The organism is Anabaena sp. CA = ATCC 33047, from assembly GCF_963870205.1.
GTDB lineage: Bacteria > Cyanobacteriota > Cyanobacteriia > Cyanobacteriales > Nostocaceae > Trichormus.
In genome coordinates, this window is record NZ_CAWMSA010000044.1 from 52,509 (window position 1) to 135,547 (window position 83,039).

The window sequence follows — 83,039 nt, forward strand, 5'->3', positions numbered from 1 at the left end:
ATGATGCCGTATTTTTGCAGTACACTAGATAATAGATGTCTTCCAGAATGCTTACCTATAACTAAGTTTCTCTCTCTCCCTACTTCTTCGGGTGCAAACGGTTCATAGGTTTGGGGATTTTGTAGTACACCATGAGCATGAATTCCTGACTCATGAGCAAAAGTATTTTCCCCTACGATAGCTTTCCACGGTGGCACATCATAACCTGATGCGGATGCTACTAACCTTGATATCTCTAGTAAACGGGGTGTGTCGAGTTTTAAGTCATAGTGATATAAATGTTTGAGAGCCATGACGACTTCTTCTAAAGCGGCGTTTCCGGCTCTTTCGCCTAAGCCATTAACTGTAGTATTCACTGATAATGCACCCGCTTTGATACCCGCCAGTGCGTTGGCTGTTGCCATGCCAAAGTCGTTATGAGTGTGCATTTCTATGGGTATCTTTACATCTGTTACCAGTTGTTTGACTTTGGTGTAGGTGGTGAAGGGTTCGAGAATTCCTACTGTATCACAAAAACGGAATCTTGATGCTCCCCATTCTTGCGCTGACAGCACTACATCTAGCAAAAAGTTGTCTTCGGCTCTAGAACTATCTTCTCCGCCTACGGAGACGAAAAGCCCTTTATCTAAGGCGAAATTGAGGCTATCTTTCAGTTTTTCTAGGACTAATTGCCATTTTCCTTGAAATTTTGCGGCTATTTGGATGTTAGATACTGGAATTGATATATGTACTCGCTGCAAACCACAGGCGATACAAGCTTGAATATCAGAAATAACTGCACGATTCCAACCTAAGAGTTTGGCTTGCAAACCTAATTCACGAATAGCAGCTATGGCGTTTTGTTCAGCTTTCCCCATAGCCGGTATCCCAACTTCGATTTCATCTACACCAATGGTATCAAGAAAGGTGGCGATCGCTATTTTCTCTTCTAAGTTAAACGCCACACCCGCCGCTTGTTCACCATCCCGTAACGTAGTGTCATTAATTACAACTTGACTCATGTAGCACCCCTTACTCACAATCTGATTTGTCTGTTGTTCTATCGAGTGAGAACTCCAGCTTAACTTACATCAAGCATCTATAAATTTGTATGTCAAATCCATAACTCAGCGCAAGCGGAATTATTACTTGAATGCGAAGTTACAAAACAGACATCATTGCTCTTTTTATCTTTAACTTTGCTGTTTTGCGGTGTATCCTCACAAATGCAAAATATAATTTTAATAAACAATACATTTATTTGGAAAAATTAATCTAATATTTGCCAATTGATAGGTTACGTAATCTCTAGAAAAATCTTCTTCATTAAAAGGAATACTTAGTTATTCATGTCATCAGAATATAACGCCAATACTACATTTTTACTATGATTAGACCAGTCAAATTGTTAAGTAGACTACAGTTTTGGCTCACTTGCAGATTATTACTAGCAAACCAGCATAAAAATAATATTCCAAACCTTTTAGCTTTGACTCATCAAGTCGAATGTTCTGATAATAATTCTGTATCTTCTGTTGATGTTTCTGGTTGAGTAATTCTCACCTGTTCAAACAAGCGAGACACTAAAGGAATGGCGACTAAAATAACTGTTAAAACTCCTAAAAATAGAGAAATACCTAAAATTTGCTCGCGGGGAATTTCTAGCACTCCTCTGAGAATTACTTCCCGCAAGGCAGAAACTATCGTAATTTCGGCGGCTGCACCTACGGATATTTGCTGAGTTTGTAAATATTCAATTAACAACCGAAATAATTCTACTAAAATCAAAATAAATAAAATGTCAGAGGTGATTTCCCGTACATCTAAGGGGTTTAACAAAGATAAAAACATCTCAACGAGGCGGATGAGCATCACACAAAACAAGCCGACGCACAAGGAGATGATAATGATGTCTTGAAAAATTTCTAAGTTATTGACAATTCTATCTCGTTTGAACCAGGTATTTATCTGGGTGACTATCCGTTTTGGCATATTGTCTCTTCATGATGAGGCTTTTTTCTATGATAGTCAATTAAATCAATAAGTTGTATTTTGATTTCTTGATTTCTTCTGTGTTTGTTAACAATTAAATAGATGGTGTTGCTCAAATCAAGCAAAAATAATTAAACGCAGATGCACGCAGATGCACGCGGATGAATCTGGATGATATCCTCAAAAATCAGTTGTTTCAGATACCTAATTTTGTACGGGTTTAGCAGTGCTAAACCCCTACTTTCTATTTCAGTAATCTTAGTCCACTCAAGGTTACTAATACTGTAGAGCCTTCATGTCCAATTACACCGATGGGGAGGTTGATATTACCGAGAAAGTTACCGAGCAACAGTAAAGCAATAAACCCTAGTGCAATGATTATATTTTGTTTGACGATGGTTTGCGATCGCTTGCCTAATGTAATCGCCGTGGCTATTTTTTCCAGTCTGTCTGTCATTAATACTATATCTGCGGTTTCTAGTGCAACGTCGCTACCTGCTGCACCCATTGCAATACCTACAGTTGCTTGGGCTAAAGCTGGTGCATCATTAATTCCATCTCCTACCATTGCGACTGTGTGATATTGTTTCTGTAAGCTGCGAATTACATCTAATTTATCTTCTGGTAGGAGTTCAGCATATACTACATCAATGCCGACGGCTTGAGCAACACTAGAAGCAGTACGTTGATTGTCTCCGGTAATCATGATAATTTTTTCTACCCCTGCTTCTCGCAACTGGGCGATAGTTGCTGCTGCTTCGGAACGTAATTGATCGGCGATCGCAATCAACCCAATTATCTCATATTCTGCTGCCCCTTGTGCTACCCAAACTACAGTTTCGCCTTGCTGTTGCCAAGTTTGCGCTGTTGTTAATAACTCCTCTGGTAACTGGGTGACATACTCCTGCAAAAACGTCTTATTCCCGACTATTACCTGTTGGTTGTTAGCAGTACCCACAATTCCTTTTCCCGGTATGGCTTGCACCTCAACGGCACGCGACCATGTTAAATTATTAGCAGCTTGTACAATTGCCTGTCCGATGGGATGTTCTGAGGAAGCTTCTAAAGCTGCGGCTGTTTTCAAGACATGATCACGGGAAAAATTAGCAGTCGCGATAACGTGAGATACTTGCAATTGTCCTGTTGTCAGAGTACCAGTTTTATCAAAGGCGATCGCTCTGACTTTACCAATCTTTTCTAACTGCGCCCCATTCTTGAATAATATACCTTGTCTAGCACCATTCGCAATTCCCGATAATAATGTTGGCATAATTGCCGCCATTAAAGCACAGGGAGAAGCCACCACCAAAAAAGTCAAAGCCCGATAAATTGTCGTTTCCCAGTCCCAACGCCAGACAAACGGCGGTAAAATTGCCAGTAATACCCCAGCTATCACAATTACTTTTGCATATCCCCTTTCAAAACGTTCAATAAACTCTTGAGAAGGTGGTGCTTCTGTTTGTGCTTGTTCAACTAACTTAATTACACGCTGAATCAAACTGCTAGAAGCTGGTTTGTGTAGCTTGAGTTGCAATGCACCATAACCATTCAGTGTCCCTGCAAAAACTTCATCACCCACAGTCTTTTCTACAGGTAAAGACTCACCAGTAATTGCAGCTTGATTTATGGTACTCTCACCAGAAATAATCATACCATCAGTAGGAATCAATTCACCGGGTTTAACAATAATTTCATCGCCTACCTTTAGTTGGTTAATGGGAATTAACTCTTCATTTCCTCCCGCGTGTAAAACTCTAGCAGTATCTGGTGTCAAACTCATCAAACTGCGAATACTCCTCTCAGTGCGTTGCATAGCGTAACCTTCCAACGCACCACTGATAGCAAAAATCAGAATTAAAATAGCTCCATCAATAATTAAATAATATTCCCTACGCCATAAACCCAAAACTGCTGCACCAATAGCAGCCACAATCATCAATAAATCTACATCAAGTTCTTTCTCTTGAAACAGGGTAGTCAAACCCTCCCGCGCACTGTCGTAACCACCGATAACATAAGCCGCAGGTAACAGAAAAAGTGCTACACCCAACCAACCGAAATGTAAAGCTAACCAACCCAAAAGTAAAAATAAGCCGCACAATAAAGCGGCTAAAGTATCTGGGTGTTCTTTAGTGAATTGGCTAAAACGCTGTGGGTAAAGCATCAGAGTTGCAGATAAACGACAACTCTCAAGCTAAACCTTGACATCAATGTTAAAGTCAAGAGTATGGATACTTATAATTAAGAAAAATAGGAAACGCGAAGGCAAAAATAGTGATTTTCGCGTTCTTCTTTGCGCCTACCGCAAGCGGAACGCCTTACGGCGAATGCGCCTTCCCTGCGGTTCCGCTTTAGCGGTATGCGCGAAACAAAAAAATATTGCTCGGCAAATGTAACGATGAATACAACCTTCTTCACCATCAAAGAACTAACAGAAACTGTCGGTGGTGGAATTACACCCCGGATGGTGCGACATTATCATAAATTAGGCTTACTACCCCAACCAGTGCGATCGCCTAGCAATTATCGACTGTATACTGAAAAAGATGTGATTAGGCTGCAAAGAATTATGGCACTCAAGCAGCAAGGATTCCAACTCAATCACATTCGGCAAATTCTAGAAGTAGAACCACAACTAGACACCAACCCGAATTTAATCGCGCAATTACAACAACAATATCGGGCGGTAATCCAGCAAATAGCCCAACTGCGCCAAACAGCCTCAGCTTTAGAGGGATTATTAGGACGCGATCGCCATTGTCAAATTATACAAGCAGAAGTCTTAGCCCAACTCAAATTAATCGAAGTCGAAACCCAAGCCGGGTTAGACAGTTTAGATAAATTTTGGCAAGGTTTAGACGCAGCAGTACACACCCACTCAGAAACCTTTACAGAATCATTGCACCACTTACTACCTGATTTATCCCAGCGTTCCGAGATAGAACAACATTTAATATCTCAGTTAGTGTTAGCTTGTGGTGATGTCAGCTTAGTATCTTTTATCAGAATCAGTCAAGGTGCGATCGCCGCTAGCCGCACCGCCCTAGCTGCTGGCTGTGAGATCATGGTGGATATTCCCACCATTGCCGCAGCTTTAGATCAAACTCGCTTAGTTCACTTAGGCTCTCAAGTCAAAATTTTAATAGACAATCCCCATATTAATACTGTCACAGAAGCCGAACAGGAATTCTGGCAACATCAAGAATGGCGAGCCAAATTACAGCAAGTCAGCGAGGGTTGCATATTAATAATTGGTTATACACCTTCGGTATTACTGGAAGCCTGTACACTTATACAAAAGCAGAAAATACAACCCTCCTTAGTCATAGGAATGCCCATTGGCTTTAGTCATGCTCCCGCAGCCAAGCGGCAACTAATGCAACAAAATATACCTTTCATCACCATTGAAGGAACGATTGGCGGCGGCTTATTAGCTGCTACTGCGCTGAATTCCCTAGTTGAGTCATTAATTGACAAGCCTGATTGTCATTGTTATTTAAATAAATGTTTGTAGTGAGGACTTTAGTCCTCTTATATTGCTGATGGCAATTTTATGAATTAGTTTATCTACTGGAGTGATTTAAGGTGGATTAACGGGTTATATTTACCAGATATATTCAGATGCTGCCATCATCAGTTAGGATGAAAAAGTTATCGGCTGAGGGTGAGTTTCATACCATCAGGTTAAGATTGACTCGACAGCGATGCAGCTAACGAGGAAAAGAGTATGGCGTTGATGGAATTGAGCCTCGATACAACAAATGAGGCGGTTGATTGGGTGTGTACGCTGCTGGCTGATACTATTGATATTAATGATATTCAAATTACAGAATACACTCAACATGAAGTCACGCCGACGAATTGGCAATGTACGATTCGCTTATATTTAGCTTACGATATTCAGGTGCGATCGCGTGTAGAAAAAATCGTCAATTTGCTTTCACCTTTACATCGTACCGGACTCACAACAGAAATTGAAACCACAATTGTTGAAGAAAAAGACACAAATGCAGAGTTACAAAACCCCTTTGTGCATCGTATTGGTAAACGGTTTGTCATCCTCACACCGGATGCAGTTTATCAATCGAAATCAGCAGATGAAATAACTTTACGACTGCAAAAAAGTTTAGCCTTCGGTACTGGTTTACACCCTGCAACTATTATTTGTTTGCGACTACTAGAAAAGCACATTATCCCTAGTATGAACGTCCTTGACTTAGGTTCAGGTTCAGGGATTTTGAGTGTAGCAATGGCGAAGTTGGGAGCTAATGTTTTAGCTTTAGATAATGATAGCATTGCCGTAGAAGCAACCCAGGATGCTGTACAACTTAATGGAGTGGAACAGCAAGTAAAAGTCATGGAAGGAAGCCTGGGAAGCGGTAGTGAGTTAGGGCATTGGATGGGCAGAAATGAAATCAAGGATGTCCCTAAAATTGAGGCGACAGGTAGCTTTGACCTGATCGTTGCTAATATCTTGTCTAGGGTGCATATTGCCCTCGCTGATGATTTTCGGCGGACGTTGCGTTATACTGATACACACGCAGGACTATTGATAGTCGCAGGTTTTACAACAGACCATGAGGAAGATGTGAAAGTCGCCTTAACAGCCGCAGGACTTGAGTTTGTTGATAGTGAACGGTTAGATGATTTAGTTGCACTGGCTTGGAGACTGCCAAAACAGCACATACCCAACAGTTAATACATATACGTAGTAGCGTGACCGGACTAAAATACTATGTACGGTGCGTTACGCTGTCGCTAACACACCCTACCAAATCCTGAAATCAAAAAATTAGGGTAACTCTGATAAATTCAGAATTACCCTAATTAATATATGAAACTTTCAACTACGAGAAATTAAGCAAACGCTGCGGTTTTCACATCGTTATTCGCGAGAATTTCTTGCAGTTCATCCGCATCTACGGTTTCTTTATCAACCAGCATTTGCGCGATTTCATCTAAGATGTGACGGTTATTTACCAACACTTCTTTAGCACGGCTGTAGGCTGTGTCTACAAGTTTACGCACTTCTTCGTCAATAGTAGAGGCTGTTTCTTCAGAGAAATCACGCTCAGACATGATATCTCGACCTAAGAACATACTACCTTGCTGACGACCAAGAGCCACAGGGCCGAGTCTATCACTCATGCCAAAGCGGGTAATCATTTGACGGGCTACACGCGCTACCTGTTGCAAGTCGTTAGAAGCACCTGTAGTCACTTCTTCTTCACCGAAGACAATTTCTTCCGCCAAACGACCACCTAAAGCCACAGCCATCTGATTTTCCAGATAAGCACGGCTGTATAAGCCTGTATCCATGCGGTCTTCGCTGGGGGTGAACCAAGTTAAACCACCGGCACGACCACGGGGAATAATGCTAATTTTTTGTACTGGGTCATAGTCGGGCATTAATGCACCCACTAAGGCGTGACCAGCTTCGTGATAAGCTACTAGGGTCTTGCGTTTTTCGCTCATTACCCGGTCTTTCTTTTCGGGGCCAGCTAAGACGCGATCGATGGCATCATTGATTTCATCCATCGAAATCTCAGTTAAGTTGCGTCTAGCTGCTAAGATAGCGGCTTCGTTGAGCAGGTTGGATAAATCAGCACCAGTAAAGCCAGGGGTACGACGGGCGATTTTATCTAAGTCTACGTCCTTAGCTAAGGTCTTGCCACGGGCATGAACTCTGAGGATTTCACTACGTCCAGCATAGTCGGGACGGTCAACCACAACTTGACGGTCAAAACGACCGGGACGTAATAAGGCTGCGTCTAGTACGTCGGGACGGTTGGTAGCAGCGATAATAATAATACCAGTGTTACCTTCAAAACCATCCATTTCGGTGAGTAACTGGTTGAGGGTTTGTTCCCGTTCATCGTTACCACCACCTAAACCAGCACCACGTTGACGACCTACTGCGTCAATTTCATCGATGAAGACGATACAGGGGGCGTTTGATTTAGCTTGCTCAAATAAGTCACGGACGCGGGAAGCACCCACACCGACGAACATTTCCACAAACTCAGAACCAGAGATGGAGAAGAAAGGTACTCCAGCTTCCCCAGCTACAGCACGCGCCAGGAGGGTTTTACCAGTACCAGGAGGCCCTACTAACAGTACGCCTTTAGGAATTTTCGCGCCAACGGCGGTAAAGCGGTCAGCATTTTTGAGGAAGTCTACGACTTCATTGAGTTCGAGTTTAGCTTGGTCAATTCCTGCCACATCCCCAAAGGTAACTTGAGTTTGTGGTTCCATTTGTACTCTAGCTTTGGATTTACCAAAGTTCATAGCTTGGCTACCAGGGCCATTTTGAGCGCGACGCAACAAGAAGAATAAGCCAACTAGAAGCAATACAGGGAAGAATAAACTACTGAGTGCCTTTAACCAAAATCCTTCTTCGGTTTGAGGCAGTACAGAAATATCAACACCTTTGGTAGTGAGTGTATTTATTAGGTCTGGGTCGTTGACTAAGGTAACAAGTTTCTTATTAGCGTCGTACTTGGGCGTTACCAACGCTGTGGAACGGTCTGCACTTAAACTAACTCTTTCAACTCTGTCTTGTTCCACTTCTTGAATAAACTGGCTATAACGCCATGTTTCCCGACTTTGGGGTTGTTTATCAAAGAAAGCTGTCCCAAGCGCAATTACAACAATAAATAGCAGCGCGTACAGCCCCGCATTTCTCCATCTTTTATTCACTGAGGTTTATCCTCCCGTCTTTTTGTGCGTAGGGCATTATTAGAATTATGTTAACTTATCTTAAGGTATAACATAATCACTAATCTGTCATGCTAAGAATGAGCTTCTGAGTTGCTGAAAGTTAGGATGGTAGGGATCATATTGTAGCGAGTCTCTAGATTGAACAACTGTATGAATGGGGATGATTTCCACCACACTATTAGTGTAGGCGATCGCTTCTAAGCCTGTAACTAATTTCGGTGTCCAAGGTATTTCTTTCACTTTTACCTGCTGCTGGTGCAGCCAGCTAATGATGTGCTGACGGCTAATTCCCGGCAATATCCCCGCAGTTAGTGGTGGTGTCCACCAACTCCCATCAGCCCACCCCCAAAGATTCCCTGTGGCAGTTTCTAGCCAATTTCCTTGATTATCTACTAGAATAGCTTCTTGGGCATGGGGTTTAGCTTGGTTAATAGCTAACCATGCACCGAGATAATTGCCGGTTTTATGAGTGGCGAGGCTACGAGATAATTCTGTATTAGCAATGGCGCACACCACCCCATGCTGTTGTTTGCTTGACAAATCCTCTGGTAAGAGTCTGCCAATGATCCATTCTCTACCATCGGGAAAGATGGCGATTCTGAGAACCGGGAAGTGTTTCAGCATCGCCTCTGCACCTTGACGCAAACGTTGCCAGTCTGGTTGTTGCCAAGCAAAGGAAGTGAGAGAAAAAAGTAGGCGATCGCAGTGTGCTTGCCAGTTAGTTAAACTACTATCTAGGGAGTTGCCATATACCCGTAGCGTTGTAAAAACCGTAGCACCATAAAGTAACCCTGGATCATAAATATTTAATATCAAAGTTTCCGACTCAATGAGTTTGCCATTGTACCAAAACATTGTAGGGACTGGGAGGAAGCGGAGGAAGCGGAGGAGAGAAACTAATAACTAATGACTAATGACTAATGACTAATGACTAATCTGTTTCTGGAAATTTAATGCTATTAGTGCCGTCTGGGTTTGTAACTACCTGTCCCCCTAATCTCTCAATCGCGGTAATTGCTCTTTTACGAGTTCTATCATCAACTGGATTATTTAATATCATTGCCCAAGTAGAAATTTGTGCATATTTGCTATTAGGGTTACTGCTGAGAAATTCAGCAGTTTTTTGCGAAGTGAACGCTATAAATTTACTTTCATCATCTGTATATTCACTAGCCCAGTTGGCTGCTGCTGTAAAAGACTGCTGGGCAGCTTGAGCATTTCCTAAAAATAATAACTCATCTATGCCTTTATAACGCCATGCGTAATAAGACTTTGCAGGAACCTTGGGAGATAAAGATTTTAAACCTTTCTCCATCAAAGCTATTGCCCGTTCTGGCATGGCAGCATACAGAGAAGTGCTGGTAGAAAGGCTTAAATAAGCTTTTAAAAATCTGGGGTCACGTTCGATAATTATTTCAAAATATTCAGGACTAAGACTATAGCCAGTTCTTGCCCGTATCTCATCATCACCAAAGTATTGTAAAAAATTTAGATATGCCCAGTTTGCTATTAAGTTATCATAACCAAAACTGGGCAGTTGTTTCAGTAATTTCAGCCGTAATTTTTCGGCTGCTAGTTCTGTTTCTAAAGTTTCTAAAGCAGTATATTGCTGACTATTTAACAGCTTTTGCAACCTCGGCCATTGCAGAGAGCCTATTCCTAATATACACAAGCAGACTAACAACGGCGTGATCAGGGTTTGACGAGATAGCAGCATAAGTTATCTGATATTCCTCCAACAAGTTAATTTAGTATATTATGCTACTTTTTAACAGAGTGCCACATCCTACTGATTGTAATGCTCACTAAGTATTTCAGCTTAGTTTAAAAGTTATTAAAAAAATCAGTAATTTGGGTTATATTGTACTATTCTTTTTGTAAACTAAGATAAATATTTCTATAAATAGAGAAAATTATGGCATATAAACCAGATATTTCCCTATGTTCACAACAACTGATCTGAGGTTCTGGTAATGGTGTTAGATTTACTGAGTTTTATGAAATAATATGACAGCAACTTGCTGCTGAACTGAAAATTACCATTGTTCCTATTGAAACTTGACTGATCGAAAACATCATGGTAGATACTTTTGAACCAACCTCTCTAAGTCATCGAAGAACCCAGAAGCCGAATAATAATGCTTTTAAATCCATCCTGAATAATGCCAACGAGTTGGAAGTTAATGACATAGTTAGTGCTGTAAAATCTGCTTTATTGGACTTAACTGAATTAGAAATTACTACTTGGGTACCAGAGTCATCTATTCAAGATGGCGATGAACTACAAAATAAAGTACAAACACCTAAAGCTGGTAATCGCATACATACAGTCATTAATCTCATTGATGGCGACATCACAAATGAAATTGGTAGTCAGTATGTGGGTAATGGCCCCTATGCAGAACTACGGGAATTTCATTTAACTCAAGTCAAAGAAAGTCGAGAAATTATTTCTAAGAATATAGAATGTGTCCATAAAATATATAGAATTTTGATAGAATTACATAAATTTCGTAAAAGTTCACAACAATCTAATCCTCGTATTTAACTAATACTAAATAGCACACACTTACACTTTAATTACTACAGATAGACAGCTAAACCTGTAGGTTAATTTGTGTGCATAAATTAGGATTAATAAAATATTTTGTAGGGTTTGACTATGAAGAATGGTAAAGGTGTCATAACTGAAAATGGCAATGGGGTTAAACCTCAGATTCAAGCCAGAAACTTGTTAGGGAAATTTGTCTCATCTGTACAATTATTGGTAGAAGATATCACAGCTTTAGAAGTTAATACTATGGTTGTGGATAAAATTACTGCTACTAAATTTAATGCTTGGGATGCCTATCAAGAAATTTATTGTATTAATGATGCTGACTATTTTCACGTTAAAGGAATTCCTGATTCGGCAGAGATGCCAGATGAAGATATACAACATAAGTGCGATGCAGACAATCTGTGTAAACGCTATAAAAGTTTATTTGCACAACTAGAAAGAGAATATTTTTATTGTCTTTTAGATGCTGAGGATAATTTAAATGAACATCAACGCCAAAAAATAGAAAGGTATTATCAGCGTCTAGAGTTGCTGAAAAAACAACAGGCTGGAGAAATCATAGAAACTGATCCAGGACACATAGAACTAGGCAGACCAATATTACCGCATCCATCGCCAATTTTAGACAACAAGAATGGTCAAGTCGATGAAAATGGAGAAACTTGGCCGGAACGACGGGCAGAAATTCAAGAAATGCTGCACAATGATAAATTTGTACGAACTCTGCGGAAAATTTCTGAACTAAAAGCAGCCCTTGATGGTGGAGATATTCACAGTACAGACATTGATGTGATTTATGCCCAAACTGTGATGCAGCTAGATGGAGATATTATTACTAGATATCATAAGGACTTGTTTACCTTATCTGAAGATGCCAAAAATTTAATTTTAAAGGCACATAATGAGGGGGTAGTAGCTGGTGAGAAACAATGGCGTGGAACGTTAAATTTTTTGATGGGTTTGGTACAGAGTATTGCGAATTTTACCCCCAATGAACGATAGTTTCATCTCTTTGTCGTTGCAAATTCCTCAAGGCGATCGCCTGGAAATTCAAGTTAAAGAATGCCAATATTTTTTTAACTTGAATGACAACATTGTGCAACAAATTCAGCAAGCCAAAGCAACAGGGAAAAATTTATATATTCCTCCTAGTCTGCTGATTCCGCTTTGTTACTACACCTGCATTAGTTACAACCCAATTAGTATACAATTCCATGATAGTGAAGCTGAAACATTAACTCATGCGGCAGCAGAAAAAAGAGACAATCAACATCTCAATCATCCGAAAAAAATAACATGGCTGCCTGTATTTTATATTCTGCTTTTATTCAATATAGTGAATTTTATTTTTAATCGAGAGATTAGACAACAAGTCAGCTTACAGACTGAATTTACCTTTAATTCTTATTATCAGGAAGAAATAGTTTTACAAAGCAATATCTTTTTGCATGGAGACATTTTTCACAAGATACAACATAACTTTTTAAATACCAACCCAAACTGTGCAAGGGTGATTTCGGCACATTATTGGCTGACAGAAGAAATATTGAGCTATTTTCGCAAAAATTTAAATATTTTAGTTTGGGAAATAGCTTCCCTTGTACCTGCGGGTTTTTTAGCTTATCATTTACATTCAGGTCATTGGTTTTCATCAATAGCCACTTGGATAGGCGCGACTCTTGGGATAGCTTGTAGTCGTCCATTGTTAGTGAGTTTTTTACAAAGATTTACTCCGATTCAAGCTAAAAATTTAAATGATTGGGCATGGGGTGTAATTTCTACTATCTCCAGTATGATTGTGAGTGGCTTTCAAGGATTGAGTAATATTAACCCATTTTTGATGCTATTTATTTCATTATTGACACCAGAAATTGTCAAACCTATTTTAAGGTTTATCTGGCCACAAGTAGGTAAATTAACCATACGGTTACTCTCATTTTTACCTTTTTAATCAATGCTAGCTACTTACAGCACTTTGCGATTAAATCCAGTACATATTTAATATGATAAATCTTGTGGGGTGGGCATCCTGCCCGCCCTTATGTACTTCAGGCTTGTTCAAATGTGCTATATCAATTATTTGTGTAGACGGAATTTTCCATCAACCCGTTCCTACTTTGCACCTTCGCAATCACAGAAATCAAACTGGGAAACCCGTCAACGGTGCTGGCTTCTTAACCTATATCTTAACCAATCAAATATTTTGCGCTTTATACTAGGAATGACTTATATTTAAGCAATAATAAATACAATAGCCCATATCAGCACAGTCATGTCCTGCTGTCTAAATCCAGTTTGCCACAACCCACCCCATCCCGATGGCGTAAATTTCTGCACTAAATGCGGCTTTCCCTTAATCGTACTGAGAAACCGCTATCGTCCGATTAAATCATTAGGTGGTGGGGGATTTGGTAAAACTTATTTAGCAGAAGATATCGACAAATTTAATGAGCCTTGTGTCATCAAACAATTTGCACCCCAAGTACAAGGAACTGGCGCACTCAATAAAGCCACAGAATTATTTGAACAAGAAGCAAAGCAACTGCAACAGTTAGGCAAACATCCCCAAATTCCCACACTGTTGGCGTATTTTAATGAAGATAATCGCCTGTATTTGGTACAGGAATTTATCGAAGGGCAGAATTTATTACAAGAATTAGAACAGCACGGAACTTTCAATGAGCAGAAAGTCAGAAAATTATTGCTGGATTTATTAGATATTCTCAAAATAGTTCATCAACAGAAAGTTATTCACCGCGATATTAAGCCAGAGAACATCATTCGTCGCAGTGATGGCAAATTGGTACTGATTGATTTTGGTGCATCCAAGCAACTGACAACAACGGTGATGACGCAAGTAGGAACAACCATTGGTTCTTTTGGTTATGCGCCACTGGAACAAATGCAGGGAGGTGAAGCTTACCCAGCCAGTGATTTATATAGTCTCGGTGCAACTTGCTTTCATTTGTTGAGTGGAATTCACCCTTGGCAGTTGTGGCAACGACAAGGTTATGGTTGGGTTGATAGTTGGAGACAGCAGTTACCGCAAAGGGTGAGCCGAACATTGGGGCGTATCCTCGATAAATTGTTGCAAATAGAACGGCAGCAGCGTTATCAGTCGGCTGAGGCAGTTTTACAAGCTTTAAATTCACAGCCAATACCCAGAACTCAGCCTGTTACACCTCCAGTAAGAATAAAACAGAAAAGTGCTGATACTTACTATCAGGAAGGATTAGAAAAATACAACAACAAAGATTTTCACGGTGCAATTGAAGATTACACCCAAGCTATCAAGATTAATCCCAATTATGCTGAAGCGTACAAAAACCGGGGTAATGTTCACTATGCTTTAGGAGATAAGCAAGCAGCAATTGAAGATTACAACCAAGCCATCAAGATTAATCCCAATTATGCAGTAGCTTACTACAACCGGGGTTTAGCTCGTTCGGCTTTAGGAGATAAGCAAGCCGCAATTGAAGATTACAACCAAGCCATCAAAATTAATCCCAACTATGCAAATGCTTACAACAACCGGGGTGTAGCTCGCGATGATTTAGGAAATAAGCAAGCGGCAATTGAAGACTACACCCAAGCCATCAAGATTAATCCCAACTATGCAAATGCTTACAACAAGCGGGGTTTAGCTCGTTCGGCTTTAGGAGATAAGCAAGCGGCAATTGAAGATTACAACCAAGCCATCAAGATTAATCCCAACTATGCAAATGCTTACAACAACCGGGGTAATGTTCACTATGCTTTAGGAGATAAGCAAGCGGCAATTGAAGACTACACCCAAGCCATCAACATTAATCCCAACGATGCAGATGCTTACTACAACAGGGGTAATGCTCGCTCTGCTTTAGGACGTAAGCAAGCAGCAATTTTAGATTTTCGTAAATCTGCCGATTTGTATAAGCAACAAGGAAAAGAAAGCGACTATCAAGATGCTTTAAACCGGATTAAAGAACTTGAGAAATAACCAGATTGGTGAATTGTGAAAAAATTCAGTTAGTAGGGTGCGTCAGGATGAATATTTTCTGGGTATAGCTGGGTTTTCTCGTACTGACGCACCCTACATTTTGGATATTGTTTTATCTGCAAGTCCCTTAACAAAAGTCGGGTATCTTGTTGTTTATAGCTACACTCCGGCGCAAGCGATCGCAATTTTTCCTGATGCGTGTTCACTTTCACTATACGCATGAGCTGCGGCTAGTTCCTGTAAGGGATATGTGCGATCAATCACAGGACGGATTTTCCCCGCCTCAATCCAGTCTTTCAGGTAAACTAAATCTTGTGCATTGGGCTTTTCAAAGATTAATTTAGCTTTTTTCCCAGGCAGGACGGTTGTTAAAACACTCTGCAATAAAATTGCTGGGCTTGGTAAGGTTGTGATGTAAACCCCATTAGGTTTGAGGACGGCTTTACTTTTATCAAATGTTTGCTTTGCTACTGCATCAAAAATGATGTCATATTTCACTGTTGCTGTGGTGAAGTCTTGTTGGGTGTAGTCGATGACGTAATCAGCACCCAGAGATTTTACCAAGTCCAAGTTTTTGGTACTGCAAACACCCGTTACCTCTGTTTCTAAAACTTTAGCTATTTGCACTGCAAACATACCTACCCCACCAGCAGCACCATTAATTAAAACTTTTTGTCCTGCTTGGATATTACCTTGATCTCGCAGTGCTTGTAGAGCCGTCAGGGCAGCTAAGGGTATTGTAGCTGCTTCTTCATAGCTTAAATTTCTGGGTTTGTGCGCCACTAAGTTTTCTGGAACCGCTACTAATTCGGCATAAGCTCCACCCGGAAAGCTAGTGCTACCATAAATTGAGTCTCCTGCTTGAAAGCGAGTCACTTGAGAACCAACTTCTATAACTTCCCCTGCTAAATCAAACCCTAAAATCTTTGGGAATTTTGAGCCAGTCATCATACTCAACATCCCCTTGCGGATTTTCCAGTCAATCGGATTTACACTACTGGCATGAATTTTGACAAGTAACTGATCGGGTTTAATTTGTGGTGCTTCGACATCTTCATATTTCAATACTTCAGTAGAACCATACTGACGGATAACAACTGCTTTCATAACTTCCTCCTGCTACCCTGTTTTTCTGACTGAATACAAATTTAAACCCAGTGTAGCGATTAGATGGGTATTGAGTGACTTTCAATAGTGGTATTTATGCCAGCAAACCAAACAGTTTGATGTTGGTTGGGTTGCGCTGCGATTTCATCTATAGCAAGTGGCAGGTGGCAGGAGGTAAACTCTTGCTATTCCTAGCATTCACATAATTCAATAGCTAATTCCAAAAGTTGTGGCTACTGCCATAATTGGGCTAAATATAAATATGTTTGTAACGAAAGTCAAACTACTTCACAAGTTCTTCAAATTTTTCTTTTAGCATCAAATTAAAGCCATGAAAATAGAGACACATTGTACTTAGGCAGTTCAAAACAAGCGAACTATAAAAGCAATTGGAAGAATCAGGCAGGAGATATGCTATGACTAACATCCTGACATCCGATAAAATCTTCCCTCGAATGGTGGAATTACGCAGGAATTTACACCGCCATCCTGAACTGGCATTTGAGGAAAAAAAGACAGCATCCATAGTTATAGATGAACTCAAACGGTTAGGTATTCCTTTTTGGTATGGTGGGGTGGGTAATGGTATCATAGCCAAGCTGATCAATGCTGGACAAAGCGCGCCGACAATTGCATTGCGGGCTGATATGGATGCCCTCCCCGGAGAAGAAAACACGGGGTTGCCTTTCGCTTCTCTCCACCCAGGCAAAATGCACGCTTGTGGTCATGACGGTCACATGGCGATGGTATTGGGTGCGGCAGCTTTATTGAAAGAAAATCCACCACCGGGGAACGTGGTTTTTATCTTTCAACCGGCTGAAGAAAAGGGTGCTGGAGCCAAAGTTATGATTCAATCCGGTGCTTTAGAAGGCGTGAATGCGATTTTTAGCGGTCATGTTACCCGTCACTACCATGTCGGAGAGATTATGGCTACCAACGGAGTCATCACTGCTCATTCTGATGGCTTTACTATTCGCGTCAGAGGACGGGGTGGACACGGTGCTAGACCCCATGAAGCTGTTGATGCCGTGGTTGTGACTGGACTGTTGATTATGGCTGTGCAAACTCTGGTTTCACGGGAAATCAACCCAGCTTATCCTTCAGTAGTCACCATCGGTAAAGTAGAAGCCGGTAGTGCGGGTAATGTCATCGCTGAGGAAGCCACTTTACAAGGTACTATCCGCACAACTAATTTAGAGGTGCGAAACTACCTGATCGATGGCATCAAGCGTATAGCTACAGCCGTTGGAGAAGTTCACAATGCCAGAATCGAGGTAGAAATTCGCCACGGATACCCGCCTGTAATCAATACAGAAACAGAAACGGCAATGGCCCGACGGGCTGTAGTTAAGTTATTGGGTTCCCAGGGATTAGTCGCAATGGATCATCCTAGTATGGGGGCAGAAGATTTTTCTTTTTACTTGTTACACGTTCCCGGCTGTTATGTCAGATTTGGTGCTTGCCAGCAGGGTTGTGAAAACATCCCCTTACATAGTCCTTCCTTTGACTTTGATGAAGAGGCTTTGAAAGTGGGCGCAGCCTTCTTTGATGCAGTGGTGAGAGAGGCGATCGCAGAATATACAGATACAGCAGTTTGTAACTAAATGACGCAAACCTAGCCGTAGGCTATGAGGAATTACAAATTACAAATTATGGCTGACTTAGCATTCCAAAGCTCTCCAGAATTCTCTCTGGGGATGGAGATTGAGTTGCAATTGCTCAATCCCGATACCCTGAAATTGGTAGATGGCATTTTACCGCTTTTGGCACAAGCTCCTGAAAATCCTAGGATACAGCCAGAATTTAACCAAGCGATGGTAGAGATTGCCTCTCAGGTTTGTTCCAATATCCCGGAGTTAGAAGCCAATATTCTGGCAATTCTGCGTGATTTGAAAGCTAGATGTCAAGAACTGGGTATGACTATTTGTACAGCCGGAACTTATCCATGTTGCGATCGCTTTGCCTCTATCACCCCGATTCCCCGATATCTCAACCAGCAAAGGATATCTGGCTATCTTGCCAACTTAATGATGACTTGTGCGCTTCAGATTCATGTAGGAATGCCATCCGGGGATGCAGCTATCGAGATTATGGGCAGACTCAAACCCTATCTCCCTATTTTGTTAGCTTTGTCTGCCAGTTCACCTTTTTGGTGGGGTGAAGACACCAGTTTCGCCTCTTATCGTCAAAGGTTTTTATCATCGTTGAGAAACTATGGTATCGTTCCCAGCTTTCAAAACTGGCAGGATTTTCGTAACTTCTTTGCTAATGCTCAAAGTGCAGGGATGTTTGAGATTATCCGTGATATCCATTGGGATTTGCGCCCCCAACCTGAATTGGGAACTCTGGAAGTCAGGGTGATGGATGCTCAACCAACCATCAAAGAGTCAATGATGCTGGCTGCTTTCATCCATTCTTTAATTGTGGATTTGCATGATCACTGTCAAGGAAAGCAAACAGGATTTTTATTAACTCCCCTTCCTTGGTTATTGGAGAAAGAAAACTACTTTCGTGCATCTCGCTGGGGTTTAGACGCTAACTACATCGAAGATGAACGAGGTAATAGCAGACCCATCAAGCATATAGTTAAAGATATCTTGAATTCATTAGCCGAGACTGCCGATACCCTAGGCAATAGCTCATATTTACACCAACTAGAAACAAGATTAGATCAAGGAGCTAGTTATATTCGTCAACGGCGAGTGTGGGAAAGCACAGGTTCTATGAAAGCGGTAGTTACTTCCTTAGTCAACGAATTGGCAGATGAATTAGCCACTACTAGAAGACAGGCTACAGTATCCATACCTCAAATCTAAAGGCTGATCACACATTGGGGTGCAGTGCCGCAGGCGATCGCCTCTAACTTTCCGCCTTGACGAAGGATTGCAGACAACAATATACTCCCTGAGAAGAATTTATTTTCAGTTCTCTTGAGATTTGATTTATGAATTACCTCTGGTTATCCCTCACTTCTCAGAGTATTTAAACCTAGAAGAAAATCATAAACAAAGTTAAGTTTCTTGACAAAATTCTGCATTAAAATTACCGCTTTAAAAGCTTGAAACTCTATCTATATAAAAGATTCAACAACTTTAAGCATCACTGTAAATGAATAATTAAAAAATTGTAAATTACATTTTTCCCTCAAAAAAAATGATATGTTGTATACAGAATTGAATTTCGCACGTATCTGGAGTAGTACAACGTAATCTACTCCAGTTTTTCCACCCTCAATCCCTTGCAGATTAACACTTTCAGCATGATTACAGGAGGGTTTGAGTACAAAACTGTATAGTCAGAAATCAGCCCAAACAGCAGTCAAATCTTTGCTACGCTTGGGTTACAGATGAGTACAACTAAAACCTGAACCCCAGACCATAAATACTCGTACCCTGCTCAAAAAATACTAGAACCCCCATCTGAAAAAAAAATTTAAAATTCTTTAAATGTCGTCATAATCTAAATTCTAGATTTTGAGTACAAATGTAATAAATCCAATAAATTCTATTCCAGAGTGGCGCATCACGACTGTAAAACAGGACTGCTATAAATCTTATATCGCCAATCACTTAACGCTTCTACACAAAAGAAAAGCGAAGAGTGAGTGGAGGGATGAGATAGCACTATGCCTTCGTGAAGAGAAGTCGCGGCTGTACACACAATTCTACCAAGATCCCAAAGTTGACACACACCAGCCGAAACTCAAGGACTTCACAAACTGCCCTACTGAGCAAAGCCACCTTAAACAAGTGTCTAAGCTACCGCCACAGTTCAAACTGCTGCGGTCAGTGTGACAGACGCGACTTCAATTCTTCAGGCAAAAAGGGTAGCAACCGCATCTCCCACAGTGGCAGCTAGTCCACCGACCTTTGCGAAATTCAATGACACCACCAGTTACAGGCTCTTCCGTTACTGAATCGACACCTACCACAGCAAAATCAGGTGGTTGCGGATGCAACAGCAACAGCAGCGCCACCGTGGAATTAGATGAAAAGCTCAAAGAACGCATTGCTAAACATCCCTGCTACAGCGAAGAAGCCCATCACCATTACGCCAGGATGCACGTTGCAGTCGCTCCCGCCTGTAACATTCAGTGCAACTATTGCAACCGTAAATATGACTGCGCTAACGAAAGCCGTCCTGGGGTAGTTAGCGAATTACTCACCCCAGAGGAAGCCGCCCACAAAGTTTTAGTCATTGCAGGTAAAATTCCCCAAATGACAGTTTTGGGAATTGCTGGCCCTGGTGATCCTTTGGCGAACCCAGACAAGACATTCCGCACCTTTGAGTTGATAGCAGACAAAGCCCCAGATATTAAGCTGTGTCTCTCAACCAACGGTTTGATGCTCTCAGAACACATTGATCGCATTAAACAACTCAATATAGATCACGTTACAATTACCCTTAACACCATCGATCCCGAAATCGGAGCGCAGATTTATTCTTGGGTTCACTACAAACGTAGACGTTATAGAGGCTTAGAAGGCGCGAAAATTCTCCTAGAGAAGCAACTAGAAGGTTTGCAAGCCCTCAAAGAAGCCGATATCTTGTGCAAAGTCAACTCGGTAATGATTCCGGGCATTAACGACCAACACCTAATCGAAGTCAACAAGGTGATTCGTGAAAACGGTGCATTCCTGCACAACATCATGCCCTTGATTTCTGCACCAGAACACGGTACATACTTCGGCTTAACCGGACAGCGCGGCCCCACACAAAAAGAACTACAAGCAGTCCAAGACCAATGTGCTGGCAACATGACAATGATGCGCCATTGCCGTCAGTGCCGCGCCGATGCTGTAGGCTTATTAGGAGAAGACCGCAGTCAGGAATTTACTAAAGATAAATTCTTGGAAATGTCCCCAGAATACGACTACGACAAACGCCAAGAAGTTCACGCAGGTATTGAGAAATTTAGAGAAGAATTACAAGTAGCCAGAGAAAAGGTATTAGTTGGCAAGCAGCAAGCAGCTAACAACCCGAAAATCTTAGTTGCAGTTGCCACCAAAGGCGGCGGTTTAGTTAACCAACACTTCGGTCATGCGAAGGAATTCCAAGTTTACGAAGTGGATGGTAGTGAAGTTAAGTTTGTCAGTCACCGTAAAGTAGACCATTATTGTCAAGGTGGATACGGCGAAGCAGCCACATTTGACAATATTGTGAAAACAATCGCAGATTGCAAAGCAGTTCTAGTTTCTAAAATTGGCGAATCACCCAAAGAAAAACTGCTTCAAGCTGGCATACAGGCTGTAGAAGCTTACGACGTGATTGAGAAGGTGGCTTTAGAGTTTCACGAACAATACGTCAAGGAAGGGAATAGGGACTAGGGACTAGGGACTGGGGACTGGGGATTAGGGACTGGGGACTCTTGACTGGGGACTGGGGATTAGGGACTGGGGATTAGGGACTAAGTAATTATTCCAATACCCAATACCCAATACCCAATACCCAATACCCAATACCCAATACCCAACACCCAATACCCAGTACCCAGTACCCAGTACCCAATCCCCAATCCCCCATGCCCAATAAGGAGAATAGTCATGGCTTACAAAATTACCAGCCAATGTATTTCCTGCAAGCTTTGTCTGTCTGTTTGTCCTAATAATGCAATCTTGGTTGTTGAAGACGGTAAGCGTTGGATTGACCCCGACTTATGTACAAACTGCGCTGATAGTATCCACACCGTCCCACAATGTCAAGCGGTTTGTCCTACCCGTGATGGTTGCGTAAAAGAACCTAGTGATTATTGGGATCGTTGGTTTGCTTACTATAACCAAGTTATAGCGAAATTAACAAAAAAACAAGACTATTGGGAGCGTTGGTTTACTTGCTATTCAGAAATCTATGCGAAACAGTTGGAAAAGCATCAGGGTGAAATCTTAGGGGTATAGAAATGAGCGTAATTTATTTGGATAATAATGCTACCACTAAGGTAGACCCGGAAGTTATACAGGCGATCATGCCTTATTTAACGGAATATTACGGCAACCCCTCTAGTATGCACACCTTTGGTGGGCAACTAGCCAAGGCAGTCAGAACAGCAAGAGAACAAGTTGCAGCCCTATTGGGTGCTGATGAATCAGAAATTGTGTTTACCAGTTGTGGAACTGAGGGTGATAACGCTGCCATTCGCGCCGCTTTGTTAGCCCAACCAGAAAAGCGTCACATTATCACTACCCAGGTAGAACACCCCGCAGTTTTGAATGTCTGCAAACAATTAGAAACCCAAGGTTACAGTGTTACCTATCTGTCTGTGAATCGTCAGGGGCAGTTGGATCTAGATGAACTAGAAGCCTCGTTGACAGGTAACACCGCCCTGGTGACAATTATGTATGCCAACAACGAAACCGGGACGATATTCCCAATTGAACAAATTGGGTTGCGGGTGAAGGAAAAAGGTGCTATATTCCATGTAGACGCGGTGCAAGCAGTAGGTAAGATACCTCTGAATATGAAGCATAGCACCGTAGATATGTTAACCATGTCTGGTCACAAAATCCACGCACCTAAAGGTATCGGGGCTTTGTATGTCCGCCGTGGTGTGAGATTCCGCCCCTTGTTGATTGGTGGACACCAAGAACGGGGACGGCGTGCAGGGACAGAAAATGTACCGGGAATTGTCGGTTTAGGGAAAGCCGCAGAGTTGGAAATGCTTCACTTAGAGGAAGCAATTAAGAGAGAGAAAAGGCTGCGCGATCGCCTAGAACAATCCTTACTCGCTAAAATTCCTGACTGCGAAGTTAACGGTGACATTACGCAGAGATTGCCAAACACCACCAACATCGGTTTTAAATACATCGAAGGTGAAGCTATCCTGCTATTGTTAAATAAATACGGTATCTGTGCTTCTTCTGGTTCTGCTTGTACCTCTGGCTCATTAGAACCATCCCACGTCCTCCGGGCTATGGGTTTACCATACACCACATTACACGGTTCGATTCGCTTCAGTCTTTGTCGCTACACCACCGAAGCCGAAATCGACAAAGTAATCGAGGTTATGCCCGACATTGTAGAACGTCTGCGCGCTCTCTCCCCCTTCAAAAATGATGAAGCGGGTTGGTTGCAATCCCAAGAACAAACACTTGCACATCGTTAATTAGGGACTGGGGACTGGGGAATAGGGATTGGGTACTCAGTAATTATTCCAATACCCAATACCCAATACCCAGTACCCAATACCCAATACCTAATACCATCATTCAGCACTCATAACTAAATAAATATGTGGGACTACACAGATAAGGTCTTAGAACTGTTTTACGATCCCAAGAATCAGGGAGTTATTGAAGAAAACGGCGAGCCTGGCGTGAAGGTCGCTACGGGAGAAGTAGGAAGTATTGCTTGCGGTGATGCGCTGAGATTGCACATCAAGGTGGAAGTAGAATCTGATAAGATTCTTGATGCTCGTTTCCAGACTTTTGGTTGTACCAGTGCGATCGCTTCTTCTAGCGCGTTGACGGAAATGATTAAGGGTCTAACCCTAGATGAAGCCCTGAAAGTTTCTAATAAAGACATTGCTAATTACCTCGGTGGCTTGCCTGAAGCCAAAATCCACTGCTCTGTGATGGGGCAGGAAGCTCTGGAAGCTGCTATCTATAACTATCGTGGCATTCCTCTGGCTGCCCATGATGACGATGATGAAGGTGCATTAGTTTGTACTTGTTTCAGTGTCAGTGAAAATAAGGTTCGTCGTGTAGTTATCGAAAATAACCTTACTACTGCGGAACAGGTAACAAATTACATTAAAGCTGGTGGCGGATGCGGTTCCTGTTTAGCTAAGATTGATGATATCATTAAAGATGTAAAGGAAAAGAACGCCGCAACAATTCGCAATGAGAACGGCAGTAATCAATCTCCAAATATAGCTAATTCTGGGCAGAAACGACCATTAACCAACGTTCAAAAGATTGCCCTAATTCAAAAAGTATTAGACGAAGAAGTTAGACCCGTATTAATAGCCGATGGCGGAGATGTAGAACTCTACGACATAGACGGTGATATTGTCAAAGTAGTGCTGCAAGGGGCGTGTGGCTCTTGTCCAAGCTCTACAGCCACCTTAAAGATAGCGATTGAATCGAGATTACGCGATCGCATCAGCCCCAATTTAGTAGTACAAGCAGTTTAGTTAACAGTCAACAGTTAACTAACACCCAAAAGAACTTTCACAACTACATAAGGAAGGATCATGAGTACAAATTTTAGCGTGTTTTCAGTAGAGCGATCGCCCCCTTTCGGCGACGTTCTACCAACCCTCACCGCCATAGCTCTACAGGCGTGAGTCCAAACACAAAGACCGACCAACTAACCAACAACTAGCAGGAAAACAGAAAAATGACTGACGAAAACATTAGACAGATAGCTTTCTACGGTAAAGGCGGTATCGGTAAATCTACCACCTCCCAAAACACCCTTGCAGCTATGGCAGAAATGGGTCAACGCATTCTCATCGTAGGTTGCGACCCCAAAGCAGACTCCACCCGTTTGATGCTCCACTCCAAAGCTCAAACCACCGTATTACACTTAGCTGCTGAAAAAGGTGCAGTAGAAGACCTGGAACTCGAAGAAATCATGCTGACCGGTTTCCGTGGTGTTCAGTGCGTAGAGTCTGGTGGTCCAGAACCCGGTGTAGGTTGCGCTGGTCGTGGTATCATCACCGCTATTAACTTCTTGGAAGAAAACGGTGCTTACACAGACCTAGACTTCGTTTCCTACGACGTATTGGGTGACGTTGTGTGCGGTGGTTTCGCTATGCCTATCCGTGAAGGTAAAGCACAAGAAATCTACATCGTTACCTCCGGTGAAATGATGGCGATGTACGCTGCAAACAACATCGCTCGCGGTATTTTGAAATATGCTCACTCCGGTGGTGTACGCTTGGGTGGTTTGATCTGTAACAGCCGTAAAGTTGACCGTGAAGCTGAATTGATCGAAAACTTGGCTGAACGTTTGAACACCCAAATGATTCACTTCGTACCTCGTGACAACATCGTTCAACACGCAGAATTGCGTCGTATGACCGTTAACGAGTACGCTCCTGACAGCAACCAAGCTCACGAATACCGCGCATTAGCTAAGAAGATCATCAACAACCAAAAACTCACCATTCCTACTCCATTAGAAATGGATGAATTGGAAGCCCTGTTGATCGAATACGGTATTCTTGATGACGATACCAAGCACGCTGATGTCATTGGTAAGCCCGCAGCTGCTAAATAGGTCATACCGTAATTAGGAGACATGGAGAAAGGAAGATGAGGAAGCAATTCCCCTTCCCACTCTCCCTTCCCATCCCTCTCCCCTCTCCCCATATACTTCTATTTTCCATTCGTAAAAGTCACTGAGGCAGACTATGACACCTCCAGAAAACAAGAATCTTGTAGAAGAACATAAGGAACTCATCCAAGACGTTCTGAAAGCTTATCCCGAAAAATCTCGCAAAAAACGCGAAAAACACCTGAATGTACACGAAGAAGGTAAGTCTGACTGCGGCGTTAAGTCTAACATCAAATCCGTTCCTGGTGTAATGACCGCTCGTGGTTGTGCTTACGCAGGTTCTAAGGGTGTGGTTTGGGGTCCTATTAAGGACATGATCCACATCAGCCACGGGCCTGTAGGTTGCGGTTACTGGTCTTGGTCTGGTCGTCGTAACTACTATGTAGGTTCAACTGGTATCGACTCTTTCGGTACCATGCACTTCACTTCCGACTTCCAAGAACGCGACATCGTTTTTGGTGGTGACAAAAAACTAACTAAACTGATCGAAGAAATCGACGTTCTTTTCCCTCTCAACCGTGGTATTTCCATTCAATCTGAATGTCCCATCGGTCTAATCGGGGATGACATCGAAGCTGTTGCTAAGAAAGCTTCTAAACAAATTGGTAAGCCAGTTATCCCCCTGCGTTGCGAAGGTTTCCGTGGTGTATCCCAATCTTTAGGTCACCACATTGCTAACGACGCTATCCGTGACTGGATCTTCCCTCACTTTGACAAGGCTAAGAAGGAAAACAAAATTGACTTCGAGCCAAGCCCCTATGATGTAGCATTAATTGGTGACTACAATATCGGTGGTGACGCTTGGGCTAGCCGGATGCTGTTGGAAGAAATCGGCTTACGTGTTGTTGCTCAGTGGTCTGGTGACGGTACTCTCAACGAGTTGATCCAAGGGCCTGCTGCTAAGTTGGTTCTGATCCACTGCTACCGTTCTATGAACTACATCTGCCGTAGCTTGGAAGAAGCTTATGGTATGCCTTGGATGGAGTTCAACTTCTTTGGCCCCACCAAGATTGCTGAATCTTTACGTCAAGTCGCTGCTAAATTTGACTCTAAGATTCAAGAAAACGCCGAGAAGGTAATTGCTAAGTACACTCCAATCATGAATGCCGTGGTTGAGAAGTACCGTCCTCGTCTCGAAGGCAACACCGTAATGTTGTACGTAGGTGGTCTACGTCCTCGTCACGTTGTTCCCGCTTTTGAAGACTTGGGTATCAAAGTTCTTGGTACTGGTTACGAGTTTGCTCACAACGACGACTACAAACGTACCACCCACTACATCGATAACGCCACCATCATTTATGATGACGTTACCGCTTACGAATTCGAGGAATTCGTTAAAGCTAAGAAGCCTGATTTAATCGCTTCTGGTATTAAAGAGAAGTACGTCTTCCAAAAGATGGGTCTTCCCTTCCGTCAAATGCACTCTTGGGATTACTCCGAACCTGGCGATGGGGTGCAAATGTCAGGTAAGGTAAGGTTTTTTGGTGGGGAGAGAAAAATGAGTCTATTTTTAGCTTAAATGCAGGTTTTAGGGTTATCTGGGAACAATATATTTTTGCCGCTTTAGATAATATAACTCTTATGGGGTCTGGTTTTTGGGTTTTGCTTAAATTTTGGTTAGATGGAAATGGTAAATTGAAAAACACTTTTGATTGATATTTTTTTAGATTAACATGGGGTGTTGGTGTAGCATCGTCGCAGACATCGCTTCATTTAACAGTAGGCGATCGCCTGACAAAAAACCAAGATATAGCCCTGTTATGCCTTAATCTGGATAAGCCAAACCAGTCCTTGGATCGCGGATATATAACCCTAGGGTGAGACTACGCATCACTTCATCCCAAACAGGCGTTAGTTGTTCTGCTTGATCTGCCCAATAATCGAATGTAATCAAGCATTGCACATTTGAACCCAAACCTATGCAAATCCGCGAAAATGCTTCCCGTGGTTCTTCCTGAGTGTCGATAAACTTAATTTCTGTCCAGACAATCCTGGCGGTTTGGCGTTTTTCAGTAATGATTTCCCCTTTTTCTATGACGTTGCGATCGTCATCTTCTACCACCTTCTTTAAGGTAGATTTTAGGGGAAATAGACTCCAGTCACGAGGCGGTAGACGATTGAAAGATACTTCTAGACAGCAATCATCGTCTGGCGGTTTTCTATCGCTGAACTTGAATGATTTTTCTTGTGGCTCAAAAAACCAATTCTGGGGAACATTGAAGCGCACAGCCCCCCGATCTGCTACAAAGATTTTATAGCCTGATGGTGCTTCCCAACGATGGTCAGGCTTGAGTTCAAGCGTTTCTTTAATCCATTGGAGATTGTTTTTCTTACGCTTTGCCATAGTGTTTTTGCAAATCTGCGGTTTTGGCGATAAGCGATCGCCCACTCCATTAATAGTATCAAATCCTATTATTTTGTTGCGATCGCCTGTGGATATGCTTTTTACTTCCGCGACTTTATCTTTGTTCTGTTGAGGCGATATCTACGCTAATGCTCTTTTAGCATAAGATTATTCTGGAGGGTGCGTCAGCGTTAATTCATGTTTGTGATGAAATACCCAAGCTGATGCACCCTATAGGAGCTAATCTTTGACACATAATTCTGATTTGTGTAAAATTTACGTATAAATCAGATTAATAAAAATATGCCTTGGTATTCAGCAGTAGTGAATGCGCTTGTTCGAGGAGCGCAACTTGCGGGAGGAGCAGCAGCAGTAACAGCAGGAACAAAAGCTGGTGAAGATGCTTATGACGCAGCTAAGGATGCGCTCAATGATGAGGAAGAGTGCGATGAGGAAAAGAAAGACGAGGACAACTGTGAAGAAGAAGAAGAGGATGACTCTGAAGAAGATGAGGAGCAGGAAGATGAGGAGCAGGAACAAGAAGATGAAGATGAAGATGAAGATGAAGATGAAGATGAAGATGAAGATGAAGATGAAGAAGATGAGGCAGAGCAGGAGATTGATCGAAATGAAATCGATAATGATATATGGGTTTGAGAGTATTTCAAAGATATATTTACTTAGCCAAAATTTCTCCTAATTAATTTTTGATATTATTTATATTGTTTATGAAATTATTTTACACAAAGCTTATAGAATTATCTTATTTTTTAGGTGTAACTCTTGCACCCTTTTTCACAATATTTCCTGCTATGACTAAAACTATTAGAAAAGAAATTAAAAATACATTTCTTCCTCTAGAAGAGCGATCACAAGAGTATCTTAAAATAGTTGGTGATCACGAAAGAATTATTTACCATAATTGTCCTCAACTAGAAACATTGATCAAGTTCCAATCTTTATCAATGTCTATCTTTGCGATCATAATAGGTATTGTAGCAATTTTTACACAACCGATTTTTTGGTTAATTAAAATTTTTATTTTTGTATTAACTTTATTTTTGCCAGGAATCATCTATTGGATATCTTATAAAACAAACAAATTTATTATGGAACGAGAATATTACATAATTACAAACAAGAATATACACCTAGTATATCATTATAATGTTACACCTAAAATTATATCTATTGAATTGCGAGATATCAGAGGGGAAAGCTGTGATCAGGTTTTTGGGTATGGATATAGCGATAGTTCGACTTATTCATTGGGTAACATTAATCTTGAAGTTTCAAACAAATCATACATTCTATACTTTATGTCCAAACATAATTTATTATATAAACCAGAAACTTGTCGTCTAGTTCTAAGGGGTATTAGTGACTACCAAACTGTTTATAGTAAACTTAAAGCTGCTACTGCTCGGCAAAAAAAGCTTCGTCCAATTACTTAGCTCATAAATTGTGTTTTACCTCAGCATAAAATACTCTATTATCTAATTAATTAGATTTAACTCCGTTTATAAACCAACTCCATCTTTAACTTCTCAATCTCCAACTTCAACCTTTCATTCTCCATCCTCAACTTAGCATTCTCCTCCTTAATTAACTCAATCTCATTCCTCTTAGTCAAAGCCTGATTAATTGCCAACTTCCGCATATCTAGGGAAAACCAACGCTGATAAGTCTGGGTGTGAACTTGCACACTATGCCCTAAATTATCCGCCGCCGCTTTGATGGGAATTCCTAAAATATGCGCTCGAATTGCCCAAGCGTGACGCAAATCATAAGGCTTAAAATCTAACCCGATTTTGCGAAACCACCAACTAACTCTTTGTGTTAATGCTGTTATCTCCGCATGATTATTCTTATCTTTTTTACTAATTGCTGTCGCCAGCATTTCTAAATACTTAGGATTTCTTAAATCAAACTGATCAATCCATTCTTTATGTAAAGGTAATGCTTGCCTTTCACCAGTTTTACAGTCTTTATGCACCTTCCATGTAAAATCTAAATTATCTGAACTTAACCACCAATCAATATCAGGGTTAATAAAAATTTCCCTTGGGCGTAAACCAAAAACTGCTAACATTCCATACGTCCACCGCCAAAGCTGCCAGCTATCTTTAACATCTTGATTAACTTGATTACCTCTGATATTTAAATACTCTTCAAATTTGCTAATTCCTGTAGTTATTTCCGCATCAGTTGGTATATTCCGAGAATTGCGCTCAGGCATTTTGGAATATTGAGATAAATCAATATCGATGTTGAATGTCTGACAAAATGCCGATATCGCTCTAACTGCATTATATCTCGCCCATTCCTTATCAATTTGTTGAATGGAATTGATAAGATTTTCCGCAGTTGCTAAATCTTGAGCATTAGTGTATCGCTGAGTCCGAGAAAAATAATAAAAAAAAGTATGTTCGCTTTTGGTTGTGCGTTTATGAGTTTTAAAATATTCTTCTTCAAATTTTTCCAGTAACTCACCTATGGTTATCACATCTTTTTTAGTAGCTTCCTTGCCTAAATATTTATCATTCCATTCAAAGGTTTTACGAGCGATTAATTTACCTAATTCATAAGCTTCTTCCTCAGCCGTTTTCAGTCCATCCAAGTTAGCAGGAATATTCAAACTGAGATTGTATTGCTTTCTCCCAGTTCCTCTGCTGTCCTTATCCCCTGGTTTAATGGGTAATGTCGCCCTTAATTGCAGACTTCCGTGTGATTCCCTAATTGTGACTTTGGTCTTTGCAGACTTCAAACGCAGATTTACCTTTTCTAATTCTTGTAATACCTTTGCTTTCATAAACTCTCTTTGCTGCTGTGCTTGCAGACTTGAGCCGAGAAAACTGCCGTCGGTAGATGAAAGAGGCTCTAAGTCTGCAAAGGCTAGTTGATATTTGTCTTGACCCTGATTTTGCATCGCTGTGGTATTAGCCTATATTTAGCCTAAAAATTAATGTGTTCTCAGCAAACAATGTTCATGACTAACACAGATTACCGTAAACAATAAGCTGTTTAAAGCCATTAAACCATAAAAAGAATTACTCCGGCCCTTATCACGGTTACGACGGATTCGCTATCTTCGCCCGTGATATGGATCTCGCCCTCAACAGCCCCACTTGGGACTTGATTGGCGCACCTTGGAAGAAAGCTTCTGCAAAGGCTAAAGTTGCAGCCTAATTAATTCCAGGGAAATAAACGGATAGCCTGGGGTGTTTGCGCCCCAGGAAACGAGGGAGGAATGGTGAATGCTGAATGCTGGATGAATACTTTCATTCATTATTCATGATTCATCACTCGCCACTCCCTTCAGGGGGAATTACACCCCCAGGCTATTCAACTCATCACTTACAAACCAACCAGCAAGCGTAGAGAGATAGACAAATGCCACAGAATCCTGAAAAAATTGTAGACCACGTTGATCTATTCAAACAGCCAGAATACACCGAGCTATTTGAAAACAAGAGAAAGAACTTTGAAGGCGCACACTCTGCTGAAGAAGTTGAAAGAGTTTCTGAGTGGACAAAAACTTGGGAATACCGGGAAAAGAACTTCGCTCGTGAAGCTTTAACCGTTAACCCCGCTAAAGGTTGCCAACCCGTAGGCGCGATGTTCGCTGCTTTGGGTTTTGAAGGTACTCTTCCCTTCGTTCAAGGTTCTCAAGGTTGCGTTGCTTACTTCCGTACCCACCTCAGCCGTCACTACAAAGAGCCTTGCTCCGCAGTTTCTTCTTCTATGACAGAAGACGCAGCAGTATTCGGTGGCTTGAACAACATGATTGAAGGTATGCAAGTTGCTTACCAACTCTACAAGCCTAAGATGATTGCTGTTTGCACCACCTGTATGGCTGAGGTTATTGGTGACGACTTAGGCGCGTTCATCACCAACTCTAGAAATGCTGGTTCTATTCCTCAAGATTTCCCCGTTCCCTTCGCTCACACCCCCAGTTTCGTAGGTTCTCACACCACTGGCTACGACAACATGATGCGGGGTATTCTGTCTAACCTGACAGAAGGTAAGAAGAAAGCTACCAGCAACGGCAAAATCAACTTCATTCCTGGTTTTGATACCTATGTAGGTAACAACCGCGAATTGAAGCGGATGATGGGTGTAATGGGTGTTGACTACACCATTCTGTCTGATACCAGCGACTACTTTGATTCACCCAACACCGGTGAATACGAAATGTACCCAGGTGGTACTAAGTTGGAAGATGCGGCTGATTCTATCAACGCTAAAGCTACAGTTGCTCTCCAAGCTTACACCACACCCAAGACCCGCGAATACATCGAAACCAAGTGGAACCAAGAAACAAAAGTTCTGCGTCCCTTCGGTGTTAAGGGTACTGACGAGTTCTTGACTGCTATCTCTGAATTGACCGGTAAGCCCATTCCTGAAGAATTGGAAATTGAACGCGGTCGTTTAGTTGATGCTATCACCGACTCCTACGCTTGGATTCATGGTAAGAAGTTCGCTATCTACGGCGATCCCGATTTGATCATCTCCATCACCAGCTTCTTGTTAGAGATGGGTGCTGAACCTGTACACATCCTCTGCAACAATGGCGATGAGGCCTTCAAGAAAGAAATGGAAGCTATCCTCGCCGCTAGCCCCTTCGGTAAAGAAGCTAAAGTTTGGATTCAAAAAGACTTGTGGCACTTCCGTAGCTTGTTGTTCACCGAGCCTGTAGACTTCTTCGTCGGTAACTCCTACGGTAAGTACCTGTGGCGCGACACTAAGATCCCAATGGTACGCATTGGTTATCCTATCTTCGATCGCCATCACTTACACCGCTACGCTACCCTCGGCTACCAAGGTGGTCTAAACATCCTCAACTGGGTTGTTAACACAATTCTAGATGAATTGGATCGCAACTCCAACATCACCGGTAAGACCGACATCTCCTTCGACTTGATTCGCTAGAAATTGCGAGAGGGGCTAGGAGTTAGAGACTAAGGGTTAGATTTTAGGGAAAAGGTAAAAGAGATAACTTCCTCTCCACCTTTTCCCCTTCCTACTTCCTCCTTCCTCCTTTCTCCTTTTCCTTGCCAATGCCAATTGACTCTATTCATCTCAGGAATCTAGTATGTCCACAACTCACACTCACCATCATCATCCTAATTTCCATCCACCCAACTATAAACAACCTGGCGCATTTGATGTTCTCCATCCTTTGCGTCGTTGGGTTAATCATATTCCAGTTAAAAATGCTCGTTTCGCTCATCTCATCTGTCAGGTTATACCTTGCTGTTGTCCCTTTGAGCGAAATATTAATTTATTTGGACGGACTTTCCATATTCCAGCATTGTGTAAACTCAATCCTCTGTATGACGACTTTGTAGGATTGCGTTTTCGCGCTTTATCTTATCTAACTGATGAATGTGGAGAGGATGTCACTAAGTACATTTGCTAGAAACTAAAGGCTAGAAGCGGCTAGGGAAAAGAATTCCTCTTGCTGTTTATGTTACCTAATTACATCGCGGCCTTTCTTGCAAAAGTCTAGTTTATGAAAATTTAACCGCCGTGCGAATATACGCCGATAGATGAGTTGGTGTATGTGGTTTAAAGAAGATTTTTGCAAGAAGTTTATGAAGAACGGTCATCAGTATATAAGTTGATAGCTATTAACTAATTGCTGATGACTGATAACTTAAAATTAAAAATGTCGATCTAGCGCGAGAAGAGAGTTCACTAACCCTGCACTTTTAGGGCGGGGATTGCCTAAACCAATTTAGGCAACGCAAGAAGTGAATACCGCATTGAGACACGGTTTGGTACACACGGCTAAATACTTCCCTAGTTTAGCCCTCTGTAATCCTGATTGGTTCAGGAGTTGAGTAAAGCCAAGACATCTTAGCTGTGTTGCGGGAAGGGACTTAAACATTTATGGGTTATACCAAAAAATGCGAGTACCTGTAGTAGATCAAAACCACCAACCACTGATGCCCACAACACCTGCACGAGCAAGGAAGTGGATAGCATCGGGTAAAGCAGTAAAACGCTGGTCGGACGGGGGACAATTTTATGTTCAACTGACTGGCGAGCCATCTGGACGAGCAACCCAAGATATTGTCATTGGGATTGACCCTGGCAAGAAGTTCTCTGGAATTGGTGTTCAAGGAGCTAAGTTGACTCTTTATACAGCACATCTGATTTTGCCGTTTCAGACAGTGCGTAACCGGATGGATGCAAGGCGATTAATGCGGCGTAGTCGTCGGAGTAGGAGAGTTAACCACAAGGTTGTGTTTTCAAAACGCGCACATCGCCAGAAACGTTTTGATAATTGCCGTCAAGGTAAACTTGCGCCGTCAATCCGGGCTAATCGTCAATTGGAACTGAGAATAGTTTCTGAGTTATGCAAAATTTACCCAGTCTCAGAAATACGCTACGAGTATGTTCGGGCTGATGTAGACCTCACCAGTGGACGCAAAAAAGCAAAGTCAGGTAAAGACTTTTCACCTGTAATGGTCGGACAAAAATGGATGTTAAGTCAGCTAGAACAGTTTGCACCAGTTGTTAAAGTTGAAGGCTATCAAACTGCATCAATTCGCAAACACTTGGGGCTAACCAAGAATAAGGTAGACAAATCCAAGCCTGAGTTTAATACTCATGCGGTTGATGGTGTGGCTATTGCAGCAACAGCTTTTGTGGAGTACCGACAGTATCACACGACAAAGATTGATGGTGCTGATTGGTTTGGCGATGTTGTGATTACACCTGCTGTATTCACTTGTGTTCGTAGACCACCATTATCTCGCCGTCAACTTCACCTGATGCTTCCTGCAAAGGGTGGGGTACGTCGTCAATACGGTGGTTCTACAACTCGCCACGGATTACGTAAGGGTGATTTGGTTCATTCGCCCAAGGGAATTGGTTATGTCAGTGGTGACACTGAAAAACAGATATCTGTCAGCGATGCTAACTGGAAACGGTTAGGGCAGATTGCTTCTAGCAAAGTGCAATTGATTCGTCGTTCCAACGGGTTAATTGTTGCCTAGAAGATATGTAAAGCCGTCCTTTGCTTCGCTAAAGGACGGGGTTTCAAACCCATTTTTGCGATGAACACCCAAGGCAAAATCAACGAACTGCTGAATCAGCCGGGATGCGAGCATAATCAACAGAAACACGGTGCAAAGAAGAATAAGTCTTGTACACAACAAGCACAACCGGGTGCGGCTCAAGGTGGCTGTGCTTTTGACGGGGCGATGATTGCTTTAGTACCTATTGCCGATGCGGCTCATTTGGTTCACGGGCCGATCGCCTGTGCTGGTAATTCTTGGGGTAGTCGTGGTAGTCTCTCTTCAGGCCCCCAACTCTATAAAATGGGCTTCACTACCGATATGTCAGAAAATGATGTCATCTTCGGTGGTGAGAAGAAACTCTATAAGGCAATTCTAGAAATTCACAAACGCTACAAACCCTCTGCGGTATTTGTCTACGCTACTTGTGTAACAGCCTTGATTGGTGACGATATGAATGCTGTGTGCAAGGCGGCGGCAGCAAAAATTAATACTCCTGTTATCCCTGTATTTGCTCCTGGCTTCATTGGTAGTAAGAACTTAGGCAACCGTTTCGGTGGTGAAGCTTTATTAGATTATGTTGTCGGGACAGCAGAACCGGAGTTTACCACCCCCTATGATATAAACTTAATTGGCGAGTATAACATCGCCGGAGAAATGTGGGGAGTCCTGCCGTTACTAGAAAAATTGGGTATTCGTGTCCTGTCGAAAATTACAGGTGATGCTCGATTTGAAGAAATCCGCTATGCTCACCGCGCCAAGCTGAACGTCATGATTTGTTCGCGGGCGTTGCTCAATATGGCGAAAAAGATGGAGGAAAAATACGGCATCCCCTACATTGAAGAATCTTTTTATGGCATCGATGATATGAATCGGTGTCTGCGGAATATTGCGGCTCAATTGGGCGACCCGGATTTACAAGCACGCACAGAGGAGTTGATAGCGTCAGAAATGGCGGCTCTAAATTTGGCTCTCGCTCCCTATCGCGATCGCCTCAGAGGTAAGCGTGTTGTATTATACACAGGTGGTGTCAAGAGTTGGTCAATTATCTCCGCAGCTAAAGACTTAGGTATAGAAGTAGTTGCTACCAGTACCCGAAAGAGTACGGAAGAAGATAAGGGAAAAATCAAGAAATTGCTGGGTACTGAAGGCATCATGTTAGAAAAGGGCAACGCCAAAGAATTGCTGCAATTGGTCAAAGATACACAAGCTGATATGTTAATTGCCGGTGGTCGTAACCAATACACCGCCCTGAAAGCCAGGATTCCTTTCCTCGATATCAACCAAGAACGTCATCATCCCTACGCCGGCTATGTAGGAATGTTGGAAATGGCGCGGGAATTGTACGAAGCCCTCTACAGCCCGATTTGGGAACAAGTCCGAAAGCCCGCACCTTGGGACGAAGATATGGGGACATGGGCTAACGAATATACAAAAAATCAAAATCGCGCTTTGGCATCTATCGAGGAGTTAATCTGATGGCGGTTGTTACTGTTCCCGAAAAATCAGTTGCAGTGAATCCTCTAAAGCAAAGTCAAGCTTTGGGTGCATCTCTGGCTTTTTTGGGATTGAAGGGGATGATTCCTCTGTTTCACGGTTCGCAAGGTTGTACAGCCTTTGCCAAAGTGGTGTTAGTCCGTCATTTTCGGGAAGCAATTCCCCTAGCTACCACAGCGATGACGGAAGTAACTACGATTTTGGGTGGAGAAGAAAACATCGAACAGGCGATACTAACCTTAGTAGAGAAGTCCAATCCTGAAGTTATTGGTTTGTGTAGCACTGGACTCACAGAAACTAGAGGCGATGATATTGTGAAATTTTTGAAGGATATCCGCGATCGCCATCCAGAAATCGCTCACATTCCAGTTATCTTTGCACCCACACCCGACTTTAAAGGGGCGTTGCAAGATGGTTTTGCCGCAGCTGTCGAGAGTATAGTCAAAGAAATCCCCAAAGCAGGAGCAATCAGAAGCGAACAAGTTACAATTCTCGCTGGTTCTGCCTTCACACCAGGGGATTTGCAAGAAATCAAAGAGATTGTCACCTCTTTTGGATTAATTCCCATCTTTGTCCCTGACATCGGCGCATCACTCGATGGACATCTAGAAGATGGTTACAGTGCGGTAACAGCTAGTGGTACAACTATCAGACAACTTCAAGAAATTGGTAGTTCCGCCTTTACTATCGCCTTGGGTGAAAGTATGCGGGGTGCAGCCAAAATACTCGAAGAACGGTTTAACATTCCCTACGAAGTATTCAGTGAACTCACGGGACTAGAACCAGTAGACGAGTTTTTACAAGCACTAGCCATACTGAGCAGTCGCCCCGTACCCGAAAAGTATCGCCGTCAACGCCGTCAACTGCAAGATGCAATGTTAGACACGCACTTTTACTTTAGTGCCAAGCGAGTATCATTAGCATTAGAACCGGATTTACTCTGGTCAACAGTGCGGTTTCTGCAATCGATGGGGACACAAATTCATGCAGCCGTCACCACCACACGCTCACCCCTCTTAGAAAAACTCCCCATCAAGAGCGTTACCATTGGTGATTTAGAAGACTTTGAAGAATTGGCAGTTGGATCTGACCTGCTGATTGGTAATTCTAACGTAGCTGCGATCGCCAAACGTCTATCCATACCTCTCTATCGCCTCGGTATACCTATCTATGACCGATTAGGTAATGGTCTATTCACAAAAGTAGGTTATCGCGGCTCAATGGAAGTCTTATTTGGCATCGGTAACTTATTTCTCGAAGCAGAAGAAGAACGAATGAAACATCTATGGGGGCTGGTGTCAAATTAATTCAAAATTCAAAATTAGGGAATTGAGGAGAAATTACCAATGCCCAATTCCCTATGCCCCATCCCCAACGACCAAAAAAGCAGGAGAATGAAAGTGAAAATTGCCTTTACAACTACCGACCACGTTCATATTAATGCTCACTTTGGCTGGGCGAGAGAAATTGATGTCTACGAAATCGACGCAGAAGGATATCAATTTTTAGAAACATTAAACTTTGAAGGTGACTTAAAACAAGACGGCAACGAAGATAAAGTTGCACCAAAACTAGACGCATTAGTTGACTGCGCCATAGTTTATGTCACAGCAATTGGTGGAACTGCTGCCGCTAAATTAATCAAAAAAGGCGTTACCCCAGTTAAAGCACGTTCCGAACAAGAAGAAATTAAAGAAATCCTCAATAAATTAGTTCAAACCCTCAAAGGCAATCCTCCCCCTTGGTTGCGGAAAGCATTGCAACCCAAAACCAAAAACTTTCTTGATGAATTAGAAGACGAAGCAACAGTATGAGCGCAGAAAATAGCGTCAACGACACCGCCACAGATGTAGTTGCCAACTCCCCATTTCTCAAAGCCTTAGTATTACAAATTCGCGGACAAGACACTTACGGAGTTTTCCGCAGTTGGTCTGACGAACTACTTCTAAAACCCTTCATAGTTCCCAAAAAAAAGAAAAGGGAAATTCCCATAGAAGGTGAAGTTGATCCTGTCACCCAAGCGCGAATCATGTCATTTTTCCGCGCCATAGCTGCCAGAATCGAACAAGAAACCGGACTAATTTCCCAAGTAGTAATTGATTTAAGTCATGAAGGCTTTGGCTGGGCCTTAGTCTTTTCCGGTCGCCTATTACTCACCGTCAAAACCTTACGCGACGCACACCGCTTTGGTTTTGAATCCCTAGAGCAACTAGCCGAAGAAGGCGAGAAATTTGTCACCAAAGGACTAGACCTAGCCAACCGCTTCCGCGAAGTCAGCAAACTGTAAAAATAGGGAGTAGGGAGTAGGGAATAAATATTTTCATCCTTGTTCATCGAACCTCTTGCATAAATACCGAACCACAAGAATAGATACCTTCGCGCTCTCCTCTGCGCCTCTGCGCCTCTGCGTGAGATTTAAATAATATTCTTGGCAACGCCAAAGTCTTTATGCAAGAAACCCCCTAACTCAAAACAAAACCCAACAATGCAAGTAGAAGAAACCAGCATTGAAGAACTCAAAAACAAAATCAAACGCCTCAACAGTAAAGCCGGGCAGATGAAAATGGATCTGCACGACTTAGCAGAAGGCTTACCCACAAATTACACACAATTAATGGAAGTTGCAGCCGCAACTTATGAAATATATCGCCAGCTTGATGAACTGAAGCAACATCTTAAGCAATTGGAGAAAGGTAAATGACTAAAACTATTGAAGAATTCAAAAAACTTGCCGATGCCGAAGAATTTCTCAAATTCTTTGAATTGGAATACGACCCCAAAATTGTTCATGTAAATCGTTTACATATTCTAAAAAAATTCTCTCAACTTATCAGTGAAATTGATAGCAATCCAGACCTCAGTACAGAAGAAAGATTAAATCAATATTGTTTGGCATTGCAGAAAGCTTATCAGACATTTTTGGAATCAACACCTCAAGAACAAAAGTTGTTCAAGGTATTTAAAGACAAACCAAAAAATGTAATTACGCTGACAGAACTTTCTTCTGATTAGGAGGTATAAAGTGATCAACCTAACGCCTACCGAGTTAGAACGATATAGTCGCCAGATGATGCTCCCTAATTTTGGCGAAGTAGCTCAAAAGCGTCTGAAGTCGGCGACAGTTTTAGTGACTGGTGTGGGGGGATTAGGCGGTACAGCTGCGCTTTACCTAGCAGTAGCGGGCGTTGGGCGGCTCATCCTAGTCCGAGGCGGTGATCTGCGGCTAGATGACATGAATCGTCAGATTCTGATGACGGATGATTGGGTAGGAAAACCAAGGGTTTTCAAAGCGAAAGAAACTCTACAGGCGATTAATCCTGACATCCAGATAGAAGCGGTTCATGACTATATCACACCGGAAAATGTAGATGCGTTAGTGCAGTCTGCTGATATGGCTCTGGATTGCGCTCACAATTTTACAGAACGTGATTTGTTGAATACAGCTTGTGTACGCTGGCGTAAGCCGATGGTGGAAGCAGCGATGAGTGGGATGGAGGCTTACCTGACTACGATTATACCGGGTGTGACTCCGTGTTTGTCCTGTTTCTTTCCTGAGAAACCTGAGTGGGATCGGCGTGGTTTTTCTGTGCTGGGTGCGGTGTCTGGTACACTGGCTTGTTTGACAGCACTGGAAGCAATCAAGCTGATTACTGGGTTTAGTCAACCGTTATTGTCGCAATTGCTGACGATTGACTTAAATCGGATGGAATTTGCCAAGCGGCGTTCTCAACGCGATCGCTCTTGTCCGGTATGTGGTAACAATGCGCCTTGGAGGTATGCACAATCCAATGCGATGGAAACTAGCAGCAATTGCACACATAGTTGATGGTTGAATGGGTCAGGCGATCGCTACACCTGCTTTTAACATCTCTACAAACACACCCACACCTAGAATCACAAAAACTAATCGCGACAAATCAGGAGTTTTAATGACCGTTACTTTAACAGAAAAAGCAGAATTTCGTCTGCGGGGATTGTTGCGAGGTTCAGCTAGTGACACTGATGAAAAAACTACTAAAGGTGTCCGCATCTCCGTCAACGACGGTGGTTGCAGTGGTTATGAATATGGAATGGAAATCACTAGCAAACCTCAACCAGATGATCTAGTCATCGAACAAGGTAAAGTTTTGGTTTACGTTGATGCCAAAAGTGCGCCTTTATTAGAAGGACTGATCATCGATTTTGTAGAAGGGATGGTTGAAAGTGGCTTTAAGTTCACTAACCCTAAAGCAACCAGTACCTGCGGTTGTGGTAAGTCCTTCAAAGCTGGTGATTGTTCCCCTCAAGGCGTACCTTGCAGTTAATCCCATTTCAGACTTAACCCTGAACATTCAGTCTGATCTGAAAAGTTTCCCTTAGACAAAACAGACACTTGCTGATTTTTTCGCAACAAAAGCAGTGTCTCTCTTTGCGCCCCTTCTCGAAGAGTCAAGGGAGATTTAAAAACTTCGAGAAATTAGTTCCGTCTGATAAATCTTGAGGAGAATCGGAAAATGGCTACCTATCAAGTTAGATTGATCAACAAGAAAGAAAACCTCGATACGACAATTGAAGTTGATGAAAACACTACAATTGTTGACGGAGCAGCAGATAACGGTATTGAATTACCTGTATCTTGTTATTCTGGTTCTTGCTCTAGCTGTGTAGGCAAAGTTGTTGAAGGTGAAGTTGACCAATCTGAGCAAAAGTTCTTAGATGATGAACAGGTGGCTCAAGGATTCGCTCTATTGTGCGTTACCTACCCCCGTTCTAACTGCACAATCAAAACCCATCAAGAACCATATCTCGTTTAATCAATTGCGGTAATCGCTACCATTTACAGCTTTTGAAAGCCTAGCTGAAATCAGGATGAAATCTATAGTTCATCCTGATTCATTTTAGGTAAGAAAAGTTGATTTGATGCCTTTCATACCCATTGTAATAGGCTGGCCTCAATATCTGAATTTTTGGAGTTGAGAAAATTGGTATTACAAAGCTGTATATCCGTGCCAAAACCAGTATCCTAAACCCAAAAAACTTAGCAGAGTTAAGATAGCGATCGCTATCAATTTCCAATTAATTGGTTTCTCTGGCAAAGTATCTGTAATCATAATCGGACTTCCAGGCAGATTAAATTGATCGAGTAACTGGTTAACATTGGCTTTGTTTGTCACTACTCGATCAACACCCAGCCAAATATATTGCAAATTATAAGGATTTGGCTCTGTCTTGACACCACCAAAATTTTCAAACAACGCATCATCATAATAGGTGGTATCGGTTACAGCCTGGTTATGAAAAGCAATTAAGGGAGGGTAATACTTTTTGTCTTTGTTGGAAAGAGAAAAGTAGATTTTCTTCTCTTGACTAGCGATGCAGTCAAAATTGGATTTTTGTTGCCAAAATCTTGGTTTTACCCAAGATTCTGGTTTGACAATTCTATCATCTGCTCCATGTAAAATGCCTATGGGTAGTGTTAACTTACTGCCGATTGTACGAATGTTGATTGGTTGTTCTGCAAACGGAGAATTGAACAGTTTTAAAATCCAGAGGGCTATCTGCGGAATGCCCATCTCCGTACTTGGGGCTGGATCGGCAGTAATAATTTGTTTTGGTAAAAACTTTTGTTGACTTGGCTCAAGATAAAGAGGCCAACTCAGTGCTAATAATCCTCCCAAAGAATGACCAAATACATAAAAATCAAAGTCTGATTGGGCGATATTGGGATGATGATCAGATAACTTTTTCCAAGTTATATCAGTAATGTCTATTGCTTGGTCAATCCATTCTATCGGGCTATGCAACAGACTTAAGCCAACAGTAGAAATGAGTTTGATTAAATTCTGTCCATAGCGACGATTAAACCATGAGAAAAATAATTTAATCACCAGGATGAACACGACTAAGGCTAAGGAAACGCGAAGATACTTTAAGAAAGTCGGTTTAATTAATTTGCGAGCCACCATTCCCAGTTTCCGCCGCCGATTCTGCTCTTGATTCAAAGTATCTCCTAGCTTAAAGTTCTTGCCTTTGGCAATCACACCTTGCAGAACTTTACCCCAGGATAATTGATTTTGTGCTTGATTTTCTACGGAGGCTGTTATGGCTTCTGGGTCGTCTGGATAGGTACTTTTTTGAAAGTCTGGAAAAATTACATAGTAGCCTTGTTTAGCCAATTCTTCCAAATGGTCTTCATAGAATTTTGGCATACACAAAGCAAAGCCGTGCAAGTAAGTAATTAACCTCAGTTTGCCTTGCTGATCACGGTAAGGAGCATCAGGAACATAGACTTGGATAAAATTACCTTGAATATGACTTCCTGACTGATATATTGTGTAGCCATTTTTGTGGATAGTATGCTCCCATTCCAAAGCTTCTCGATTTGCAACATCTACCATCAATGTTTCTTTGTGTCTTTGCTTTTCAGCAGGTACGTTGCGGAAAAACTGTATTGTCTGCTCTGTTAATAACAAACTGAAAGCCATAACAGATTCAGAACCACTAGCCGGAAGTGTACCGAATGTTGATGCAGGAAGAGCATTACCAATTAGCCCGATAAATGTACCTATAAATAACAATGGCCATTTCAGTCTTACCCAGATGCCGATACCAATCAGTAGCATGAACAAATTAACTACAATGGTAATAATTGGTGGAGCAGTGAGGTTTTCAGGAACATAACGCAACATTCCTGCAAAAAATTCTGGTTTCAACTCCATCCCTAGGTAATTTTTGGTAATATCTATCCCAGCCAGTCCGAATGCAATTCCCCAGGATAAAACTCTGACTAATGTAGTCGCCCAAGCTGCTCCCGCACGATGAGCCAGTTCCACACCAATCACAATGAACAGTGGCACAATTAAGTAGTGTAGGAGATAGCGAATCATGTTGAGATTTTCTAAAGCTTCTCCTGCACCAATGAATGTTCCTGTTCCTAAAATAAAATTGTCATAGCTGAGACTGACTAACAATAAGGGAGTAACAATCATTGCTAGGCTAGATGATTTTCGCCACAGACTAATTCCCCAACCGATTAATAGCCATGCGATCGCAGCTAGTGTCAGATGTCCCAAAGGATACAAGATTAACAAAATGTTGTTCATCTTCCCAGCATCAAATATTGATAGGAGCATATTTGCTAATTTTTGGTGGCTAATATTTTGCTTGTGGTTAATTTTTCTGGATTATTGCTCCTAAATTGAGCAATACCTTTGTCATAGACTAACCATGTGAAGATAGCTACTCCTGCTTCTGTTCCGCCTAAGTCATGCAGGATATGAAATAAAGCATTGAAAGTCACTTGTGGATCTGTATAGGGATTGCCGCCATACTTGTCTAGAAGAAATACAAAAGTTAAGTTAACTCCTACTGAAAAAATTGGCACAAGAATAATTTTCCAATCTTTGAGAAGTTTATAACCTCGATAAGTCAAAACTGCAAAAACTATAGTAAGTGCAATATAGATTGGAACTTTAAAACTGGGGTTATTAGCTTTATACCCTAAAGGGTATAAAATAGATACAACTAACAAACTGATGGCGAACAAAATGTTAACTAATCTGGTGAGGAAAGTTGTTTTGATCACCAAGCCATCAGACCACAATACAAATGCTGAAATCAGGAAAAAATAGAACATGAAATTCAGCATGGTAAAATCGTTAGCATAATACCAGCATTGGGTAACGTGCCAGCCTATTTCAGAGGCGATCGCCACCATAATAAAAGCTAGTCCTAGTTGGGAAGCAAAAATAACTCTGAATCCCAATCCCAAATTTTTTAAGCCACCATAAAAAATTCTCATTGCCAACGGAATCAAGGCAAAAGTGAGAATGTGGGTGACAATCAAGCCAAATTTCCAACCACCAGTAATACAGGTGCGAGTTTGATTAATTAACTGAGATTCTGCGATTTCTGGCAGGATGGTCAGCGTGTAACCAAATCCAAATAAAACTATCAAGAAACAGAAAGCGATAAACGCTAAATCAGCATTAAATATTTTGCTAGTGCTGTCTTTTTGCAAGTCTTCCATCAGTATCAATGAGTTATTTGTGTTGATTGGATAAATACTTTTTTCTGCCATCATCAAGATAATTACTTGGCAAAAAAAGTCAATAAATTCCAAACACAAATAGCTAAAATTGCATATATTTGCATGAGATCGAGCTATCTTGTGTTTGGAATAATAGCTATATCAACTCTTAAACTAAGCCAAGATTTGTGATTATTGGAAATTGTCGCTGAAGTTAACTTGTAAATTGACTGGCTCTGAGCCAAAACCGCTTCCTTTGGCCGAATATATCGTATCTCCAGGTTCTAAAACAGCTGTACCACCACAAGCTTTAATTAGGTTAGTGCCGTTCTTCACTTTTTGATCTACGCAACCAAACTCACGCTTTCCTCCAGGACCCGTAATTACAATGGTGTCAATGCTTCCAGTTGCCGTCTCAGGTTTCAAGGAAACTGTCACAGCACGAATCACTCTTCGTTCGGTCAAGCATGCTACAGGAGTAGCAACTTCAAAAGACCCACCCTGAATCTTAATAGTTTTAAACGGACTTCCACCAATGGGGTATGCTCCAGGAGAGCAACTATCTGCCATTGCCCCGGTAGGGAAACAGAACATCAGACATGAAAGAGCAAATGCAAATGTCAAAATCTTTGCCCAGCCCATAAACTTTTTCAATGAATTCATGGTCATACTCCTTGTTTAGCTCCAAATAATTAATGCAATGTGGTAATGGAAGGTTATTGATTTGGATGTACCTTAACCGAAGTAACAAATCGTTGTGACTACTTCAGATTGGAATTTGTGATTTTTTCGAGTTAGCGACACAGCAAGCGTAAATATGCGCCAGCGAATCCCACCCATCCAAATGGATAGATGTTCTTTAACTTAAGAAGTTATGCCCATCGATTCTCGGTGATAATACTGAGTGGAATCTAGTTCTCTTGTGATTGATAATCTGCTAATTATCAATCTTTCTAGGCTATGTAAAACTTATATCCTGAGATAGATGTGTGTCAACTGGTTTTTAAACGCCTTCAATAAAGTTTTATTAAGACTCGCCTCCGTTTAAAGACCGCACGCAGCTAAGATGCGGAGTCAAGACTAGACTCAGTAATTTTATGGCTGAGATAAAGTAACGCTATAGCTCTGATTGCCTTCATTAGCTCTATCGCTTAGTTAATTTGATTTTTGCTTCATCAATCCGAATAACCCCAATTGATTAAATCAACTGGGGTTATCAACTTTGATAAATTGTTTGTATGTGATACATATATATGATGATTTTATGGCAATATATTTACCCTAATCCTATCTACACCATCACCTAATTTTATTGAAAAACTAAATAGGGTGCATGATACAGGAAAAATGTAAAATTAGTCGCTTTTTTCGTAATTTTTAAGCGGTTTTAACCAATGTATACGACAATCGTTATAAAGGTTAATCATCTAACCTTATGGGAGTGATAATATATAAGTAAGCTAAATTGTTGCTAGTGAACTGAAACCTCAGCACAAAGCAATTCAAGGGTTATCTCAGCCATTCCTACCTTAATACTGGTCAAGTTCCAAAATTTGTTAGTCAGTAAGATAGCTTCAATAATATAGAAACTGCGTAAGTCTTGACGGAAAAGCAACCAGAATGATTAAGGTCTGAAATAGTGACTAAACTGTATAAATTGTCTGTCTAATTACTTTAAAAGTTATTCAGACAGTAGCAAGTACAATAACTCACAATTTAATTTGAATTAGAGTTAAGCGTGCAGTCTACACAGATGCAGTTTGGGAATATTGCAACAGTTTAGAAATAATTCCCTTCCTTGCAAACATAAGGAGCAGTAATTATGAGAGCCAAACAAATCATGACTCAAGATGTAGCTACTATTCGCGGCTCCGCAACTGTAGCAGATGCAGTCAGACTATTAAGGCTCAAAGGACTGCGTGCGTTAATTGTAGAACCTCGTCATAGTGCGGATGCTTACGGTATCGTCACTGTGGCTGATATTGCAAGTCAGGTTGTAGCTTATGGTAAAGATCCTGAAAGAATTCATGTCTATGATATTATGACGAAACCCTGCATCGTTGTTGATCCTGACCTCGATGTAGAATATGTAGCGCGTTTATTTTCTACTTACAATATATGGTGTGCGCCTGTAATTAGAGGTGAATTATTTGGGGTAATTTCTGTCACTGATATTGTTAGCAAGGGTGAACTTATTGCTCAACCCAAACTCATTTTCTTGCGGAAAGAACTGCACAAAGCTATCTCAGATGCTCGTGCAATTTCTGCCAACTATGGGCCAGACTCTAAACGGACGATGGAAGCTTGGGATTTTGTAGACGAACTTGAAAAAGAAGCCTATTTCTATGGCTTACCTAAAACTGAGAAATCTGCTAGAGAACTATTTGCTGAAACACCAGAATTCGCTACTGTTTAGCGCAAGATTACAGGAAGCAGAATACTCAGTATTTCTACTTCTTTGTAATCACGAGGTTGTTTAGAGTATGACTTGACAACTCTAATCATCAGCATTCCATAGCATTGTGTTTAGAAATGGTGGGCAATGCCCACCATTACCTTTTTCTTGTAGGGTGCATCAGTGTCAAACATATATTGATAATTACTGAATTATCTTTTTTGACGCACCTACTAATGTGGCAATTGCGTAAGTCCTAGTTTTATTTGGCGAATTGTGTGTAAATGCTACAACTAATTATGAATCAAAAAATTCCCTCAAATTTGAGTGCAGAAACTCAGCAATGGTTGAAACTCAAAGGCTACAACATTGAGGATTTACATCAGCGTGGGGAAAACGGCGATACAGCTTTGATGAAAGCTACTAAGGAGGGAGTCTTTGCAGTTGTTAAAGAATTAATTGATGCGGGTGCTGAAATTAATGCTAGAAACAATGATGGTAATAATGCTTTATGGTTTGCTTGTTTTGGCAATCACTACGATTTAATTAATTTGCTTCTAGGGAACAAGATTAATATTGATAATCAAAATGACAATGGTGCAACGGTTTTAATGTATGCTGCATCAGCAGGTAAAGCGGAAGTTGTGAAATTACTTTTACAATACTATCCTAACTTAGATTTAAAAAATTTGGATGATTATCAAGCTATAGATTTTGCCAGCACTGTTGAGGTTTTAAGGATTTTGAAAAATGCCGCCAAGTAATATTTCTGGTAAAGCTTACCATGAGGCTACCAAGCATTCTTACTTATCGGTGCAACTTGATCCAAATTATGTTGATGCTGCTACTCAACCCTCTGCATTTAAAGTTTATCCCCAGTTTTATAGAAGAGTGAAATTAAATCTCAATAATAAAATTCACTCTTTTATCTGGTTAACCAGTGCAGTTACCTTCTCAAAGGTATATAAAAATGTTCCCTACAAACTGCGGGTAAATCCGTCAGCAGGGGCGTTGTATCCTACGGAGGTGTACGTACAGATTCGCGGAATGGCGGAAATAGTAGACGGTATCTATCATTTAGAAGTTGAGAATAATTGTCTAACACTCATCTATGAATTAATTGATGATGGGTTAGAGAGTTATATTATACCGGGCAGAAGTATCAAGGGATTCATTTTTTTAATTAGTTCTGTTTATTATAGGTCTAGCTGGAAATATAAAGACAGGAGTTTGAGATATTGCTTGTTAGATAGCGGACACCATTTAGGTGCTGTTGCTGCTTCAGCTTATCTTAACCAACTTGATATCCAGCTAATTTTTGATTTTGATAAACTCGCTCTCAATACAGATTTGGGGTTTGAGAATAAGGAGTTTATTAGTGCTTGTGCAGTATCTGGTGAAATACAGGAAAAGCAAGTTAGAAGACTCAGGCTGAAGCTTCCTTTTGTTTGTGGTACAGATTATTTTGTAGCTAATCAATTTATTGAAGATAGCTATCAAACAACCGCTTGTCAAACCAGCCGCAAACAACAACTTCAGCAACCTCAGTTTAATTTTGAGCCGGATAAATTCTACCAAACTGTCTGGGATAGACGTTCAGTTAGACGTTTCCGGAAAGAGTCGATTTTGCAAGAACAATATTTATATATCTTGCAACTACTAAAGCAGCCAATACCAACAGAAAATTTTGAGCCAGTAGAAATTTACTCGGTGGTGCATCGTGTTGAGGGGATGACATCAGGGTTATATCAAGGCGTGAATTTGGTGAAAGCAGGTAATTTCAGTGACAAAACTGGTTACTTGTGTGTAAATCAAGCACTCGCTAGAGATTGTGCTGCGATATTATTTTTCGTGTCTGAATATACCAGTTATCAAACTGCTATGCAAATAGCTGGTTTTTTAGGACACAGGATTTATCTGGGTAGTAATTATATAGGTATTCAATGTAGTGGCATTGGTGCTTTTTATGATGATGAAACCCAGGAATTCTTAGAAACAAATAAAGATGTGCTGTATGCAATGGTAATTGGAATTTAAGTTAGGATTGTCAACAAGAATGAAAAGACGCAGTTTTTCTTTTAACGGTGATGACTTTCATCCTATGCAGCCATCATCGGCTGATATTGTGTTGAGACAGCAACTAGAGTATTCTATTAGTAGATGCTTTTACGAAGCGTGCGATCGCACCTTACAAAACCTCTTATCTAATTGTCGGTGGTATGTGACAACTCAAGCCAATGCCATGACATTGGTGATTGAATGTCCTGATCAATTTACCAACTGGCGGATTTTGCAAAAACTCGTACCAATGGGTAAACTACTCCAGCAAATAGTTAGCAGTGCCAAGATTCGGGTTTGTCCCCCAGAAAGTGAAGGCGTACCTTTTGAGATGAGAGTAGATGAACTCTCTGTGTATCAGGATAGGGCCTAATCATACGATGAGGGAGACAAGAAAGGCAAGGGAGACAAGGGAGAAAATATTTTTCCCAGTCCCTACTCCCTAATCTCTAATAATTCCGAATTATCCCAACTATTTCTGCAAAAACCACATCAGCAGAATTTTGAACAACGGGACTCAATTCTAGTCCAAAATCAAGACTTGCAGCTTCAATTAAATAAACCGTCACATCTTGCGGAAAATCCTCTTTAAATATTTTCCTTCCGGTAAATAAAGCATTATCCCAACGAAAATCATGCAAATTATAACTAGGTTCTGGTAATGCTGCCAATTCTGCACCAGGAACTTTAAATACTGCGCCAGGTTCAGAACCCGTTGAACTGGCATCAATAATTACTAATTGTTTACTACCTCTAGCTTGAAACATGACTTCCATTCCTGCTGTTCCACAGTCATAAACTTGTATGTGAGGATGGGGATTTTCTGCTAAATATTTTTGTAAGCGTTGTGCAAGAATTACACCTACAGCGTCGTCACTGCGATTGAGATTTCCGCAACCAATTATAGTTAACATTTTTACTAATTATTTATGATAAACCTGCATCTCGACGCTGCCAAAAATCATCTCGTGCAGCCTGATAATTCATAAGTTTATTTTGCTTCACATCATCTAAGTTGGCTTGAATCAAACCTGCATCTCGACGCTGCCAAAAATCATCTCGTGCAGCCTGATCATTCATAAGTTTAGTTCGGTTCACCTCGTCTAAGTTAGCTTGGAGATTAGCAACAATAGCCTTTTCAATTTCCAGATATTTTATACTGCGAACAGTATGAACAGGCTGAACAAGAGAGACGAAAGCAGCACCAAATTTTGTCACTCGAATTTCCTCTGTTTGACCGGAATATTGTTTTCCAGTCTTGACATACCAAGCAAACATTTCACAGTTGTTAGAGTGAATATTGTATGCACCAAATATATCAGCATATTCATGAATACGCTTTAGTTCTTCTTCCGTTAGTTCAACGTTTCCATGCCATTCAACTCCAGCAGTCCCCCAACCTACAGAATTATTAAAATTGCCATCTTGACTGAGGTAATAATGACGTGCAATTCCTAGTGTAGAATTAATCGGGATACTGTAAATACTGACCATAATTATTTATTGATAAAGATGCTAGCTTAATTAAAATAGAAATAATGAAATTATACCAGTTTTAGTCATACTCTGGTATACAAGTTTTGAGAGGCTTTTAAACCCCCATGCCAGCTAAAAAAAGTTTTTCCTTTTCCCTCTCCTACAAAGAGAGGGTTAGGGAGAGGTAGGGAAGGGGGCTTAGGTTTGTAATGCTCTTAAAACTTTACATTATATTTATCTGCCAGTTCAGAAAGCTTTTCATACTGTTGAATAGCAGCTTCACTAATTAAGGCTTTAGCTTCTTCTGGAGTGTTGCCGATGCTGGGGATTAAATATTTGACATAGAGGGCTAAAAAATCAACCATAATTGCAGAACCTACTAAACCATGACTATCAGCTTCTTTACCAGCCATTGCTGATACTAATCCTGCTTTAATTTGGTCTGGTCTATCTTTCATGAATTGATCAATAATTTGCCAAATATACTCATTTGGTATGAGGTTTTGTAACTTGGTTGTATCTGGAGTAAATTCTATACCTGCTAACTTTGCCTGTTCTAAAACACACCATTCTGTAAATTCTTGCAGTGCTTCTTCAGGAAGTTTGGGGAGATATTTGTGTAGTTCTAAATCAGACACAAGCTTACCTAATAGATTTCAGTTTTGTGGGAGTACATGACAGTAAGCCTAACTTACTGTTTCTCTAGTTTTTAGTGCGTTACGCTACGACTATTAAATAATTAGATAGAAAGAAAACTTTTGCAGAGGTGCGTGGCTAATGGGGGGAGATAAACGCTTGGTTTTGAGTTAGTAATCAAGCAGTTATGTTAAAGAAAGGTTAAAATATTTTGGTGAATATATGTTAAGTAAATTTAGGGACATTAATCAGGTAATAATTTTATTTTAATTTAAATATTTATGCTGATAAACGTCTGTCTGCTTGATTTATAATCGAGGCAATTTGAGCTACAAACTGTCCAGATATACTACTGGACGAAATTAGGAAAAGCTGGACTGGTCAAGATGGGTAAAAGTAGAATATTCAGGAGTATGTATGGTGCGATCGCTCAAAAAAATACTTGCATTAGTCATAGTATTGGTGTTCTCTTTCATACTATTGCCTAACCCTGCGTTAGCTTTTGTTTCTTATCAAGGTCAATTCACCGCTACAAGTGCGTGCGAAGCCGTAAGCTCAATTAAAAAAGGAACTAACCCGGATAATGTGAGATTGACACCAGGGCAAGTCTATCAAATAGTTGGGAAAAATAAAGATAACGCCTCCCACTACCTTGTACAAATTGCTGGCGTTAATCCGCCTCAGCGTTGGGTTCCTGTTAGCTGTGTGAGTGCTGTTGGTTCGACTGGGGACACAACTGATACAAACCGTCCAATTGTTGCAATTCCTACAGGAGATGATTATTTACTCGCCCTGAGTTGGCAACCCGCTTTCTGTGAGGGCAAACCAGACAAAGCTGAGTGTCAAATTCTAGCAGCAAATCCCGACCGATTTGAAGCTAGAAATTTCGTGTTACACGGTTTGTGGCCGCAACCCAAATCTAATGTTTACTGTAATGTGAGTGAACGTGATATTACTGATGATAAACAGAAAACTTGGTCAAAACTACCAGCTATAGAGAAAGAACTTTCGCCTGAGACTTGGGAAAGACTACAAACAGTGATGCCCGGAACTCGATCAAATCTGCATCGACATGAGTGGATTAAACATGGTACTTGTTACCCAGGTTCAGCAGAGGAATATTTTGCTGAATCAATTGCCATACTTGATGCCTTTAACAAATCGCCAGTACAAGGACTAATTGCTAGTAATATTGGTAGACAACTTACCATCAAGGAAATTGATCAAGCCCTGTCTGATTTTGGCTCTGACACTGGGGAGAAAGTAGAAGTAAAATGTAGTAATTCACTATTGGGTGAACTTTGGGTAAACCTGAAAGGCGATATTACCCCAACTAGCCTTGTAGCTGGACTGCTTACCAATAGCCCAAAAGCCAAGACTGAAAAATATGCTTCTTGTTTAATTGACGATGCGCGTGATTAATTAGATTTATTGTGTAGTCGGGAAGAGCGATCGCTTCTCCTCAGCCCTATCAAATTATACTCATAGCTGGTTGCATTGGAGAGAGCGATCGCTTCTAGCTAACAAGTCATGATACAAGATTGATGCTGCTGCCATGTTAGATTATTCTTAAACTGTCAGCAAAATTTAGGCTTCTGTGCAAAGCTATGCGGTCAATTGAGCAACTAACAGAAGAAATTTTATCTTTGCCTAGTGCGTCGAGGGCGTTGTTGGCAGAGAAAATAGTAGAAAGTTTGGAATTCGATACAGATCCCACCATTCAAGCGGCTTGGAATACTGAAGCCAAGAAGCGGCGAGATGAGATTAGAAGTGGTTGTGTAGAACCCATACCAGGAGATGAAGCTTTAGCTCAAGTGAGGCGACTGCTTGAGCAATGAAATATGTATTTCACCCTGAAGCCCTGACTGAATATGCAGAGGCTGTTCAGTATTACGCACAACAACGTGCTGAGGTAGCACAAGCGTTTATTAATGCTGTTGAGAATGCAGTTTACCAAATTAGAGAGTCCCCTAATCGTTGGACTTTAGTCGATGAAGACGTTAGGCGATGTTTGACGCGCAAGTTTCCGTATGCAATTCTTTACACAATTGAACAAGATAACATTTTGATTTTTACCAGTTTGCAACAAACCTATACTGATTTAAAAAGACCAAGATTAACGTATGATATTTTCCTGCTAAGATTCTGGTGGCTGTGGTTAATTTCTGCTGCTTACCTTTACCAATTCGCTATGAGAAAAATTACTGAGCATGGCAAACATTAGAGTGTTTATTACACCTTTTTATGGCAATTTTCAACCATAAAATACTAATGAGCTAATGACTAACCAAATAATAACTAGCCATTAGCCACTCATAGTAAAATCTCCGCGTACCTCCGCGTTTACCTCCGCGCCCCTGGAGCGTTTAAACCTCCACCTCAACTAAGCAGTGCGAAAACGCGCCAACTCCTCACCCGTCTTCGCATCATGGGCGTGAACAGTACACACCAGACAAGAATCAAACGATCGCGCCACGTGTCCCACCTCCACAGGATCAGTAGGATCTTCAATAGGAGTACCTACCAAAGCCTCCTCAATCGGGCCTCTAACTCCCTCACCATCACGGGGGCCGACATTCCAAGTAGTAGCAGCAATCACTTGATAATTCTTAATCTTGCCCTCTTCAATATCTACCCAATGAGACAAAGAACCCCGTGACGCTTCCGTTGCACCCCAACCGCGTCCGTCTTTTTCCGTCGGTTTAATATACCAAGGTTCATTCAACTGGAACTCACGCAAACATCTTTCCGCTTGCCGGTATAACTTGACAATTTCGTGAACTCGTGCTAGCTGACGCAGGTGAATACTAGCACCGCCCATTTTCTTGAAAGCGTCCAGAATAAACCCGTCGTAATGTTGCCAAGACTCGCCATGCTGACCACCTGCGACTAACTGACGCGCTAGAGGGCCGACTTCCAAACGTCCGAAATCTTGATGTCGCACCGCAGTAGACCAAGAATAGGCATTTTTGAAGTCTTTATGATTGTTCTGGGTGGGTTTGGTGGTGCGGTCAAAGGGGTGAACATCTGCTTCCCCTTCTTCATACCAAGAATGGGTAGTATTCTCACGGGCGAAGGTATGATCCATCAAAGTATGTGTATCGGTGAAGCTGTCGTACACACCACTTTTCATAATCATAGCGGCGTTGCGTCCTTCGATGGTCGGCTTTTGGTATTTGTCTTCATGAGGTAAATATCCCCAAGTGACGTATTTACCAACACCAGCACCGTATCTATCTAGACCAACATCTAGACCCATGCGCCAATAGAAACCCAAGTCTGACATCCGATGTTTGATGTCTTCTTCTAACCAGTCCATGAAATCATCGTAAGTTTGGATTTCTTCGTATCGTTCTAAAGAACAACCCAACCATACAGGTTCTAACCAGTTAGTGCGGAAGTATTCCAGAATTGCCCAAGCGCGGGTAATGTCTGTTAAAGTGGGGGCGCACATCACACCACCAGGCACCATATAACTGCTGTGAGGCCATTGTCCACCAAACAGGGCGTAAATTTCTACAGGTTTGCTAGAAATCGTTACACCCAGTTCATAAGATTTGCCTGTGAAAGCAGCAAAGCGGTTGACAGCTTCATCGTAAAAGCGGCTACGGCGATACTTTTTATTGGTTAAGTCAATGGCGAATAATCCATAAAAGTAACGGGGGATGCTTTGGATAGTTTCGACAATTTGACCGAGGTTTCTAGCTAAGATGGCGTTGCGAGGAACTTCTGTCCCCCAGGCTGTGTCTAATGCCCAGGATGCAGATGTTAAATGTGAAGCACCGCAGATACCGCAGATACGAGGCGTAACAATTAACCCAGCTTGGGGGTCTTTACCTCGGAGAATAATTTCAAATCCGCGAAATAGTTCGGCGTGTGTCCAGGCGTTAACAACTTGTCCGTTGTCGATTTCCACCCGAACATCTAAATCCCCCTCGACTCTACCGACGGGTGAGATATCTAATGTTTGTATTCCCATTCTCCTCTCCTAATTGGTGATCGGGGATTGGGGATTAGGGATTGGGAAGTGGGAAAACTCTTACCCAGTCCCCAGTCCCTTCCAGTCCCCAGTACCTAAACAGTAAAAAAGTCTTCTTCTGCCCATTCGGGGGCTGTATTTTTGGCGACCATTGTCAGTAAGGCGTAGTCTTTGGTTTTGACTCCTGGTGGTAATTCTTTGGGAACGCCCATGATGGTTTGTGTTTTAAAGACGGTTCCGGGTTTGAGGTCAAAGAAGGGAAATTCTGGTTCTGTACAACCTAAACAGGGCATTCCGGCGCGGGTTTTGGATGAGACACGATTCCAGAGGACGCGGTTACAAGAGGAATGCGTCATGGGGCCGCGACAACCTAAGTCATAGAATAAGCAGCCTTTACGTTGACCAAATTCGGCGGTTGAGGCTTTGTAAGCAAAGTGGACGTTACGAGTACAGCCGGTTTGGGTGTAGGTGTTGAAGAAGGTTTGAGGACGATGCAGTTCATCGAGGGCGATGTCGTTGATGCGTCCGGTGGCGATCGCCACTAATATCTGCGTAATCCAATCGGGGTGTGCTGGACATCCGGGTATATTAATCACTGGTAAGCCTGATTTCGCCCGGAAATCTTTACCTAAAAAGCCGCCTTTTTGCCGCTTGAGAAATTGCAAACCTTGGGATTCGCTGGGGTTGGGTGACATGGCGGGGATTCCTCCCCAGGTAGCGCAGTCGCCTACAGCCACGACAAATTTAGCAACTTTCGATAAGTCAGCTAACCAATCTTTCATCGGGCGATCGGCGAACCGATTCCATTCACCAGTACCATTGGGGGCATTAACTACAGTACCTTCAAATACTAAAATGTCTAGAGGTACTTTCCCCAGAATACATTCCCATAATAGGGTTTGTAAGTTGTTGCCTAGTTCCAATCCCAAGGAAGGATGCCAAATTACCTTGATACCAAAGTCAGCAATTAAATCGCAGACTGTCGGTTCTTCGGCATTGAGAAAAGACATGGTGTTGCCCGAACAAGCACCACCTTGCAGCCAGAGTACATTAGTCATTGGCTATTAATTTGTCTATTGTTTACCATTTATGACGCAGGTGTTGACGCTTGTAGAGTTTCACCTGGTGATGAGTATTTAGATTTAATCTTTAAAATAAAGCATTTTTTTATAAATTTTAAATTTGTTAAATAAAAATTAATATTTAACTAAAAATTAAATCTAAATAATATTTCCTGCAAAGCGTAATTTATGAAACAGATTTTTCTTGATAGGTATTTGTAGGGTGTGTTAGCGACAGCGTAACGCACCTAAATATTGATTTATAAGTATAAATACGCTTGTTTTATTCATCAGAAAAATTGTTATATTATGATACGAAACTCGCTACTATGAGTATTTAAAGCAAATAAACAGATTAGCAATTACCCTCTAGAATTTTATAATTAAATTGTTTTATATTAAGAAAAATGATGCGTGAGATTCTGGGGTAATCGCACTGCATAAACTTGCTGTCTGTGCAAATAAGTATACTTGCTGAAGCTGCTAGAGACTAGCGAGTAGAGAATAGTTTTGGCAATTACGAATTATCTACAGGGAGAATTAAAGGAGATGACGGAATTTTTCAATGATACCAATCTGAGAGAATTTATCTCATATATGGTGACAGGTGACTTAACTCTAATCACAGGATTATTGTGGTTAGTGATAGCCACAATTATCTCAATGATTGGTGGTGCTATTGGTGGAATGATGCTTGCTGGGAAAGAGATGGGTTATTATTTTTCTGCCACACTAGGAGCATTATTCGCCCCGGCTGGAGCAATTCCCGCTATAATTTTCGGGTTTGCTTTTTTAACAATATTTCAGTAATTATTAGGAGGTAATATGATTGAATTGGGTTGGTTTTCTCTCAAGCTATTTTTGCAAGGTAAACTATTACGCGACCCCATTTATTTTGTTCGTCAAACTGCAATTGGTGTTAGTGTAGGTTTGCTAGTGCTAATATTACTAGCTCAATTACAAATTCCGTTCTGTTTACCAATCACTTTGGCTAGTCTCATCACAGGTTTAGTTATGCCCTTTCTCTTCAGAGACTTCAAAACAAAGTAAGTTGGTTCTGTTATCAGTTGTATCTCCACTAATAACTAATGACTAATGACTAATAACTAATGACCAACCTGGAAGAATACATCCGAGAAATTGACCGCTTTGAAGCCATTGTATCTGAGTGGGATGAAAGTCAAAGGTGTGTAGTTGTTGGTTTGAAAACAGCAATTGAAACTCTGCACAAAGCAGCACTGACAAATTTAATTAAAAGCCTCAAGCAAGAATCAATGTCAGCGTTGCGTAAAGCTGTAGAAGATGAAGTTGTGTATGCAGTTTTGCTATATCACGACTTAGTTAAACCACCACAACCGCCGATTTTAGAACGCATTCAAGCAGCCCTTGAGGAAGTGCGCCCAAGTTTACAAAGCCATCAAGGGGATATAGAGTTAGTGGCGTTTAAACCACCAGATACAGTAGAAGTCAAATTAGTGGGAACTTGCAGTAATTGTCCGGCTTCTACTTTAACTTTATCTCAGGGTGTAGAACAGGCAATTAAAAACCATTGTCCTGAAATTAACAAGGTAGTTGCGGTTAATGATAGTGCTGCTAATTCTCACAGTTCATTGTTACCTCAGAAATCAGTAGCTTGGGTGAGGGTAGCAACTATTGATCAAGTTCCTGAGTCTGGGATTTTAACAGTGAATTTTGCCGGAAATTCATTGATTTTATCCCGTAAAGGTACGAATATAGTTTGTTATCGTAATGCTTGTTCTCACTTAGCTTCTCCTCTAGATTCAGGTAAGGTTGAAAATGGTATTCTTACCTGTGCTGAACACGGATTTCAATATCGATTAGAGACGGGTGAATGTTTAACTGCGCCTGATATGTCTCTTGTTTCATATCCGTTACAAGTTAGGGAAGATAAGGTTTTTGTGCAACTAGGTTGAGAATAGGTTTTAGGGGACTGACAAAGCTAAAATAGTGCATTAGATGTAGGTTGGGTTAAGTTATATCTAGCATCATTCTCAATCAGCGTAAGGCGATGCACAGCTAACAACCTAAAACTAAGGGTTTGAGCAGCAGACAAGCAATGCCCACCCTACAAAAATTATCATCAAGGAACAGGTGCAAGATGTGTGTTAAGCGCAGTGTAACCCAACTAATATATTGGTGTTGGGTTTCCTGAAGTCAACCCAACCTACAATTTTTTACTGTTGTTAAATGGTGCGTTACTTTATCTAATTTAGATTTTATTTATTTTGGTTAAACTCGCCTCATTTTATTGAGAAATAAAAGGTTAAACTACTGGAAATTGCTAGTTTAAATAGTCAAAATCTTTTCAAGTATACCCAACTTTCATCTTCAACCTTAGATGACTCCCAGCATTACAGATTCAACCGTCAAAGCCGCACTTGCTGCCATTACATCGGAATCAGCAACAACTGAAGAAAAAATTCAAATGCTGATTGAATTGGCGCAAGGTTTACAGAAAAAACCTAAGACTCCCCAGGATTTATGGAATGCTGTTGAGTTATATCAACAAGCCTATAAACTCTGTGATTCTGATTATCCTCTGTGGAAAGCTCGTTCTCAAGTGGGGATGGCAGGGGCTTTAATGTCTATTCCTGATGCTGGGGTAGAATTATTGTTACAAGCCAAGGCTAATTATCAGGAAGCTTTGCCAATTTTACGGCAGTTAGCCGGGTCTGTGGAAGAGGCAGAAGCACAGATGAATTTGGGGTTGCTGTTGCAATCTTTAGTGCCTTTTAATTTAGCCAAGATGACGGATAGCATTGCGGCTTATCATCAGGCTATGCGGGTATTTACTAGCCAAGATTATCCTCAAGAATACGCGATTTTGGCTAATAATGTTGCGATCGCCTACCTGTCTATGGTTGGGGATGCGTCACAGTCAAACCTGTATGAAGGCTTGGCTGTACAGACTTTTGAGGCGGCACTTCAGCATATTAACATCATTGACCACCCTAGGGAATATGCGATGTTGCAAAACAACTTGGGTAATGCTTTGCAATATTTACAGAGTTCCCATCCTGTGGAGAATAATTTGCGAGCGATCGCCGCTTATGATCAGGCTTTAAAAGTACGTAGTCCTCAAGATACTCCTTTAGAATATGCTAACACAATTGCCAATAAAGCTAACGCCTTATTTAATTTACCTGATGACTTAGAAAAACCAGAATTAGGTAATCTCAAAAATCTTTTACAAGCTCGTAATTATTATCATGAAGCTTGGGAGATATTTAGTCAACATCAACAACAAGCACAAGCCGCAGCAGTTGCTCAAGCTTTGCAGGATGTGGTAGGAGAAATTAGTAAAAGTTCACGCAGAGGCGCAGAGGCGCAGAGAGAATGACTAATAAGTTTTTCTCTGAAGGTGCAGAGGTGATTTTAGGAGATGTGATTCAGCCGGATTTATTAGCAGTTCCTTTAGCACCTTCTCCTATTACTATGTTTGCTCCTCGTGCTGCTTGTTTGGTGTCGGAAACTGGGGCTTTATGGGTATCAGATACGGGACATCATCGGTTATTAGGTTGGCGCAATTTACCTACTAGAGATAGTCAACCGGCTGACTGGGTAATTGGACAACCTGATTTTTTTCATGAGGGACAAAATGCTAAAGGTACACCGGGAAGAAATACTTTCAGTGTACCGACTGGGATTTGTGTATGTGGGGAAGGTTTAGCTGTTGCAGATGCTTGGAATCATCGGGTTTTAATTTGGCATCAGTTACCAGAAGATAGCCATGTGCCAGCAGATTTAGTTTTAGGACAAGCTAATTTTACTGATAATCAACCTAACCGGGGAAGTCAACAACCTGCGGCTAATACTATGCACTGGCCTTATGGTATTTTCTATTATCAAGGTCAGCTATTTGTAGCTGATACAGGTAATAGAAGGTTATTAATTTGGCGGCAATTACCAACAGCAAATGGTCAACCTGCTGATATAGTTTTGGGACAGCCAGACATGATTTCTCGTAATGAAAACGGTGGCGGTTCTCCGACGGCGGCTAGTATGCGTTGGTGTCATGATATTACTGTCTGGAATGATAATTTAGTTGTCACTGATGCGGGTAATAATCGGGTGATGATTTGGCAGGGGATACCAACAGAAAATAATGCCCCTTGTGCGGTGGTTTTAGGACAAAAAAATTTTGAATTTGTGGAAATGAATCAGGGTGTTTATTTCCCTAGTGCGAGTAGTTTGAGTATGCCCTATGGCGTAGCTGTAGCTGGAGAATGGCTGTTAGTTGCAGATACTGCTAACTCTCGGTTGTTAGGATGGAAGAAACCAGAGTCAATATTATCATTGCAGGGTGCAGTAGCCGATGGAATGGTTGGACAAGACAACTTTAAAAGTAAAAGTGAAAATCGTAACTTCGGGCTACCAACACGCAATACATTAAATTGGTGTTACGGAATTAACGTTTCTGGCAAAACGGCGGTAATTGCTGATTCTGGTAATAATCGCATTTTGTTATGGCAAGTTTAAAAATACAAAAATAAGCAACCCAGGTATATCTATTTAATACAGATTAGTTTATGGTAACGGAAGCAATTAGAGTTCGCGGTACTGTGCAGGGGGTGGGATTTCGTCCCACTGTCTATCGTTTGGCTAAAGCCTGTGGTTTGCGGGGGGATGTGTGTAATGACGGTGAAGGTGTGTTAATTCGGGTATGTGGTAGTGCCGCAGCTTTAACAGAATTTGTCACCAGATTACAACAAGAATGTCCGCCATTGGCAAAAATCACGGAACTTGTGAGAACTCAATATCCAGGGGATTTGAATTTTGATGATTTTGTGATTTCTGGTAGTGTTAGCGGTGTATCTAAAACCGAAATTGCCCCGGATGCGGCTACCTGTCCCCAATGTCAGCAAGAAATTTTTGACCCCTTTAGCCGCTTTTACCGTTATCCTTTTACTAACTGTACTCATTGCGGCCCTCGTTTAAGTATTATTCGCGCTATCCCTTACGACAGATGCAACACCAGTATGTCTGCGTTTGTAATGTGTCCCGAATGTGAAAAGTCATACCACGATTTTGAAAATCGTCGCTTTCACGCCCAACCTGTAGCTTGTCATGTATGTGGCCCTGAAGCTTGGTTAGAAAGGGCTGATAGTCAACCTGTGACGGCTTCCATGTTTTCGATGTTGGATGATGTGGATGCGGTTTGCACTTTGTTACAAAAGGGTGAAATTGTTGCCATTAAAGGTATTGGTGGTATTCATCTCGCTTGTGATGCGACACAAGAGGCGACTGTACAAAAATTGCGTCAGCGTAAAAAACGCTATGATAAACCTTTCGCTTTAATGGCGAGGGATATTGCAGTTATTGAAGAATATTGTTTAGTTAATGATAGAGAAAAAGAATTATTAACCAGTCCAGCCGCGCCTATTGTGTTGTTGCAAAAGAAGGGACTGGGGACAAATCAATTCAAAATTCAAAAGTCAAAATTCAAAATTAAAGAAATTTTAGAAACTGGCGACAAGAGAGACAAGGGAGACTTTTTCGGCAATGCCCAATGCCCAATGCCCCATTCTATTGCGCCTTCGGTAGCACCGGGACAAAATACTCTTGGTTTTATGTTACCTTATACGCCGTTACATCATCTAATTTTGCGGCGGATGAATCGCCCGATTGTGTTAACCAGTGGGAATATTTCTGATGAACCGCAATGTATAGATAATGATACAGCTAAAGAAAAGTTAGGTCAAATTGCTGATTATTTTCTCTTACATAATCGGGAGATTGTCAACAGGGTAGATGATTCCGTGGTGCGAGTTGTGGACAATAAACTACAAACAATTCGCCGGGCTAGAGGTTATGCACCAGCACCGCTAAAATTACCACCGGGATTTAATAAGGTGCCGCAAATTTTAGCAATGGGTAGTGAGTTAAAAAATACCTTTTGTTTATTGCGAGATGGGGAAGCTATTCTTTCGCAACATTTGGGAGATTTAGAAAACGCGGCGGCGTTTAGTGCTTATCAAGATACCCTGAGTTTATATTTAAATTTATTTGCTCATCAACCACAAGCGATCGCAGTTGATTTACATCCTGAATATCTCTCTACCAAACTCGGTAAACAACTCGCCACCGCTAACCAACTCCCACTCTATCCTATTCAACATCATCACGCCCATATTGCCGCTTGCATGGCAGAAAATCACATTCCTTTAGATACAACCCCAGTCTTAGGTATCGCCTTTGATGGTTTGGGTTATGGTGCAGATGGTACACTCTGGGGAGGAGAATTTTTCTTAGCAGACTACCACCAATTTAAACGCATTGCCACATTTAAACCAGTAGCAATGATTGGCGGTGAACAAGCAATTTATCAACCTTGGCGTAATACCTACGCCCATTTACTCGCTGCTAATCTTTGGGATGATTGCCAACAAGAATATAGTGATTTAGAATTATTACAATTTTTGAATCAGCAACCCATAAAACTGCTGAATCAGCTTGTTGAAAAAGGCATTAACGCCCCCTTAGCTTCCTCAGTCGGAAGGCTGTTTGACGCTGTAGCGGCGGCTATCGGCATTTGTCGAGAACAATGTAGCTATGAAGGACAAGCTGCGATCGCAATGGAAGCTACAGTTGATATCTCTCAATTAAAGAATCATAAAGAAATAGGAATATATCCCTTTAATTTGCGCTTTTCAGATAGTATTTATTGTATAGACCCGCGCCCAATGTGGCAACACTTACTGAATGATATAAAGCAGAAAACACCTCAGCCAGTGATAGCCGCCAAATTTCACAAAAGTTTAGCTAACATCATTGTAGAGACAGTTAACCATCTGCGTCAAGAAAACTTAATTAATCAAGTCATACTCACAGGAGGAGTATTTCAAAATTGTATTTTGTTAAACTTAGTAACCCAGCAGTTACAAAAGTTAAACATTAACGTATTAACACACAGCCAAGTCCCCACAAACGACGGCGGACTATCCCTAGGACAAGCCCTAATTACAGCCGCCAACCTCATCAAAAATAAATAATATCATATATTTCTAAATACCCCACGAAAAACCCTCCCAAACTCTCTGCGTCTCTGCGCCTCTGCGTGAAAAAAACTCTTCATCCCACTCATCAAGGAAAATAAAAATGTGTTTAGGAATTCCCGGACAAATCATCGAAATCACCGACACAAACAACAAACTAGCCATTGTCAACGTTGGTGGAGTAAAAAGACAAGTTAACATTTCCTGCATCGTAGATGAACAACATCCCCCAGAATCATGTGTGGGAAATTGGGTATTAGTTCATGTCGGCTTTGCCATGAATAGAATTAACGAACAAGAAGCAGCCGAAACCTTACAACTATTAGCAGAAATCGCCGCCGTACAAGCAGAATAAACAATTCAAAATTCACGCATAGCCTACGGCATCGCGTAGCGTCCCGTAGGGAAGGCTTACGCCTACAAAATTCAAAATGGAGATTGTTGACTGTTGACGGTTGACTGAGAAAGAATTTCTACCTTGTCTACCTCATCCTCCCAGTCCCCAGTCCCCAATACCCAGTCCCCAATACCCAGTCCCCAACCATGAAATACGTAGACGAATTTAGAGAACCAGAAAAAGCCGCAGCTTTACGGCGTGAGATTGAAAAAATAAGTTACCAATTAGATAAACACATTAAAATTATGGAAGTATGCGGCGGGCATACTCATTCTATTTTTAAATATGGTATCGAAGAAATATTGCCAGCAAATATTGAATTAATTCATGGCCCTGGTTGTCCAGTGTGTGTCATGCCCAAGGGTAGATTAGATGATGCGATCGCCATCTCCCAAAACCCCAACGTCATTTTAACAACCTTTGGCGACACCATGCGCGTTCCTGGTTCTAAACATAGCCTACTGCAAGCTAAAGCCACAGGCGCAGACATTCGCATGGTTTACTCGCCACTAGATAGTTTACAAATAGCCAAAAATCACCCCGATAAACAAGTTGTTTTCTTTGCTATTGGCTTTGAAACTACCGCCCCTAGCACCGCTTTTACTATTCTACAAGCTGCTGAAGAAAATCTACAAAACTTTAGCGTATTTAGTAACCATGTCCTCGTAATTCCCGCCCTCAAAGCCTTATTAGATAACCCCGATTTACAACTAGATGGATTTGTCGGGCCTGGTCATGTCAGTATGGTAATAGGCACTGATCCTTATGAATTTATTGCCCAACAATATCATAAACCCGTAGTGGTTTCTGGCTTTGAACCTTTAGATATTTTGCAATCAATTTGGATGCTGTTACAGCAGTTAGTAGAAAATCGTTGTCAAGTCGAAAACCAATACAATCGACTCGTACAACCAGCAGGTAATCAAAACGCCTTAAAAGCCATGAATCAAGTGTTTACAGTGCGTGAAACATTTGAATGGCGAGGCTTAAATGAAATACCTAATTCCGGGTTAAAAATTCGCCCAGAATATGCCCAATTTGATGCAGAATTAAAATTTACTCTTCCTAACCAAAAAATCGCAGATCATAAAGCTTGTCAATGTGGTGAAATTCTCAAAGGAGTGCTGAAACCTTGGCAATGTAAAGTATTTGGTACAGCTTGCACACCAGAAACACCAATTGGTACTTGTATGGTATCTTCAGAAGGGGCTTGTGCAGCATACTATAAATATGGCAGATTCTCGACTGTGATGCAAAAATCAGCAGTTGAACAGCCAAAAGTGACTATCCCTTCATAACCTCCACAACAGCAGCGATACACTTCACACAACAACACTGCGAGGAAAATTGTATGCCATTTGTCACCGTGAAAATTGCCAGAGGACATTCCATCGAGAAAAAACGGCATTTAGTAGAAGCCATTACCAATGCTATGGTTGCAGCATTAGATACCAAGCCCGAATGGATTACAATTCACATTGATGAATTTGAGCGAGAAAATTGGGCTGTCAATGGTATTTTACATTGCGATCGCCATCGTGGTAGACACGACGAAACAGGCAGATAACACTAAAAAATAAAGCGTAGGGTGTGTTACCCATCACGTAACGCACCTTACCTAATATTAAATATCAAAAACCACAAATTACAAATTACAAAATATTAAAAATGGATATTCCCCAAACCAACGCCACACCCAACCCTCTCTTACAAAAAATTGAACAAATTCGTCGCCGCCAAAATAAAATCAAAGATACCCACATCACCCTCGCACATGGTAGCGGCGGAAAAGCCATGCGCGATTTAATTGATGATATCTTTGTCAGCAGTTTTGATAATCCAATTCTCTCCCAATTAGAAGACCAAGCAAGTGTTAATTTATCCCAACTTTTACCCCAAGGAGATAGACTAGCATTTACCACAGATTCCTATGTAGTAGACCCCTTATTTTTCCCTGGCAGTGATATCGGAGAATTAGCAATAAACGGCACAATTAATGATTTAGCCGTCAGTGGTGCTAAACCCTTATATTTAACCTGTAGCGTCATATTAGAAGAAGGACTACCCACAGAAACCCTACGACGTGTCGCCACCAGCATGAAAATTGCCGCCCAAAAAGCAGGAGTGCAAATAGTTACAGGTGACACAAAAGTAGTGCATCGTGGCGCAGCAGATAAATTATTTATTAACACGGCTGGTATTGGTATCATCCCCACAGGAGTTAATATTTCCGCCCACAACATTCAACCAGGAGATGCCATCATTATTAATGGGGAATTAGGAAATCATGGCGCAGCAATTTTAATTGCCCGTGGAGAATTAGCATTAGATACTAACATAGAAAGTGATTGTCAACCATTACATGAATTAGTAGCAACCATCCTTAACGTATGTCCTGAAATTCACGCCATGCGAGATGCAACCAGGGGAGGTTTAGCCACAGTTCTTAATGAATTTTCTTTAACTTCTAATGTAGGAATACGCATCAATGAAGCAACAATTCCTGTGCGGGAAGAAGTTAAAGGAATGTGTGAAATTTTGGGGTTAGACCCCTTATATCTAGCCAATGAAGGTAAGTTAGTAGTAGTAGTAGCAAATGACAAAGCCGATACAGTTGTATCAGCAATGAAATCTCACCCAGCCGGAAAAAATGCCTGTATTATTGGTGAGGTTGTTTCTACACCTCCAGGGGTTGTCTTATTAAAAACAGCCTTCGGCACAGAACGTATTGTTGATATGCTAGTCGGCGACCAATTACCAAGAATTTGTTAACAATTAAGAAGATTTATTCATGCACGAACTAGGAATTACCCAAAATATAGTAGCAATTGTCAATGAATATGCCAACGGCTCAAAAGTGCGGCGAGTTGTCGTAGAAATTGGCAAACTCTCAGCTATTATGCCTGATGCTATCAAATTTTGCTTTGATATATGTTCTCAAGGTACAGCATTAGAAGGCGCAACTTTACAAATTATCGAAATTCCTGGTTTAGCAAAATGTCGTCAATGTGGTGCAGAAATTCCTTTAGAAAAACCATTTGGAATATGTGAATGTGGCAGTGTCCACCTAGATTTAATTACAGGCGAAGAACTAAAAATTAAGGAGATAGAAGTAGAGGAAGTATGTGTGTAACCTGCGGTTGTTCAGATGATGCTGACAGCAAAATTACTAACTTAGAAACAGGAGAAATGGAACACAAGCACCATCATCATACTCACACTTTACCAGATGGTACTGTGATTACCCATGCTCACCATCACGACCATGATCATAACCATGAATCATCACAAATGCACGCCCAAATTCATGGGACAACTATATCATTAGAACAGGAAATTTTAGGAAAAAATAACCTGTTAGCCGCCCAAAATCGGGGATGGTTCAAAGGTCGGAATATTCTCGCCTTAAATTTAATGAGTTCCCCAGGTGCAGGGAAAACAACTCTGTTAACTCGCACAATTAACGACCTAAAACAACAGATACCCATCAACGTCATCGAAGGCGACCAAGAAACGATTAACGATGCGGAAAAAATTAAACAGACAGGCTGTAAAGTTGTGCAAATCAACACAGGAACAGGCTGTCATTTAGACGCATCAATGATAGAAAGAGGTTTACAACAACTCAACCCACCATTAAACTCGGTGGTGATGATTGAAAATGTGGGTAATTTAGTCTGTCCAGCTTTATTTGACTTAGGAGAACAGGCGAAAGTTGTAATTCTTTCCGTCACAGAAGGGGAAGATAAACCGATTAAATACCCCCATATTTTCCGTGCGAGTGAGATAATGATTCTCACCAAAATTGATTTATTACCTTATGTACAGTTTGATGTGCAGCGTTGTCTAGAATACGCTAAACAAGTCAACCCCAACATTCAGATTTTTCAGGTTTCTGCTACTACAGGTGCTGGTTTAGAGAGTTGGTATAAATGGTTAACAGAAAAAGTTTTTAGCTGTGCAAATTTGGTCAATGCTTAAGTGAGTATACTTAAGTTTAGCAAATAGTTTAAGTCTTAAAAATCTCGGCTTCTTTCCGAAGTCGGGTTTTTTTGTTGGCAGCAATTATTATTTATCATAAATACCTCTATAGATTCATGAAAATGGTGATTAGTTTACCAAAAATTGAGGTACATATTTTCCTCTTGGCTTGGTGCGTAAATTTTCAACTAACAAAATCATCATGAATAATATAATTAACTACAACAATGACAAAGGACTCCTCGCCTACATAGAATTTTTAGCCGCTAGTGCCTTAAAACCCAGAAATGGGAATACTGACCCAGTATTTGACTTTGAGGATGCACTTGATCAAACAGAAATGGCGCAGTTAGCAGTTGAAGAATTAAAAAAAATTCCAGAAGTCAACACCTTATTTGAAGAACGCTGGCTACCTGCACCTTTTAATTTAGATGACTTAGCCAAACTCCCAGAGGGAACTTTAGGTCATATCTATGCCAGAGAGATGAAAGCTAGAGGTTTCGACCCTTACTTTTATAAACAAGTCCCTGTAGTTGATGATATTTCCTATGTTAAAATGCTGTGGCGTTCTACCCATGATATTTATCATGTAGTCACTGGATTTGAGACTGATGCTATTGGAGAAATAGGACTACAAGCATTTGTGTTAGCTCAAACTTCAATTCCTATCAGTGTGATGTTGGTAAGTTTTGGTATGGTAAGGATCAGTCTGTATCAACCAACAAAATTCAATGATTTAATGACAGAAATAGCTCGCGGCTATCGGCTAGGTTCTCAAACTCCTGGTAAACTAATAGCCCAAAAATGGGATCAGTTTTGGGACGTACAAGTAAGTGAAATTCGTGCGCGCTTAGGCATGAAAACCATAGACCATGATTTAGCCGCAATTGCCTAGTTAAAAAATCAAAAATCATCCATAACTGGATATCAATTTTGCCACATATTCAGGATATCTTTCACTAAAACTTCTTGTATCCAAATCTGTAAAACAATCACTAAAGGCACAGCTAAAAACACACCCAAAAACCCAAAAAATGAGCCAAATATCACTACAGATAATAAAGTAACTGCTGGTAATAGTGATACTTGACTTTTCATTACCAAAGGCACGATAATTAAGCTTTCTACCTGTTGAATTATAAAGTATACGAATACGACTGCGCCAGCTTTCCAAGGGGAATCCATCAGAGCTAACAAAGCCGGTGGAATCACACTCAAAGTAGGGCCTACATTGGGGATAAATTCTAATAATCCTGCTAAAATTGCATTGATTAGTGGTAATCTTACCTGCAAAAGTGCTAACCCAATATAGCTGAAAACACTAATCAATAACATAGTCAACAGTGTGCCTTTAATCCAACCAGTTAAAGATAATGCACACTTATTGAGAATTACATGAACTCGCGGACGATAGAAAGCCGGAAATAAAAAGATAAAACCTCTACGATAGGCAACGGGATTTACTAAGAGCATAATAGTCAATGCTAATAATAGTAGTGTTCCTAAAGCAATAGTCAGGGAACTACTGATTAAAAACAAAAAATTATTCAAGATGCGATTTAACCAGCCTTGTAAACCTTGAGTCAGATATCTAAAATTACGAACATTATCTAAAAATTCATTGGGAATTACTCGTACTAACCAATCATTCCATAACCGAATCCGATCTAATGCCATTGGCATCAGGTTACTTAATTCTCGTAATTGCTCAATCAACTGAGGTACGAGGATAATAAAAAAGCTAAAGATTAAAAATAATAAAATACTCACAGCTATAAAAATAGCCAGACCTCGCTTAATCCGAAATTTCTGTAAAAATTGGACAAAATGGTTTAAAACAGTTGCCAAAACTACAGCAGCAAATGCAATCAAAACTATTTGACGAATTTGCCAAATAATATACAAAGATATAATGACTAAGAAAAACCCCATTAATTGACCAAAAGGCACAATTCCGCCTCCATTTTGCCAGCAATCAACAGATTGTGCGGCTTTTAACATGAATTTAACATTTAAATAATACTGCCTGGTGATTGATAAATAAGCCGCTTCAAGAGAGATTTTTAACTCAGCAATATTCACCTTGAGGCGTAATTAAGTCAAATATAGTAGGGAGTAAGGAATGGGGAATAGGACTCTTTCCAATTACCACTGTTTAGTTCGTAATTTATCAGCAAAATCCTTCCCTAGCTAGAGAGCGATCGCCTGGGTAATGTGAGAATTTTAGCCACAGGAGGAAATATGCGTCAGCTAATTATTCAAGTACCAAGAGGGCATGGAGATACTGTTATTAATATCGCCAAATCTCTCGATGCACAGAACTTAGCCGAATTTGCCGCCCACAATGGTGAAGATGAAGCCATTGATGTGGTAATACTTCATGTGTCTAATCATAAAGTTGACCCCCTGTTAGCCAAATTACAAGACTTACCCCAATTACACATTACACTGATTCCTTCTGCGGTCATCCCTCTACAACCACCCGCATCGGAAGCACCAGAACAAGTCAAAGACGTAGAAACCCTCAGCCCCATAGAAGTCTTTCTTTCTGGCTTGCAAAGTGTCGGCTCTTGGCGTGGCTTTCTCGCTTATGCGGCGGTAGCTGGGATAGTAGTCTGGATTGGTTTATACACAAATACAACTTTTTTGCTAGTTGCTGCTATGCTAATTGCTCCCTTTGCCGGCCCAGCAATGAATACAGCAATCGCCACAGCACGAGGAGACTATCAACTACTCTGGCGCAGTCTGCTGAGATATTTTGTAGCATTAGCAGTCACCATCCTCACCACATGGACACTCAGCCTGATTTTACGCCAGGAAATTGCTACCAGTTTGATGATTGCTAATAGCCAAGTGTCCGCAGTGGCAGTATTTTTACCCCTCGCAGCCGGAGCAGCCGGGGCGTTGAACTTAGTACAATCCCAGCAAAATAGCCTAGTATCTGGGGCGGCAACTGGGATGTTAGTTGCTGCTTCCTTAGCTCCCCCAACCGGAATTGTCGGTATGGCTACCGCCATTGGTAGATGGGATATGGTGACAGATGGCATATTCTTACTATTACTGCAACTATGCGGCATCAATTTATCAGCCTCCCTGTTATTCCGAGTTTATGGTTTGTCAACTCAAGGAACTCGTTATCAACGTGGTAAAAAACTGGTTACTCGCTTGGCTTGGATAATTACCGTTATCGCCTTGAGTCTGCTTCTCACTTGGCAATTTATTAATTCTCCCTATTTAGAACGTTCCACCATTGCCCAACAAGCTAATGCAGAACTGCAAAATGTTGTAAAGCAAGTTGATTTAGCCAAATTAGTTGAGTCTAATGTTCGCTTTACTCGTCCCAATATAGAAGGAGAAAATACCTTGCTATGCGTTGTTTATGTTCAACGTCAACAAGGAGTCACCGCATCTGCTGGGGAAATTCGTTCTCGTCTTACACAGGCAATTCAAACCCGATTAAATCGAGAAGGGTTTAATGTTACACCCCTAGTAGATGTGATTGTCTTGGAGAAAGGTTAGGAAGAAGCAGGGGAGTAGGGGAGATGAGGGAGATGAGGGAGATGAGGAGGATGTAGCTTGCTTTCCTTCTCTTTCAGAGACGCTATCGCGTAGCTTGCTTACCCGGAGGGGTACGGAGGCGTAAGCCTACCCGCAGGGTGGGGGATGAAGGAAGGTAGAAATTCTTTTCCAGTCCCTTCCAGTCCCCAATCTCTTCCCATCCCCAATCCCCAGTCAAGAGTCAAAAGTCCCCATTCCCCATTATGAATTGGAAACAACTTCTACTGAACTTACGCCTGATTAAATTGCGACGCTTTTTTGGTTCGCTATTTTATCCTATGCAAAGGGATTTATTAGAGCGTCCGTTTCTCAGTGCCAAACAAGTGTTTGCAGAAATTGGTGATATCCTCAAGGCTGAACCTATACCGCAAGGCGCAAAATTTTACTTTGAAAAAGTTGAACTGGAAATACATTTTTTAGCTGCTGATTTCGTGCGTGTAAATTGGCAACCAGGAATAGCACCGATTCCCTATGCTATGGCTGGCAAAGATTGGTCAGAAGTAGCAGTTGAATTTGAAAAAATGGGCAATAGCTGGTTAATTTCCACTAAAGAATTACAAGTAATAGTTAATCAAAATGGTAGTCTTATCTATCAAAATTATCTAGGCGAAATTATCCGCGAAGAACTACCCCCCCAACTCAAAACTGCTGGTTGGGTGCATCAAGCTAAACTACGTCCAGAAGAACATATCTATGGCTTAGGTGAACGTGCTGCACCTCTCAACCTACGAACACCGCAAGAGGGGAAACCTGCTACCACCAGTTATTTAATGTGGAATTATGACGCAGGTGGTAGATATGGCCCCGGAACAGATCCGCTTTATCTGTGCATTCCCTTGTATCTGGGTTTGCATCAGTCGGGGAGTTACTTGATTTTCTATGAAAATAGCTACAAAGCAACATTTAGCTTTAACGGTTACGCCGCCGCCGACTTTGATGGGGGAGCATTGCGGTATTATTTTAGTATCGGTTCCCCAGCGCAATTATTAGACCGTTACACCCAATTAACAGGTCGTCCCGCCTTGCCTCCCCGTTGGGTGCTTGGTTATCATCAATCACGCTGGGGATATGAAACAGAAGCAGCCATCCGGGAAGTTGCGGAGGGATTTAAGAATCATAATTTACCTTTGAGTGCTATTCATTTAGATATAGACTGCCAAGAAGGATTTCGCGCCTTTACCATTGATCCTGACCGCTTTCCTCAGTTAACGGAATTTAACCAGGAATTAGTAGACAGAGGAGTGCATTTAATTGCAATTGTGAATCCTGGTGTGAAAGCTGACCGGAAAAGTAAATTATTTGAAGAAGGGCGATCGCAAGAAGTATTTTGCAAAACCATCAATGATAAACTGATCATCGCCCCCGTCTGGCCTGGACTGTGTGCATTTCCTGACTTCACCAACCCCAAAGCCCGCCACTGGTGGAGTCGTCAGTATGAATATCTCCTAGACTTAGGCTTCACTGGTTTTTGGCATGATATGAACGAACCAGGGATTTTTGTCCTTTGGGGTGATCCTTCCCTACCGCCAAATTCTACCCTGCATTTTCTCGAAGGCAGAGGTGGCAATCATCTTGAAGCGCATAATGTCTATGGATTACTACAAGCCGAGGCAGCTTATGAAGCCTTAAAAGAATACAAACCAGAACATCGTCCTTTCATTGTATCCCGTGCAGGTTGGGCAGGTTTACAACGTTATGCCTGGACTTGGACAGGAGACATCGAAACAAGTTGGGCTGGACTACGTATAACAATTACCACTGTATTAAATATGGGTCTTTCTGGCATTCCCTACAGTGGGGCTGATATCGGTGGTTTTAAGGGTAATCCCAGTCCTGAATTATATTTGCGTTGGTTTCAGATGTCATGTTTTTTACCCTTCTTTCGTACCCATAGTGCCAACAACGTCAAACCCCGCACACCTTGGACTTTTGGCGAACAAATTCTGAGTATAGCCAGAGACTTTCTCTGGTTGCGCTATCGACTTTTACCTTATCTCTATACCTTAACATGGGAAACCAACCAAACTGGCCATCCCCTTGTACGTCCTTTATTTTGGGCTGACAGCCACAACCCCCAACTCTGGGCTGTGGAAGATGCTTTTTTATTAGGTGAGGCGTTGTTAATTGCTCCCATTGTTGAAGAAGGTGCAACTTCACGCCCAATCATCTTACCTGATGGGCATTGGTATCACTTCTGGGATGATACCCGATTTTCAGGTGGCAATCAAATTGACATCGCCGCACCACAAGAGCAAATACCTGTATTTGTCAAAGCGGGTTGTGTGTTACCAATGGCAGAAAATCAACAACTCATCCTCCATATTTATCCCCCGGTAACTGGAGTTGGTGCGGGTAGGGTGTATAGTGATGCGGGTGATGGTTATGCTGCTTGGCGGTTAGATGAATTTGATATCAAGCGAGATGAGGATAACTTAGAAATTATCTGGCAACAGCAAGGAAATTACCCGTTCCCCTACAAAAACGTTAAACTCCATATTCACGGTTTAGCAGTACAAAAAGTTTGGGTAGACGGTGAAAAAGTTGATTACCAAAACAATTGTTTCCAGGTTGAACAATTTCAACAAATCAACTGCCAAATTCTCGCAGAAGACTAACATCAACAAACATCTTGCACCTATAGGTTGATCATAATTTTTGTAGGGTGGGCATTGCTTACCATTTGCTCAAACCCTTAGCTTTAGAGAACATCAAAAAATAAATTATCCAAATCGACTGTTAGTAGGGTGCGTCAGTAGGAATATTTTCTTGGTATAGTAGGGGCGGGTTCACAAATACCCTAGTTGAGCAATCCAAGATATTTATAAACCCGCCCCTACTAGGGTTTCTCGTACTGACGCACCCTACATTTTGGATATTTTGTAATTTACCTGCGTCAGCCTTTATGGTAAATATTTAACCGGACATGATTTACCAGCGCAACATGAGCAATATTCCCGCAGTCGGACAACCAGCACCAGATTTTTCTACCCCTGACCAAAATGACAACTCTGTGAGTCTTAATGATTTTAACGGTCAATGGTTGGTAATTTATTTCTACCCCAAAGATGACACCCCTGGTTGTACTACCGAAGCCAAAGACTTTACAGAATTACAATCAGAATTTAGCCAATTAGGAGCTAAAATTGTAGGTGTAAGTCCCGATTCAGGGAAAGCTCATTGCAAATTTATAGACAAACATAGCTTGAATATTACCCTATTAAGTGACCCAGAACATCAACTAATTGAAGCTTACGGTGCTTGGCGATTAAAGAAATTCATGGGTAAAGAATATATGGGTGTAGCACGTTCAACTTTTTTGATTTCACCTGACAAAAAGATTGCTTATGTTTGGGCGAACGTTAAAGCTAAAGGTCACGCGCAAGCAGTGTTAAATAAATTGCAAGAATTAACAGCTAATTAAAAAAGGAAAAATGAATTATTTTAAGCTATGGCAATCTGAAAAAACTTAATTCAAAAATAAGATAAAACCTATGTCGAATCGTCCTATATATCTTGATTGTCACGCCACCACGCCTGTAGATGAACGGGTATTAAGTGCGATGCTACCTTACTTTACAGAAAAATTTGGCAACCCATCTAGTATTAATCATATTTACGGTTGGGAAACAGAAGCGGCTGTGAAACAAGCACGGGAAATTTTAGCCGATGCAATTAACGCCACACCTGAAGAAATTGTTTTTACTAGCGGGGCGACGGAAGCAAATAATTTAGCGATTAAAGGTGTAGCGGAAGCTTATTTTTCTAAAGGTCAGCATATTATTACTGTGGCGACTGAACATAGTGCGGTGCTTGACCCTTGTGAATATTTAAAAAATCTGGGTTTTGATATTACTATACTGCCAGTTAAATCAGATGGATTAATTGATTTAACAGTATTAGAAAAAGCGTTGCGTCCTGAAACAATTTTAGTTTCGGTGATGGCGGCTAATAATGAAATTGGTGTCTTACAACCATTGGCAGAAATTGGCGAACTATGTCATCAACGCCAGATAATTTTTCACACAGACGCAGCCCAAGCTATTGGTAAAATACCTCTTGATGTGCAAACAATGCACATAGATTTAATGTCTCTGACAGCGCATAAAGTTTACGGGCCGAAAGGTATCGGTGCGTTATATGTTCGCAGACGCAACCCTAGAGTACAACTCGCACCACAACAACACGGGGGAGGACATGAACGGGGTATGCGTTCTGGGACTTTGTATACACCGCAAATTGTCGGTTTTGGCAAAGCTGTAGAGATAGCTTTGGCTGAACAAGAGACTGAAAACCAACGTCTCACCCAGTTACGACAAAGTTTGTGGGAACAGCTTTCACATTTAGAGGGAATTCATCTTAATGGACATCCTACCCAGAGGTTAGCGGGAAACTTAAATATTAGTGTGGAAGGGGTAGACGGTGCGGCTTTATTACTAGGGTTACAGTCAATAATGGCTGTATCTTCTGGTTCAGCTTGTTCATCAACTAAAACAGCACCTTCTCATGTACTAACAGCTTTGGGACACTCAGAAAAACTTGCTTATGCTTCTATTCGGTTTGGCATAGGACGGTTTAATACTCAAGCCGAAATTGATTTAGTCGCCAAACACGCGATCGCCACCATTGAGAGTTTACAATCAATTACAGTGAGTTAGCGATCGCTCCCCTTTGACCATTTTCCTTACCTGATGCGCGGATGGGTAGGTGTTGAAAATCGCTCCTCAGCAAAAATCGCTGTATCCCTTACACCATAGGCTTTTGCAGAAAAATTAATTTGAAACCATCCGCGCACCTTACCCAGTAAGGGTTTCAGCTATTTTAGTCAAATCAACTGACATTTTCTCGTGTTATGATAGACCCATCCGCGAATCTGAACCTTGAAAACCTCATATACATTAGCTTTCGGGCTGCCGCAGTTGAAATTAACAATAATCCCTATCAGGGATTGAAACGCTTAGAAATAATTATGTATTCATTATAACACGACTCAGGGGTTGAAATTAACAATAATCCCTATCAGGGATTGAAACTACCGAATTTCCGTTTTTTGCTGGAGAAACACGATATGTTGAAATTAACAATAATCCCTATCAGGGATTGAAACCGCAGATACTTCTTTTGTTGTGTAAAAAACTCTAATCCAAGTTGAAATTAACAATAATCCCTATCAGGGATTGAAACGAAACATTCGCCAGAACCATCCCGGTTACACCAGTTGAAATTAACAATAATCCCTATCAGGGATTGAAACACCTGTGGATGGAAGGACGGAAGATACATCATCGAGTTGAAATTAACAATAATCCCTATCAGGGATTGAAACAGGATTTATAGTCGCAGTGGAATTACCCGCGTAATGTTGAAATTAACAATAATCCCTATCAGGGATTGAAACAGATTTAATCCCATCTCTGGAATACAGAACTCAAGTTGAAATTAACAATAATCCCTATCAGGGATTGAAACTGGGAAGGCATTGTAATCAATGCCTTAGGGATAGATATAGTGTTGAAATTAACAATAATCCCTATCAGGGATTGAAACCCGTGATAGTAGCAATTGCCTGTAAGGTCTATGAGGTTGAAATTAACAATAATCCCTATCAGGGATTGAAACTAGCACTATACGCTGATAATCGTACATCAGTAAAGTTGAAATTAACAATAATCCCTATCAGGGATTGAAACAACTTTTTGGCAAAATGATAGATTTACCGATAAGTTTACCGTTGAAATTAACAATAATCCCTATCAGGGATTGAAACGCCAACTCAAACCTTACCAAGCTGTGTAAATGGTAGTTTCAGGTTGAAATTAACAATAATCCCTATCAGGGATTGAAACGTCTCCAGCAAGACTCCTAGCGAATAATGAATTGGTTGAAATTAACAATAATCCCTATCAGGGATTGAAACTTCTGTCCCATCGATATCTGGGAAAACTTGTACGACCAAGGTTGAAATTAACAATAATCCCTATCAGGGATTGAAACAAAAACAACCCACGCACGGAAACGTGATCATCTATGTTGAAATTAACAATAATCCCTATCAGGGATTGAAACGCGTATACCTCGAAATACAGCCATTAACTTGGGGTTGAAATTAACAATAATCCCTATCAGGGATTGAAACGAATACTATGATTCTTAATAGACTCTAGTTCATTGTTGAAATTAACAATAATCCCTATCAGGGATTGAAACATGACTTGACTGTTTACCCTTGCGGCTGCTTTGACTCAACCGTGTTGAAATTAACAATAATCCCTATCAGGGATTGAAACCCAAACAAAAAATCCCAGGAACGTTGCCGGAACGGTTGAAATTAACAATAATCCCTATCAGGGATTGAAACATCGCACCACTAGCGATCGCCTCTCTCTTCACTTGTTGAAATTAACAATAATCCCTATCAGGGATTGAAACACGGATTCATCGCTAGCCCTTACGGTGCGGGCGATGTTGAAATTAACAATAATCCCTATCAGGGATTGAAACTGCTAGGTGAGGGTGTCTCTCCTTAAAATCCTGAAGTTGAAATTAACAATAATCCCTATCAGGGATTGAAACGAATTTGGATGTGAGCTAGTATTTTCCAAATCGGAGTTGAAATTAACAATAATCCCTATCAGGGATTGAAACTTCAAGGTATTTGTACAGGCAGCCTTTTTGTTTACGTTGAAATTAACAATAATCCCTATCAGGGATTGAAACGCCTACTCGGATAGTAGGATGCACGGATAAAATGGTTGAAATTAACAATAATCCCTATCAGGGATTGAAACCTGAAATTAATGCCTCTATTGGCTTTATATTCTTCGCGTTGAAATTAACAATAATCCCTATCAGGGATTGAAACTTATAAGATTTCGCCCGTCCCAATCGTAGCCCTCGTTGAAATTAACAATAATCCCTATCAGGGATTGAAACGATAAACAGAATTTCCAAACTAACTTATTTCCTATCTTGTTGAAATTAACAATAATCCCTATTAGAGTATGTTGAAAAAGTATTGTTATTAACAGCAAAGTCTCTCAAACCTAACCCCCCCAGCCCCCCTTCCCTACAAGGGAATGGGGGTGTAAAAAAGCCTCTCTCCTTGTAGGGGAGAGGTTTGGAGAGGGGTTTTTATTATGCTGATTGATTGGAAAAACATCATCTCAGCAATCAATAAGGATCATAATCAAACCTACCCCGCTTGACGCTGCGGAAATAATAACCCCTAGTGGGTAGATTATTTAAATCGAAAGTATCACCACTGGGAAAACGCCAAATTTTGTAGTCGTAATAAGTCAATGGGGTTCCGGGTTTGCAGACTTCTGGCGGATGATCTCCTAAAACCAAATACGCCGCATTTCTCCCCATGACTTTGGCAATACCATATTTATCGACAACTATTGATGTTTCTTCACTAATCGCAATACCTAAAGCAGTTTGACAAACACCGTCTTGAATTTGTCGGGCAATAAAGGCCATAATTCGCCCCATGCGTTTGCGAGTGTCAAAATGCGTATCAATGATAGTACCCCGCAAATGCGGCCATTGAAAAAAGTTGTAGGTAAAGGAAATATTCTCATAAGGATCATCTAAAGCATCCTTAGTTTCAATCGGGTCTTCACAAGCACAAGCATCGTAAATATAATCACTGAGAATCATTGCCCCTGCGCTCGTGCCACCAATGCCGCCACCTTTGCGATAAACTGACAATACAGCCGCTTCCAGTCGGGTATTTTTCCAATTGCGGATGTATTGACATTGGTCGCCACCTGCAAAAAAGACTACACCAGCATTGAGGATTTTATGCACAATATCATCTCTGTTGGCATTGTGGCGATCGCTCACTATCAAGGTAGCGACAGAGTTAACCCCCTTCATATCATAAATCAGGTGATTATAGTCATCACCACCATTGGCGCGGAGAACCACAACATTAATTTTCTCCACAGAGTGAGTACCGCCTCTGACTTGGTTAATCATCCACTGGATAGCTGATTCCACATCAGGCCCACCGCCACCCAAGTTGAGAACAGGCCCAGCTAATGCGGGTAATGACGGCAGAATCTCAGCAGTCTTGCTATCGAAGTTGGATCTCAGGTATGCTGTAAGACGGGTAATCACCCTCAACAGCATAGCCCTTGCTGTTTTCAAGAACCTTGCTATACTTGGGAATGCCCTTGTCATACTAATCTTCTGGAGCAAACTGCAACTATTGCTTAATGTCGCACTCCCAAGGGCAAAATTCCCAGCGTACAGGGATTGTACTGTTTTTTAACGGCAAAAAACTGAGAGTAACTATTAACTCTCTGCGTAACTCTGCGAAAACCTCAGCCTTACTCCGCGTTTTTTTACCATTCTACCTGCGATCGCTCCTGCACTACTCTTTGATAAACAGCATCAGTTTGTGCGGCTAATTTCGGCCAGCTAAAGCGTATCCCTAAATCCTCATAAGCATTATCAATCAACCATTGACGATAACCAGGATTTTTTAAAACTTCCAAAATTCCCCACGCCAAAGAATCAGGATTATTCACCCAGGTAACTATACCAGTCTTAGTATGCTGCACTACCTCTGGGAAACCGCCTGTATCTGACACGACTACGGGAACTCGTGAGGCGAAGCTTTCTAAAGCTACAATTCCAAAGGGTTCGTAAAGGCTAGGAAACACCGCACAATCAGCCACAGTTTGAAATTTATCTAAATATTCGTCTGACATGAAGCCTGTAAAATAGCATTTATCCCAAATTCCCAAATCCCAGGCTTGACGTTTGAGATTATCTGTGTTACCTCCGCCAACAATCACAAACTTGACGTAACCCCCCATTTCCCACAACACTTTGGGTGCAGCATTCATTAACACTGATACACCCTTTTCGTAAGTCATCCGTCCCACGTAATAGACTATTTTCTCATGGTCGGCGGCGAATTGACGGCGAAAATCTTGGGCGTGGAAATCTTCGTGATGTTTTTTCTTTTCCGGGCGGATACCGTTATGAATCACATCAATTTTATCCCCAGGACTAGCTAAAACCCGCGCTACCTCTTGGCGCATATAATTGGTACAGACGATAATTCGCCAGGCATCGTAAGCCAGTAAGCTTTCCTTACCGTGAATATAATTTTGAATATCGTTGTGAATGCCGTTGTAACGTCCGTATTCTGTAGCGTGGATGGTAGCAATCAGGGGAATTTTAAAGGTATGCTTGAGAGCGATCGCCGCATCCCCAACTAGCCAATCATGAGCATGGATAATATCAAACGGCCCTTCCTCTACAATTAACTTACCCCCGTGATGTCCCATACTCTGATTCAAATTCACCACCCAGTGAAAAAAGTCATTACTATGGGAAACTGGAACTCGATGTATTTTAATCCCCTCCACCACCTCATACATCGAAGCATTACCAACTTCTACCGTAATCAAATGAATTTCATGGCCTAGTTTGACTAATTCGGGGTACAACTCAGCCACATGACGCGCGATACCGCCAACTATTCTCGGTGGAAACTCCCAACTTAGTACCAGTATCTTCATGAACTAGACTCCCCAATGTTTTCAGCAATTCAAAATTCACAAATCTCTAAATGGTAGGTATCCTAGCTTCTAAGACTGTGTTACCTAAAAGCGCATTTACTTTATAAAACTTTAAATTTCTGAGAGTGGTTATTACCGTAGGTAGATTTACTAAAATTTTCTGATGTTTTTCTCGTTTTTGGAAAAAGCTGATCAAAAATTATCAAGAATCAGTTAATCAGCAAATCTATATGAAACTTATCAGCGTAACTGATCCCCACTCAGGTGGAATGTAGTCTCTTACCCCCCACCCCGTTGGGGAATTCAAAATTCAAAATACCCTACGGGAAGGCAAGCCTACAAAATTCAAAAGTTATAGCAGTTTTCGGTTAATTAAGAAATGTAGAGACGTTGCATACAACGTCTCTACAGGAAGATAAACTTCAAAATTAAAAGACGTTGGGTTGCAACGTCTTTTAGGGTTTTGGGTATCTTGATTATGGATTAGCTTTGGTCTAAACGTAACACAGCCATGAAAGCTTCTTGGGGTACATCGACTGTACCGACTGATTTCATCCGCTTTTTACCTTTAGCTTGTTTTTGTAACAGTTTCTTCTTGCGGCTGATGTCACCACCGTAGCATTTGGCGAGTACATCTTTCCGCAAAGCGGGAATGTGTTCACTGGCGATGACTTTACTACCAATTGACGCTTGAATGGGGACTTTAAATTGGTGACGGGGAATTAATTCTTTAAGTTTTTCCGCCATTGACCGACCTACACCGTAAGCTTTATCACGGTGAACAATCATTGCTAAGGAATCGACGGGATCACCGTTAATCATGATATCCAATTTCACCAGGGGATTCTCACGATAACCGATGAGATGATATTCCATACTAGCATAACCGCGCGATCGCGATTTCATTTGATCAAAAAAGTCGGTAACAACTTCCGCCAAAGGTAACTCATAAGTTAAGGTGGTGCGTCCTTGGGTGAGATATTTCATATCTTTGAACACACCCCGGCGATTTTGCGACAACTCCATCAACGTCCCCACAAACGTTTCCGGTGTAATCATTTCTACTTGCACATAGGGTTCTTCGATGCGTTCGCGGTCGTTGGGTGCTGGTAAATGGCTGGGATTATCAATATACAGTTCTTCCCCCTTGTTAGTGATTACCTTATAAACCACAGATGGGGCTGTAATAATTAAATCCAAGTCGTATTCTCGTTCTAGACGTTCCTGCACAATTTCCATGTGCAGCAAGCCTAAGAAACCACACCGGAAACCGAAACCCATCGCGCTAGAAGTTTCCGGTTCATAATGTAACGCCGCATCATTCAGCCGCAGTTTTTCTAAAGCTTCCCGCAAGTCTTCAAATTGATCAGCATCAATGGGGAACATTCCACAGAATACCATCGGGTTGGCTTCTGTATAACCGGGTAAAGGTGTTGAGGCTTTAGCGTTAGACAGAGTAATGGTATCACCCACCCGCGCATCAGCTACAGCTTTAATAGCGGCGGCTAAATAACCCACTTCCCCAGCGTGGAGTTCATCGACTTGCTTTTGGTTGGGGGAGAGAACACCCAACTCATCGATTTCGTATTCCTTACCGGAAGCCATAAGATAGATGCGATCGCCTTTTTTCAACCGACCATCCATCACCCGGAAATAGACGATTACACCCCGATAGGCATCATAATAACTATCAAAGATTAACGCCCGTAAACGTTCATCTACAGTATCAGGTGCGGGTGGGATGCGTTCTACAATCGCTTCCAGAATTTCATCAATCCCGATTCCTTCTTTGGCAGAAGCTAAAATCGCCCCACTGCAATCAAGACCGATAATTTCTTCAATTTCGCTGATTACCCGGTCAGGTTCAGCCCCAGGTAAGTCAATTTTATTGAGAACAGGGATAATCTCTAAATTATGTTCTAGGGCTAAGTAGACATTAGCCAGAGTTTGTGCTTCTACACCTTGAGAAGCATCAACCACCAACAAAGCCCCCTCACAAGCCGCCAAACTGCGTGACACTTCATAAGAGAAGTCAACATGACCTGGTGTATCAATCAGGTTCAACACATACTGCTGACCATCTTTAGCTTGATAGTTCATGCGGGCAGCTTGCAGCTTAATTGTAATGCCGCGCTCCCGTTCCAGATCCATGTTGTCGAGAAACTGTTCCTTCATTTGCCGGTTTTCAACAGTCCCCGTGGCTTGTAGGAGGCGATCGGCAAGGGTGGATTTCCCGTGGTCAATGTGGGCAATAATACAAAAATTGCGAATGCGAACTGCGGGAACGTCAGTCATATACAAATTCTTGCTGAAGCAGCAACCAAGGTTAAAAGCAATTTACTTAATGTATTTTAATGCTTTCTTAGCAAAGATGCTGCTAGTCATTAGTCATTAGTCATTAGTCATTGGTCATTGGTCATTAGTCATTGGTCATTGGTCATTGGTCATTGGTCATTGGT

General features: G+C 41.3%; 73 protein-coding genes, 1 pseudogene and 1 CRISPR repeat array. Of the genes and pseudogenes, 53 read left to right on the forward strand and 21 right to left on the reverse strand.

Features of this window, described 5'->3' with window-relative positions:
* The 3 genes from nifV to AACS98_RS12310 form a co-directional block, all read right to left on the reverse strand.
* A partial coding sequence (gene nifV, locus AACS98_RS12300) for a homocitrate synthase (protein ID WP_066380173.1) occupies positions 1 to 1,001 on the reverse strand: 1,001 nt, incomplete at its 3' end.
* 475 nt (positions 1,002 to 1,476) lie between these two features.
* A complete protein-coding gene (locus AACS98_RS12305; protein ID WP_066380174.1) occupies positions 1,477 to 1,971 on the reverse strand; it encodes a phosphate-starvation-inducible PsiE family protein in 495 nt (164 codons plus the stop codon).
* 244 nt (positions 1,972 to 2,215) lie between these two features.
* Positions 2,216 to 4,135, reverse strand: coding sequence for a heavy metal translocating P-type ATPase (locus AACS98_RS12310; protein WP_066380175.1), 1,920 nt, complete (start codon positions 4,133 to 4,135; stop codon positions 2,216 to 2,218).
* A gap of 234 nt (positions 4,136 to 4,369) precedes the next feature.
* Between AACS98_RS12310 and AACS98_RS12315 the strand changes: the two genes are divergently transcribed.
* Both AACS98_RS12315 and AACS98_RS12320 read left to right on the forward strand, forming a co-directional pair.
* Positions 4,370 to 5,485 carry a precorrin-8X methylmutase gene (locus AACS98_RS12315; protein ID WP_066380177.1) on the forward strand — a complete coding sequence of 372 codons (1,116 nt, stop codon included), beginning with the start codon at positions 4,370 to 4,372 and terminating at the stop codon, positions 5,483 to 5,485.
* A gap of 213 nt (positions 5,486 to 5,698) precedes the next feature.
* Positions 5,699 to 6,670, forward strand: coding sequence for a 50S ribosomal protein L11 methyltransferase (locus AACS98_RS12320; RefSeq protein ID WP_066380179.1), 972 nt, complete (start codon positions 5,699 to 5,701; stop codon positions 6,668 to 6,670).
* Between the two features lie 158 nt (positions 6,671 to 6,828).
* Here the strand turns inward: AACS98_RS12320 and ftsH3 are convergent, their stop codons facing one another.
* From ftsH3 to AACS98_RS12335, 3 genes are all read right to left on the reverse strand, one after another.
* Positions 6,829 to 8,670 (reverse strand): ATP-dependent zinc metalloprotease FtsH3, encoded by a 1,842-nt coding sequence (ftsH3, locus tag AACS98_RS12325; protein ID WP_066380181.1) that lies wholly within the window; start codon positions 8,668 to 8,670, stop codon positions 6,829 to 6,831.
* Positions 8,671 to 8,757: 87 nt separating this feature from the next.
* On the reverse strand, positions 8,758 to 9,546 hold the full coding sequence (locus AACS98_RS12330; RefSeq protein WP_066380183.1) for an aminotransferase class IV: 789 nt from the start codon (positions 9,544 to 9,546) through the stop codon (positions 8,758 to 8,760).
* Between the two features lie 76 nt (positions 9,547 to 9,622).
* Positions 9,623 to 10,408 carry a hypothetical protein gene (locus tag AACS98_RS12335; protein WP_066380185.1) on the reverse strand — a complete coding sequence of 262 codons (786 nt, stop codon included), beginning with the start codon at positions 10,406 to 10,408 and terminating at the stop codon, positions 9,623 to 9,625.
* A gap of 360 nt (positions 10,409 to 10,768) precedes the next feature.
* Between AACS98_RS12335 and AACS98_RS12340 the strand changes: the two genes are divergently transcribed.
* The 4 genes from AACS98_RS12340 (at position 10,769) to AACS98_RS12355 (ending at position 15,230) form a co-directional block, all read left to right on the forward strand.
* The gene (locus AACS98_RS12340; RefSeq protein WP_066380187.1) at positions 10,769 to 11,239 is read left to right on the forward strand and encodes a hypothetical protein; all 471 of its coding nucleotides are present in this window, start codon (positions 10,769 to 10,771) and stop codon (positions 11,237 to 11,239) included.
* A gap of 114 nt (positions 11,240 to 11,353) precedes the next feature.
* On the forward strand, positions 11,354 to 12,253 hold the full coding sequence (locus AACS98_RS12345; RefSeq protein ID WP_066380188.1) for a hypothetical protein: 900 nt from the start codon (positions 11,354 to 11,356) through the stop codon (positions 12,251 to 12,253).
* Complete coding sequence (locus tag AACS98_RS12350; RefSeq protein ID WP_066380189.1) at positions 12,243 to 13,202, forward strand: hypothetical protein; 960 nt, start codon at positions 12,243 to 12,245, stop codon at positions 13,200 to 13,202. The genes AACS98_RS12345 and AACS98_RS12350 overlap by 11 nt, the downstream gene beginning before the upstream one ends.
* Positions 13,203 to 13,523: 321 nt before the next feature.
* Entirely contained in the window at positions 13,524 to 15,230 is a 1,707-nt protein-coding gene (locus AACS98_RS12355) for a tetratricopeptide repeat protein (protein WP_084386904.1), read from the forward strand.
* A gap of 159 nt (positions 15,231 to 15,389) precedes the next feature.
* Here the strand turns inward: AACS98_RS12355 and AACS98_RS12360 are convergent, their stop codons facing one another.
* Positions 15,390 to 16,337: an NAD(P)-dependent alcohol dehydrogenase gene (locus AACS98_RS12360; RefSeq protein WP_066380192.1), complete on the reverse strand. Its 948-nt coding sequence runs from the start codon at positions 16,335 to 16,337 to the stop codon at positions 15,390 to 15,392.
* 416 nt (positions 16,338 to 16,753) lie between these two features.
* Here AACS98_RS12360 and AACS98_RS12365 point away from each other — a divergent pair, with 416 nt between their 5' ends.
* The 8 genes from AACS98_RS12365 (at position 16,754) to nifD (ending at position 27,132) form a co-directional block, all read left to right on the forward strand.
* Positions 16,754 to 17,941 carry a M20 metallopeptidase family protein gene (locus tag AACS98_RS12365; RefSeq protein WP_066380196.1) on the forward strand — a complete coding sequence of 396 codons (1,188 nt, stop codon included), beginning with the start codon at positions 16,754 to 16,756 and terminating at the stop codon, positions 17,939 to 17,941.
* Positions 17,942 to 17,965: 24 nt separating this feature from the next.
* Positions 17,966 to 19,153 carry a carboxylate-amine ligase gene (locus tag AACS98_RS12370; RefSeq protein WP_232317147.1) on the forward strand — a complete coding sequence of 396 codons (1,188 nt, stop codon included), beginning with the start codon at positions 17,966 to 17,968 and terminating at the stop codon, positions 19,151 to 19,153.
* 1,065 nt (positions 19,154 to 20,218) lie between these two features.
* Positions 20,219 to 21,664, forward strand: a complete 1,446-nt coding sequence (nifB, locus tag AACS98_RS12375; protein ID WP_066380198.1) for a nitrogenase cofactor biosynthesis protein NifB — start codon at positions 20,219 to 20,221, stop codon at positions 21,662 to 21,664.
* A gap of 216 nt (positions 21,665 to 21,880) precedes the next feature.
* The gene (locus AACS98_RS12380; RefSeq protein ID WP_066380200.1) at positions 21,881 to 22,231 is read left to right on the forward strand and encodes a 4Fe-4S binding protein; all 351 of its coding nucleotides are present in this window, start codon (positions 21,881 to 21,883) and stop codon (positions 22,229 to 22,231) included.
* Positions 22,232 to 22,233: 2 nt separating this feature from the next.
* Complete coding sequence (gene nifS, locus AACS98_RS12385; RefSeq protein ID WP_066380202.1) at positions 22,234 to 23,436, forward strand: cysteine desulfurase NifS; 1,203 nt, start codon at positions 22,234 to 22,236, stop codon at positions 23,434 to 23,436.
* A 126-nt stretch (positions 23,437 to 23,562) separates the two neighbouring features.
* On the forward strand, positions 23,563 to 24,465 hold the full coding sequence (nifU, locus tag AACS98_RS12390) for a Fe-S cluster assembly protein NifU (protein WP_066380204.1): 903 nt from the start codon (positions 23,563 to 23,565) through the stop codon (positions 24,463 to 24,465).
* Between the two features lie 206 nt (positions 24,466 to 24,671).
* Entirely contained in the window at positions 24,672 to 25,556 is an 885-nt protein-coding gene (nifH, locus tag AACS98_RS12395) for a nitrogenase iron protein (RefSeq protein WP_066380205.1), read from the forward strand.
* Between the two features lie 133 nt (positions 25,557 to 25,689).
* Entirely contained in the window at positions 25,690 to 27,132 is a 1,443-nt protein-coding gene (gene nifD, locus AACS98_RS12400; RefSeq protein WP_066380207.1) for a nitrogenase molybdenum-iron protein alpha chain, read from the forward strand.
* 246 nt (positions 27,133 to 27,378) lie between these two features.
* Here nifD and AACS98_RS12405 read toward each other — a convergent pair whose 3' ends face one another.
* Positions 27,379 to 27,957, reverse strand: a complete 579-nt coding sequence (locus AACS98_RS12405) for a hypothetical protein (RefSeq protein WP_066380208.1) — start codon at positions 27,955 to 27,957, stop codon at positions 27,379 to 27,381.
* A 303-nt stretch (positions 27,958 to 28,260) separates the two neighbouring features.
* Between AACS98_RS12405 and AACS98_RS12410 the strand changes: the two genes are divergently transcribed.
* A complete protein-coding gene (locus AACS98_RS12410; RefSeq protein ID WP_066380211.1) occupies positions 28,261 to 28,614 on the forward strand; it encodes a hypothetical protein in 354 nt (117 codons plus the stop codon).
* A 71-nt stretch (positions 28,615 to 28,685) separates the two neighbouring features.
* A complete protein-coding gene (locus AACS98_RS12415; RefSeq protein ID WP_066380212.1) occupies positions 28,686 to 29,411 on the forward strand; it encodes a hypothetical protein in 726 nt (241 codons plus the stop codon).
* Positions 29,412 to 29,467: 56 nt separating this feature from the next.
* Here the strand turns inward: AACS98_RS12415 and AACS98_RS12420 are convergent, their stop codons facing one another.
* Positions 29,468 to 30,886 carry a site-specific integrase gene (locus tag AACS98_RS12420; RefSeq protein ID WP_198161135.1) on the reverse strand — a complete coding sequence of 473 codons (1,419 nt, stop codon included), beginning with the start codon at positions 30,884 to 30,886 and terminating at the stop codon, positions 29,468 to 29,470.
* A gap of 110 nt (positions 30,887 to 30,996) precedes the next feature.
* Here AACS98_RS12420 and AACS98_RS23615 point away from each other — a divergent pair.
* The 13 genes and pseudogenes from AACS98_RS23615 to AACS98_RS12480 all read left to right on the forward strand — a co-directional run.
* Positions 30,997 to 31,146, forward strand: a pseudogene (locus AACS98_RS23615) (nitrogenase molybdenum-iron protein subunit alpha); the annotation flags it as partial.
* A 204-nt stretch (positions 31,147 to 31,350) separates the two neighbouring features.
* Positions 31,351 to 32,889, forward strand: coding sequence for a nitrogenase molybdenum-iron protein subunit beta (gene nifK / locus AACS98_RS12425; RefSeq protein WP_066380215.1), 1,539 nt, complete (start codon positions 31,351 to 31,353; stop codon positions 32,887 to 32,889).
* Between the two features lie 163 nt (positions 32,890 to 33,052).
* Complete coding sequence (locus tag AACS98_RS12430) at positions 33,053 to 33,379, forward strand: Mo-dependent nitrogenase C-terminal domain-containing protein (RefSeq protein ID WP_084386905.1); 327 nt, start codon at positions 33,053 to 33,055, stop codon at positions 33,377 to 33,379.
* A gap of 490 nt (positions 33,380 to 33,869) precedes the next feature.
* Positions 33,870 to 34,964, forward strand: coding sequence for an RRXRR domain-containing protein (locus tag AACS98_RS12435; RefSeq protein WP_066380218.1), 1,095 nt, complete (start codon positions 33,870 to 33,872; stop codon positions 34,962 to 34,964).
* 60 nt (positions 34,965 to 35,024) lie between these two features.
* Complete coding sequence (nifE, locus tag AACS98_RS12440) at positions 35,025 to 36,464, forward strand: nitrogenase iron-molybdenum cofactor biosynthesis protein NifE (protein WP_066380221.1); 1,440 nt, start codon at positions 35,025 to 35,027, stop codon at positions 36,462 to 36,464.
* Complete coding sequence (gene nifN, locus AACS98_RS12445; RefSeq protein WP_066380222.1) at positions 36,464 to 37,789, forward strand: nitrogenase iron-molybdenum cofactor biosynthesis protein NifN; 1,326 nt, start codon at positions 36,464 to 36,466, stop codon at positions 37,787 to 37,789. The genes nifE and nifN overlap by 1 nt, the downstream gene beginning before the upstream one ends.
* A 93-nt stretch (positions 37,790 to 37,882) precedes the next feature.
* Positions 37,883 to 38,296: a nitrogen fixation protein NifX gene (gene nifX, locus AACS98_RS12450; protein WP_197480161.1), complete on the forward strand. Its 414-nt coding sequence runs from the start codon at positions 37,883 to 37,885 to the stop codon at positions 38,294 to 38,296.
* On the forward strand, positions 38,293 to 38,769 hold the full coding sequence (locus AACS98_RS12455; protein ID WP_066380225.1) for a NifX-associated nitrogen fixation protein: 477 nt from the start codon (positions 38,293 to 38,295) through the stop codon (positions 38,767 to 38,769). Before nifX ends, AACS98_RS12455 begins: the two co-directional genes overlap by 4 nt.
* A 198-nt stretch (positions 38,770 to 38,967) precedes the next feature.
* Positions 38,968 to 39,183 (forward strand): CCE_0567 family metalloprotein, encoded by a 216-nt coding sequence (locus AACS98_RS12460; protein WP_066380226.1) that lies wholly within the window; start codon positions 38,968 to 38,970, stop codon positions 39,181 to 39,183.
* Positions 39,180 to 39,494, forward strand: a complete 315-nt coding sequence (nifW, locus tag AACS98_RS12465) for a nitrogenase-stabilizing/protective protein NifW (RefSeq protein WP_066380228.1) — start codon at positions 39,180 to 39,182, stop codon at positions 39,492 to 39,494. The genes AACS98_RS12460 and nifW overlap by 4 nt, the downstream gene beginning before the upstream one ends.
* A 10-nt stretch (positions 39,495 to 39,504) precedes the next feature.
* Complete coding sequence (locus AACS98_RS12470; protein WP_066380230.1) at positions 39,505 to 40,308, forward strand: HesA/MoeB/ThiF family protein; 804 nt, start codon at positions 39,505 to 39,507, stop codon at positions 40,306 to 40,308.
* A gap of 103 nt (positions 40,309 to 40,411) precedes the next feature.
* Positions 40,412 to 40,786 carry a HesB/IscA family protein gene (locus tag AACS98_RS12475; protein WP_066380965.1) on the forward strand — a complete coding sequence of 125 codons (375 nt, stop codon included), beginning with the start codon at positions 40,412 to 40,414 and terminating at the stop codon, positions 40,784 to 40,786.
* Positions 40,787 to 40,975: 189 nt separating this feature from the next.
* The gene (locus tag AACS98_RS12480) at positions 40,976 to 41,275 is read left to right on the forward strand and encodes a 2Fe-2S iron-sulfur cluster-binding protein (RefSeq protein ID WP_066380233.1); all 300 of its coding nucleotides are present in this window, start codon (positions 40,976 to 40,978) and stop codon (positions 41,273 to 41,275) included.
* 174 nt (positions 41,276 to 41,449) lie between these two features.
* Here the strand turns inward: AACS98_RS12480 and AACS98_RS12485 are convergent, their stop codons facing one another.
* The 3 genes from AACS98_RS12485 to AACS98_RS12495 all read right to left on the reverse strand — a co-directional run bounded on the left by AACS98_RS12485 (position 41,450) and on the right by AACS98_RS12495 (position 45,159).
* Positions 41,450 to 43,594 (reverse strand): hypothetical protein, encoded by a 2,145-nt coding sequence (locus AACS98_RS12485; protein ID WP_232317148.1) that lies wholly within the window; start codon positions 43,592 to 43,594, stop codon positions 41,450 to 41,452.
* 5 nt (positions 43,595 to 43,599) lie between these two features.
* Positions 43,600 to 44,544, reverse strand: coding sequence for a hypothetical protein (locus tag AACS98_RS12490; RefSeq protein ID WP_231867012.1), 945 nt, complete (start codon positions 44,542 to 44,544; stop codon positions 43,600 to 43,602).
* A gap of 138 nt (positions 44,545 to 44,682) precedes the next feature.
* On the reverse strand, positions 44,683 to 45,159 hold the full coding sequence (locus tag AACS98_RS12495) for a hypothetical protein (RefSeq protein ID WP_066380234.1): 477 nt from the start codon (positions 45,157 to 45,159) through the stop codon (positions 44,683 to 44,685).
* A 1,153-nt stretch (positions 45,160 to 46,312) separates the two neighbouring features.
* Between AACS98_RS12495 and AACS98_RS12500 the strand changes: the two genes are divergently transcribed.
* The 4 genes from AACS98_RS12500 to AACS98_RS12515 all read left to right on the forward strand — a co-directional run bounded on the left by AACS98_RS12500 (position 46,313) and on the right by AACS98_RS12515 (position 49,316).
* Complete coding sequence (locus AACS98_RS12500; protein WP_082803749.1) at positions 46,313 to 46,906, forward strand: CBS domain-containing protein; 594 nt, start codon at positions 46,313 to 46,315, stop codon at positions 46,904 to 46,906.
* A gap of 278 nt (positions 46,907 to 47,184) precedes the next feature.
* A complete protein-coding gene (locus tag AACS98_RS12505; RefSeq protein WP_066380974.1) occupies positions 47,185 to 47,649 on the forward strand; it encodes an ankyrin repeat domain-containing protein in 465 nt (154 codons plus the stop codon).
* Positions 47,636 to 48,922: a nitroreductase family protein gene (locus tag AACS98_RS12510; protein ID WP_066380237.1), complete on the forward strand. Its 1,287-nt coding sequence runs from the start codon at positions 47,636 to 47,638 to the stop codon at positions 48,920 to 48,922. The genes AACS98_RS12505 and AACS98_RS12510 overlap by 14 nt, the downstream gene beginning before the upstream one ends.
* A 19-nt stretch (positions 48,923 to 48,941) precedes the next feature.
* The gene (locus AACS98_RS12515) at positions 48,942 to 49,316 is read left to right on the forward strand and encodes a hypothetical protein (protein ID WP_066380239.1); all 375 of its coding nucleotides are present in this window, start codon (positions 48,942 to 48,944) and stop codon (positions 49,314 to 49,316) included.
* Positions 49,317 to 49,392: 76 nt separating this feature from the next.
* Here the strand turns inward: AACS98_RS12515 and AACS98_RS12520 are convergent, their stop codons facing one another.
* The 3 genes from AACS98_RS12520 to AACS98_RS12530 all read right to left on the reverse strand — a co-directional run bounded on the left by AACS98_RS12520 (position 49,393) and on the right by AACS98_RS12530 (position 51,057).
* Complete coding sequence (locus AACS98_RS12520) at positions 49,393 to 49,857, reverse strand: hydrogenase maturation protease (RefSeq protein ID WP_066380242.1); 465 nt, start codon at positions 49,855 to 49,857, stop codon at positions 49,393 to 49,395.
* A 13-nt stretch (positions 49,858 to 49,870) separates the two neighbouring features.
* Complete coding sequence (locus AACS98_RS12525; protein WP_066380244.1) at positions 49,871 to 50,437, reverse strand: NC domain-containing protein; 567 nt, start codon at positions 50,435 to 50,437, stop codon at positions 49,871 to 49,873.
* A gap of 197 nt (positions 50,438 to 50,634) precedes the next feature.
* Positions 50,635 to 51,057: a hypothetical protein gene (locus AACS98_RS12530; protein ID WP_066380246.1), complete on the reverse strand. Its 423-nt coding sequence runs from the start codon at positions 51,055 to 51,057 to the stop codon at positions 50,635 to 50,637.
* A gap of 415 nt (positions 51,058 to 51,472) precedes the next feature.
* Here AACS98_RS12530 and AACS98_RS12535 point away from each other — a divergent pair, with 415 nt between their 5' ends.
* From AACS98_RS12535 to AACS98_RS12545, 3 genes are all read left to right on the forward strand, one after another.
* Positions 51,473 to 52,477 (forward strand): ribonuclease T2 family protein, encoded by a 1,005-nt coding sequence (locus tag AACS98_RS12535; RefSeq protein ID WP_066380247.1) that lies wholly within the window; start codon positions 51,473 to 51,475, stop codon positions 52,475 to 52,477.
* A gap of 185 nt (positions 52,478 to 52,662) precedes the next feature.
* Entirely contained in the window at positions 52,663 to 52,893 is a 231-nt protein-coding gene (locus AACS98_RS12540) for an addiction module protein (RefSeq protein ID WP_066380248.1), read from the forward strand.
* Positions 52,890 to 53,279, forward strand: coding sequence for a type II toxin-antitoxin system RelE/ParE family toxin (locus AACS98_RS12545; protein WP_084386906.1), 390 nt, complete (start codon positions 52,890 to 52,892; stop codon positions 53,277 to 53,279). The genes AACS98_RS12540 and AACS98_RS12545 overlap by 4 nt, the downstream gene beginning before the upstream one ends.
* Before the next feature lie 159 nt (positions 53,280 to 53,438).
* Here the strand turns inward: AACS98_RS12545 and AACS98_RS12550 are convergent, their stop codons facing one another.
* Positions 53,439 to 55,034, reverse strand: a complete 1,596-nt coding sequence (locus AACS98_RS12550; protein WP_066380251.1) for a nickel-dependent hydrogenase large subunit — start codon at positions 55,032 to 55,034, stop codon at positions 53,439 to 53,441.
* 95 nt (positions 55,035 to 55,129) lie between these two features.
* On the reverse strand, positions 55,130 to 56,092 hold the full coding sequence (locus tag AACS98_RS12555) for a hydrogenase small subunit (protein WP_066380256.1): 963 nt from the start codon (positions 56,090 to 56,092) through the stop codon (positions 55,130 to 55,132).
* A gap of 513 nt (positions 56,093 to 56,605) precedes the next feature.
* Here AACS98_RS12555 and AACS98_RS12560 point away from each other — a divergent pair.
* From AACS98_RS12560 to AACS98_RS12620, 13 genes are all read left to right on the forward strand, one after another.
* A complete protein-coding gene (locus AACS98_RS12560; RefSeq protein WP_369815990.1) occupies positions 56,606 to 56,905 on the forward strand; it encodes a hypothetical protein in 300 nt (99 codons plus the stop codon).
* Between the two features lie 15 nt (positions 56,906 to 56,920).
* Positions 56,921 to 57,145: a hypothetical protein gene (locus AACS98_RS12565; protein ID WP_066380260.1), complete on the forward strand. Its 225-nt coding sequence runs from the start codon at positions 56,921 to 56,923 to the stop codon at positions 57,143 to 57,145.
* Between the two features lie 59 nt (positions 57,146 to 57,204).
* The gene (locus tag AACS98_RS12570) at positions 57,205 to 58,029 is read left to right on the forward strand and encodes a NifU family protein (RefSeq protein ID WP_066380264.1); all 825 of its coding nucleotides are present in this window, start codon (positions 57,205 to 57,207) and stop codon (positions 58,027 to 58,029) included.
* 425 nt (positions 58,030 to 58,454) lie between these two features.
* Entirely contained in the window at positions 58,455 to 59,456 is a 1,002-nt protein-coding gene (locus AACS98_RS12575; RefSeq protein ID WP_066380266.1) for a hypothetical protein, read from the forward strand.
* Complete coding sequence (locus tag AACS98_RS12580) at positions 59,453 to 60,595, forward strand: hypothetical protein (RefSeq protein ID WP_066380268.1); 1,143 nt, start codon at positions 59,453 to 59,455, stop codon at positions 60,593 to 60,595. Before AACS98_RS12575 ends, AACS98_RS12580 begins: the two co-directional genes overlap by 4 nt.
* 50 nt (positions 60,596 to 60,645) lie before the next feature.
* On the forward strand, positions 60,646 to 63,108 hold the full coding sequence (gene hypF / locus AACS98_RS12585; protein WP_066380270.1) for a carbamoyltransferase HypF: 2,463 nt from the start codon (positions 60,646 to 60,648) through the stop codon (positions 63,106 to 63,108).
* Between the two features lie 106 nt (positions 63,109 to 63,214).
* Positions 63,215 to 63,466, forward strand: coding sequence for a HypC/HybG/HupF family hydrogenase formation chaperone (locus AACS98_RS12590; protein ID WP_066380272.1), 252 nt, complete (start codon positions 63,215 to 63,217; stop codon positions 63,464 to 63,466).
* Positions 63,467 to 63,654: 188 nt separating this feature from the next.
* Positions 63,655 to 64,806 (forward strand): hydrogenase formation protein HypD, encoded by a 1,152-nt coding sequence (gene hypD / locus AACS98_RS12595; RefSeq protein WP_066380274.1) that lies wholly within the window; start codon positions 63,655 to 63,657, stop codon positions 64,804 to 64,806.
* A 53-nt stretch (positions 64,807 to 64,859) separates the two neighbouring features.
* Positions 64,860 to 65,075 carry a tautomerase family protein gene (locus tag AACS98_RS12600; RefSeq protein ID WP_066380276.1) on the forward strand — a complete coding sequence of 72 codons (216 nt, stop codon included), beginning with the start codon at positions 64,860 to 64,862 and terminating at the stop codon, positions 65,073 to 65,075.
* Positions 65,076 to 65,176: 101 nt separating this feature from the next.
* Positions 65,177 to 66,280: a hydrogenase expression/formation protein HypE gene (hypE, locus tag AACS98_RS12605; RefSeq protein WP_066380277.1), complete on the forward strand. Its 1,104-nt coding sequence runs from the start codon at positions 65,177 to 65,179 to the stop codon at positions 66,278 to 66,280.
* A gap of 19 nt (positions 66,281 to 66,299) precedes the next feature.
* Positions 66,300 to 66,641: a hydrogenase maturation nickel metallochaperone HypA/HybF gene (locus AACS98_RS12610; RefSeq protein WP_066380278.1), complete on the forward strand. Its 342-nt coding sequence runs from the start codon at positions 66,300 to 66,302 to the stop codon at positions 66,639 to 66,641.
* Entirely contained in the window at positions 66,632 to 67,489 is an 858-nt protein-coding gene (gene hypB / locus AACS98_RS12615; protein WP_066380281.1) for a hydrogenase nickel incorporation protein HypB, read from the forward strand. Before AACS98_RS12610 ends, hypB begins: the two co-directional genes overlap by 10 nt.
* Before the next feature lie 202 nt (positions 67,490 to 67,691).
* On the forward strand, positions 67,692 to 68,384 hold the full coding sequence (locus AACS98_RS12620) for a Coq4 family protein (protein WP_066380283.1): 693 nt from the start codon (positions 67,692 to 67,694) through the stop codon (positions 68,382 to 68,384).
* Between the two features lie 32 nt (positions 68,385 to 68,416).
* Here the strand turns inward: AACS98_RS12620 and AACS98_RS12625 are convergent, their stop codons facing one another.
* The gene (locus AACS98_RS12625) at positions 68,417 to 69,439 is read right to left on the reverse strand and encodes an AI-2E family transporter (RefSeq protein ID WP_066380976.1); all 1,023 of its coding nucleotides are present in this window, start codon (positions 69,437 to 69,439) and stop codon (positions 68,417 to 68,419) included.
* Positions 69,440 to 69,730: 291 nt separating this feature from the next.
* Here AACS98_RS12625 and AACS98_RS12630 point away from each other — a divergent pair, with 291 nt between their 5' ends.
* From AACS98_RS12630 to AACS98_RS12645, 4 genes are all read left to right on the forward strand, one after another.
* On the forward strand, positions 69,731 to 71,008 hold the full coding sequence (locus AACS98_RS12630; RefSeq protein ID WP_066380285.1) for a TIGR00341 family protein: 1,278 nt from the start codon (positions 69,731 to 69,733) through the stop codon (positions 71,006 to 71,008).
* Positions 71,009 to 71,250: 242 nt separating this feature from the next.
* Positions 71,251 to 73,662 (forward strand): glycoside hydrolase family 31 protein, encoded by a 2,412-nt coding sequence (locus AACS98_RS12635; protein WP_066380287.1) that lies wholly within the window; start codon positions 71,251 to 71,253, stop codon positions 73,660 to 73,662.
* A 326-nt stretch (positions 73,663 to 73,988) separates the two neighbouring features.
* Positions 73,989 to 74,468 (forward strand): thioredoxin-dependent thiol peroxidase, encoded by a 480-nt coding sequence (bcp, locus tag AACS98_RS12640; protein ID WP_066380977.1) that lies wholly within the window; start codon positions 73,989 to 73,991, stop codon positions 74,466 to 74,468.
* Positions 74,469 to 74,538: 70 nt separating this feature from the next.
* A complete protein-coding gene (locus tag AACS98_RS12645; RefSeq protein WP_066380290.1) occupies positions 74,539 to 75,702 on the forward strand; it encodes a cysteine desulfurase family protein in 1,164 nt (387 codons plus the stop codon).
* A gap of 260 nt (positions 75,703 to 75,962) precedes the next feature.
* Positions 75,963 to 77,977: a CRISPR direct-repeat array (repeat unit 37 nt; unit sequence GTTGAAATTAACAATAATCCCTATCAGGGATTGAAAC).
* 237 nt (positions 77,978 to 78,214) lie between these two features.
* Here AACS98_RS12645 and AACS98_RS12650 read toward each other — a convergent pair.
* The 3 genes from AACS98_RS12650 to lepA form a co-directional block, all read right to left on the reverse strand.
* Complete coding sequence (locus AACS98_RS12650) at positions 78,215 to 79,228, reverse strand: cyanophycinase (RefSeq protein WP_066380292.1); 1,014 nt, start codon at positions 79,226 to 79,228, stop codon at positions 78,215 to 78,217.
* 164 nt (positions 79,229 to 79,392) lie between these two features.
* Positions 79,393 to 80,580: a glycosyltransferase family 4 protein gene (locus tag AACS98_RS12655; protein ID WP_066380293.1), complete on the reverse strand. Its 1,188-nt coding sequence runs from the start codon at positions 80,578 to 80,580 to the stop codon at positions 79,393 to 79,395.
* A gap of 483 nt (positions 80,581 to 81,063) precedes the next feature.
* Positions 81,064 to 82,875, reverse strand: a complete 1,812-nt coding sequence (gene lepA, locus AACS98_RS12660) for a translation elongation factor 4 (RefSeq protein WP_066380295.1) — start codon at positions 82,873 to 82,875, stop codon at positions 81,064 to 81,066.
* Positions 82,876 to 83,039: the final 164 nt, after the last annotated feature.

Coding starts and splice junctions, on each gene's coding strand:
- AACS98_RS12305 (WP_066380174.1), bottom strand. CDS start 1,971: ATGCCAAAACGGATAGTCACCCAGATAAATACCTGGTTCAAACGAGAT.
- AACS98_RS12310 (WP_066380175.1), bottom strand. CDS start 4,135: ATGCTTTACCCACAGCGTTTTAGCCAATTCACTAAAGAACACCCAGAT.
- AACS98_RS12315 (WP_066380177.1), top strand. CDS start 4,370: ATGAATACAACCTTCTTCACCATCAAAGAACTAACAGAAACTGTCGGT.
- AACS98_RS12320 (WP_066380179.1), top strand. CDS start 5,699: ATGGCGTTGATGGAATTGAGCCTCGATACAACAAATGAGGCGGTTGAT.
- AACS98_RS12330 (WP_066380183.1), bottom strand. CDS start 9,546: ATGTTTTGGTACAATGGCAAACTCATTGAGTCGGAAACTTTGATATTA.
- AACS98_RS12335 (WP_066380185.1), bottom strand. CDS start 10,408: ATGCTGCTATCTCGTCAAACCCTGATCACGCCGTTGTTAGTCTGCTTG.
- AACS98_RS12340 (WP_066380187.1), top strand. CDS start 10,769: ATGGTAGATACTTTTGAACCAACCTCTCTAAGTCATCGAAGAACCCAG.
- AACS98_RS12345 (WP_066380188.1), top strand. CDS start 11,354: ATGAAGAATGGTAAAGGTGTCATAACTGAAAATGGCAATGGGGTTAAA.
- AACS98_RS12350 (WP_066380189.1), top strand. CDS start 12,243: ATGAACGATAGTTTCATCTCTTTGTCGTTGCAAATTCCTCAAGGCGAT.
- AACS98_RS12355 (WP_084386904.1), top strand. CDS start 13,524: ATGTCCTGCTGTCTAAATCCAGTTTGCCACAACCCACCCCATCCCGAT.
- AACS98_RS12360 (WP_066380192.1), bottom strand. CDS start 16,337: ATGAAAGCAGTTGTTATCCGTCAGTATGGTTCTACTGAAGTATTGAAA.
- AACS98_RS12365 (WP_066380196.1), top strand. CDS start 16,754: ATGACTAACATCCTGACATCCGATAAAATCTTCCCTCGAATGGTGGAA.
- AACS98_RS12370 (WP_232317147.1), top strand. CDS start 17,966: ATGAGGAATTACAAATTACAAATTATGGCTGACTTAGCATTCCAAAGC.
- nifB (WP_066380198.1), top strand. CDS start 20,219: ATGACACCACCAGTTACAGGCTCTTCCGTTACTGAATCGACACCTACC.
- AACS98_RS12380 (WP_066380200.1), top strand. CDS start 21,881: ATGGCTTACAAAATTACCAGCCAATGTATTTCCTGCAAGCTTTGTCTG.
- nifS (WP_066380202.1), top strand. CDS start 22,234: ATGAGCGTAATTTATTTGGATAATAATGCTACCACTAAGGTAGACCCG.
- nifU (WP_066380204.1), top strand. CDS start 23,563: ATGTGGGACTACACAGATAAGGTCTTAGAACTGTTTTACGATCCCAAG.
- nifH (WP_066380205.1), top strand. CDS start 24,672: ATGACTGACGAAAACATTAGACAGATAGCTTTCTACGGTAAAGGCGGT.
- nifD (WP_066380207.1), top strand. CDS start 25,690: ATGACACCTCCAGAAAACAAGAATCTTGTAGAAGAACATAAGGAACTC.
- AACS98_RS12405 (WP_066380208.1), bottom strand. CDS start 27,957: ATGGCAAAGCGTAAGAAAAACAATCTCCAATGGATTAAAGAAACGCTT.
- AACS98_RS12410 (WP_066380211.1), top strand. CDS start 28,261: ATGCCTTGGTATTCAGCAGTAGTGAATGCGCTTGTTCGAGGAGCGCAA.
- AACS98_RS12415 (WP_066380212.1), top strand. CDS start 28,686: ATGAAATTATTTTACACAAAGCTTATAGAATTATCTTATTTTTTAGGT.
- AACS98_RS12420 (WP_198161135.1), bottom strand. CDS start 30,886: ATGCAAAATCAGGGTCAAGACAAATATCAACTAGCCTTTGCAGACTTA.
- nifK (WP_066380215.1), top strand. CDS start 31,351: ATGCCACAGAATCCTGAAAAAATTGTAGACCACGTTGATCTATTCAAA.
- AACS98_RS12430 (WP_084386905.1), top strand. CDS start 33,053: ATGTCCACAACTCACACTCACCATCATCATCCTAATTTCCATCCACCC.
- AACS98_RS12435 (WP_066380218.1), top strand. CDS start 33,870: ATGCGAGTACCTGTAGTAGATCAAAACCACCAACCACTGATGCCCACA.
- nifE (WP_066380221.1), top strand. CDS start 35,025: ATGAACACCCAAGGCAAAATCAACGAACTGCTGAATCAGCCGGGATGC.
- nifN (WP_066380222.1), top strand. CDS start 36,464: ATGGCGGTTGTTACTGTTCCCGAAAAATCAGTTGCAGTGAATCCTCTA.
- AACS98_RS12455 (WP_066380225.1), top strand. CDS start 38,293: ATGAGCGCAGAAAATAGCGTCAACGACACCGCCACAGATGTAGTTGCC.
- AACS98_RS12460 (WP_066380226.1), top strand. CDS start 38,968: ATGCAAGTAGAAGAAACCAGCATTGAAGAACTCAAAAACAAAATCAAA.
- nifW (WP_066380228.1), top strand. CDS start 39,180: ATGACTAAAACTATTGAAGAATTCAAAAAACTTGCCGATGCCGAAGAA.
- AACS98_RS12475 (WP_066380965.1), top strand. CDS start 40,412: ATGACCGTTACTTTAACAGAAAAAGCAGAATTTCGTCTGCGGGGATTG.
- AACS98_RS12480 (WP_066380233.1), top strand. CDS start 40,976: ATGGCTACCTATCAAGTTAGATTGATCAACAAGAAAGAAAACCTCGAT.
- AACS98_RS12485 (WP_232317148.1), bottom strand. CDS start 43,594: ATGCTCCTATCAATATTTGATGCTGGGAAGATGAACAACATTTTGTTA.
- AACS98_RS12490 (WP_231867012.1), bottom strand. CDS start 44,544: ATGATGGCAGAAAAAAGTATTTATCCAATCAACACAAATAACTCATTG.
- AACS98_RS12495 (WP_066380234.1), bottom strand. CDS start 45,159: ATGACCATGAATTCATTGAAAAAGTTTATGGGCTGGGCAAAGATTTTG.
- AACS98_RS12500 (WP_082803749.1), top strand. CDS start 46,313: ATGAGAGCCAAACAAATCATGACTCAAGATGTAGCTACTATTCGCGGC.
- AACS98_RS12505 (WP_066380974.1), top strand. CDS start 47,185: ATGAATCAAAAAATTCCCTCAAATTTGAGTGCAGAAACTCAGCAATGG.
- AACS98_RS12510 (WP_066380237.1), top strand. CDS start 47,636: ATGCCGCCAAGTAATATTTCTGGTAAAGCTTACCATGAGGCTACCAAG.
- AACS98_RS12515 (WP_066380239.1), top strand. CDS start 48,942: ATGAAAAGACGCAGTTTTTCTTTTAACGGTGATGACTTTCATCCTATG.
- AACS98_RS12520 (WP_066380242.1), bottom strand. CDS start 49,857: ATGTTAACTATAATTGGTTGCGGAAATCTCAATCGCAGTGACGACGCT.
- AACS98_RS12525 (WP_066380244.1), bottom strand. CDS start 50,437: ATGGTCAGTATTTACAGTATCCCGATTAATTCTACACTAGGAATTGCA.
- AACS98_RS12535 (WP_066380247.1), top strand. CDS start 51,473: ATGGTGCGATCGCTCAAAAAAATACTTGCATTAGTCATAGTATTGGTG.
- AACS98_RS12540 (WP_066380248.1), top strand. CDS start 52,663: ATGCGGTCAATTGAGCAACTAACAGAAGAAATTTTATCTTTGCCTAGT.
- AACS98_RS12545 (WP_084386906.1), top strand. CDS start 52,890: ATGAAATATGTATTTCACCCTGAAGCCCTGACTGAATATGCAGAGGCT.
- AACS98_RS12550 (WP_066380251.1), bottom strand. CDS start 55,034: ATGGGAATACAAACATTAGATATCTCACCCGTCGGTAGAGTCGAGGGG.
- AACS98_RS12555 (WP_066380256.1), bottom strand. CDS start 56,092: ATGACTAATGTACTCTGGCTGCAAGGTGGTGCTTGTTCGGGCAACACC.
- AACS98_RS12565 (WP_066380260.1), top strand. CDS start 56,921: ATGATTGAATTGGGTTGGTTTTCTCTCAAGCTATTTTTGCAAGGTAAA.
- AACS98_RS12570 (WP_066380264.1), top strand. CDS start 57,205: ATGACCAACCTGGAAGAATACATCCGAGAAATTGACCGCTTTGAAGCC.
- AACS98_RS12575 (WP_066380266.1), top strand. CDS start 58,455: ATGACTCCCAGCATTACAGATTCAACCGTCAAAGCCGCACTTGCTGCC.
- AACS98_RS12580 (WP_066380268.1), top strand. CDS start 59,453: ATGACTAATAAGTTTTTCTCTGAAGGTGCAGAGGTGATTTTAGGAGAT.
- hypF (WP_066380270.1), top strand. CDS start 60,646: ATGGTAACGGAAGCAATTAGAGTTCGCGGTACTGTGCAGGGGGTGGGA.
- AACS98_RS12590 (WP_066380272.1), top strand. CDS start 63,215: ATGTGTTTAGGAATTCCCGGACAAATCATCGAAATCACCGACACAAAC.
- hypD (WP_066380274.1), top strand. CDS start 63,655: ATGAAATACGTAGACGAATTTAGAGAACCAGAAAAAGCCGCAGCTTTA.
- AACS98_RS12600 (WP_066380276.1), top strand. CDS start 64,860: ATGCCATTTGTCACCGTGAAAATTGCCAGAGGACATTCCATCGAGAAA.
- hypE (WP_066380277.1), top strand. CDS start 65,177: ATGGATATTCCCCAAACCAACGCCACACCCAACCCTCTCTTACAAAAA.
- AACS98_RS12610 (WP_066380278.1), top strand. CDS start 66,300: ATGCACGAACTAGGAATTACCCAAAATATAGTAGCAATTGTCAATGAA.
- hypB (WP_066380281.1), top strand. CDS start 66,632: ATGTGTGTAACCTGCGGTTGTTCAGATGATGCTGACAGCAAAATTACT.
- AACS98_RS12620 (WP_066380283.1), top strand. CDS start 67,692: ATGAATAATATAATTAACTACAACAATGACAAAGGACTCCTCGCCTAC.
- AACS98_RS12630 (WP_066380285.1), top strand. CDS start 69,731: ATGCGTCAGCTAATTATTCAAGTACCAAGAGGGCATGGAGATACTGTT.
- AACS98_RS12635 (WP_066380287.1), top strand. CDS start 71,251: ATGAATTGGAAACAACTTCTACTGAACTTACGCCTGATTAAATTGCGA.
- bcp (WP_066380977.1), top strand. CDS start 73,989: ATGAGCAATATTCCCGCAGTCGGACAACCAGCACCAGATTTTTCTACC.
- AACS98_RS12645 (WP_066380290.1), top strand. CDS start 74,539: ATGTCGAATCGTCCTATATATCTTGATTGTCACGCCACCACGCCTGTA.
- AACS98_RS12650 (WP_066380292.1), bottom strand. CDS start 79,228: ATGACAAGGGCATTCCCAAGTATAGCAAGGTTCTTGAAAACAGCAAGG.
- AACS98_RS12655 (WP_066380293.1), bottom strand. CDS start 80,580: ATGAAGATACTGGTACTAAGTTGGGAGTTTCCACCGAGAATAGTTGGC.
- lepA (WP_066380295.1), bottom strand. CDS start 82,875: ATGACTGACGTTCCCGCAGTTCGCATTCGCAATTTTTGTATTATTGCC.